The organism is Variovorax sp. RCC_210 (genome assembly GCF_041355175.1).
Lineage (GTDB): Bacteria > Pseudomonadota > Gammaproteobacteria > Burkholderiales > Burkholderiaceae_C > Variovorax.
In genome coordinates, this window is sequence record NZ_JBFUPJ010000005.1 from 1 (window position 1) to 112,384 (window position 112,384).

Consider the following 112,384-nt stretch of genomic DNA (forward strand, 5'->3'; position numbering starts at 1 on the left):
GCAAGTCCTCTTCGAAGACTGTTTCAACCAGAATGTCGATATCCAACCCATCGTTGCACTTGGGATTTGAGGCCGCCGCTACTTTCTTTTGGCGAAGCAAAAGAAAGTAGATCGCCCGCCGGGGCGAGACCCGGCCCCGGAAGTAAAAACGGCCAACAAACCCAAAAAGCCAAAGTCATAAGCTAGCAACTAAGAGTTCGTTGGGGAACCGCAGTCCCGCCCCTACATTCCCGGCATGACAGCCGTTCTTCCCCACGAGCCAGAGGCCAAAGCCGCATCCCAGCACTTCGAAGTGCGCCCCTTCGACGCTCCCGTAGGCGCCGAAATCGTCGGCCTCGACATTTCGAAACCCATCAACGCCGAAGACTTCCAGCGCATCCACAAGGCGCACCTCGACCACCACGTCGTCGTCTTCCGCAACCAGCAGGTCAGCCCCCAGGCCCACATCGATTTCAGCCGCCGCTTCGGCCCGCTCGAGATCCACGTGCTGCACCAGTTCCAGCTGAAGAACCACCCCGAGATCCTGATCGTCTCCAACATCAAGGAGAACGGCGAACCCATCGGCCTGGGCGACGCCGGCGTCTACTGGCACTCCGACATCTCGTACAAGCCCAAGCCCAGCCTCGGCTCGCTGCTGCATGCGCAAGAGCTGCCCAGCGAAGGCGGCGACACGCTGTTCGCCGACCAGCACCTGGCCTGGGACGCGCTGAGCCCCGAGTTGCAGCAGCGCGTGCTGCCGCTGAAGGCCGAGCACAGCTACCTGGCCAAGTACGAGGAGCTGCGCGCGAAGAACCCGTGGCGGCCCAAGCTCTCGCAGGCGCAGATCGACCAGGTCGCGCCCGCGGTGCAGCCCGTGGTGCGCACGCACCCCGAAACGGGCCGCGAGGCGCTGTTTGTCAGCGAGCACTTCACCACCCGCATCGTCGGCCTGCCTCAGGACGAAAGCGACGCGCTGCTGGCCGAGCTGTTCGCGCACAGCGTGAAGCCCGAGTTCGTGTACCGCCACACGTGGGCACCGCACGACCTGGTGTTCTGGGACAACCGCTCGCTCATGCACCTGGCGGCCGGCACGCCCGACCACCTGCGCCGCCGGCTCAACCGCACCACCATCGTCGGCGACACGCCTTTCTGATCTTTCTTCCGGACCCCTCATGAACCGTTTCACCCGCAAAGCCGCCGCCCTCGTCACCGGCCTCGGCCTTCTCGCCGGCAGCCTTTCCTTTTCGGCTTCCGCGCATGCCGAAGGCCAGATCCGCATCGCCGAACAGTTCGGCATCGTCTACCTGCTGCTCAACGTGGCGCAGGAGCAGAAGCTCATCGAAAAGCACGCGAAGGCCGCGGGCGTGGACGCCAAGGTCGAGTGGGTCAAGCTCTCGGGCGGCTCGGCGGTGAACGACGCGCTGCTGTCCGGCAACATCGAGATCGCGGGCGCCGGCGTGGGCCCGCTGCTCACGCTGTGGGACCGCACCAAGGGCAAGCAGAACGTGAAGGGCGTGGCCTCGCTGGGCAACTTTCCTTACTACCTGGTGAGCAACAACCCGAACGTGAAGACCATCGCCGACTTCACCGACAAGGACCGCATCGCGCTGCCCGCGGTGGGCGTGTCGGTGCAGTCGCGCGTGCTGCAGTTCGCCTCGGCCAAGCTGTGGGGCGACAAGGAGTTCAACCGCCTCGACAAGATCAGCGTGGCGGTGCCGCACCCCGACGCGGCGGCCGCCATCATCAAGGGCGGCACCGAGATCACCGGCCACTTCGGCAACCCGCCGTTCCAGGAGCAGGAGCTCGCGGGCAATCCCAACGCGCACATCGTGCTCAATTCGTACCAGGTGCTGGGCGGACCTTCGTCGGCCACGGTGCTCTACGCCACCGAGAAATTCCGCAGCGAGAACCCGAAGACGTACAAGGCCTTCGTCGACGCGCTCGACGAAGCAGCCAAGTTCGTCACGGCCAACCCCGAGAAGGCCGCGGACATCTACCTGAAGGTGAGCAACGCCAAGCTCGACCGCGAGCTGCTGCTGAAGATCATCAAGAACCCCGAGGTGCAGTTCAAGACCACGCCGCAGAACACCTATCCGCTGGCCGAGTTCATGCACCGGGTGGGCGCGATCAAGAACAAGCCGGCTTCGGTGAAGGACTACTTCTTCGACGACGCGCAGAACGTTTCGGGGAACTGATGGGCACCGCAGCGGCCTTGCCATCCCGGGGTGACTCCCTCTCCCATCGGGAGAGGGCGGGGGTGAGGGGGGAGCCTTCGGCATCGTCACCGGCCCTCACCCCAACCCCAACCCTCTCCCGCGAGCGGGAGAGGGGGCAAGCACAGGGGCAACACACCGCGCCGCTGCTGCAAGTGGATGGCGTCAGCCTCGAATACCGCACCCCCGAGCGCGTCGTGCGCGCCACGCACCGCGTGAGCTTCGACGTGCACGCCGCCGACCGCTTCGTGCTGCTCGGCCCCTCGGGCTGCGGCAAGTCGACGTTGCTGAAGGCGGTGGCCGGCTTCATTCCGCCGGTGGAAGGCGAGATCCGCCTCGACGGCCGGCGCGTGACGCAGCCCGGCCCCGACCGCATCGTCGTGTTCCAGGAGTTCGACCAGCTGCCGCCGTGGAAGACGGTCAAGCAGAACGTCATGTTCCCGCTGCTCGCCTCGCGCACGCTGGGAAGGAAAGAGGCCGACGAACGCGCGCTGCACTACCTCGACAAGGTCGGCCTGGCCAAGTTCGCCGACGTGCATCCGCACCAGCTCTCGGGCGGCATGAAGCAGCGCGTGGCCATCGCGCGTGCCCTCGCCATGCAGCCGCGCGTGCTGCTGATGGACGAGCCCTTCGCCGCGCTCGACGCGCTCACGCGCCGCAAGATGCAGCAGGAGCTGCTCGAGCTGTGGGACGAGGTGCGCTTCACGCTGCTGTTCGTCACGCACTCCATCGAAGAGGCGCTGGTGGTGGGCAACCGCATCGCGCTGCTGTCGCCGCACCCGGGGCGCATGCGCGCGGAAATCAACAGCCACGGCTTCTCGATGGCGAGCATCGGCGGCGTCGAGTTCCAGGGCACGGCGCAGCGCATCCACGACATGCTGTTCGAGGAAGAGCACGAGCCGGCCGCCCCGTGACCCCGGTCTTTCTCCCTCCCCCGCCGGGGGAGGGCAGGGGTGGGGGCACGCGGCCTTCAGTCCAACGTCACGCCTGATCGAAGCGCCGCCCCATCCCAACCTTCCCCCAAAGGGGGAAGGAGCAACACACGATGAGCACTCTCACCCCACCCATCCGCCCCGAATACGAACGCACGCTCCAGCCCTTCACCGAGCTGCCCGTCGAACGCACCCTGCCGCTGGGCACGCGCATCTGGTCGCAGGCCTGGCTGCGCAAGGGCCTGATCCTGGTCGTCATCGCCGTGCTGTGGGAGCTGGCCGCGCGCTGGCAGGACAACGATCTGCTGTTGCCCACCTTCACCGCCACCGCCCGCGCGCTGGTCGAGGGGCTGGCCAGCGGCGAGCTGATCGAGAAGGTGCGCATCTCGCTGGCCGTGCTGCTGCAGGGCTACCTGGCGGGCGTGCTGCTGGCCTTTGCGCTCACCACGCTCGCGGTGTCCACGCAGATCGGGCGCGACCTGCTGGACACGCTTACTTCCATGTTCAACCCGCTGCCCGCCATTGCGCTGCTGCCGCTGGCGCTGCTGTGGTTCGGCCTGGGCCGCGGCAGCCTGGTGTTCGTGCTGATCCACTCGGTGCTGTGGCCGCTGGCGCTCAACACCTACGCGGGCTTCCAGGGCGTGCCCGAAACGCTGCGCATGGCGGGACGCAACTACGGGCTCAAGGGCCTGCGCTACGTGTTGCAGATATTGGTGCCGGCCGCGCTGCCGTCGATCCTGTCGGGGCTGAAGATCGGCTGGGCCTTCGCGTGGCGCACGCTGATCGCGGCCGAGCTGGTGTTCGGTGCCTCGTCGGGCAAGGGCGGGCTGGGCTGGTACATCTTCCAGAACCGCAACGAGCTCTACACCGACCGCGTGTTCGCGGGGCTGGCCATGGTGGTGCTCATCGGCCTGCTGGTCGAGAGCCTGGGCTTCAAGACGCTGGAGCGGCTCACGGTGCGCCGCTGGGGCCAGCAGCGCTGAAGCGAACGCCGGTGCTACAGCGTGTTCGTATTCACCCGCTGGATTTCTTCGCGCCCTGGCGCAGCGCGCGCAGCTCGCCGTTGAGGAACTCGCCGGCGTCGTGCACCGCGCCGTCCTGCAGCTTCACCTTGTAGGCCTGCCCCGTCATTTCCGAGCGCGACGCGCAGCGCTGGATGAAGTCTTCGGCCGTGACCAGCTCCTTTTTGAAGTAGTCGTACTTTGCCTGCATGTGCTTGGCGGCGTCGGCGGCCCGGTACTCGCTGCCGTTGCGCAGGAAGATCATCGAAGACATCTTTCCCACGCGCTGGATCAGCGAGTCGATCAGCTGCTCCTCTGTGGCGGAAGGCGTGGCGTGCGCCAGCAGGGCCGACGCACCGAGCAGCAGCGTGAGCAGCACGGCGCGCAGGCGTTTGAAGTGCGCGAAAGGTTCGGAATGGGCCATGGGTCGTGTTCGCTGGCAATTTCCGGGCCATGCTAGGCCCGGGGCGGCCCCCGTGTCAAACGCGCGCCGGCTCGGGTCTAATCGCAGGTTTTGGCACGCGTTCTCCCCCGTCTCATGAGCTCTTCCACTTCCGCGAACCCAGTGAATCCAGTGACTCCAGCGACCCCCGACCTCTCCTCGATTGCCCAGGCCCTGGCCGACGCCGCCGCCGCGCAGTCGATGCACTACTTCCGCACGCCGCTGGACATCATCACCAAGGCCGACGAAAGCCCCGTCACGCTGGCCGACCGCGCCGCCGAGACCGCCATGCGCGAGATCCTGGGCGCCCGCGTGCCCACCGACGGCATCTACGGCGAAGAGCACGGCCCCGAGCGGCTGGAAGCCGAGCGCGTGTGGGTGCTCGACCCCATCGACGGCACGCGCAGCTTCATCACCGGCTCGCCGCTGTGGGGCACGCTCATCGGCGTGCTGCAGGGCGGGCGCGTGGTGCTGGGCATGGTCGACATGCCGGTGCTCAAGGAGCGCTGGATCGGCCTGGCCGGCCACGGCGCCACCCGCGACGGCCAGCCCGTGCGCGTGAGCAACTGCACCGAGGTGGCCAAGGCCCGCATCGTCACCACCTCGCCCGACATCTTCTCGCCCGCCGACTGGCAGGCCTTCGACACGCTGAGCCGCCAGTGCGCCATGCGCCGCTTCGGCGGCGACTGCTACGGCTACGCGCAGCTCGCAGGAGGCACCATCGACCTGGTGGTGGAAACCGGCCTGCAGCCCTACGACTACCTCGGCCCGGCCGGGCTGATCGAGGCGGCCGGCGGCGTGGTCACCGACTGGCAGGGCCGGCCGCTGGGCCTGAAGTCCGACGGCAGGGTCATCGCGGCCGCAACGCCCGAACTTCACCGACAAGCGATGGGTATTCTGTCGGCCTAGACTGTCGTTCATGTTCCGCTGGCTGATCGTCGTTGTCCTTGCCCTGGTGCTCATGAGCGGCCTGACCGCCTGGCTGCGCCGCTTCGGCTTCGGACGGCTGCCCGGCGATTTCGAATTCCGCGCCTTCGGCCGCGAGTGGCAACTGCCGATCGCCAGCACCGTGGTGCTGAGCATGATCGCGGCGCTGGTCGCGCGCCTGCTTTGAAGAGAAGAGACAAACCGCAATGAGAGCCTGCGTAGACATCGGTGGCACCAAGGTGGCCGTGAGCCTTTCCGCCTCGAGCGACGCGCCGCTCATCGGCCGCCGCAGCGAGCCGACCGCCAAGACCGGCGACAACGACGCCGTGGCGGTGCAGATCATCCGCATGATCGACGAGGTCTGCGCGGAGCAGGGCGTCGACCCGGCCACCATCGACCGCGTGGGCGTGTCGTCCACCGGCCCGTTCGAGCTGCGCGACGGCAAGGTCGAGCTGGCCACGCCCAACATCTGCGGCGGCATTGCCGGCCCCTCGCGCGGCCTGCCCAACACATGGATGACCGCCATCATCGAAGCCCCGCTGGCCGAGCGCTTCGGCAGCGTGCGCGTCGAGAACGACGCCGTGGCCGCGCTGGAGGCCGAGCGCCACTGGGGCGCGCTCAAGGGCATCGACGATTGCGCCTACGTCACCTGGAGCACCGGCGTGGGCGTGGGCCTGTGCGTGGGAGGCCGGGCGTTGCGCGGCAAGAACGGCAACGCCGGCCATGCGGGCCACAGCTTCGTGGTGGACGACGACAGCCACGCGCTGTGCGGCTGCGGCAACGTGGGCGACGTCGAAGGCCTCATTGCCGGCAACTCCATTGCGCGGCGCTTCGACCAGGACGCGGCCGAACTTTTCACCGCGGCGGCGGCCGGCGAGCCGAAGGCGCTCGAAACCGTCGACGCGCTGTGCCGCGTGATGGGCCGCTTGCTCTACAACCTGGTCATCACGCTCGACCTGCAATGCATCAGCCTGGGCGGCAGCGTGTTCTGGCACCACCGCGACTTCGTGCTGCCGCGCCTGCAGGCGCAGATCGACGGCAAGCTGGTGCCGCTCACGCGCGGCGTGCGGCTGGTGCCCGCCGGCCTTGGCGACAAGGTCGGCGACTACGCGGCGCTTGCGCTGCTCGACTGAGCAACTCACCCGAACCGGCGCACCATGACCGCGTCGCCTCGCCGCCCCGGTCTTGCCTACCTGCTGCTGGCCGTGGGCGGCTTCCTGGGCGCGCACCGCTTCTACCTGCGCAGCTACGTGGGCGGCGCGGCGCAACTGGCGCTGCTGCTGTTCGGCGTGGGCGGCATCGGCAAGGTCGTCGGGGCGGTCGATGTGCGCATTCCCCGGCTCGCCCTGGCCGTGCTGCTGGTGTGGCTGCTGTTCGACATCTACTGGGTGCACCGGCGCGTGCGCCAGGGCGGCGGCCTGCGTGCGAGCGGGTCCGAACCCCGGCGCTACGACCCCGCCGACCTCGCCGATCTTGCCGAGGCCAACCGGCTGCAGGCGCAGTTCGTCGCCGCCGCCGAGGCGCAGGACTGGGCCCGCGCCGTGGCCATCGGCGAGCAGATCGTGGCCACCGCGCGCCGCGTCTTCAAGGGGCCGCACCCCAACCTTTCGATGTCGCTGTGCATGCTCGGGCAGGCCTGCTGCCAGCTCAAGGCCTTCGACAAGGCCAAGGCCGCCATCGAGGAAAGCCTGGCCATCGGCCGCAAGGTCGGCATGTCCGCCGAAGACATGGACATCGCGCGCAAGGCGCTGTCCCTCACGCAGGCCGGCATCGACGAGCGTGAGAGCGCGCGCCTTGCGCGCGGTGCCGCCTCCGACCGGGCCGCCCTGCTGACCAACCTGCTCGAAGACCGCGAAATGCGCTGCCACGAGGCGCTGGCCCAGGGCGACCTGCCGCGCGCCGAGCGCTTCGGCGCCGAGGCCGTCGCCGCCAGCCGCGAACTGTGCGGCGGGCCGGGCAAGGCCGTGGTGCGGCAGCTGGCCGGCTATGCGGAGCTGTGCCGCCGGCTGCAGTGGAACGACAAGGCCGAGGCCTCGGCCCACGAGGCGCTCGCGATGATCGGCCAGCTCGGCCTGGACGACGGCTGGCGCCGCGGGCCGACCAACACGCTGGCCCTGCTGCATGCCGCGGCCGGTCGCGCCGACGAGGCGGAGGCGCTCTACAAGAAGACCATCGCCATGGCCATCGCGGAAGCCAAGGGCGGCTCCAGCGACAGCGTGCTGCGGGCCTTCAACAACCTGGCCTTTCTGTACGCCGAGTCGGGCCAGGAGGACAAGGCCGAGCTTTGCTACGCGCGCGCGCTGGTGCACCTCGACAAGCTGGACAGTGCGGCAAGCACGGCGAATGAAGCTGCCGAGGCCGGCACGGCATCGGGCGACGGCGACGGCGACGCCGAGCTGCACTCGCACATGCTGAACAACTTCGCCAGCCTGCTCATGGGCCGCCGCGACTTCGCGCGCGCCCGGCCGTTGTACGAGCGCTCGCTGGCCATCCAGCAGCGCAGCTGCCGCGGCATTTCCATCGCCGCCGCCAACGCCCACAACGACCTGGGCCTGATCGCGCAGGACGAGGGCGACCTGCGCCAGGCGCTGATGCACTTCAAGCGCACGCTGCTGCTCAACCAGATCTGCACGCCCGACCACTTCAAGAACATCGACAGCGCGCAGCGCAACATCGACAGCGTGAGCATGGTGCTGGCCGCCGTCGCGCATGCCGCGCGCATGGAGCCCAGCACATGAGCATCGGCGCGGGCTTCTACGCGCTCGACCGGTACCGGCTGCGCGCGCTGGTGATCGACCCGTCGACGGTGTCGGGCTTCCTGCACTCGCCCGCCGAATTGGGTGGGCCGCACGACAGCCAGACGGTGGAGCAGGCCTGGGACGTGGTGCGCGCGCTGCTGCCGGAGGCCGTGGACGGCGAGATGCTGGAAGGCACCGACGGGCTGGGCTGCATCTACTTCACGGCCGCGCACGTGGAGCGCGCCGCGGCGCGGCTCGCCGCCTGCGAGGTGCGCGGGCTGGTGGCGAAGTTCACCGGCGAGCCGGCGAAGTTCGCCGAGCTCTACCGGGCGACGTTGTGGCAGGGCGCGACGACAGAGCTCGCGGCGTTCCTGGAAGGCGTGAAGCGCTTCTTCGCCGCGGCGGCGGGGCGGCGCGACGCGGTCGTGTTCTACATCGCTTAACCGGCGAGCACGCAGGCACGCAGGCACGCAGCAAGCCGACAGGCCGACAGCGTCAGCCCGGCGGCCGCACCGCCGCGACGATCTGCCCGAGCCGCTGCAGTCCCGCGTCCACCGCCTTCGAATATGGCCAGCCGCAGTTCAGCCGCAGGTAGTTGTCGAAGCGCCCCGAGTTCGAGAACTGCGCGCCCGGCGCCACCAGCATGTGCTCGCGCAGCGCCGTCTCGAACACGGTCACCGACGAGCGCTGCTCCGGCAGCTCCACCCACAGCTGCAGCCCGCCGCGCGGCAGGTTGAGCCGCGTGCCCGGCGGAAAGTACTTGGCGATGGCGTCCGCCGTCTGGTCGCGCTGCACGTGCAGCCGCTCGCGCAGCCGGCGCAGGTGGCGGTCGTAGGCGCCGCTGGCAATGAACTCGCCGGCGGCGATCTGCGCCAGCGCCTCGTTGTTGCGGGTTTGCGCGTACTTGAGCATTTCCACCTGCGCATGCCAACGCCCGGCCGTGATCCAGCCCAGCCGCAGCCCGGGTGCGAGCACCTTGTGCAGCGACGCACAATAGATCACGTTGCCCGTGCGGTCCCACGATTTCATGGCGCGCAGCGGCGTGTCGCTTTCCACCAGGTCGCTGTAGGTGTCGTCCTCGACGAGCGCGATGCCGTGGCTTTCGCACAGGTGCACCAGCCGCTGCTTGTGGCTGTCGGGCATCACGCTGCCGATCGGGTTCTGCAGGTGCGGCACCACCACCACGGCCTTGATGTCGTCGTAGGTGTGGATGGCCAGGTCCAGCGCCTCCAGCGAGATGCCGGTCTGCGGGCTGGTGGGAATCTCCAGCGCGCGCAGCCCCAGGCTCTCGAGCACCTGCAGCAGCCCGTAGAACGTGGGCGACTCCACGGCCACGGTGTCGCCGGGCTTGGCGATGGCGCGCAGCGCGAGGTTGAGCGCCTCGATGCAGCCGTTGGTCACCAGCACCTCGTCGGGCGCGACCGTCATGCCGATGCGCAGGTTGCGCTGCGCCAGGGCCTCGCGAAACTGCTCGTGGCCGCGTTGCGACGACGAGGTGGTCAGCAGCTCGGGCCGCTGGCGCAGCGCGCGGGTCATCGAATTGCGCAGCGCCTCGGCGGGGTACAGCTCGGGCGCGGCGCGGGCAATCGCAAAGTTGAGCTTCACGCCCGTGTGCCGGCCGCGCGCCATGAAGTTGGCCATGCGCGCGCGCATGCTGACGAACTGCGCCGGGTCGGGCGGCACGTCGGCCACGGGTTCTTCCATGGGCGCGATGGCCATGCGCTGGGGGCGGCGCACGAAGTAGCCCGAGCGGTCGCGCGCCTCGACCCAGCCGTCGCTTTCCATCGCGCGGCAGACCTGCAGCGCGGTCGACAGGCTGATGTCGTGCAGCCGCATGAGGCTGCGCAGCGAGGGCATCTTGTCGCCCTGCTTGAGCGAGCCGGTGTGGATCGCATCCACGTAGTGCGCGGAGAGCTGGCGGTAGAGCGGTAGCGAGTCCATGGGTTCGATGTTCCCCGCATCGGGCGTCGGAAAACAGATGCAGTTGCCCGGGAAAAAGACCATAACAGATGGCTTTTGACAGCGGCTGTTCCGGTCGCAATAGCCATGGCGTGTGCCTGTTTTTACAGCGGTGCAATTCCTACGATGGAGCCTCGATTCACCCGAGGTCCGTCATGATCACCACCCTTTCCCAAGCGCCAGATTCCATCGTTCTCGCACCCGGCCAGTCCCTGCGCACGTCGGTCGACGCGGGCGCCTGGCTTCAGCTGGCCGAAGGCCGCGCCCGCGTGGTGTCGCCGCCGGGCTGGTTCGGCGAAACGGTGTTCATGACCGAGACGCTGCTCGCCGAGGGCGACGTGCACCGGATGCCGCAGGGGGGCTGGATCGAGGTGACCGCGCTCACTGCCGTGCACTTGCGGGTGCATGCGCCGGTGGCTTTGCCTTCCCGGGCCGTGGTTGCCGAAGAGGCGCGGCCTGTGATGCGGTTCGTGCGGTTGCTCACTGGATGGTGAGCTTGTGTGGTCAGGGGGACATCCGAGAAAACGGATGCCCCGCCGGCGTGATCGCGCCCTGAACAACAGCCCCCACCCGACAACAGCTCAGCGCTCGCTCGCAGCCTCGCGCAACGCATCCAGGAAGCTGGTCCGCCACCAATGAATGTCCTGCTCGCGAATGCGTGACAGCAGCTTCTGGTGACGTTCGCGCCGCTCTTCCAGTGGCATGTGCAGCGCTTGCTGAACGGTTTCCGCGGTGCCGTGGGTGTCGTACGGGTTCACCAGCAGCGCTTCCTTCAACTGCTCGGCCGCACCCGCGAAGCGCGACAGCACCAGCACGCCCGGGTCGGCCGGGTCCTGGGCCGCGATGTATTCCTTGGCCACCAGGTTCATGCCGTCGCGCAGTGGCGTCACCAACCCCACGGCCGCCGCGCGGCATAGCCCCGGCACGCGCTTGCGGGCGACCATGCGGTGGATGTAGCGCACCGGCATCCAGTCGAGCTCGCCGTAGTCGCCGTTGATGGCGCCGCACAGCGACTCGAGCTCGCGCCGGATGTCGCCGTAGGCGTCCACCGTCTCGCGCGTGGGCGAGGCGATCTGTATCAGCGTGGCGCTGCGCCGGTTCTCCGGGTAGTTGGCCAGCAGCTCGCGAAAGGCGCGCACCCGCTGCGGAATGCCCTTGGAATAGTCGAGCCGGTCGATGCCCAGCAGCAGCCTGCGGCTGGAGTACTCGCGCTTCATGGTCTCGTACATGTCGCGCGCTTCCTTCGCGTGCGTGAGCGCCAGGAACTCGTCCACGTCGATGCCGATGGGGAACGCGCTGCAGCGCACCGTCTGCCCGTAGGCGCGGTACATGTCGTTGCCCAGGTATTCGCCGCGCGCCTCGTTGCGCACGTAGTGCTCGAAGTGCTGCACGTCCTGCTGCGCCTGGAAGCCGATCAGGTCGTAGGAGAACAGCGAGCGCATCAGCCACTCGTGCTGCGGAATGGCCGCGGTGATGATCTGCGGCGGCAGCGGAATGTGCAGGAAGAAGCCGATGCGCTGCTTGCAGCCCATCGCGCGAAGCTCGGCCGCCAGCGGAATCAGGTGGTAGTCGTGGATCCAGATGATGTCGTCGTCCTGCAGCATCGGCAGCACCTTGCGCGCGAACAGCTGGTTCACGCGCCGGTAGCCGCCGATGAAGCCGGCGTCGAAATGCGCCAGGTCGAGCCGGTTGTGGAACACCGGCCACAGCACGTCGTTGCTGTAGCCCAGGTAGTAGCTGTCGTGGTCCTCGCGGCTCAGGTCGATGGTGGCCAGCGTCACCTTGCCGGCCTGGTGCTTGTGCAGCTCGCCTTCGCCGGTCGGTCCGCCCTCGACGATCTGGCCGCTCCAGCCGAACCACAGGCCGCCGCTTTGCTGCAGGCTCTCGCCCAGCGCCACGGCCAGGCCGCCGGCCGCGGGCTTGCGTGGATCGGCCACGCGGTTGGAAATGACGACGAGACGGCTCATATGCACGAATCCCAGGGAGCGGACAGGCGCACGGCCGCGTTGATGATGCCGACCATCGAATAGGTCTGCGGAAAGTTGCCCCACATCTCGCCCGTGACCGGGTGGGTGTCTTCGGACAGCAGGCCCAGCGGGTTGCGCGCCGCGAGCATGGTCTCGAAGATCTGGCGCGCCTCGGCCTTGCGGCCGATCTTGGCGAGCGCGTCGATGCGCCAGAAGGTGCAGATGTTGAACGCCGTCTCGGGCTTGCCGAAGTCGTCGGCGGCCTCGTAGCGGCGCATGTACGGTCCGTCGCACAGCGACTTTTCCATGGCGTCGACCGTGGAGATGAAGCGCGGGTCGCGCGCGTCGATCAGGCCCACCTCCACCATCAGCAGGATGCTCGCGTCGAGCTCGTGCCCGCCGAAGCTTTCCGCGAAAGCCTGGCGCTCCTCGCACCACGACTTCTCGAGAATTTCTTCCTTCATGCGCGCGGCATGGTCGCCCCAGTACGCGGCGCGCTCGGGCAGCGCCAGCGCGTGCGCGATCTTGGCGAGCCGGTCGCAGGCGGCCCAGCTCATCAGCGCCGAGCTGGTGTGCACGCGGGCGCGCGTGCGCAGCTCCCACATGCCGGCGTCGGGCGTGCCGTAGACGCGTACCGCCTGCTCCCCCACGGCCTCCAGGTGCGGAAACTCCGCCAGGCCCGCGCGGCTCAGGAGCCGGTGGTCGTGAAAGGCCTGCGCCGCGCCGAGCACGATGTTGCCGTACACGTCGTGCTGAAAGTGCTCCTGCGCCTGGTTGCCCACGCGCACCGGCCCCATGCCGCGGTAGCCGGGCAGCCCGTCGACAAAAGACTCGGGCAGCTCGCGCTCCAGCCCGATGCCGTACAGCGGCTGGATGTGCTCGCCGTGCGAGCCGATCACCACGTTGCCGAGCCAGCGCAGATAGTCTTCCATGGTGCCCACCTCGCTCAGCGAGTTGAGCGCGCGCACCACGAAGAAGGCGTCGCGCAGCCAGCAGTAGCGGTAGTCCCAGTTGCGCTGGCTGCCAGGCGCCTCGGGAATGCTGGTGGTCATGGCCGCGACGATGGCGCCGGTGTCTTCGTACAGCGAGAGCTTCAGCGTGATGGCCGCGCGGATCACCGCCTCCTGGTACTCGAAGGGAATGGCCAGCCGCTTGGTCCAGGTGCGCCAGTAGGCGATGGTTTCCTGCTCGAACTTGCGCGCGGTGTCGGCAATGCCGTCGGTCAGCGTCTCGTCCACGCCGAACATGAAGTTGTACTCGCGCGAGAGCACGAAGGGCTGGCGCGAGAGGATGTGGGAGATCGATGCGTCGGTGTTCAGCCGCAGCGTCACGTCGGGGCCCACGTAGCGAATGTGGTTGCTGCCGCGCGTGACCTCCACCGGCGCCGTGGCGCCCCACTGGAAGCGCGGGTCCAGCGACACGCGGATGCGCGGCGCGCCGGCAATCGGGCGCACGCGGCGCACCATCATCAGCGGGCGAAAGTAGCGCGAGCGGCTGTAGAAGCGCGGCGCGAAGTCGGTGATCTCGATGCCCTGGCCCGCGCTGTCGAACAGCTGCGTGCGCAGCACGGCCGTGTTCGGCTCGTACCACTGCCTGGCCTGCGCGAAGTCTTCGATCTCGATGGCCCAGGCGCCGGCGCCTTCATCGGGCGTGCCGGGGTGCAGCAGCGCGTTGAAGACCGGGTCGCCGTCGAAGCGCGGCAGGCAGCACCACACGGCGCGGCCGCGCGAATCGATGAGCGCGCTGTACGCGCAGTTGCCGATCACGCCGACATTGAGCGAGGGCTCGGCCGGCGGCCCGAAGCCGCGCGGGCCCGGGGTCGCGGCGGCGTGTGCGTCGACGGGGGCGCGATCGTCGGGGCCGGCGGCACCCGCCAGCGCCTGGCCGGCGCGCTCTTCGGGGGCCGTTGCCAGTTGGGGTTCGCTCATTCGGGGCTCCTCGGTGATTCCTGGGTCTCCGGGGTATCCGGGGCCTCCGGGGTCGGTGCCTTCTTCGGCCCCGCGAGCTGGTCGCGCGCCTGCACCAGCCATTCATAGACGGCGCGCGGCGATTCGAGGCGGTGCAGCGCCAAGCTGGGGCCCGAGCCCACCTTCACGGCGATGCCGCCGCGCGGCTGCACCACGGCAAAGCCGCTCTCGTCGGTGGTGTCGTCGCCCAGGAAGACCGGTGTGCGGCCCGCGAACGGAGCCTCGGTCATGAAGGCGTCGATGGCGATGCCCTTGTTGATGCCCGCGGGCTTCACCTCGAACACGAACTTGCCGTGCATCAGCTCGAACTGCGGGTCGTGGGCGATGGCGCGCGACATGGCGTCGCGGCACACGGCTTCCAGCTGCGGCGCGAGCCGGTAGTGCAGGGCGATGGCGGCGTGCTTGCGCTCCACCAGCAGGCCTTCGTGCACGCGCGCGAGTTCGTTGGCCACCTCGAGGATGGGCACGAGGTCGGGCGCGCGCTGCTCCTGCATGTGGCCCTTGGCGTCGCGCCGCTGCACGCCGTGCTCGCCGGCGGCGGGCAGGCGAAGCGGTGCCAGGAAGCGGTCGATGGAGTCGATCTGGCGGCCCGACACGACGGCGAGCGCGCCGCCGAGCTGGTCGCTCAGGTCGCCGAGCAGGGAGACGAGTGCAGGGGGAATCTCGATGGCTTCGGGCGTAGGCGCAAGGCCGACGAGCGTTCCGTCGAAGTCGAGAAAAAGGGCTGCATCACGGCCCAACGGAGGAGGCAACTGTTCGTTGCTGCTGGAGGACTTTGGCATTGGGAAAAACCATAACACGCGAGTTCGGCGGCGCGTGTCGGCCAAAGCCGGAAGGTGAGTGGCGGGCGGTATTGGCTCCCTCCCCCTCTGGGGGAGGGTTGGGGTGGGGGCACGACGGCTTCCGAGCAAGCGCTGCGCCTCATCGAAGGCCTGCCCCCATCCCAGCCTTCCCCCAGAAGGGGAAGGAGCAAGACCCGAAACTCCTGCGGATCAGGCCAGCGACGCGGCCACCGCCTCCACGCGTGCCCGGTGGATCGCCTCGCCGATCTTCGGCCCGGTCGCTCCGGCCTGCTGCGCGGCGCGCGCCACCACGTCGGTGGGCACGGCGGCGGCCGTCGCCAGCACCGCGAGCAGCCGCTGCCCTGGTGCGTACGCGGCGTCTTCCGCCAGCCCGAGCCGGCCGCGCGCGTCGCACTCGCAGGCCAGCAGCGCCTCGGTGAAGCGCGCAGGCTTGCGGAAGGCGTCGCAGCGCTCCAGCAGGCGCACCAGGCCCGTGGCGTCCAGCGCGTCGCTGTCGTGCAGGTGGCCCCGCTCGCGCGCCACCACCTCGGCCAGCTCGCGGATGTCCACGGGCACGCGCCAGCGGTCGCAGAGCGCGTGCAACGGCGCAAGGTCGGGCGTGGCGGGTGTGATGGGTGTGGCCACCTTGCCGAAGTCGTTCACCAGGCACGTGAAGCGCACGGCCAGCGACGCGCGCAGCCGCGCGCTGGTGTCCACGACGTTCATCAACCGGCCCGCCAGATCGACCTCGGGCAGCAGCACGGCCAGCGCGCCGCAGTCGCGCAGCACCTCGAACATGCGCGAGGGGCGCACCTCCATCAGCCCGCGCGACAGCTCCTGCCACACGCGCTCGGCCACGAGCGCGTCGGCCTCGCCGGCGGCGACCATCTCGCGCATCAATGCCATGGTCTCGGGCGCGACGGAAAAGTCGTCGAAGCGCGCCGCGAAACGCGCCACGCGCAGGATGCGCACCGGGTCTTCGCGAAACGCGTCGGTCACGTGGCGCAGCACCTTGTCGCGCAGGTCGCGCTGGCCGTGGAAGGGGTCGGCCAGGTGATCGGGCGTGGGGTCGAAGCGGCCGTCGGCGCTCACGTGTTCGGCCGGCAGCGCAATGGCGTTGACGGTGAGGTCGCGGCGGGCCAGGTCCTGCTCGAGCGTGACGTCGGGCGCGGCGTGCACCGTGAAGCCGCGGTAGCCGGGCGCGCTCTTGCGCTCGGTGCGGGCCAGCGCGTACTCCTCGCGCGTGCGCGGATGCAGGAACACCGGAAAGTCGCGCCCCACCGGCAGGTAGCCGCGGGCCGTCATTTCTTCGGGCGTGGCGCCCACCACCAGCCAGTCGTGGTCGGACACGGGGCGCCCGAGCAGGCGGTCGCGCAGGGCGCCGCCGACGAGAAAAATATGCATCGGCGCAGTGTAGGGATTCTCCTCACTCGTAAAAAAGAACGGTCGTTCGATAATCGCCCCGCGGACCGGGCAATCTTTCGTCGAACGAGCGGTTTCAAGCGGCAATCACAAGCCGTCGCCCGAATCCGCAGAGGGATCTTTCAACCAAAGGAGCAATTCACATCATGAAGAAAACAATGATTGCGCTGGCGGCTCTGGGCGCGCTCGCGTCCGGGAGCGCCATGGCGCAACAGGCCGGCGACTGGGTCGTGGGCGCAGGCTGGTTCCATCTGTCACCGCAGGATTCCAGCAAGCCGCTGACCGTGACCTCGCCGTTCCCGGCGGTGCTGGCCGGTTCCGGCGCGAGCGTGAGCGACTCCGACACCCTGGGCCTGAACGCCACGTACTTCCTGGACAGCCACTGGGCCGTGGAAGGCGTGTTCGGCGTGCCGCCCAAGTTCAAGCTCAACGGCACCGGCACGCTGGGCCGCGTGGGCGAGCTGGGCCAGGCGCGCCAGTGGAGCCCGACCATCCTGGGCAAGTATTTCTTCAACGAAGGCACCGACGCCTTCCGTCCGTTCGTCGGGCTGGGCGCGACCTATGTCTGGTACAGCGACGTCAAGCTGACCTCCAACCTGCAGGGCGCGCTGGCCAGCCAGTTCCGCCAGTCGCCGCTGGCGGTGAACACCACGGCCAAGCTCGACAGCTCGTTCGCACCGGTCATCAACGTGGGCGCGGCCTACCAGTTCGACAAGCACTGGGGCGTGTCGTTCTCGGTGTCCTACATCCCGCTGAAGACGAAGGCCAAGCTGACGACCACCTCGATCTACGGCACGCCCGTGGCCACGAGCGAAGCCAGCCTGAAGTTGAACCCGATCGTCACGTACGTGGCGGCCACCTACCGGTTCTGACCGCCTCGTTCCCTCTCTCTGTTCGACAGCCTTACCGCCCCGTGCGGTAGGGCTCTTCGAACTGCAGGAAATCCTTTTCCGCCAGTGCGTCGTCGATCCAGGCCTTGATGCCCGGCAACGCCTGCACGCGCTCGATGTAGTCAGAGATCTGCGCCGGCACCGGCAGCCCGTAGGTCTTGATGCGCGTGCCGATGGGCGCGAAATAGGCGTCGGCAATGCCGAAGCCGCCGAACAGCATCGGCCCGCCGTGCGCGTCGAGCAGGCCGCTCCACATCTGCACGATGCGCGCAAGGTCGCTGGCGACCTCGGGCTGTTCCTTCAGCAGCCGCGCGCCCACTTCGGGCAGCGAGGCCTCGATGTTCATGCCGCAGTGGCCGCGCAGGCCGCCGAAGCCCGAGTGCATCTCGGCGCACACGCTGCGCGCGCGTGCGCGGTCGGCCGCGGCGGCGGGCCACAGCTGCTTCTCGGGGAAGGTCTCGGCCAGGTACTCGGCGATGGCCAGCGTGTCCCACACCACCAGGTCGCCGTCGACCAGCACCGGCACCTTGGCCACGGGGTTGAGGGCGGCCATGGCGTTCTTGAAGGCCGAGTCGGCGTCGAAGGAGTCGAAGCGCACCATGACCTCGTCGAACGCGATGCCGGCCTGCTTCATCAGCACCCAGGGACGCATGGACCACGACGAGTAGTTCTTGTTGCCGATATAGAGCTTGCGCATGAGGGGCCTCCGGTATGTTGCGATGCGAGAACAAAGCCTTCGATGCTAGCGGCGCGCTGCCGCGGCATTGATGCCGAACGCGGCGCGAATTGATGCCCGGGCCTGGGCTAGGGGCTGGACGTGCGCCGGCGCTCAGCGGCGCGGCGTGTCTTCCGGCGAGGCGATCACCCGCGCCTGCGCGCCGGCTTCGTTCGCGTTGCCGAAGGCGCGCTCCAGCAGGCCCACCAGGCGCGGCACCAGCGACAGCACGGCCAGCGCCAGCAGCGCGCTCAGCACGGCGGTGGCCTCGCGCCCCAGCCCGCAGGCCATGCCGATGGCGGCGGTCATCCACAGGCCGGCGGCGGTGGTCAGGCCCTGCACATGCGATTCGTCCTTGCCCTGCTTCAGGATGGTGCCCGCGCACAGGAAGCCCACGCCCGCCACCAGCCCCTGGATCACGCGGCTCATGTCGGCCGGCACGATGCCGGTCTGCTGCGGAATCAGCACGAACATCGCCGAGCCGATGGCCACCAGCATGTGCGTGCGCACGCCGGCCGCCTTGCCCTGCTGCTCGCGCTCGAAGCCGAGCACGAAGCCCAGCACCGCCGCCAGCGTCAGGCGCAGCACGATGCGCGTGAGCTGCGCCACGTCGGTCACGTCCGAGAATTCGGACGCGATGGTGGCCAGCACTTCGTCGTGCCAGCTCATGGCGCGGACCTCATGTCGCGGAGCTCATGTCGCGACCTCAGGGCAGGTCCTTGTTCGGTTCGGGCTCGGCCGCGTCGCGCGGCCCCACGCGGCCCAGGCGTTCCTTCAGCGACTGCGGGCGGCCGCTGATGATGGCGGCGTAGTTGGTGGTGTTGGCCAGCACCTTCTTCACGTAGTCGCGCGTCTCGTTGAAGGGCACGTTCTCGGCCCAGATGGCGGCCTCGACGACCGGGCCGTTGCGCCAGCTGCGCGGACGCCCCGGGCCGGCGTTGTACGCGGCGGCGGCCAGCGCCATGGAGCCATCGAAGTCGTCCAGCGCCAGTTTCAGGTAGTTGGTGCCGATGGTGATGTTGGTCTCGCGGTCGTTGATCTGGCCGGGCGAGAAATCGGTCAGGCCGATCTTGCGGGCCGTCCAGCGCGCGGTGGCGGGCATGACCTGCATCAGGCCCGAGGCGCCCACGCCGGAGCGCGCGTCCATGATGAAGCGGCTTTCCTGGCGGATCAGGCCGTACACGTAGGCCGGGTCCAGGCCGATGTCCTGCGCCTTGCGCAGCACCGTGTCGTGGAAGGGCATGGGAAAGCGCTGCTCGACGTCGACCACGCCCTTGGTGCGCTCGCTGGTGTTGATGCAGCGGTCCCACACCTCGCGCTGGCAGGCGAAGTCGGCCGCGGCCAGCAGCGCGCGGTCGTCCATGCCGCCCTTGTCGTGCAGGTTGGTGGCGTAGTTCCACTCGCGCGTGCCTTCGGGGCGCAGGCCGATCGCGATGGCGTAGAGGCCGCGGGCCAGCGCCGGGTTGGCGCGTGCGGCGGCTCTTTCTTCGGGCGTGAGCGGGGCGGGGCGGGTGGCGGCCACGGTGCGCTGGCCCAGCTCCTCGAGCGCCAGCATTTCATAGAACCCGCGCGAGCCGGCAATGCTCTGGTAGAGCTCGCGGGCCTGGGCGCGACGCTCTTCGCTGCGCTCGGTGGCCAGTGCGCGGGCCTTCCAGTAGACCCAGGTCGGGTCGAGCTGGGCGGTTTCGCTCATGGCGTTGATGGCGGGCGCCACCTCTTTCCACTGGCCTGCGCGCAGGGCGGCGCGCACGCGCCAGCCCAGCATGTCGTCGGACAGGTCGGCGTTTTTCGTGACGTTGGCGAAGTAGGTGCCGGCCTGCGGCCAGAGCTTCAGCGCCGCGGCGCGGCCGATGGTGCCCCAGAGCCAGTTGCGCTCCTCGGCCGAAAGCATGGGGCCCCACTTGCTGTCGAGCTGCGTGGCGGCCTGCTCGGGGTCGGCGATGGCGACCTTGACGAGCGCCAGCACCACCAGCTCCTTGCGCGACTTGGCGGCCACGAAGGCGCGGCCGGTCAGGAACTTGGCCGCGCTGGCGTTCAGCTCCTCGAACAGCGGCAGCGCATCGGGTGCGGCCATGGTGACGGCGGCGCGCGCGGCCTGGGGCCGGTTGGCTTCCATGGCCAGGCGCGCCTTCTTCCATAAGTCGTTGGGCGCGAGCAGGCGGGCGGCGAACATGCGGTCGGCCGCGGTGAGGCAGCCGTCGTCGGCTTCCTTCTGGCTGAACCAGTTGCGGCGCACCTCGTCGGCCTGGGCCTGCGTGGCGGTGCCGCTGCGCAGAGCGTCGACCAGCACGGCGTAGCAGCGCACCTGCGGGTCGTCGCCCATGCGGAAGCCGGCGACGGCGGCGGAGAAGTTGTCCCAGTCGCGGCGCTGGCCCGTGAGCAGCAGCCAGTCGTTGCGCAGGCGGTCTTCCTGGTAGGTGCCTGGGTAGCGCGCGAAGAAGTCCTGCACCTCGTTGGGGGCGGCTTCCTGCAGCCGCGCCTTGAGTTCCCAGTAGGCGGCCCAAGGTTCCAGGGCATGGCCGCGTGCCTGCGGCAGCAGGCCGGTCAGGCGGGCCTTGTCGCCGCGCTGGAAGGCCTGCTTCATCTGCACCAGCACGTCGTCGTTGGTGTTGGCCTGGGCCGCGGCGGGTCGATGGGAAAGCAACGCCGCGAGGGCCAGGACAGCGGAAAAGACCAGTGCCGGTGCCGTGCTGCGCAATGAGGGGCGCGGGCGGTAGCGCTGGGGTGCCAAAATGCTTGGGAACTGCATCGGGGGATTATGGACAAGTCAAAGGATGCCGACACCTCGGCGACGGCGAGTTTTCTGAAGGATCAACTGCGCAAGGCATTGATCGAACAACGCCTGGCCATGCCGGACCGGCTGACACGCGCGGACCTGCTGCAGCGCGTGATGCGCATCTGGCTGGTCGGGCGGCCCGACACCGTCATCGGCGCCTACTGGCCGATCAAGGGCGAGTTCGATCCGTTGCCTGCGTTGCATCGTTGGAAGGAAGACGGCGAGCTCATGGAAGAGTCCCAGCGCCGCCGCATCGGACTGCCGGTGATCGACAAAGTTCACAAGACGCTGACCTTCCATGCCTGGTACCCGGGCTGCCAGATGGAAGAAGACGCCTACGGCATTCCCAAGCCCAAGGACACCGAGCTCATCGTGCCGACGCTGCTGTTCGTGCCCTGCGTGGGCTACAGCGCGGGCGGCTACCGGCTGGGCTACGGCGGCGGTTTCTACGACCGCACGCTGGCGGCGCTGGAACCCCGGCCGTTCACCGTGGGGCTGGGCTTCACGCACGGCTTTCTCGAAGACTTCGAGCCCGAGGCGCACGACCTGCCGCTGGACGCCATCCTGAACGACAACGGGGTCGTCTGGCCGATGAGCTGAGTTGAGCCGGACCGGGCTGAGCCGAACCGGCTCAGTTCAGTCGATGTCGTCGACGGTGTCCGGGTCCGGCACCTCGCCGATCGTTTCGCGCGTGGTCGCGGCCTGCAGCTGCAGCCAGTCCCAGAAGGCGCGAATTTCGGGCCGCAGCGCGTTGCGCGGCCCGGCAATCAGCCAGTAGGCCATCGGTGAATCCATGCGGTGCTGCGGCAGCACCTCGACCAGGTCGCCGTTGGCCAGGCTCTCGGCAATCAGCGAGCTGCGCGCCAGCGTGATGCCCTGGCCCGTGAGCGCGGCCTGCACCATCTGGTAGGCGTAGTTGAAGTAGAGCCAGCGCTTGGGGCTCGCGCGCTCCAGCCCGTTCACCTCGAACCAGCGCCGCCAGGTCAGCCATTCCAGGTGCGTGCGGTGCGCGTCGCCCGCCTCGATGAGCGTGAAGCGCGTGATGTCGGCCGGCGTCTTGATGGGCGGGTTGCTCTTCAGCAGCCAGGGGCTGGCCACCGGCGTCAGCGTTTCGCCGAACAGGCGCACGGCCGTGGCCGGCATGGTCTCGCGCGGGCCGTAGCGCAGGGCGATGTCCACGTCGGCCACCTCGAGGTCGACCGCCACGTCGCTGGCGTCGATGCGGATGTCGATCTCGGGGTTGTCGCGCTGGAAGGCCTCCAGCCGCGGAATGAGCCACATCGACGCGAACGACGCGAAGGTGGTCAGCGACACGCTCTGGCGCCCCGCGCTCTGGCGAATCTGGCGCACGGCCGTGTCGATGCGCGGCAGCGACTGCTGCACCGCCAGCAACAGCAGCGCCCCGGCGCTGGTGAGCTCCACGGCCCGTGTGTGGCGCAGGAACAGGGCCACGCCCACCTCTTCTTCCAGCGACTGGATCTGTCGGCTCACGGCCGACTGGGTCAGGGCCATTTCCTCGGCGGCGGCGCGAAAATTCAGGTGCCGGGCCACGGCCTCGAAGGCGCGCAGGTGGCCGGCGGAAATCGGGCGGGAACGCAGGTGGGTTTGCGAATGCTGCATGAATGTAAGTTCAGGAGTGCGGGGGATGTCCAAACCGATTGATGCGAAACCCGCATCAGTAGCCTACCTCGTTTTCATTGGACCATTCGCGCGCCGGAAACGATCATTCACTTCCGAACTGCGCCATTGCCCCTCTCTGTCTGACCGGCCGGCGCCTCGGAAGCCCCAAGGAGTTTCAACATGTCCACCGCCGTCTGCACCACCGAATCGCTCTCGCCCCTGTCCGCCACCCGCACCACCGCCGCCGTTCCGCCGGCCGTTCGCCGCGGTGCCTGGCAAATCGCCCCAGGCGAGGCAATGAGCCTGAAGGCGCGCACGGCCAGCGTGTTGCGGGTGAAGCAGGGCCGGGTGTGGATCACGCCCGACGCCACCCTCGCCAGCCCCAGCGAAGACCTGGTGCTCGCCCCGGGCGAATCGCTGACGGTGGCCGCGGGCCAGCGCATCGTGATGGAGGCGTGGGACGGCTACGGCGCGACCTATAGCTGGGACAACGCCTGATTGTTCGGCCTCCAGGAGCTCGAAAGGCGGCCTCGGCCGCCTTTTTCTTTTTGAAGCTTCTTTCGACCCCGGACCTTGGCCGGGCTTCAGCCGTTGATGTCGAAACTCGGCAGCAGCGCCAGAAAGTGCCGCAGCGCCACCTCCCCATTCAGCACATGCACCCCCGCCATCAGGTCGGGCCCCTCGCTTTCGGCCAGGCCCATGCCGAAGCCCGTGTAGCGGCGCACCGCGAGCGGCGCGGCGTGAACCACGCGGATGTCCGTGTGGCGCGGGTCTTTCTCGATCCGCGACATCAGTTCGTCGACCGCGTCGCGCGGACCTTCCAGGTGCTGGCAGAAGCGCTGGCCGTCGAACACCAGCAGGCCGGTGATGCCGCGTTCCAGGTTGCGTGCGCGGGCCCTTGAAGTGATCGAACCCACGGTGGTCGGGGGCAGGTCGGGCGCGAGCGTGCTGCAGTAAAGGACTTCGAAAAGCGGCTGTCTGGCGTCTGGTCTTGCGTCTGTCATGGGGCGTGGAAGCGAAGGGCGAGCGCAGTGTAGGTACCCACCGGACGTCGCGAAATGTCAAAAGACACAGCCCGAGCGCCTATAGTGAAGCGTGAAATTCGAGGACTACCCCGCCGCCGCGCCTCCCCCCCAAGGCGTCAACCCGTGTGACGACTGCGCGCTGCGCAGGCTGGAGGCTTTTCTTCCGGCTTCCGAGGAAGAACTCAAGACCATCCAGTCGTTTCGCGTCGGTGCCCGGCGCATCGCCCCGGGTGGCGCGGTCATCGAGGAGCATCGCCGCAGCCCGCAGCTTTTCACCCTCTACTCGGGCTGGGCTTTTCGCTACAAGACGCTGAGCGACGGCCGCCGGCAAATACTGAGCTTTCTGCTGCCCGGCGACTTCATCGGCCTGCAAGACGAATTCGCGGACGGGCAGAGCCACGGCGTGGAGGCGGTCACCGACGTCACGCTGTGCGCCTTTTCGCGCGACCGGCTCTGGGGCCTGTTCCATGCCCAGCCCAAGCTGGGCTACGACATCACCTGGCTGGCCGCGCGCGAGGAGAAGATGGTCGACGACAACCTCGTCACCGCCGGCCGGCGCAACGCCAGCGAGCGCGTGGCCATGCTGCTGATGCACCTGTACCGCCGCGCCGAGCGCGTGGGCCTGGTGCGTGACGGCTGGGTGGAATTTCCGTTCAACCAGCAGCACATCGCCGACGCGCTGGGGCTGTCGCTGGTGCACACCAACAAGACCTTGCGGCGCCTGCAGCGCCTGGGGCTCTACAAGATCGACGCCGGCTGGCTGCGCATCCTGGAGCCGCATGCGCTGGAAACGCTGGGCGACTACTTCGAGCGCCCGATGCGCCCCACGCCGTTGATCTAGTGCCGTCGGTCTGAGTGCCTTCGGCTCGCTGCCCGGAACAACTCAGCGCGCGGCCACCAGCTGCCGCAGGTCGTCCTGGTAGGCCTGCAACCGGCGCACCGCCTGGGCGCGCTGGCTCGCGGTGGTGTTGTTGTGCAGCGCGGCCGTGTTGCGGCATCCTTCCTGCAAAAGCGCCTGCTGCTGGTCGTGCCAGGGGCCGGGCGGCGGCTCGGCGATGCGCTGGATGTACCCGTGCAGCGCGGCGCGCGCCTCGGCCGGCGAAGGCTTGCCGGCGACGAAGCCGCGCAGCAGCACCAGCGCCTCTTGCTGGCGCTTGCGGCGCTCGGCGTCGGCCAGCCGCGGATCGAACACCGACTGCGCGACCTGCTGCTTCAGCAGATCGCGCTGTTCCGTGCTCAGCCGCCCGTAGAAATCTTCCGCGCGGTCCAGGAACTGGTCGTAGCGCTTTTCCTGCACCTGCGCCGGCGTGCGGTCCAGCCAGTCTTTGCGGTAGGTGGCGTTGTTCTTGGCGTACTTGCGCTCCAGCTGCTGCAGCTGCGCGTCGGTGAGGCTCAGCGCCAGCTCGGTGCCGGCGGGCTCGGCGCGCTCGCTCACTGCCAGCAGGCGCTCGCGGATGCGGTCGGCCATGGCGCAGACCTGCTCGGGCGTCACCTCGGCGGGGGCCAGCGCCTGCGCGTCCTGCAGCATCGCGCTCAGGCGGGGCAGCTCGTTCTGGCGGTGCCAGGCCAGCAGCTGCGCCAGTTCGTCGCGCACCTTGGGGCTTTGCTCGCTGTCGAAGTCGAGGTAGCCGTCCAGCCACCAGTAGCTCACCGTGGGCAGGTTGTTGTAGGCGAGCTTGATCGCGCTGCAAGCCCCCAGGGCGGCCGCGAGGCACAGCACGCCGATAATCCGCGCCACCGCAGCGCAACGAATTCGGGAAGAAAAACGCATGAACCAGACTCCGCAACAACACAACCAGGGGCCGATCGACGTCGTCATCATGGCGGCCGGCAAGGGCACGCGCATGAAGAGCAAGCTGCCCAAAGTGTTGCATCGATTGGGCGGGCGCGCACTGCTGGCCCATGTGGCCGGCACGGCCGCGCGCATCGGCGCGCGCAATGTGGTGTTCGTCACGGGGCACGGCGCGGCGCAGGTCGAGGCTGCGATGACGGCCATGGCCGCGTCGTCGGCCACCACGCCCGGCGCCACGCAGCGCTTTGCGCGCCAGGAGCCGCAGCTGGGCACCGGCCACGCCGTGCAGCAGGCCGCGCCGTTGCTGGCGGACGACGGCACGGTGGTGGTGCTGTCGGGCGACGTGCCGCTGATCGGCGAGGACACGCTGCGCGCGCTCATCGCGGCCAGCGCCGGCGAGCGCCTGGCGCTGCTGACCATCGAATTCGACGACCCAAGCGGCTACGGCCGCGTGATCCGCTCGAGCGCGGGCGGCGAGGTGACCGCCATCGTCGAACACAAGGACGCCAGCGAGGCGCAGCGCGCGGTTCAGGAGATCTACAGCGGCGTGATGGCGGTGCCGGCGCGCCTGCTCAAGGGCTGGCTGGCGCGGCTGGACAACCAGAACGCGCAGGGCGAGTACTACCTCACGGACGTGGTGAAGTTCGCGGCGGCCGACGGCGTGCCGGTGGTGGCGCACATCACCACCGATGCGCTGCAGGTGGCCGGCATCAACAGCCCGGCGCAGCTGGCGGCGCTGGAGCGGGCCTGGCAGCTGCGCCAGGCCGACGCGCTGATGACGCAGGGCGTGCGCCTGGCCGACCCGGCGCGCTTCGACCTGCGGGGCACGCTGGAATGCGAGGCGGACGTGGAAATCGACGTCAACTGCGTGTTCGAAGGCGAGGTATGGCTGGGCGAGGGCGTGCGCATCGGCGCGAACTGCGTGATTGCCAACGCGCGCATCGAGGCGGGCGCGGTGATTCACCCGTTCACGCACATCGACGGCGAGAAGGCCGGGGTGCGCGTGGGCGCGGGGGCGCTGGTGGGCCCATTCGCGCGGCTGCGCCCGGGGGCGCAACTGGGGGCGGAGGTGCACATCGGCAATTTCGTCGAGGTGAAGAACTCGACGCTGGCCGCGGGCGCCAAGGCCAACCACCTGGCCTACCTGGGCGACGCGACGGTCGGCGAGCGGGTGAACTACGGCGCGGGCAGCATCACGGCCAACTACGACGGCGCCAACAAGCACCGCACCGTGATCGGCGACGACGTGCACGTGGGCAGCAATTGCGTGCTGGTGGCGCCGATCACCATCGGGGCGGGTGGCACCATCGGCGGCGGGTCGACGCTCAACAAGTCGACGGAGCCGGGCGCGCTGACGGTGGCGCGGGGCAAGCAGGTGAGCTTCGCCAACTGGAAGCGGCCTCAGAAGGCGCCCAAGGCTTGAATCCCGTTCGGGGCCGTACAGGCTTCAGCCCAACGGAATCCTGGGCTCGAACTTCGCGCGCTTCAGGCTGAAGAAAGCCTTCACGTTGCGCACGTTCGCATCGGCGGTGAACAGCCGCTGCGTGAGGGCGCCGTAGTCCGGCATGTCGCGCGCGGCGACCACCAGCACGAAGTCCGGACCCGGTGAGACGCGCCAGCACTGCTGCACCGCGTCGTCCTCAATCACGCGCGCCTCGAAGGCGTCAAGCGAGCCGGCGTCCTGCCGGTCCAGCGAAACCTCCACCACCGCCTGAAGGCCATGGCCAAGCACTGCTGCGAGCCGGTCGGGGGACAGCAACGCCACCTGCCGCTCGATCAGGCCGACCTCGCGCAGCCGCTGCACACGGCGCAGGCAGGTGGGAGGCGAGATGCCGATGTCGGCGGCCAGGCGCTGGTTGGTGTGCGAGGCGTCGCGCTGCAAGGCGTCTAGCAGGCGAAGATCGGTTGAATCCAGCGATATTGATTCCATATTGGTTGAAATTATGGAATAAAAATCCAAACAGTTGATATGAAGAAATAAAAGTCCGAAATCATAAGAAATTGGAAAACATATTTCTTCCACGTCTCCCTACCATGAGGCCTTCCCTCCATCCTCTTCTTCATCAAAGGCAGCTCACCATGTGCGGCATCGTCGGGGCAGCGTCCCATCGCAACATCGTTCCGGTCCTGGTCCAGGGCCTCCAGCGGCTCGAATACCGCGGCTATGACTCGTGCGGCGTGGCGGTGCACGCGGGCGGGCTGACGCGCGCGCGCACCACCTCGCGCGTGGCGGACCTGATGACGCAGGTGCACGACGACAAGGTCGAAGGCCTCACCGGCATCGCCCACACGCGCTGGGCCACGCACGGCGCGCCGGTGGTGCACAACGCGCACCCGCACTTCAGCCACGGCCCTGGTGCCGGCGCGCAGGGCGCGCGGCCCGGGCGCATCGCGCTCGTGCACAACGGCATCATCGAAAACCACGAACCCCTGCGCGCCGCGCTCGAGGCCAAGGGCTACGTGTTCGAGAGCCAGACCGACACCGAGGTCATCGCCCACCTGGTCGACAGCCTCTACGACGGCGACCTGTTCGAGGCCGTGAAGGCCGCCGTGCTGCAGCTGCACGGCGCCTACGCCATTGCCGTGATCTGCCGCGACGAGCCGCAGCGCGTGGTCGGTGCGCGGGCCGGCTCGCCGCTGATCCTGGGCGCGGGCAAGGACGGCACCGAGAACTTCCTGGCCAGCGACGCCATGGCCCTGGCCGGCGTGACCGACCAGATCGTGTACCTCGAAGAGGGCGACGTGGTCGACCTGCAGCCGGGCAAGTACTGGATCGTCGACAAGAACCACAAGCCCCTGTCCGCCGAGCAGCGCCCGGTGCGCACCGTGCACGCGCACAGCGGCGCGGCCGAGCTGGGCCCGTACCGTCACTACATGCAGAAGGAAATCTTCGAGCAGCCGCGCGCCATCGGCGACACCCTCGAGGGCGTGGAAGGCATCGTGCCCGAGCTGTTCGACGGCATCGGGCAAAACGGCGGCACCGGGGCCAGCGCGCACCGCGTGTTCCAGGAGATCGACAAGGTCCTCATCCTCGCCTGCGGCACCAGCTACTACAGCGGCTGCGCGGCCAAGTACTGGCTCGAGGGCATCGCGAAGATTTCCACGCAGGTCGAGATCGCCAGCGAGTACCGCTACCGCGACTCCGTGCCCGACCCGCGGACGCTGGTCGTCACCATCAGCCAGTCGGGCGAAACGGCCGACACGCTGGCCGCGCTGAAGCACGCGCGCTCGCTCGGCATGGAACAGACGCTGACCATCTGCAACGTGGCCACCAGCGCGATGGTACGCGAGTGCAAGCTGGCGTACATCACGCGCGCGGGCGTGGAGATCGGCGTGGCGTCGACCAAGGCCTTCACCACGCAGCTGGCGGGCCTGTTCCTGCTCACGCTGGCGCTCGCGCAGGCCAAGGGCCGCCTGAGCGACGAGGACGAGGCGCGCTACCTGAAGGAGATGCGCCACCTGCCCGTCGCGCTGCAGTCGGTGCTGGCGCTAGAGCCGCAGATCATCGGCTGGGCCGAAGACTTCGCGCGCAAGGACAACGCCCTGTTCCTGGGCCGCGGGCTGCACTACCCGATCGCGCTGGAAGGCGCGCTCAAGCTCAAGGAAGTGACCTACATCCACGCCGAGGCCTACGCCGCCGGCGAGCTCAAGCACGGCCCGCTCGCGCTGGTGACCAGCGAAATGCCGGTGGTGGCCGTGGCCCCCAACGACACGCTGCTCGAAAAGCTCAAGAGCAACCTGCAGGAAGTGCGCGCGCGCGGCGGCGTGCTCTACGTGCTGGCCGACGGCGACACCCAGATCAAGAGCGGCGAAGGCCTGCACGTGATCCGCATGCCCGAGCACTACGGCGCGCTGTCGCCCATCCTGCACGTGGTGCCGCTGCAGCTGCTGGCGTACCACACGGCGTGCGCGCGCGGAACCGATGTGGACAAGCCGCGCAACCTGGCGAAGAGCGTGACGGTGGAGTGAGGGTGGCGGCTCGCTCAATGCGGGCCGAAACACTCGTCGTTGAGCTGGGTCACCCAGTCGATGAACACACGCACCTGCGGTGACAGGCCGGTGGTGCGGATAGAGCACCGAATACACCATCGGCGGGCAGGGCGTGTGGGCGAGGATCTCCACCAGCGTTCCCGCGCGCAGCTGCCGCTCGACATGGAAGCGCGGCACCTGGATGATTCCGCACCCCTGCTCCGCGCAGGTCTTGTAGCTGTCGGCGCTGTTCACGCTGATCCAGCTGCGCAGCATGTGCGTCTCCGCACGGCTTCGACTTCGAAGTCGAACGGAAAGAAGTCCGTGCGCGATGCCGAGAAGAAATTGACCGCCCAGTGCCGGGCCAGGTCCGCCGGCTGCAACGGGGTGCCGTTCGCGGCGAGGTACGCGGGGCTCGCCACCGTCACCTGGGGAATGAGCGCCAGCCGCCGCGTGACGAGTGAAGAGTCTTTCGGCTTGCCCGCGCGCACCACGCAGTCCACACCCTCGCGCACGAGGTCGACCAGCCGGTCGCCGCTGCCGACGGCCAGCTCGATGTGCGGGTAGCGCGCATGGAACTCGCCGATGCGCGGCAGCCCCAGCTCGTTGCCGGCGCGCCGTGGATGTCGATGCGCAGCCGCCCGCGCGGGTTGACGGACAGCTCGGCCAGCGACGACTCTGCGTCCTCGAGCTCGCGCAGCAGGTGGCGGCAGCGTTCGTAGCAAGCCTTGTCCGTCGACGGTGGTGCGCACCTGGCGCGTGGTGCGGACCAGCAGGCGCACATGCAGCCGCGCCTCGAGCTCCTTTGCAGGTCGGTGGCCGGATCGAACACGAAGCGCCGGACCGTCTCGCGGCGGAACACCGTGTTCACGTCGGCGGTGTACTGCGCCAGGCGCCGGCCGCCCTCGGCGGTGCCCATATCGCCGACCGCCGCCGGGTCGACGAAGAGCTTGATGCGATGGACGCTGGGCGCCGCCTGGTCCACGTCGTTCAATGAGGCGCCCGCGACCGCCGGGGACAAGAGTGCGCAGGAGGTGAGGGCGAGCGTGGCGACGGCACGCTCGCCCGACGTTCGCAAGCTCGTGCACTGCGGGTCTTGCCGCGGCGCGAACCTGCCTGGATGCAGCCGATGGCGCATGGGGGGTCGATCAAACCGCTGGCGCTGCCTGGGAACCGCGTCGCCGATGGTGGCCACCATAGGCCGCGCGAAAGTGCGTTGCAACGATAGAAATGAAGCCGGCGTCGCCGCCAATGGGGAGGGGGTCGCGGGCCTTCGGAATCTATCGGCGATTCAATTTCTATCGTGCCGGAAACAGGGTGTCGACCCCACCCGCGGACAACGGGCGCCCGGGGCCCGTTCAGCCCAAACCTGCGACGATGGCTGCCGCCCGCGCTTCGGCGATGCATCGAACATTCACGGCAACACGCAGCCCCTCAGGAGACCCTCAATGAAACCCCAACCCATCGACTACGCCGACGCTTCCGACGAGGTCAAGGCCGTCTTCGACGACATCAAGACCTCGCGCAACGTGCCCGACGTCAACAACTTCTGGAAGTACCTGGCCAACGACCCGGCCACGCTCAAGCGCACCTGGGCCAGCCTGAAGGAAGTGATGGCGCCCGGCGCGCTCGACCCGGTGGTGAAGGAAATGGTCTACCTCGCGGTGAGCGTCACCAACGGCTGCGGCTACTGCATCGCCAGCCACCACGCGGGCGCCGAGAAGGCCGGCATGACGCCGGCCATGTTCGCCGAGCTGATGGGCGTGGTCGGCATGGCCAACGAAACCAACCGGCTGGTGAACGGCTACCGCGTGCCCATCGACCCGGCGTTCGACAAGTAGCGCGTCACGGCGGCGTTGCCTGGTGGTCGAGCGTGTTCAGCCGATCGTCATCAGGCTCGCGTTGCCGCCCGCGGCCGCCGTGTTGACGCTCAACGCGCGTTCCACCACCAGGCTTTCGAGCGGGATGCCGGTGTCGCCGGGTGCGAAGGCGCGCACCCCGACGATGGGCCCCGGCCGCGCGGCCAGGCGCCGCATCACCTCCGACAGGCCTTGCGCGTCGCCGTGGTGCAGCGCGGCGTCGAACACCACCGTGGCGGCCGTCCAGTCGTTGGCGATGGCCACGTGCTGGCGCACCTCGGCCGGCAGCGCGGCCAAGAGCGCCTGCGTGCGCGCGTCGGCGGGCCAGATGGCGCTGCTGCCCACCGACAGCACGGCCGCCAGCTGCACCAGCCGGTCCGTGGCGTCCACGTTGTCCACGCTGTCCACGTCGTCCGGGGCCAGGCACAGCACGGCCTCGCGCGGCACCAGCGTGTAGACGTTGCGCTCGCCGGTCGGGCCGGCCAGCGTGCGCGAAACGCCCGCGCGCGATTCGCCGGCGAAGCGCGCGCATTGCGTGGCCAGCGCGGTGCGGCCGTTGGCCTGGGCCCAGCGCGACAGCGCCGAGAGGCCGGCTTGCTGTGCAGGCGCTTCGTTCGACACGGCACCTGCCACGGCACCTGCCATGGCACGCGCCATCGCATCGTCCGGCCGCTTCGACAGCATGCGCAGCATGTACAGCGGCCCGCCCGCCTTCGGCCCCGTGCCCGACAGCCCTTCGCCGCCGAAGGGCTGCACGCCCACCACCGCGCCGACGATGTTGCGGTTCACGTAGACGTTGCCCGCCTTCGCCTGCGCCACCACCTGCGCGATGGTCTCGTCGATGCGCGTGTGCACGCCCAGCGTGAGCCCGTAGCCCGTGGCGTTGATCTGCGCCACCAGCGCGCCCAGCTCGCGGCGGCGGTAGCGCACCAGGTGCAGCACCGGGCCGAACACCTCGCGCTGCAGCTCGGCAATGCCGTCGAGTTCGATCAGCGTGGGCATCACGAAGGTGCCGTGGCGCATGTCGCTCGCATGCTCGCGGCCCTGGCGGAAGACCTTGCGGCCCTTGGCGCTCAGCGCGGCGATGTGGCGCTCGATGCCGTCGCGCGCCTGCGCGTCGATGACCGGCCCCACGTCCACCGCCAGCCGCGCGGGGTTGCCGATGCAGGCCTCGGCCATGGCGCCCTGCAGCATCCGGACCAGCCGGTCGGCCGCTTCCTCCTGCACGCACAGCACGCGCAGCGCCGAGCAGCGCTGGCCCGCGCTGTCGAAGGCGGAGGCCATCACGTCGGCCACCACCTGTTCCACCAGCGCGGAAGAGTCCACGATCATCGCGTTCTGCCCGCCGGTTTCCGCGATGAGCGGCACCGGCGCACCGTGCGCGCCCAGGCGCTGCGCGAGCGTGTGCTGCAGCAGCCGCGCCACCTCTGTCGAGCCGGTGAACATCACGCCCTGCACGCGCGCATCGGCCACCAGCGCGGCGCCCACGGTCTCGCCCTGGCCAGGCAGCAGTTGCACGGCGGCACGCGGCACGCCGGCCTGCCAAAGCACGCGCACCGCCTCGGCGGCCACCAGCGGCGTCTGCTCGGCGGGCTTGGCCAGCACCGGGTTGCCGGCGGCCAGCGCGGCGGCCACCTGGCCCATGAAGATCGCGAGCGGAAAGTTCCACGGGCTGATGCACACCATCGGCCCGAGCGCGCGGTGCGTGTCGTTGGAGAAATCGTCGCGCGCCTGCGCCGCGTAGAAGCGCAGGAAGTCCACCGCCTCGCGCACTTCGGCGATGGCGTTGGCGCAGGTTTTTCCGGCTTCGCGCGCCAGCAGGCCGAGCAGGCGCGGCATGCGTTCCTCCAGAAGTTCGGCCGCGCGTTCGAGCAGGGCGGCGCGCTCGGCGGGCGGCGTGGCGGCCCAGGGGGCGGCGATGGCTTGTGCCTGCGCGACGGCCTGTTCGACGTCGGCCAGCGTCGCCTCGCGCACGCGGCCCACCACGTCGCGATGGTCGGCGGGGTTCAGCACGTCAACGCTGTCGAATGCGCTGTGCGAGCTGATGTCTGCCTCGGCGAGCAGGGGCGATGCATGCCACTCGGCATGCGCACTGTCCTGCAACGCGTGGCCCAGCGCACGCAGGCTGTCGTCGTTGGCCAGGTCGAGCCCGCGCGAGTTGGCACGCTGCGCGCCGTACAGCGCCGTGGGCAGCGCGATGGCCGGGTGCGGCAGGCCCACGGTGCCTTCCTGCGCGCCCATGCGCTCCACGGTGGCGACCGGGTCTTCCACCAGCACGTCGAGCGAAATGCCCGGGTCGGCGATGCGGTTCACGAACGAGGTGTTGGCGCCGTTCTCGAGCAACCGGCGCACCAGGTAGGCCAGCAGCGTCTCGTGCGTGCCCACGGGCGCGTAGATGCGGCACGGCCTGCCCAGCGGCCCCACCACCTGCTCGTACAGCGGCTCGCCCATGCCGTGCAGGCACTGGAACTCGTACTGCCCGGGCGTGTAGCGCGAAGGGTCGGCCAGGGTGTGGATGGCGGCCAGCGTGTGCGCGTTGTGCGTGGCGAACTGCGGGTACACCTGCGCGGGCGCGGCGAGCAGCCGGCGCGCGCAGGCCAGGTACGACACGTCGGTGTAGGCCTTGCGCGTGTACACGGGGTAGCCGTCGAGCCCGTCGATTTGCGCGCGCTTGATCTCGCTGTCCCAGTAGGCGCCCTTCACCAGCCGTACCATCAGCCGGTGTTCGCTGCGCCGCGCCAGGTCGACCACGAAGTCGATCACCTGCGCGCAGCGCTTCTGGTACGCCTGAATGACGAAGCCGATGCCGTTCCAGCCCGCCAGCGCGGGCTCGAAGCACAGGCGCTCCAGCAGGTCCAGCGAAAGTTCGAGCCGGTCGGCTTCTTCCGCGTCGATGTTCAGGCCGATGTCGTACTGCCGCGCCAGCAGCGTGAGCCCGCGCAGCACCGGGTACAGCTCGGCCATCACGCGCGCGTGCTGCGCGCGGCTGTAGCGCGGGTGCAGCGCCGAGAGCTTGATGGAAATGCCCGGCCCCTCGTACACGCCGCGCCCGGCCGATGCCTTGCCGATGGCGTGGATGGCGTCTTCGTACGCCGCGCGGTAGCGCTGTGCGTCGTCGGCCGAGAGCGCCGCTTCGCCCAGCATGTCGTACGAATAGCGAAAGCCCTGCGCCTCGAGTTCACGCGCATGCATCAGCGCCTGCGCGATGGTTTCTCCGGTGACGAACTGCTCGCCCATCATGCGCATCGCCATGTCCACGCCCTTGCGGATCAGCGGCTCGCCGCCCTTGCCGATGAGCCGCGTGAGCACGCTCGACAGGCCCGTTTCGCTGTGCGTGGCCACCAGCTTGCCGGTCAGCAGCAGGCCCCAGGTGGCGGCGTTGACGAACACCGAGGGGCTGCGCCCCGCGTGCTGCTGCCACTGGCCGTGCGCGATCTTGTCGCGGATGAGCGCGTTGCGCGTGTCGGCATCGGGTATGCGCAGCAGCGCCTCGGCCAGGCACATGAGCGCCACGCCTTCTTGCGACGACAGCGCGTACTCCTGCAGCAGCCCCTGCACGAGGCCGGCGCGGCCGCTCGCGTTCTTGCGGTGGCGCAGTTGCTGCGCGATGCGGTGGGCGAGGGCGTGCGCCTGGCTGGCCTGGTCGGTGGGCAGGCGGGCCTCTTCGAGCAGCGGAGGCAGCGCCTCGGGCTCGGGGCGCCGGTACGCAGCGGTGACTGCCGCGCGCAATGCCGATGGCTCGGCCAGGCCATCGGCGAAAGCCGTGAACCCGGCGGAAGAAGAGGGCAGGGGGGCGGCGCTGGATGTGTTCATGAACGGGGTCGATGCTGGTGAGATGCTGAATGATCCGGCGCCTGTCGATGAATATGTGTTCGAAGAATCGGCTCATCACAGGATAAAAAACCAGTGCGCAAGGCGCGGGAGAATCCAGCTTCCACCGCGCGAGCGGGACTGCAAGGGAGTCACCCCATGAACAGATGGCAATGCCTGGCGGCCGCGTCCGTGGCGCTGGCGGCGATGACGGTGTTGTGGGCGGCGAATGCCGCCGCCCAGCCTGCCGGTTGCACGACGGCCGCAGGCCCCGGCTGCTACCGCGCCTTCCAGCCGCCCGGCGCCGAGGGCACGCTGAACTACTACGCGTCGCTGGGCCCGGGGGATGCGTCGGCAGGTACACCAGCCGCCGCATCGGCGCCGACGAAAGCGCTCATCGCCATGCACGGCCATCCGCGCGATGCCGACAAGACCTTCAACGCCGCGCTGCTGGCCGTGCGCAATGCCGACGCGCTTGCCGACACGCTGGTCGTCGCGCCCGTGTTCCAGGTCGCCGCGGACAAGGCCGCCAAATGCAGCGCGCCGGGCGTGCCCGCAGCGCAGGCCGGCGACCTGCTGTGGACCTGCGGCTCGTGGCTCGAAGGCGGCCGCGCGGAGAGCGGCGCGCGCATCACCTCGTTCGCGGCCATGGACGCGCTGGTGGCCGAGCTCGCGCGGCGATGGCCCAGCCTGCGCACGGTGACCATCGCGGGCTTCTCCGCGGGGGCGCAGATGGTGCAGCACTACATCGGCTTCGCGGACCAAGAACATGCCGGTGCGGCCTCCGTCGCGGTGCGCTACGTGGTGGCCGACCCCGGCACCTGGCTCTACTTCGACGCCTGGCGCCCGCAGCCCGCGGCCGACGGCGCGTGCCCGGGCGTGAACCGCTGGAAGTACGGCACCGACGGCCTGCCGGCCAGCCTGGGGCGCACCGCCGCGCAGGCGCGCCATCGCTACGCCGCCGCCGACATCAGCTACCTGGAGGGCGCGCTCGACAGCAGCGATGCCAAGGGCACGTACTACGGCATCCTCGACAAGTCGTGCGCGGCCCTGGCGCAGGGCCCGTACCGCATGCAGCGCGGCCTGGCCTACGCGCAGTACGACCGCACGCTGCTCGCGCCCGACAAGCGGCGCGAGGTCGTGGTGGTGCCGGGCTGCGCGCACGACGTGGCGTGCGTGTTTCCGTCGGAGGCGGCGCGCGCGGCACTGCTCGGGCGCTGATCGATGGGTTGGTGGATGAGTTGATCCAAGGTCGAAGGGGTTGACCTTGTTTCTGTTTTATTGGATATTTCATCCAATATGACGGAAACAGAAGCAGCCCCTTCCCTGAACGATCGCATCGCCCAGCGCGTGCGCGAACTGCGCGCCACGCGCGGCCTGTCACTCGACGCGCTGGCCACGCACTGCGGCGTGAGCCGCTCGATGATCTCGCTGATCGAGCGCGGCGAGAGCAGCCCCACCGCCGTGCTGCTCGAAAAGCTCGCCACCGGCCTGGGCGTGTCGCTGGCCTCGCTGTTCGATGCGCCGGCCCCCGTGGCCGAGCCCGAGCCGGTCGCCCGCGCGGCCGACCAGCCGCAGTGGCGCGACCCGCATTCGGGCTACGTGCGGCGCAACGTGTCGCCGGGCGGGTTTCCGTCGCCGATCCAGGTGGTCGAGGTGCTGTTTCCGCCCAAGGCCCGCGTGGCCTACGAAAGCGCCGCGCGCGAGCCCGTGGTGCACCAGCAGGTGTGGGTGCTCGACGGCGTCATCGACATCACCTTGGGCGACGAGCACCACCACCTGGAGACCGGCGACTGCCTGGCGATGGTGCTGGACCGCCCCATGAGCTACCACAACCCCACCCGCAAGACCACGCGCTACGCCGTCGTGATCGCGACCGGGCTTTCTTCTTCAGCGAGATGACCATGACGACAACCGCCCGGACCTCCGCCATTCCTTCCATCCCCTCCATTCGTGTGCTCCACGACATCACCGACGCGCAGCTGCAAGGCCTGGCCGATGTGCTCCAGGACTGCGTCGAAGGCGGCGCCTCGGTGAGCTTCATGCTGCCGCTGGCGCCGGAGCGCGCGCTCGCGTTCTGGCGCCAGGTGGCCGCGGGCGTGGCGCGCGGCGAGCGCGCGCTGCTGGTGGCGGAAGACGACGAAGGCATCGTCGGCACCGTGCAGCTGGTGCTCGCGCAACCCGAGAACCAGCCGCGCCGCGCCGACCTGTCCAAGATGCTGGTGCACCGCCGCGCGCGGCGCCAGGGCATCGGCGCGCTGCTGATGCAGGCGGCCGAGGCGGCCGCGCGCGAGCATGGCAAGACGCTGCTGGTGCTCGACACCTCCAGCGCGGAGGCCGAGCGGCTCTACGAGCGCAGCGGGTGGACGCGCGTGGGCACCGTGCCGGGCTTCGCGCTGCTGCCCGAAGGCGCGCCCTGCGCCACCACCTACTTCTATCGCGAGCTGGCCGTGGCCGGCTGAACTGTCGAGCGGCCGGGCCGTGGGGCCACCGGGCGGCCGAGCCGTGCGTTGCGGGTCAGCGCGCCCCGAAGCTCGCGTGCGTGAACAGGTCCTTGAACTCGCGCGGCTGCGAGCGCCAGTACTGCGGCGGGGCCGTCACGTGCGCGCCCAGTTCGGCCGCGGCGTGCCACGGCCAGCGCGGGTCGTACAGCATCGCGCGGGCCAGCGACACCGCGTCGGCCTGGCCGTCGGCAAGAATGGCTTCGGCATGCGCGGCCTCGGTGATGAGCCCGACTGCGATGGTCGGCAGCCCCACCTCGGCCTTCACGCGTTCGGCGAACGGCACCTGGTAGCCAGCGCCCAGCGGAATGGCCTGCTGCGGCGACACGCCGCCGCTGGACACATGAATGGCCGCGCAGCCGCGCGCCTTGAGCGCCAGCCCGAAAGCCACCGTGCCGTCGAGGTCCCAGCCGCCCGGCACCCAGTCGCTGGCCGACACGCGCACCCACACCGGCTTGTCGGCCGGGAACACCGCGCGCACCGCGTCGAACACCTCCAGCGGAAAGCGCATGCGGTTTTCCAGGCTGCCGCCGTAGTCGTCGGTGCGCTTGTTGGCGATGGGCGAGAGGAACTGGTGCAGCAGGTAGCCGTGCGCCGCATGGATCTCCAGGCCGTCCAGGCCCAGCCGCTGCGCGCGCCTGGCGGCCGCCACGAAGGCGTCGCGCACGCGGGCGAGGCCGGCCGCGTCGAGCGCGGTGGGCGGGTCTTCGCCGGGCGCGTGCGGCACGGCGGAGGGCGCGAACGACTGCCAGCTGCCCGCCTCGGTCAACGGAATCTGCTTGCCGCCGTCCCACGGCGCGCGGCTGGAAGCCTTGCGCCCCGCGTGGCCCAGCTGCATGGCGATCTTGATGGGCGAGTGCGCGCGCATGGCGTGCAGCACGCGCGCCAGGCCCTGCTCGTTCTCGTCGGAATACAGGCCCAGGTCGCCGGGCGAGATGCGCCCTTCGGCCTCCACCGCCGTCGCCTCGATGATCAGCAGCCCCGCGCCCGAGAGCGCCAGCGAACCGAGGTGGATCATGTGCCAGTCGCCCGGCGTGCCGTCGGTGGCGGAGTACTGGCACATCGGCGCGATGACGATGCGGTTGTCGGCCTGCAGGTTGCCGAGCACCAGCGGCTCGAAAAGCAGGGGCCTGGAACCGGGCTGGGGGGTGGTGTCGTTGTTGCTCATGACGATGCGGCTGTGCAGGTGCTGTAGTTGCGCGAATTCTGCGGGTTGGGCGCGATCCGTGCCGGCGCCGGCGCGGAAGCCTTGCGGCTCAGGGCGGTATGAACGAGCAGCGCGCCCACCACCATCGCCATGCCCACCGCCTCGTTCACCGTGGGCAGCCGGCCCATGGCCGCGCTCATCAGCAGCGCCGACACCGGCACGAAGTTGATGAAGGCCGTGCCCGTGACGGCGCCCAGCGTGCGCACCCCGAAGTTGAAAGCCAGCACCGCGATGGCCGAAGACACCAGCCCCACGTACAGCAGCGCCTGCCACGACAGGCGCAGGCCCTCCATGCTGGGCGCGTGCGTCCAGCCCAGCAGCGTGCCGGCCACCGCCACGGCCAGCAGCAGCGGCCACGAGGCCAGCACCGTGAGCGCGGTGTACTCGATCACGTCGAGCTCGGGAAACTTCGTGGTGCCGCGCGTGTACCAGACCCAGCCCAGCGTGCCGACGAAGGCCACCGCATCCCCCACCAGCGTCGACTCGCCGGCCTGCGCCGTGCCGAACAGCAGCCCCGACACGATCGCCACGCCCAGCAGCGACAGGGCCGTGACCAGCAGCGTGGCGCGCGTCGGCCGCACGCCGTCGAGCGCCCAGCGCAGCAGCTGCGTGGTCATGGGCGTGGTGGCCATGATGACCGCGCCGTGCGAGGGCACCGAGTGCGCCAGCCCGGCCAGCAGCATGATGCTGAAGATGCCGAAGCCCGCGAACCCGCGCAGCGCCAGCGGCCCGGCATGCTGGCGCAGCTTGCGCCAGGGCGCGGCGCCGCGCGGAACAATGAGCAGCGCGAACAGCACGGCGGACATGCTGTAGCGAATGAGCGTGAACCACGCCGGCTCGACGTGGTGCAGCACGCCCTTGCTGACCAAAAACATGCCACCCCACCCGGAGGTGGCGAGCAGCAGCGCGGCGATGCCGAGCAGGCGTTGGCGATGGGATACAGCTGAAATGGCTGACATTGGGAAACCTCTTGCGGTGATTCGATGCCCCAAGAATCGGCGCGCAAGCCCCCGAATGCCATTCGCATCTTTGGACGGGGGCCTCCAAAAAAGCGAACAGACCGAACGGGCCAGGGCGCTCACAATCCGCCCCATGGAGCTCTACCAACTCAAGACCTTTGTCGCCATCGCCCGCGAAGGCAGCCTCACGCGCGCGGCGGAGCGCGTGTTCACCAGCGCGCCCGCGGTCAGCGCGCAGCTCAAGGCGCTGGAAGACGAGCTGGGCGTGAAGCTGTTCGAGCGCACCCCGCGCGGCATGTCGCCCACCGAGGCCGGCGTGAGCCTGCTGGAAGAGGCCGAGCGCACCCTGGCCTCGGCGATGCGCATGCGCTCGGCGGCCGAGCAGCTGCGCGGCGCGGCGCAGGGCGTGGTGCGTTTCGGCACGGTGGTCGACCCGGTGGCGCTGCGCCTGGGCGAGGTGCTGGTGAAGCTGGCCGAACGCCATCCGCAGGTGACGCTGCAGCTGAAGCAGGGGCTGTCGTACGAGACGCTCGCGGGCGTGCAGCGCGGCGAGCTCGATTGCGCCTACGTGCTCAGCGACAGCCCGCAGATCGAGGGGCTGGAGGTGGTGCGCCTGGGCGCGGTCGACCTGGTGGTGACCGTGCCGCAGGCGGTGGCCGATGCGCAGCCCGAGCTGTCGCTCGCGCAGATCACCGACATGCCGTGGGTGGGTACGCCGCCTTCGTGCATCCTGCGCGTGCACCTGGAAAAACTGTTCGCCGGCGCGGGCCGCGAGTACCGCCCCGGCCGCACGGCCGACGGCGAGAGCGCCATCCGAAGCATGGTCGCCAGCGGCATGGGCGCGGGCCTGCTGCGCAGCGACTACGCGGAGCAGGGCGAGCGCAATGGGGAGCTGGTCATCTGGAAGGGTTGGCGCTCGCACACGTGGCTGTGCTGGGTCGCGCCTGCTGAAGGCCGGGCCCGGCCTGTGGCGGTGGAGGCTGTGCGCAGTGCCGTGATGGAGGCTTGGGCGTAGGGCGGCCTGTTCACACGCCCCGAACAGCAGCCTCGACAAAGAACCAAAAAACTGACCCGGTCCTGACTCGTCCAGCCACCGCAAGACACCCGTTGCAGATCACGGACATCGAGCCCCGAGCCCCGCGAACCCTGGGTTTCCGGGGTGACAGGGCCCTGTGTGCGCTGTCATCATTCGCGGCTGCATGAACCTCGACCCTCGCCCTTCCTCTCTCGACGACCTGTTGAACCGCGCCAGGCAAGCCCTGGCCGAACCGGGCGGGGCGCTGCCCGCGATGCCGCATGCCACCGAGGCGGCCGGCTGCGTGGTGTTGCTGGCGCTGGGCGAAGACGGCAGCCGCGCGCGCGTGGTGTCGGGGCGCGGGGCCGACGTGAGCATCGCCTGGCGCAACGCCGCCGAGGCCGCCGCGGCGCTGGTCAAGCGCGCGTCGCTGTGGCCGCAGCGGCTGCGCGCGGAGCTGGTCGACCAGGTCGTGCCGCTGACATGGGGCGCGCTGAAGGGGCAGCTGGCCGACTGCCGGCGCAACTACTTCAACCTCGGCATCGCGCTGGACGCGACGTTCGAGGTGGCGCTGCTCGCGCAGGAAATGCATGGCGGCGCGATTCTGTACAACGGCGACATCGACCACGCCGAGCCCAACACCGGCAACCTGCGCCTGCACAGCAAGCGCCGCTTCGGCCGCGAGATCGACTTTCCGAAGGACGACGCGACGCCGGTGTGGACCTTCACCACGCGCGCCGTGTATGTAGAGGGGGTCGACGCCAGGCGCGCCTGGCCGATCACCGCCGAAGGGCAGGCCGCGGGATACCGCGAACTGCACGAGCTGCGCGACTGGCACGCGCCGCAGATCCATGCGCTGGTCGACCACGCCAGCGCCTACCTGGCCGCGCAGGTGCAGGCCAACGGCGAGTTCCACTACGGCTGGTTTCCCTGCTTCGACCGCGCCATTCCGACCTACAACACGCTGCGGCACGCGAGCTCGACCTACGCGATGCTGGAAGCGTGGGAGCTCATGCGGGGCAACGCGGCGCAGGGTGGTGGCGATGGGGCTGGCGACACGCTCAAGGCCGCCATCGACCGCTCGCTGGCGCTGCTCACGCGCAGCCTCATCCGCCCCGCCAACCTGCCCGACGGCACCCGCGCCGCGTACCTGCTGGACGTGGGCAGCGAGATCAAGCTCGGCGGCAACGCCGTGTGCCTGCTGGCGCTGGTGAAGTACACCGAGCTCACCGGCGACCGGCAGCACCTACCGCTCATGGAGCAGCTGGCGCTGGGCATGCGCCACATGCAGGACGCGCAGACCGGCAGCTTCGTGCACGTGCTGAACGCGCCCGCGCTCGACGTGAAGGACACGTTTCGCGTCATCTACTACGACGGCGAGGCGGCGTTCGGGCTGATGCGGCTGTACGGCCTCACGCGCGACCCGCGCTGGCTCGCGATGGTGGAAAAGGCCTTCGAGCACTTCATCGCCGCTGAGCACTGGCGCGCGCACGACCACTGGCTGAGCTACTGCGTGAACGAGCTCACGCGCTACCGGCCCGAAACGCGCTACTACGCGTTCGGCCTGCAGAACGTGGCGGGCTACCTCGACTTCGTGCTCGAGCGCGTCACCACCTTTCCCACGCTGCTGGAGCTGATGATGGCGGCGCGCGAGATGGTGCTGCGCATGGAGGCCGACCCCGCGCTGCTGCCGCTGCTGGCCGGACTCGACCGCGACAAGTTCGACCGCGCGCTGGAGTTCCGTGCGCGCTACCTTGCCAACGGCCACTTCTGGCCCGAGCTGGCGATGTTCTTTCGCAACCCGGCGCGCATCGCGGGCTCGTTCTTCATCAAGCACCACGGGTTTCGCGTGCGCATCGACGACGTGGAGCACTACCTGTCGGGCTACGTGGCGTACCACCGCATGCTGAAGGAGCAAGAGGAAAGCCGGGAAGCCCAGGAAGCCCAGGGAGTCGATAGCGCGCACGCGAGCGACCTCGCCCGCACCACCGGCCTGGTCGCCTGGGGCGGGGACGTCAACCTCTCGCGCCGCCAGCACTACCGGCTGCACGAGCTGGGCGGCGCCGACAGGATGCTCTGCGACATTCCCGCGCTGCGCGAGGCCGACCTGCGCATCGCCAACCTCGAATGCGTGGTCGCCACCACCGGCGAGCAGGGCGTGGACAAGGACGAGACCGCGCCGTACTACTACCGCGCGCGGCCCGAGATGCTGGCCGTGCTCACCGCGGCCGGCATCGGCATGGTGGCCACCGCCAACAACCACAGTGGCGACTACGGCCCCGGCGCGCTCATGGAGCAGCAGGGCCTGCTCGACGCGGCCGGCATCGCGCACGCGGGCAGCGGCGCCACGCGGGAGGCCGCGCTGCGCCCGGCCTTCGCTCGCGCAGGCGGCGTGCGCGTGGCGCTGTTCTCGCTCGACGCCACGCAGCCGCGCTTCGCGGCCAGCGCCGAGCGCCCGGGCACGGCCTGGCTGCCGCTGGACGACCCGGCCGCATGGCGCGCCACGCTGGCGCCGCGCATCGAGGCCGCGCGCCGCGAGGCCGACGTGGTGCTGGTGGCGGTGCACTGGGGCGACAACCTGGAAACGGAACCCTCGCAGGCCGAAATCGCGGTCGGCCACGCCATCGTCGATGCGGGCGCCGATGCCGTGCTCGGCACCTCGGCGCACGTGCTGCAGGGCATCGAGGTCTACCGCGACCGGCCCATCCTGCACGACGCGGGCGACCTGCTGTTCGACGCGGTGCGCGACGACCTCGGCGACTCGGGCGTGTTCACGCTCACGCTGGGTGTGCGCGGCGTGCAAGAGGTGCTGTTCACGCCCATCGGCGTGGGCTTCGGTTTTTCGCGGCAGCGCGAAGGTGACGACGCGGCGGCGCTCAGCGGGCGCTTTGCCGCGCAATGCCGCGCGCTAGGCACCGAGATGACGCCGCTGCCGGACGGGCGCTGCGTGCTGAAGCTCTCACCCCCTGAGCTGCCGACGGGGCCGCTGCCGGGGCGTGTTGCGCCTCGCATGCGCGGTACGCGGGCTGCGCCGACCTCGCGCATTGCTCCCGCTGTCGGCCCGGTGCGCGCGCCGCGTCCCGAGTGGATGGTCGATGCGGTGCCCGAAGACGCGCGCATCGCGCCGCTGCAACTGGGCCCGCTGCGGCTGGTGGGCCTGCGCTGCGCGCCGCAGCAGATCGCCGGGCGCCAGCTGCTGTGGGTCGAGTCGTTCTGGACCGCCGACGAACCCGTCGCGCACGACCTGCGCGTGCAGTTCCGCGCGCTGCCGATGCGCAGCACCCGCATGCCGGCCTGGGGCGCGAGCATGGACCACGACCCCTGCGACTGGATGTGGCCCACCACGCGCTGGGCGCCGGGCCGCATCTACCGCGACCGCTACGGCCTGCGCCCGCCGCGCGCCGGCCTGATGACCAGCGACGTGCTGCAACTCGAAGTGCGCGTGCGCGGCGGTGCGCCGGACACGGCCGAGCCACCCCCGCGCCGCCTCGCGCTGTGGTGCGGCCTGCGCGTGCCGGCGCTGCCTACACCCTTGCCGCAGCGCGGCGCGCCGGTGCTGGCCGTCGACCGGCCCGGTGCGGGCCCGGCGCCCGAACCGGTGTGGACCGCCGCGCAGCTGCAGCAGGTCACCGGTGGCAAGTGGCTGGTGGCACCGCCGCCGGGCTGGTTCGCCAATGCCGTGGTGCGCGGGCCGACGCACATGGGCCTGCTGCCGAAGCCGGCGCTGTTCATCGCCTCGGACTTCCGCACGCTGGCCGCGCACGAGAACTACAGCAAGCCGCGCCCCGACAACTGGGACCGCCACCGGGAGCTGCCCGCGCTGCAGGGCGCGCTGGCCGGCGCGGTGGTCGCGCACCCGGTCGAGGGGCTGGACGCGGGCTTTCCGCTGCTGCAGGTGGCCGACCCCATCGCCGCGATGCTGGCGCTGGGCGCCGCCGCGCGCGAGCGCTACCGGGGCTTCGTGGTGGGCGTGACGGGCACGGTGGGCAAGTCGTCCACCATCGCCATGCTGCGCGACCTGCTGCCCGAGCGCGCGCGCGTGCACACCACCATCGACAACTACAACTCGCGCGTGGGCGTGCCGGCCATGCTGGCCAACCTCGCGCCCGACGCCGACGTGTGCATCCTCGAGATGGCGCAAAGCGGCCTGTGGATGGACCGCGGGCCCATCTCGCTGGTGGCGCGCCCGCACGTGGCGCTCATCACCGAGATCGGGCTGTCGCAGACCCGGCAGGCCTCCACGCTGGAACTCACGGCCAAGTACAAGTCGCGCATCTTCCTGGGGCTGGAGCCCGGCGGCGTGGCCATCGTGCCCGAGCACATCGCCTGCCTGCCGCAGGTGCTGCGCGCCGCCGCCCGCACGGCCGGCGCCATCTGGGTGGTGGGCTCCGGGCCGGGTGCGGACGTGCGCGTGGTCGACACCGCCAGCGAGCCCGGCGGCGGCTGCCGCGTGCGCATCGCGGTGGCGGGGCGCACGCACACGTACCTGTTTCCGGTCGACAGCGCGGGTCTGGTGCGCAACTCGACGCTGGCCTTCGCCGCGCTGGTGGCCATGGGCTTCGACGCCGAGGCCGCCTGCGCGCGCATGCCGCGGGTGCGCCTGCCGGCCTCGGTGATGCAGGTGCACGCGCTGCGCACGCAGGCCGGCGTGGAGGCCACGCTGATCGACGACAGCTGGAACGCCGAGGTCATGTCCATGCGCAACGCCATGGAGTTCGTGCGCACCTGCGAGCGCGCGCAGCACGGGCCGGTGGTGCGCAAGATCGGCGTGCTGGGGCGCATCGTCAACCTCGACGACGACGCCGAGGCCATGCACCGCAGCCTGGCCGCGCCGCTGCTGGCCTCGGGCATCGCGCACCTGGTCACGCACGGCCCCGAGATGCGCTGGCTGCGCGAGGAGGTGCCCAGCGCGCTGCTGGGCCCGCACTTCGACGACGCCGCGCAGCTCGCGCACTACCTCGGCGGCTTCCTGCGCAGCGGCGACCTGGTGCTGGTGAAGGGCGACCGTGACCGCTCCGACTTCGGCCACATTCCCGGCCTGCTGCAGCGGCTATGAGGGCGGGCCTGTGAGCGCGGTGGCATTGGTGCGGCGGCATGCGCGCGGCGCCCTCGTGCTGCTGGCGCTGGTGCAGGCCGCCTGCGCGCAGCGCACCGGCCCCGACGTGCCGCGCGCGCTCGCCGCCGGCAACGAGCAGGTGCTGCACTGGAACCAGCCCGCCGACCGCGCGAGCTGCCCCGATCGTCCCGGCTTCCTGTGGGTGCAGCCGGTGGAAGGGCCGGCCTGCATCCGCTACTTCGCGAGCGCCGACCTCGACGGCGCGCGCCTGGCCATCGTGCAGTTCTCGGGCGACCGTGACGGCGTGATGGACCAGGCGCCCGAGCGCATTCCCGGCAACACCGAGGCGCTGCGCACGCTGGACGCGCAACGCAGCCGCGACCGCGCCGGCGTGCCCTGGGTGTTCGTGGCGCGCCCGGGCACCTACGGCTCGTCGGGCGACCACCGCAAGCGCCGGCAGCTGGTGGAGTTCCATGCGCTGGACGCCGCGCTCGACGCGCTCATGCAGCGCCACCGGCTGCAGCGCCTGATCATCGTCGGCCACAGCGGCGGCGCCACCGCGGGTGCCGCGCTGCTCACGCTGGGGCGCACGCGCGTGGCCTGCGCGGTGCTCACCTCGGGCGCCTACGGGCTGCTGGAGCGCGCGAAGCTGCTGGGCCGCTCGAACGGCGGGCGCACCGACACCACCGGCAGCACCCAGTTCTACGACCCGCTGGACCATGTGGGCGGCGTGGTGCGCGACCCGGCGCGGCGCATCGTGCTGATCGGCAACCGCGAAGACCACAACACGCCTTTCGCGCTGCAACAGCGCTTCGCCGATGCGCTGGCCAAGGCCGGCCACCGCGCCGAGCTGCGCACGCACGCGGCCGAGCCGCCCGAGTACCACGACCTCACGGACCGCGTGGCGCTGCTCACGGCCTCGCAGTGCGCGCGCGAGGCGATGTTGCAGTAGCGCTTTTCACAGTCGCGCTTTTCACAGTCCCTACAGCCCCAGCAGCCGCAGACCTCTTTCACAGGAACCCCATGAGCAGCAGCATCACTTCGCGCAAGCTCGGCCACATGCCCGACGGCCGCCTCGTCACCGAGTACACCCTGGACAACGGCCGCGGCCTGAGCCTAAGCGCCATGAACCTCGGCGGCATCGTCACCGCGCTGCGCGTGCCCGACCGCCACGGGCAGTCCGCGAACGTGGTGCTGGGCCTGCCGACGCTGGCCGAGTACCTCGCACCCCATCCGCACCTGGGCAGCATCGTGGGGCGCCACGCCAACCGCATCGCCGCGGGGCGCTTCACGCTCGACGGCACCACGCACCAGCTGGGGCTGAACAACGGGCCGAACTCGCTGCATGGCGGCGCGACCGGTTTCGGCAAGCGCTACTGGGACATCAGGGAAATCGCCCCGTCGTCAGCGCAGGCGTCGGGCGGCGACGTGGCCATCGAGCTGCGCTACACCAGCGCCGACGGCGAAGAGGGCTACCCCGGCGAGCTGCAGCTCACCGTGCGCTACACGCTGGCTGCGCAGGCCGACACCTGGCGCATCGACTACAGCGCCGTCACCGACAAGCCCACGGTGCTCAACCTCAGCCACCACGACTACTTCAACCTGGCCGGCGGCGGCTCGGTGATGGACCACCGGCTCACGCTGCCGGCCAGCCGCTACTGCCCGGTGGACGACACGCTCATTCCGCTCGGGCTGGCCGACGTGGCGGGCACGCCCTTCGACTTTCGCGAGCCGACGCGCATCGGCGAGCGCGTGCGCCAGGGGCATGCGCAGCTGCTGCGCGCGCACGGCTACGACCACAACTGGGTGCTCGACCGCGCGCAAGAGCGCGACGGCCTCGCGCTGGCGGCACGGCTCGAGCACGAGGCCACCGGCCGCGTGATGGAGGTGCACACCAGCGAGCCCGGCGTGCAGTTCTATTCGGGCAACTTCCTCGACGGCAGCCTGTTCGGCAGCGCGGGCGCCAGCCTGCGGCAGGGCGACGGGCTGTGCCTGGAAACGCAGCACTTCCCCGATTCGCCCAACCAGCCGGCCTTTCCGTCGACGGTGCTGCGCCCGGGGGAGCGCTTTCACAGCGCGACGGAGCACCGCTTCGGCATCCTCGGCTGAGGCTTGAAAACCGCGCGGCTGGCTAGCCCGCGAACAGCGGCGCGGGCACGCCCGGGCTGTCGATGCGCACCTTGAAGAGCCCACCGGCCAGCGGCTCTTCCTGCAGTTGCGCGTCGGTGCGGCCGTTGCGCGCGGTCGTGATGTACAGCGTGCGCAGGTCGGCGTCGCCGAAGGCGCAGTCGGTCACGTTGCTGGCCGGCAGGTCGATGCGGCACAGCTCCTGCGCGCTCACGGGGTCGTGGCAGGTGACGCAGGCGCCGTCCCAGTGCGCGATCCACAGGCGGCCGGCGGCGTCGGTGGTCATGCCGTCGGGCAGGCCGTCGCCCTTGGGAAAGCGGTGCCACGTGCGGCGGTTGGCGACCGTGCCCGCTTCCATGTCGAAGTCGTAGGCGTAGAGCCTGTTGAGCACCGTGTTGTTGAAGTACATGGTGCGGCCGTCGCCCGACCACGTCGGCCCGTTGGTCACCTCGAAGCCGTCGTCGTGCCGCGTGCAGCGGCCGTCGGCGTCGTAGCGGTACAGCGCGCCGGTGGGCGCCTTGCAGTCGAAGTCCATGCTGCCGGCCCAGAAGCGGCCGCGGCTGTCGCACTTGCCGTCGTTGAAGCGGTTGCCGGTGCGCTCGGTCTCGGGCTGGTGCAGGTAGCGCGGCTTCGCTTCGTCGCCCGGCGCGGTGGTGTCGAACAGCGCGAAGCCGCGGCGCAGCGTGATGAACAGGCCCGGTGCCGAGGCGCGCTCGGCGATGGCGGTGATTTCTTCGTCGAAGTGCCAGCTGCGTTGCGCGCCGGTGGCCGGGTCGTGGCGGAACAGGCGCGGCGTGAGGATGTCGATCCAGTACAGCGCCTGCTCGCGCACCGACCACAGCGTGCCCTCGCCGAGGTTGGCGGCCGCGGGCCAGATGCATTCGGGCGCGCCGAGCACGGTGGGGGTGTTTGTCTCTTGCTTGTTCATTTGTTCTTCCTTTGTCTCCTTGACGCGGCGGATCGTATCAAGGCATATTGATAACCGAAATCAAAAATACTGGCATCGATCGATATGCGTTTTGCAATGTCATGACATGCGCACCTGGAGACTTTTTCTTGAACTCCCCCCAGCTTTCCACTCCTCAGCTTTCCACTCCGCAGCTTTCCGTCTACCCCAGCTTGAAGGGCCGCACCGTGTTCGTCACCGGCGGCGGCAGCGGCATCGGCGCGGCCATCGTCGGCGCCTTCGCCGCGCAGGGCGCGCGCGTGGCCTTCGTCGACATTGCCGAAGCGGCCAGCGCGGCACTGTCGACGCAGATCACCGAGGCCGGCCACGCCGCGCCCTGGTGGCGCGCCTGCGACGTGCGCGACATCGCCGCGCTGCAGCAGGCCGTGGCCGACGCGGCGGCCGAACTCGGCGACTTCGCTGTGCTGGTCAACAACGTGGCGAGCGACGACCGCCACACGCTCGAGTCGGTCACGCCCGCGTACTACGACAACCGCATGGCCATCAACGAGCGACCGGCGCTGTTCGCCATCCAGTCGGTGGTGCCGGGCATGAAGCGCCTGGGCTTCGGCTCGGTGGTCAACCTGGGCTCCACGGGCTGGCAGACCAAGGGCTCGGGCTACCCTTGCTATGCGATCGCCAAGTCGTCGGTCAACGGGCTCACGCGCGGGCTGGCGGTAGAGCTGGGCCGCGACCGCATCCGCATCAACACCGTGTCGCCCGGCTGGGTGATGACGGAGCGGCAGGTTGCGCTCTGGCTCGACGAGGAAGGCGAGAAGTCGCTGCAGCGCAACCAGTGCCTGCCCGACAAGCTGATGCCGGAAGACATCGCGCGCATGGTGCTGTTCCTGGCGTCGGACGACGCGAAGATGTGCACGGCGCAGGAGTTCACGGTGGATGCCGGGTGGACCTGACGGCGTTGCCCCCCGCAAGGGGGTGAGCGAAGCGACACAAATTGCGCGAAGTGCGCAAGGTGCGCAAGGTACGCAAAGACAGGGTCAGTCCAGCTCCAGCTTGCGCCCGTACACGCTCACGCTCGCCGTCTTCAACGCCTTCATCATCACCTTCGCCGCCGGCGACAGCAGTCGGTCCGTGCGCGTGATGATGCCGAAGGCGTCCATGTGGCAGGGCATGTCCAGCGGCAGCAGCGACACGATGCCGTGCGATGCGTAGTAGCGCGCCACGTCGGTCGCCAGCACGGCCACCATGTCGCTCTGCTGCAGCATGCGCGTGATGAAGAGCAGGGCCGAGCTCTCGATGGTGTTGGTCGGCGGCGCCAGCCCTTCTTCCTGGAACATCAGCTCGAAGCGGTGGCGCAGCACGCTGCCCGCGGGCGGCACGATCCAGCCGGCGCTCACCACGTCGCGCAGGGTGAGGCCGCTCACGCCCAGCAGCGGATGGCCGGGGCGCACCAGCGCGCACACGGGCTCCTCGGTGAGCGCCTCGTAGCGCAGCTGCGACTTGTCGTGCTCGGCGAACAGCCGCGCCACCAGGATGTCGAGCTTGCCCTGCTCGAGCCGCTCGATGAGCACGGGGCTGGTCTCTATCTCCAGCGACACGCGCAGGTCGGGCTGCTCGCGCTTGACCATGGCCACGGCCGGCGGCATCAGCGTGAGGCCGGGCGCGGTGATGGCGCCCACGCTCACATGGCCGAAGCGCCCGGCCTTCAGCGCGGTGAGCTCGTCGTGCGCCTGGTTGAGGCTGGCGAGCGCCACGCGGGCGTGACGGATCATGGTCTCGCCATACCAGGTGGGGCGCATGCCGCGCGGCAGGCGCTCGAACAGCGGCACCTCCAGCACGTCTTCCAGGTCCTTCAGCAGCTTGGAGGCCGCGGGCTGCGTCATGTTGAGCACCTGCGCGGCGCGGTGGATGTTGCCTTCCTCGGCGAGCGCCACCAGCAGGAGCAGTTGCCGGGTCTTCAGCCGGGCGCGGATGAACCAGTGGTTGTAGTTGGTCATTTCTGTGGAAACGAAGGTCTGACCGGGTTTTCCAGAATCCGGCGATTGATATGCATTTTGCGTAAAAAACGATTGGATCGATATCAATTCTGTTCCTAGACTGGCCGCACATCCAGAACAACAGAGACAAGGTCCACGCCACGGTGATTCACGGCGAGATCCATCAGAACGTGCGGCAGTACATCAACGGCCGCTGGGAAACCAGCGCGACCACGGGGATGAGCGCCAACCCCTCGGACACCACCGAAGTGGTGGCCGAGTACGCACGTGCGGACCGCCGCCAGGCCGAACTCGCCATTCGCGCGGCCACCGAGGCCTTTCCCCATTGGAGCCACAGCACGCCGCAGCGCCGCGCCGACGTGCTCGACCGCATCGGCGCCGAGCTGCTCGCCCGCAAGGACGACCTGGGCCTGCTGCTGGCGCGTGAAGAGGGCAAGACGCTGCCCGAGGCGGTGGCGGAGGTGGCGCGTGCCGGCCAGGTCTTCAAGTTCTTCGCGGGTGAAGCCCTGCGCGGGGGCGGCGGCGAGAACGTGGCCTCGGTGCGCGCGGGCGTGCAGGTCGATGTCACGCGCGAGCCGGTGGGCGTGGTCGGGCTCATCACGCCGTGGAACTCGCCCTTCGTCATTCCCGCGTGGAAGATCGCGCCCGCGCTGGCGCACGGCAACAGCGTGGTGTTCAAGCCCGCGGAGCTGGTGCCGGCCTGCGGCTGGGCGCTGGCCGAGATCATCAGCCGCGCGGCCTTGCCGGCCGGCGCCTTCAACCTCGTGATGGGCAGCGGCCGCGAGGTGGGGCAGGCGCTGGTCGACAGCCCGCTGGTCGATGCGCTGAGCTTCACCGGCTCGGCCGCCAACGGCGAGCGCGTGCTGCAGGCGGCGGCCACGCGGCGCGCCAAGGTGCAGCTGGAAACCGGCGGCAAGAACGCGCTGGTGGTGCTGGCCGATGCCGACCTCGACCGCGCGGTCGACTGCGCGGTGCAGGGCGCCTACTTTTCCGCGGGCCAGCGCTGCACGGCGTCGAGCCGGCTGATCGTGGAGGCGCCGGTGCACGACGCCTTCGTCGCGAAGCTGCGCCAGCGCCTGAAAGACTTGAAGATCGGCCACGCGCTGGAGCGCGGCGTCGACATCGGCCCGGTGGCCGACGAGGAGCGCCTGGCGCAGAACCTGGCCTGGGTGGGCATTGCGCGCGAAGAGGGCGCCGAGCACGTGTGGGGCGGCGAGGCGCTGCAGCGCGCCACCGCCGGCCACTACATGAGCCCCGCGCTGTTCCTGGCCAGGCCCGCGCACCGCATCGCGCGCGAGGAAATCTTCGGGCCGCTGGCCTGCGTGCTGCGCGCCGCCGACTACGACGAGGCGCTGGCCCTGTGCAACGACACGCCCTTCGGCCTGTGCGCGGGCATCTGCACCAACTCGCTGAAGCACGCCATGCATTTCAGGCGCCATGCCGTGGTCGGCATGACGATGGTCAATCTGCCGACCGCGGGGGTGGACTTTCACGTGCCCTTCGGCGGCCGCAAGGGGTCGGGCTACGGGCCGCGCGAACAAGGGCGCCACGCCGCGGAGTTCTACACGACGGTGAAGACCGGCTACATGCTGGCCTGACCGGACGGGGTTTCGTTCACCACACCAACAGCCAACAGCAAAGTCCTCGAGACATCAAGAAGGAGACATCCCATGACCATGAATCGCCGCACCCTGAACACCGCGCTCGCCGCCGCAGCCCTGGGCAGCATGCTGCCCGTGTCCGTCTTCGCGCAGAAGAAGCTCGTGCTGGGCTTCGCGCAGGTGGGCGCCGAGAGCGAATGGCGCACCGCCAACACCGAGTCGATCAAGTCGTCCGCGAAGGACGCCGGCATCGAGCTGAAGTTCTCCGACGCGCAGCAGAAGCAGGAAAACCAGATCAAGGCCATTCGCTCGTACATCGCGCAGAAGGTGGACGTGATCGCGTTCTCGCCGGTGGTCGAGTCGGGCTGGGAAACCGTGCTGCGCGAGGCCAAGGCCGCGAAGATCCCGGTGGTGCTGACCGACCGTTCCGTCAACACCAAGGACGACACGCTCTACGTGACCTTCATGGGCTCCGACTTCATCGAAGAGGGCCGCAAGGCCGGCCGCTGGCTGGTGGAGAAGATGAAGGACCAGAAGGGCGACGTGAACATCGTCGAGCTGCAGGGCACCGTGGGCTCGGCGCCGGCCATCGACCGCAAGAAGGGCTTCGAGGAAATCATCAAGGCCGACCCCAAGTTCAAGATCATCCGCTCGCAGACCGGCGACTTCACGCGCGCCAAGGGCAAGGAGGTGATGGAAGCCTTCCTAAAGGCCGACGGCAAGAAGATCAACGTGCTCTACGCGCACAACGACGACATGGCCATCGGCGCGATCCAGGCCATCGAGGAAGCGGGCCTGAAGCCGGCCAAGGACATCACCATCATCTCCATCGATGGGGTGAAGGGCGCCTTCGAGGCCATGATCGCCGGCAAGCTGAACGTGTCGGTCGAATGCAGCCCGCTGCTCGGGCCGCAGCTGATGCAGGCGGTGAAGGACATCAAGGACGGCAAGACGCTGCCCAAGCGCATCGTGACCGTGGAAAGCATCTTCCCGATGGAAGTCGCGGCCAAAGAGTTTCCGAACCGCAAGTACTGAGGAAGCACGGACATGAAACGCCACTTTCTCAAGGCCACGCTCGCGGGCATGGCGCTGGCCGTCGTCGGCTTCACGCCGATGGCCAACGCCCAGGACAAGGGCCTGATCGCCATCTCGATGCCCACCAAGTCGTCGGCGCGCTGGATCGCCGACGGCGCCAACATGCAGAAGTACTTCAAGGACAAGGGCTACAAGACCGACCTGCAGTACGCGGACGACGACATTCCCAACCAGCTCGCGCAGATCGAGAACATGGTGACCAAGGGCTCGAAGGTGCTGGTCATCGCGGCCATCGACGGCACCACCTTGTCCGACGTGCTGCAGAAGGCCGCCGACAAGGGCGTGAAGGTGATCGCGTACGACCGGCTCATCAAGGGCTCGAAGAACGTCGACTACTACGCCACCTTCGACAACTTCCAGGTGGGCGTGCTGCAGGCGCAGTCGATAGAGAAGGCGCTCGACCTGAAGGGCGGCAAGGGGCCTTTCAACATCGAGCTGTTCGGCGGCTCGCCCGACGACAACAACGCCTTCTTCTTCTACAACGGCGCGCTCTCGGTGCTCAAGCCCTACATCGACAGCGGCAAGCTGGTGGTGCGCAGCAAGCAGATGGGCATGGACAAGGTCGGCACGCTGCGCTGGGACGGCGCGGTGGCGCAGGCGCGCATGGACAACCTGCTGTCGGCCTACTACACCAAGGACCGCGTGGACGCGGTGCTGTCGCCGTACGACGGGCTTTCCATCGGCATTCTCTCGTCGCTGAAGGGCGTGGGCTACGGCTCGGGTTCGCAGCCGATGCCCATCGTGTCGGGGCAGGACGCGGAGGTGCCTTCGGTGAAGTCCATCCTGCGCAAGGAGCAGACCTCGACCGTGTTCAAGGACACGCGCGAGCTCGCCAAGGTGACGGTGGCCATGGTCGACGCGATGCTCTCGGGCAAGACGCCCGAGGTGAACGACACCAAGACCTACAACAACGGCCTCAAGGTGGTGCCCTCGTACCTGCTGAAGCCGGTGAGCGTGGACGCGTCGAACTGGAAGACGGTGCTGGTCGACAGCGGCTACTACAAGGAAAGCCAGATCAAGTGAGCCACGAAGGCGAACGCACCACCCGCGAGATGCGCGGCACCATCCTCGAGATGCGTGGCATCACCAAGACGTTTCCCGGCGTGAAGGCGCTGAGCAACGTCAACCTGGCGGTGCGCGCGGGCGAGATCCACGCGGTGGTGGGCGAGAACGGCGCGGGCAAGTCGACGCTCATGAAGGTGCTGAGCGGCGTGTACCCGTGCGACTCGTACACCGGCGCCGTGCATTTCGAGGGCGAGGAGCGCCGCTTCAAGGGCATTGCCGACAGCGAGAAGCTCGGCATCATCATCATCCACCAGGAGCTGGCGCTGGTGCCGCTGCTGTCGATTGCAGAGAACATCTTCCTGGGCAACGAGATGGCCCGCGGCGGCGTGATCGACTGGTTCGCCGCGTACGCGAAAACGCGCGAGCTGCTGGCCAAGGTGGGCCTGAAGGAGCCGGCCACCACGCTGGTGACCGACCTGGGCGTGGGCAAGCAGCAGCTGGTCGAAATTGCCAAGGCGCTGGCGAAGGAGGTGAAGCTGCTGATCCTCGACGAGCCCACCGCCAGCCTGAACGAAAAGGACAGCGACGCGCTGCTGGAGCTGCTGCTGGCGCTCAAGCGCCAGGGCATCGCGTCGATCCTCATCTCGCACAAGCTCAACGAGATCGCCAAGGTGGCCGACGCGGTGACGGTGCTGCGCGACGGCGCCACCGTGGAAACCATCGACTGCCGCACGCAGCCCATCAGCGAGGACCGCATCATCCGCGGCATGGTGGGCCGCGACATGGAACACCGCTACCCGCAGCGCACGCCGAAGATCGGAGCAACGGTGCTCGAGGTGCGCGACTGGCGCGTGCACCACGCGCTGCACGCCGACCGCGAGCAGATCAAGGGCGTGAGCCTGCACGTGCGCCAGGGCGAGATCGTGGGCATCGCCGGCCTCATGGGCGCGGGCCGCACCGAGCTGGCGATGAGCGTGTTCGGCAGGTCGTACGGCCAGCGCATCAGCGGCCAGGTGCTGATGCACGGCAAGCCGGTGGACGTAGGCACGGTGCGCAAGGCCATCGACCACGGCATCGCCTACGTCACCGAAGACCGCAAGGGCCTGGGGCTGGTGCTGGAGGAAGACATCCGCAAGAACATCAGCCTGGCGAACCTCGACGCGGTTTCGCAGGGCGCGGTGATCGACACCGGGCGCGAATTCAAGGTGGCCAACGACTACCGCAAGGCGCTGAACATCCGCTGCTCGGGCGTCGAGCAGCTGGTGGTGAACCTGTCGGGCGGCAACCAGCAGAAGGTGGTGCTGAGCAAGTGGCTCTTCACGAAGCCCGAGCTGCTGATGCTCGACGAGCCCACGCGCGGCATCGACGTGGGCGCCAAGTACGAGATCTACACCATCATCGACCAGCTCGCGAGCGAGGGCAAAGGCATTCTCATGATCTCTTCGGAACTGCCGGAACTGCTCGGCATGTGCGACCGCATCTACGTGATGAACGAGGGGCGCTTCGTGGCCGAGTTCACGGCGGCCGAGGCCTCGCAGGAACGCATCATGCACGCCATCGTGAGCGCGGGGAGCTCGGTCCATGTCGCAGCCTGAAGCGAATGCGGTGAATGCCGCGAAGCCCGCCATGCCCCTGGCCGACGGGCCGAAGCTGCATGCCGGCTTCCTGAAGAACAACCTGCGCGAGTACGGCATGCTGATCTCGCTGGTCGCGATCATGGTGCTGTTCCAGGTGCTGACCGACGGCACCTTGCTGCGCCCGCTCAACCTCACCAACCTGCTGCTGCAGAACAGCTACGTGGTCATCATGGCGCTGGGCATGCTGCTGGTGATCGTGGCGGGGCACATCGACCTGTCGGTGGGCTCGGTGTGCGGCTTCATCGGCGCGCTGGCGGCGGTGCTGATGGTGGAGTACGAGTGGCACTTCGTGCCCACCGCCCTCGTGAGCATCGCGGCGGGCGCGCTCATCGGCGCGGCGCAGGGCTGGTTCGTGGCGTTTCGCAAGATCCCGTCGTTCATCGTCACGCTGGCGGGCATGCTGGTGTTCAAGGGGCTCACGCTGGCCTTGCTCGCGGGGCAGTCGGTGGGGCCGTTTCCCGAGGCGTTCCAGCGGCTGAGCTCGGGCTTCATTCCCGATCCACTGGGGGGCGGCGCCTTGCGCACCACCTCACTGGTGGTCGGCGCGCTGGCGGCCTTCGCGCTGGTGTTCTTCAAGCTGCGCGGGCGCGCCCGGCTGGCGGCGCACGGCATGGAGCAGGAGCCCTACGCCTTCTTCCTGGTGAAGAACCTGTGCTTCGCGGCCATCATCCTGTTCTTCAGCTACCTGCTGTCGACCTACAAGGGCCTGCCCAACGTGCTCATCGTGATGGCGGTGCTGATCGTGGTGTACGACTTCGTCACCAACCGCACCACGCTGGGCCGGCGCATCTACGCGCTGGGCGGCAACGAGAAGGCGGCCCGGCTGTCGGGCGTGAAGACGCAGCGCCTGGCCTTTCTCACCTTCGTGAACATGGGCGCGCTCGCGGCGCTGGCCGGGCTGGTGTTCGCGGCGCGGCTGAACACGGCCACGCCCAAGGCGGGCCTGGGTTTCGAGCTCGACGTGATCGCGGCCTGCTTCATCGGCGGCGCCTCGGCCTCGGGCGGCGTGGGCCGCGTGATGGGCGCGGTCATCGGTGCCTTCATCATGGGCGTGATGAACAACGGCATGTCGATATTGGGCATCGGCATCGACTACCAGCAGGTCATCAAGGGCCTGGTGCTGCTGGCGGCGGTGTTCATCGACGTCTACAACAAGAACAAGTGAGCGCGCATGGCTGACAGCACTCCATCGCCCGTGCTCGAACTGAAGGGCATCCACAAGCAGTTCGGCGGCATCCACGTGCTGCGCGACGTGCGGCTGAACCTGTACCCCGGCGAAATCCATGCGCTGATGGGGCAGAACGGCGCGGGCAAGTCCACGCTCATCAAGGTGCTGACGGGCGTGTTGCCGTCCAGCGGCGGCGAGATGTTCCTGGACGGCCGGCCGATTCGCCCCGCGTCGCCGCTGGACGCGCAGAAGCTGGGCATCAGCACGGTCTACCAGGAGGTGAACCTGTGCCCCAACCTGTCGGTGGCCGAGAACGTGTTCGCGGGCCGCTATCCGCGCTGCGGCATGGCGCAGGGCTTTCGCATCGACTGGGCATCGGTGAACCGGCGCGCCGAGGAGCTGCTCGCGCGCATCGGGCTGGACATCGACGTGACGCGGCTGCTGTCGAGCTACTCGGTGGCGGTGCAGCAGATGGTGGCCATCGCGCGGGCGCTGGGCGTGTCGTCGAAGGTGCTGATCCTCGACGAGCCGACATCGAGCCTGGACGACGACGAGGTGGAGAAGCTGTTCGAGGTGCTGCGGCGTTTGCGCGGCGAGGGGCTGGCCATCGTGTTCGTCACGCACTTTCTCAACCAGATGTACGCGGTGTCGGACCGCATCACCGTGCTGCGCAACGGGGCGTGGATCGGCGAGTGGCGCGCGGCGGACCTGGGGCCGCAGGCCCTGATCGCCGCGATGCTGGGGCGCGAGCTGGCGGCGCAGTCGGCGCGGCCGGCGGCGTTGCCTGCGTTCGACGAGGCAGCGCCTGCGCTGCTGCAGGCCGAAGGGCTGGGGCAGGCGGGGCAGCTGCAGGCGACGGATCTGCGTGTGCGCGCGGGCGAGGTGGTCGGCATTGCCGGGCTGCTGGGCGCGGGGCGCACGGAGCTGGCGCGGCTGCTGTTCGGGCTGGAAATGCCGGACCGCGGGGTGCTGAAGGTCGATGGGCGCTCCGTCAGCTTCTCGAACCCCGCCGATGCGATTCGCGAAGGGTTGGCGCTGTGCCCTGAAGAACGCAAGACCGACGGCATCGTCGCGGAGCTGTCGGTGCGGGAGAACATCGCGCTGGCCTTGCAGGCGCGTCTGGGCACCCGGCGTTTTCTGTCGCATGCCGAGCAGACGGAGATGGCCGAGCGCTTCGTGAAGTCGCTGGGCATCAAGACCGCGAGCGTGGAGACGCCCATCGGCTTGCTGTCGGGCGGCAACCAGCAGAAGGCCATGATCGCGCGCTGGCTCGCGACCGAGCCGCGCCTGCTGATCCTGGACGAGCCGACGCGCGGCATCGACGTGGCGGCGAAGCAGGAAATCATGGAAGAGATCTTGCGGTTGGCGCGCGCGGGCATGGCCGTGGTGTTCATCTCGTCGGAGATGAGCGAGGTGGTGCGCGTGGCGCATCGCATCGTCGTGCTGCGGGACAGGAAGAAGGTGGGGGAGCTGCCGGGTGGGGCTTCGGAGGATGAGGTTTACGAAATGATTGCCGCCGCATGAACCAACCATTGCATGTCTCCCTCCCCCGCTGGGGGAGGGCAGGGGTGGGGGCAAGCGGCCTTCGATCGGGCGCTGTCGTGCGGCGAACGCCGCGTGCCCCCATCCCGGCCTTCCCCCGAGAGGGGAAGGAGCAAGACAAACCGCGCGCGGCTTGCGCTGGCCCCGGGTATTTCTCCCTCCCCTTCCGGGGGAGGGCAGGGGTGGGGGCGCGCGGCCTTCACCGCCGCGCAATGTTCAAGGCCGCGTGCCCCCATCCCCGCCTTCCCCCGGAAGGGGAAGGAGCAAGGCAGAACACATGAACCGCCTTTCATCCCTTATGAGCCACCGCCTCGCCTGGCCCCTCGTCACGCTCGTGCTCCTGCTCGCGGTGAACACCGCCTTCAACGCCAGCTTCCTCCACCTCGAATGGCGCGACGGCCATCTCTACGGCAGCCTCATCGACATCCTCAACCGCGCCGCCCCCCTGGTGCTGGTGTCCCTCGGCATGACCCTGGTGATCGCCACGCGCGGCATCGACATCTCGGTCGGCGCGGTGGTGGCCATTGCGGCGTCGCTCGCGGCCTGGATGATCGGCGGCTCGGTCGCCAGCGACGTGAGCCGCTTTCCGATGTCGCTCGCCATCCTTGCGGCCATCGGCATCGCCTTGCTGTGCGGCCTGTGGAACGGCCTGCTGGTCGCCAAGGTGGGCATGCAGCCGATCATCGCCACGCTGATCCTCATGGTGGCGGGCCGCGGCATCGCGCAGCTGATTGCCGACGGCCAGATCATCACCATCTACTACAAGCCCTTCTTCTTCCTCGGCAGCGGCTACCTGCTGGGCCTGCCGTTCTCGCTGTTCATCGTGGCGGCGGTGTTCGTGCTGCTGTACCTGGCCATCACGCGCACGGCGCTGGGGCTGTTCATCCAGGCGGTGGGCATCAACCCGACGGCGGCGCGCGTGGCGGGCATCCAGGCGCGGCGGCTCGTCGTGGGGGCCTACGCCTTCTGCGGCGCCTGCGCGGGCGTGGCGGGCCTGCTGATCAGCTCCAACGTGAAGAGCGCGGACGGCAACAACGCGGGCCAGCTCATCGAGCTCGACGCGATCCTGGCGGTGACGCTGGGCGGCACGGCGCTCACCGGCGGGCGCTTCAGCCTGGTGGGCAGCGTGATCGGCGCGCTCATCATCCAGACGCTGACCTATGCGATCTATTCGCTGGGGGTGCCGCCGGAAATCAACCTGGTGGTGAAGGCGGGGGTGGTGTTCGCGGTGATGCTGCTGCAGTCGCCGGAGTTCAGGGCGCAGGTGCGGGTGCTGGTGCAACGGCCCGTGCAACGACCCGTGCAGGAAGGGGACGCGGCATGAGCGCGGTGATCGATACAACAACCTCACCCCAGCCCTCTACGCTCAGCGGGAAAGGGGGCGGGAGAGGGGGCCATGCGGGGAACAAGAAGAAAGGGCTCAACCCGAAGTACCTGCCGCTGACCGCGACCATCTCGCTGTTCCTGCTGGTGGCCACGCTGGGCTCGGTGTTCTACGACGGCTTCTTCTCGGCGCAGGTGTTCCTCAACCTGCTGATCGACAACGCCTTCCTCATCGTCGTCGCCGTGGGCATGACCTTCGTCATTCTTTCGGGCGGCATCGACCTGTCGGTGGGCTCGGTCATCGCGCTGACCACCATGGTGTCGGCCTCGCTGGTGGAAAAGCACGGCTGGAGCCCGGGCATCGTCATTCCGCTGGTGCTCGCGATGGGCACGGCCTTCGGCGCGTTCATGGGGCTGCTCATCGAGCGCTTCAGGCTGCAGCCCTTCATCGTCACGCTGGCGGGCATGTTCCTGGCGCGCGGGCTGTGCTACCTCATCAGCATCGACTCGATCAGCATCACCAACGCGTTCTATTCCGAGGTGTCGCAGGTCCGCATTCCGATCTGGGGCGAGGCCTCGGTGTCGATCAGCGCGGTCATCGCCATCGTGGTGCTGCTGGCGGCGGTGTTCATCGCGCACTGCACGCCTTTCGGCCGCGCGGTGTACGCCATTGGCGGCAGCGAGCATTCGGCCATGCTCATGGGCCTGCCGGTGCGGCGCACGCTCATCGGCGTGTACACGCTGTCGGGCTTCTGCTCGGCGCTGGCGGGCGTGATCTTCACCTTCTACATGCTCTCGGGCTACGGGCTGCACGCGGTGGGGCTGGAGCTGGACGCCATCGCCGCGGTGGTCATCGGCGGCACGCTGCTCACCGGCGGCGTGGGCTATGTGGCGGGCACGCTGTTCGGCGTGCTGATGCTCGGGATCATCCAGACGCTGATCTCCTTCGACGGCACGCTCAGCTCGTGGTGGACGCGCATCGTGGTCGGCGCGCTGCTGTTCGTGTTCTGCCTGCTGCAGCGCTTCTTCACCTCGCGCGCACCCCGGCGCTGACCCTTCACCTCTCTCCCTCAGGACACCTCGCATGCCGGACACCCCTCCGAAGAAACTGCGCTCGACCGAATGGTTCGGCTCGGCCGACAAGAACGGCTTCATGTACCGCAGCTGGATGAAGAACCAGGGCATTCCCGACCACGAGTTCGACGGCCGCCCCATCGTCGGCATCTGCAACACCTGGTCGGAGCTCACGCCGTGCAACGCGCACTTCCGCAAGATCGCCGAGCACGTGAAGCGCGGCATCTCCGAGGCGGGCGGCTTCCCGGTGGAGTTCCCGGTGTTCTCCAACGGCGAATCGAACCTGCGGCCCACGGCCATGCTCACGCGCAACCTCGCGAGCATGGACGTGGAGGAGGCCATTCGCGGCAACCCGGTCGATGCGGTGGTGCTGCTCACGGGCTGCGACAAGACCACGCCCGCGCTGCTGATGGGTGCTGCCAGCTGCGACATTCCGGCCATCGTGGTCACGGGCGGGCCCATGCTCAACGGCAAGCTCGACGGCAAGAACATCGGCTCGGGCACGGCGGTGTGGCAGCTGCACGAATCGCTGAAGGCCGGTGAAATCGACCTGCACCAGTTCCTCTCGGCCGAAGGCGGCATGTCGCGCTCGGCGGGCACCTGCAACACCATGGGCACGGCGTCGACCATGGCCTGCATGGCCGAGGCGCTGGGCACCTCGCTGCCGCACAACGCGGCCATTCCGGCGGTCGACGCGCGGCGCTACGTGCTGGCGCAGATGTCGGGCATGCGCGCGGTACAGATGGCGAGAGAAGGGCTCACGCTGTCGAAGATCCTCACGCGCGAGGCCTTCGAGAACGCCATTCGCGTGAACGCGGCCATCGGCGGCTCGACCAACGCGGTGATCCACCTGAAGGCCATCGCGGGGCGCATCGGCGTCGAGCTGGAGCTGGAAGACTGGACGCGCATCGGCAGCCACACGCCCACCATCGTCGACCTGATGCCCTCGGGCCGCTTCCTGATGGAGGAGTTCTATTACGCCGGCGGCCTGCCCGCCGTGCTGCGGCGCCTCGGCGAGAACGGGCTGCTGCCGCACCCCGGCGCGCTCACCGTGAACGGCCGCTCGCTCTGGGACAACGTGCGCGAGGCGCCCAGCCTGGACGACGAGGTGATCCGCCCGCTGAGCAACCCGCTGATCGCCGACGGCGGCATCCGCATCCTGCGCGGCAACCTGTCGCCGCGCGGCGCGGTGCTGAAGCCCTCGGCCGCCACGCCGGAGCTGCTGAAGCACCGCGGCCGGGCGGTGGTGTTCGAGAACCTGGAGCACTACAAGGAGCGCATCGTCGACGAAGACCTCGACATCGACGCCAGCTCGGTGATGGTGCTGAAGAACTGCGGCCCCAAGGGCTACCCCGGCATGGCCGAGGTCGGCAACATGGGCCTGCCGCCCAAGCTGCTGCGCCAGGGCGTGAAGGACATGGTGCGCATCTCGGACGCGCGCATGAGCGGCACCGCCTACGGCACGGTGGTGCTGCACGTGGCGCCCGAAGCCGCCGACGGCGGGCCGCTGGCGGCGGTGCGCGACGGCGACTGGATCGAGCTCGACTGCGACGCGGGCCGGCTGCACCTGGACATCAGCGACGAAGAACTCGCCACGCGGCTGGCATCGCTGTCGGGCACCGACGCGCAACCGATGAGCACGCGCGGCGGCGGCTACCAGAAGCTCTACGTCAACCACGTGCTGCAGGCCGACGAGGGCTGCGACTTCGACTTTCTCGTCGGCTGCCGCGGCGCGGCCGTTCCCCGCCACTCGCATTGACCACACGAACACCCATGACCCCCAGATACCGCGGCATCTTCCCGGTGGTGCCGACCACCTTCACCGAACAGGGCGCGCTCGACCTCGAGAGCCAGAAGCGCTGCGTCGACTTCATGATCGACGCGGGCTCCGACGGGCTGTGCATCCTGGCGAACTTCTCAGAGCAGTTCGTGCTGTCCGACGACGAACGCGAGGTGCTCACGCGCGCGATCCTCGAGCACGTGAAGGGGCGCGTGCCGGTCATCGTGACCACCACGCACTACAGCACCAAGGTCTGCGCCGAGCGCAGCCGCCGCGCGCAGGACATGGGCGCGGCCATGCTGATGGTGATGCCGCCGTACCACGGCGCCACCTTCCGCGTGCCGGAGCCGCAGATCTTCGAGTTCTATGCGCGGCTGTCGGACGCGGTGGGCATTCCCGTCATGGTGCAGGACGCGCCGGCGAGCGGCACCGTGCTGTCGGCGCCCTTCCTCGCGCGCATGGCGAAGGAGATCGAGCACGTGGCGTACTTCAAGATCGAGACGCCGGGCGCGGCCGCCAAGCTGCGCGAGCTGATCCGCCTGGGCGGCGACGCCATCGAGGGCCCGTGGGACGGCGAGGAAGCCATCACGCTGATGCCCGACCTCGACGCCGGCGCCACCGGCTCGATGACCGGCGGTGGCTACCCCGACGGGATTCGCCCGATCATCGAGGCGCACCGCGCGGGCGACCGCGACACCGCATTCGCGCGGTACCAGCAGTGGCTGCCGCTCATCAACTACGAGAACCGGCAGGCGGGCCTGCTGGCCTGCAAGTCGCTCATGAAGGAGGGCGGCGTGATCGCTTGCGAGGCGCCGCGGCATCCGCTGCCGGCGATGCACCCTGAAACCCGTGCCGGCCTGATCGAGACGGCGAAGCGGCTCGACCCGCTGGTGCTGCGCTGGGGGCGCTAGGGTCGCTGGGGGCGCTAGGGTCACGAGCCGCTGCCGCGGCGGTGAACGCCACGTCGCTCCCCTCGGCGAAGTAGGGCGCGAGCAGCTCGGTCAGCCAGTTCATCACGGCGAGCACGCGCGGCGCGAGCTGGCGGCGGTTGACATACACCAGCGACACCGGCATCGGGCGCGCGGCAAAGCCCGGCATCACCTGCACCAGCGAGCCGGAATCGAAGCAGGGCTGCAGGCCGCCGACCGGCGCCTGGATCAGCCCCAGGCCCGCCACCGCCGCGGCGTTGTACGCGTCGGTGCCGTTCACCGTGACCAGGGAGCGCACCGGCTGCATGCGGTAGCGGCCCTGTACCGCGTCGAAGTACTCCCAGCCCGCGTCGTTCGGCGACAGCGTCTGCGCGAAATGCACGATGCGGTGGTGCGCCAGGTCGGCCAGGGTGCGCGGCGTGCCGTGCGCCTGCAGGTAGGCCGGGCTCGCGGCGTTGGCCATGCGCATGAAACCGAGCGGCCGCGCGACCAGCTCGGAGTCGCCCAGCACGCCCACGCGCAGCACGCAGTCGAAGCCTTCGTTTACCAGGTCGACGCGGCGGTCGGTGGTGCTGATGCCGATTTCCAGCGCGGGATGCAGCGCGAGAAATTCGGGCAGGCGCGGAATGACGAGGTCGCGCGCCACGGTGGCCGGCAGGTCGATGCGCAGGCGACCGGTGAGGCCGCTGGCGTCCGAGCGGAACATGCCGGCCAGCTGCTCGCCTTCGGCCAGGTAGTCCTTGCAACGCTCCAGGAAGCGCTCGCCGTCCTCGGTGAGGCGCACGCTGCGCGTGGTGCGCTGCAACAGCCGCGTGCCCAGCCGCTCTTCGAGCTGCTGCACGGCCACCGAGGTGCGCGCACGGGTCAGCCCGAGCTGGTCGGCGGCGCGGCTGAAGCTGGCGAGCTCGGCAACCCGCGAGAAGATGCGCAATTCGTCGGTGTTCATGGCGTCGGATTGTCCTGTTGGCTGATAACAGTGTGCTCCCATGCACGGGATTTATCTTGTGGGCGGTAATTTTTAAAGTCGGTTCATCAACCACCCCCATCAACCACCAGAGGACTTTGAAATGACCGGTTCCACTCTCTCCCGCATCGCACTCATCACCGGCGGCAGCCGTGGCCTGGGCCGCAGCGCCGCGCTGGCGCTGGCCGCCGACGGCGTCGATGTGATCCTGACCTATGTGTCGAACGAAGCCAGCGCGCGGGCGGTGGTGTCCGAGATCGAGGCGAAGGGCCGCCGCGCCGTGGCGCTGCCGCTCGACGTGGGCGACAGCAAGACCTTCGCGGCCTTCGCCGATGCGGTGAAGGCGGCGCTGGCCGCCACATGGCAGCGCGAGCGCTTCGACTTCCTGGTGAACAACGCCGGCGTCGGCCTGCACGCGAGCTTCGAGGAAACGACCGAAGCGCAGTTCGACATGCTCTTCAACATCCACTTCAAGGGCACGTACTTCCTCACGCAGAAGCTGCTGCCGCTGCTCAACGACGGCGGGCGCATCGTGAACCTGTCGTCGGGGCTCACGCGCTTCTCGATGCCCGGTGCCTCGGCCTACGCGGCGATGAAGGGCGGGGTCGAGACGCTGACGCGCTACCTCGCCAAGGAGCTGGGCGCGCGCGGCATCTCGGTGAACACCATTGCGCCGGGCGCCATCGCCACCGACTTCAGCGGCGGCATGGTGCGCGACAACCCGCAGGTGAACGCAATGGTCGCCGGCTTCACCGCGCTGGGACGCGCGGGCCTGCCCGACGACGTGGGCGGCGCCATCGCGAGCTTGCTGAGGGAGGGGAACGGCTGGGTCAACGCCCAACGCATCGAGGTGTCGGGCGGGATGCTGGTCTGAGCACGCGGCGTGCCCGGACGCTCAGGACAGAACGATCAGCTCTTCTCGAGCTCGGTGAGCTGCAGCGACAGGTCGAACAGCTTCGACTTGCTGGCGTAGTAGCGGTCCAGGCGCCACTCTTTCAGGATGTCCATGGCGAGCTCGAAGCTCTTGTAGTCGAGGTTGTACAGCGTGATCAGCTCGAAGCTGCGTTCGGACTCCAGGGCCAACACGAGCTGGGCCAGGATCTTGGCCGATTCGTTGGCCGGGTCCGTTTCGATGAATCGGCGAGCGACCTTGATGGCATTCATGGGAAGGGATTCCTCGGGTGGCAGGGAGCTAGAACTATAGCTAGCGTGCGCCGGCCCTTTATGACGGTTCTGTGACAACCAAGGACATAGCCCGCGGGCCGGAAACACCGGGCCGCGGGCTATGGCAGGCAGGTCGAAAAAGCGTCGGGAATGCTCAGCGCATCGGCATCGGCGCCGGGCGGGGCGCCATCACGGGCTCGGGCGCGCGGTCCATCGGCATCGGGCGCATGCCCGGCGCGGGCACGGTGCGCACGGTGGTCGTGACCGATTCGCGGATCACGCCGCCCCCCATCACGCTGCCTTCCACGGCGGCGCTGGTGTTGCCGGCACCGCCCAGCACGCGGGCCTCGCAGTCGGCGCGGTCGGCCGGCTGCTGCAGGCCGCAGCGTGCGAGGGCGTTGGCGCGGTAGTCGGGCGCGCTGGTCAGGCCGCCACGGGCCGCGGCCTGGCGTGCGGCGCCGGCTTCGCGGATGCAGGCGGCACGGTCCTGCTGGTTGTGGCCGCACACCGCCAGCTCGCGCTGGTAGGTGCTGTCGGATTCGCCGCGGCGCGGGCCGGCGGCAGAAGCCACGGTGGCGCTGGCCACGCCGCCCAGGGCGAGCAGCGCGAAGATCATCGAACGCGAGGTCTTGCTTTGCATGAGGTGCTCCTTGGTTTTCAGGGAATTGCTGCGGGGACTCAACGCGCGATTCAGCGCGACGGCACGGTCTGCGCCGGCAGGGGGGTAACGGTTTCGCGAATCACGCCGCCGCCCATCACGCTGCCTTCGGTGGTGGTGCGGGCACCGCCCTTGATGCGCGCTTCGCACTCGGGCTGGTCCGGGCCCGGCTGCTCGCTGCAGCGTGCCAGCGAATTCACTTCGCCGCGCGCCGGGCTGGGCGTGGTCAGGCCGGCGCGGCCGGCTTCCTGGCGGGCGGCTCCGGCTTCGCGCAGGCAGGCGGCGCGGTCTTGCTGCACGCCGTCGCAGGTGGCGCGTTCTTTCTGCATGCGGGCTTCGGTGCCGGGCGCCTGTGCGCCGGCGGTCTGCGCGCCGAAGACCATGAAGCCACTGGCGGCGAAGAGTGCCGTGGCGGAAAGGATGGAACGTACTGTTGTTGTCATGCGGGCTCCTTGGTTGGGGCACGCACCTGCTTTCAGTTGCGTGACCGGAGCCACAGTGTGGTGTCGGCGAAGGTGGCGGGTCTGTGGGACAGCCGCACCGTTCGACCGGGCCGGACGCGCCCCTGCATGTGGGACACGTCCGTCAGCGAAGCCTTCAGCCGGCCGCGATGCGGCTCGCGAGGTGAGCCAGCGCTTCTTCCACCTGGTCGACCAGGATCAGCGACAGGTCCCCGGGCTGCAGGCGCGCCAGCGCGGTGTCGATGGCGACGAACTCGCCGCGGATCTCGTCGATGTAGCGCGTGCGCGCCGCGCCCTGCAGGCCCTGGCGCAGCAGCGCCATCACCTCGCCGTCGGCGCGGCCGCGCTGCGCCGCGTCCTGGTACAGGATCACGTCGTCGAAGGCCTGGCCCAGGATGGCGGTCTGGTCGCGAATGTCGGAGTCGCGCCGGTCGCCCGCGCCGCTGATGACCACCGAGCGCTTCTTCGCCGGCATGGTGTCCACCGCCGACACCAGCGCGCGCATGGCGTCGGTGTTGTGGCCGTAGTCGGCGATCACGGTGGCGCCGCGGTAGTCCATGACGTTGAAGCGACCGGGCACGCCGGCCGCGTCGTTCATGAAGCTGGCCAGGCCGCTGCGGATGGTGTCCCAGTCCAGCCCCACGGCCCAGGCCGCGGCCACCGAGGCCATCACGTTGTCGACCTGGAAGCCGATGGTGCCGCCGCGCGTGATGGGCACGTCGCGCAGCGCGATGCGTTCGCGCCACGAGCCTTCGGCGGCCACCAGCGTGTCCTGGTCGACGTACACGGTGCGCTTGCCCTGCGCGCGGTGCGTGGCCATCACCGGGTGCATGCGGTCGGCGGTGAAGAAGATCACGTGGCCGGGGCAGCCCGCGGCCATGGCCGCGACGTTCGGGTCGGCGGCGTTGAGCACCGCGTAGCCGTCGGCGGACACGTTGCGCACGATCACGCGCTTGAGCACCGCCAGGTCTTCCACGGTGGTGATGTAGTTCAGCCCCAGGTGGTCGCCGCTGCCGATGTTGGTGACCACGGCCACCTGGCAGCGGTCGAAGCCCAGGCCCTCGCGCAGCACGCCGCCGCGGGCCACCTCGAACACGGCCGCGTCCACGTCGGGATGCATCAGCACGTTGCGCGCGCTCTTGGGGCCGCTGCAGTCGCCGCTGTCGGTCTGGCGGCCATCGACGTACACGCCGTCGGTGTTGGTCATGCCGGTGCGCAGGCCGCTGGAGGCGAGCAGGTGGTTGATCAGCCGCGCGGTGGTGGTCTTGCCGTTGGTGCCGGTGACGGCCACCACCGGAATGCGGCCGTCGTCGCCGTGCGCGTACAGCGTGTCCATTACCGCCTCGCCGACCGCGCGGCCGCGGCCGAACGAAGGCGAGATGTGCATGCGCAGGCCGGGCGCGGCATTGACCTCGACCACGCCGCCGTGCTGCTCCTCGAGCGGGCGCAGCACGTTCTCGCAGACCATGTCCACGCCGCAGATGTGCAGGCCGACCATTTGCGCGGCGTCCACCGCGCGCGCCGCCACTTCGGGGTGCACGGTGTCGGTCACGTCGGTGGCGGTGCCGCCGGTCGACAGGTTGGCGTTGTTGCGCAGCACCACGCGCTGGCCGCGCGCGGGCACGCTGTCGGGCGTGAGGCCCTGCGATTCGAGCCGGCCGATGGCGATGTCGTCCAGCCGGATCTTGGTGAGCGAGGTGGCGTGGCCCTCGCCGCGGCGCGGGTCGAGGTTCACGGTGTCCACCAGCTGGCGCACGGTGAGGGCGCCGTCGCCGATCACCTGCGGCGGGTCGCGGCGCGCCGCGGCCACGAGCCGGTCGCCCACCACCAGCAGGCGGAAGTCGAAGCCGGGCAGGAACTTCTCGACCATCACCTCGCCGTACACGGCGGCCGAGGCGTAGGCCGAGAACAGTTCCTCGCGCGTGGTGATGTTCACCGTCACGCCCTTGCCCTGGTTGCCGTCCTGCGGTTTCACCACCACCGGCAGGCCGATTTCGTGGGCCGCGGCCCAGCCGTCTTCGGCACTGCTCACGGGGCGGCCCAGCGGCACCGGCACGCCGGCGGCGTTGAGCAGCTGCTTGGTCAGTTCCTTGTCCTGCGCGATCGATTCGGCCACGCCGCTGGTGCTGTCGACCTCGGCGGCCTGGATGCGGCGCTGCTTGGAGCCCCAGCCGAACTGCACCAGGCTGCCGCTGGTGAGGCGGCGATACGGAATGCCGCGTGCCACGGCCGCATCGACGATGGAGCCGGTGCTCGGGCCCAGGCGCTCCGATTCGTCGAGGTCGCGCAGCTCGGTGATGGCGGCGTCGGCGTCGAAGGGGGTGTCGGCCTGCGCGGCCGCGATGAGCTGGTCGGCCAGCTCGATGGCGCGGCGGCCCACGGCCTCTTCGCTGTACTGGAACACGACCTGGTAGACGCCTTCTTCCAGCGTGGGCGAGGTGTGGCCGAAGTTGACGGCGCAGCCGGCCTGCGACTGCAGCGCGACGGCGGCGTTTTCCAGCACGTGGGCCAGGGCCAGCGGCTGGCCCAGCACCATCGGGTGCAGCTCGCCGATGGTCGGGAAGCGCGCGCGCAGGCGGTCTTCGAAACCGGCCAGGCGGGTGATGGCGTTCTCATCGCCTTCGCAGGCCACGACCGCCTCGATGGCGGTGTGGCGGCTCCAGAGATTGGGCCCGCGAAGGGCTCGGATGCGGGTGACTTTCATGGGGCGGCGAGAGCGTAGGAGCTTGCGGGCTTGAGTTGGCGGCGCGCGAACGCGTCAGATGAACTGGGGGTGCAGCGGCTGGGGATGCATCTGCGGTTGCGGTTGCGGCTGTGTTTGCGACAGCTGCAGCGAGGCCAGCGCGGCCTGCAGGTCGGCCTCGAAGGCTTCCACGCCGGCGCCGATCAGGTTCAGCGGAATGCCCAGCGCCCAGGCCGCGGCCACGGCGGCCAGCAGGCTTTCAAGGCTCACGCCGGCATGGGTGGCGCGCCACACGGTGAGGCGGCCCAGGCCGGGCAGGAACGATTCGCTGCTGCCGTTGGCCAGCACCACGCGGTCTTGCCGCACCAGCACGGCCTTGCCGCCGGCGCTCTGGTGCGCGGTGAGGGCGGCGGCCTGCGGGTCGGCCGCATACAGGATGACGGCGCCGTCGCACAGCGGCGCCAGGCCGGCCACGCGCGCGTCGGCAGCGTTCAGGACGGCGGTGCCTTCGGAGAGCACCACGTCGACCTGAGTGCGCAGCACCTTGACCATCTGGTCGCTCTCGGTCACGTCGTAGTCGGCCAGGGCTTCGAAGCCTTCCAGGTCGGTGACGATGCCGACTTCGCAGCGGTCGTAGGAGAGGCCGTCGCGCAGGATGGTCTCGGCGCCGTTCTCGATCACCACGGCCTGCACGGCACGGTTGACCAGCAGGCGGTGGCCGGCGTCCCAGTTGGCACTGTCGCGCGCGTCGACGCGGCGGCGTTCCAGGAACAGCCCGTCGCGGCAGGCCAGGCCGGTATGGCGCCCGCCCAGGTTGATGAGCCAGGCCACCAGCCGCGCCAGCACGGCGGTGTCGCGCGAACCGGCCACGCCGATCACGGGAATGCGGCCGGGCGCGTCGTTGGGGAACAGGTGGTCGCAAATGGCGCGGCCCACCGGGCGCGGCGAACCGACGGCCGGCTTCAGGTGCATCAGCAGGCCGGGGCCGGCGTTGACTTCGACGATGGCGCCACGTTGCGGGCCCAGCGGCTTGGAGATGTCTTGCGCCACCAAGTCGATGCCCGCGATGTCGAGGCCCACCACGCGCGCGGCCAGCACGGCGGCGTGCGCGACTTCGGGGTGGACCTGGTCGGTGCAGTCGTTGGCCATGTTGCCGTTGCGCTGGATGGTCACCACGCGGCCGGCGGCCGGCACGGCGTTGCCGTCCAGCTCCTGGCGCTTGAGCTCCAGCTGCAGCTTGGCGTCGGTGTCCAGCACGATCACGTCGAGCGGAAACTCTTCTTCGGCGCCGCGGCGCGGGTCGCTGTTGAGCTGCTTTTCGATCAGCTCGCGCACCGTGGCCTGGCCGTCGCCGGTCACGGTGATGATCTCGCCGCGCGCGGCCGCCACCACCTCGCCGCCCACCACCAGCAGGCGGTGCTCGTGGCCGCGGATGAAGCGCTCGACCATCACGTCGCTGCCTTCGGGCTCGGCCACGGCATAGGCGGCCATCACTTCTTCGCGCGTGGTGAGCTCGAGCGACACGCCGCGGCCGTGGTTGGCGTCCGAGGGCTTCACCACCACCGGCAGGCCGATGTCCTCGGCGGCTTCCCAGGCTTCTTCGGCGCTGTCGACCACCTGGCCTTCAGGCACGGGCACGCCGCAGCTCGCCAGCAGGGACTTGGTGAGTTCCTTGTCGCTGGCGATCGATTCGCCGATGGCGCTGGTGTAGTCGGTCTCGGCCGTCCAGATGCGTTGCTGGTTGGCGCCGTAGCCCAGCTGCACCAGGTTGCCGCTGTTCAGGCGCATGTGCGGAATGCCGCGGTCGGTGGCGGCGGACACGATGGCCGCGGTGCTCGGGCCGAGGTAGCAGTCTTCCACCTTGGCCTTGACCGCGTCGACCGCCTTTTGCACGTCGGCGGCGCTGAACGGGTCGTTGTTGATGGCCGCCATCAGCAGGCGGTGGCCCTCGGCCAGCGCCACGCGGGCCACCTGCTCGTCGCGCGCGCGGAACACCATGCGGTACACGCCGTGCTCCGAGGTGCTGCGCGTCTGGCCGAAGCCCGTGGGCATGCCGGCCAGGTTCAGCAGCTCGATGACCACGTGCTCGAGCACGTGGCCCGACCAGGTGCCTTCGGTCAGGCGCTGGATGAAGCCGCCGCGCTCGCCCACGCCGCAGTGGTGCTCGATGAGCGCCGGCAGCAGCCCGGTCAGGCGGTCGGTGAAGCCGTCGATCTTGTTGGAGGGAAAGTCCTCCAGCGAGCCCAGGTCGAGCCAGACTTCGAGCACCGGACGGTAGGTCCAGAGGTTGGGACCGCGCAAATAGTTGATGCGCAGCAATTGGATGTCGTCGAAACGGGTCATGCAAACGTTCGATGTGCTTTGGCCGAGCACCGCGGCGCCTTCAAGCGCGCCCATGGTGATCAGTCAGAATCGGCGCCCGACCAAGGGCGCCATGACGCGGTCCATGCGGTCCGCGACGGGCAAGAGTCAAAGAAACACAATGCAACATCACGATCCAGTCGGCACCCGGGAGGGCGAAACAGAGGCGGCTTCAGCGGCGCTGAAAAACCGTCTCGCAGTCGCGGAAAACGTTCTGGTAACACTGACGGTTGACCTCGACGACCAACTTCGCTTCGCCAGCGGCCTAGTCGCGCTGACTGACCGCAGGCTGATTGCGCTCGAACCGGACACCCAGGGCGGCGAAAAGTGGCGTGAGTGGCCACTGACCGACGCGGCGCTGGAGCTGCGTCTTTCCGACCATTCGGGCGTCGGAACCCTTGATTTGACGGGGCCCGCGGGCCGTCTGGGCCGCTGGCGCTACACGCTGGGCCACCAGGTCGCGGCGCTGCGACTGCTCAAGTTGTTCGGACAGCGAACGCAGGGTGTCGCCAAGGAGACGCCGGCAGCCGCTGACGCCATCGACGGCGCCGACGCTGAAGAAGGCGCCATCGACACCGAGATACAAACGCCCCCGTCGACCTGGGTGCTGTTACGTTTGGGCCGTTTTGCCGGGCCGTACCGCAAGCAGTTGATCCTCGGTTTTATCCTGACCCTGATTTCGACCGCCGCCACGCTGGTGCCGCCGTACCTGACCATCCCGCTGATGGACGACATCCTGATCCCGTTCCAGAACGGCCAGAAGATCGACACCCTGCGCGTGGGCCTGTACCTGGGCGGGCTGCTGATCGCGGCGCTGGTCGGCTGGGGCCTGGGCTGGGCGCGCACCTACCTGCTGGCGCTGGTGTCGGAGCGCATCGGCGCCGACCTGCGCACCACCACCTACGAGCACCTGCTGACCCTGCCGCTGGACTATTTCGGCGGCAAGCGCACCGGCGACCTGATGTCGCGCATCGGCTCCGAAACCGACCGCATCAACGTCTTCCTGTCGCTGCACGCGCTCGATTTCGCCAACGACGTGCTGATGATCGTGATGACCGCGGTCATCCTGTTTTCCATCAACCCGCTGCTGGCCGTGGTCACGCTGGTGCCGCTGCCGTTCATCGCCTGGATGATCCACGTGGTGCGCGACCGCCTGCGCACCGGCTTCGAGAAGATCGACCGCGTCTGGTCCGAGGTGACCAACGTGCTGGCCGACACCATTCCCGGCATCCGCGTGGTCAAGGCCTTTGCGCAGGAACGCCGCGAGGCCGAGCGCTTTCGCGTGGCCAACGCCTACAACCTGCAGGTGAACGACAAGCTCAACCGCACCTGGTCGCTGTTCACGCCGACCGTGTCGCTGCTCACCGAAATCGGCCTGCTGGTGGTCTGGGCCTTCGGCATCTGGCAGGTGGCGCGCGGCAGCATCACGGTGGGCGTGCTCACGGCGTTCATCGCGTACATCGGGCGCTTCTACACGCGGCTCGACTCCATGAGCCGCATCGTCTCGGTCACGCAGAAGGCGGCGGCGGGCGCCAAGCGCATCTTCGACATCCTCGACCACGTGAGCAACGTGCCCGAGCCGGCCAACCCGGTGAAGGTGGAGCGCGTGCAGGGCCGCATCGAGATGAGCGGGCTGGGCTTTCGCTACGGCTCGCGCGCGGTCATCCACGACCTGGACCTGGTGATCGAGCCCGGCGAAATGATCGGCCTGGTCGGCCACAGCGGTTCGGGCAAGAGCACGCTGGTCAATTTGATCTGCCGCTTCTACGACGTGACCGACGGCGCCATCAAGGTCGACGGCACCGACATCCGCCGCTTCGCCGTGGCCGACTACCGCCGCCACGTGGGGCTGGTGCTGCAGGAGCCGTTCCTGTTCTTCGGCACCATCGCGCAGAACATCGCCTACGGCAAGCCCGACGCCACGCGCGAAGAGGTGGTGGCCGCCGCCCGCGCGGCGCACGCGCACGACTTCATCCTGCGCCTGCCGCACGGCTACGACTCGCTGGTGGGCGAGCGCGGGCAGGGCCTGTCGGGCGGCGAGCGCCAGCGCATCAGCATCGCGCGGGCGCTGCTGATCGACCCGCGCATCCTGATCCTGGACGAAGCCACCTCGGCGGTGGACACCGAGACCGAGAAAGAAATCCAGAAGGCGCTCGACAACCTCGTGCAGGGCCGCACCACCATCGCCATTGCGCACCGCTTGTCGACGCTGCGCAAGGCCGACCGCCTCGTGGTGATGGACCGCGGCGAGGTGGTGGAGGTCGGGCCGCACGACGAGCTGATGGCCCGGCAGGGCGCCTACTGGCGGCTGTACCAGGCGCAACTGCGCCAGGCCGACGACGACGCCAGCGAAGGCGCGGCCAACGAGCGCGCCGGCGCGCAGGCGCCGCTGCCGGTCACCCACGCAGCCCATCCAGCGGGGGACGCATGAACACCAACGCCATCAACGCCACCAATTCCAACGACACCCGACCCGGCTTCGAACTCGCGCGTGACAGCTTCGGCCGCCTCGTGCTGACCGACGCCCAGGGCGAGCGCCACGTGGGCATCACGCCCGTGCGCGCCTTTCCGCTGAGCGCGCCCGACCACGGCGTGTCGCTGGTCGGCGCGGAAGGCCGCGAGCTGGTGTGGATCGACGAGGTCGCCCTGCTGCCCGCGCCGGCCAGGGCGTTGCTGCAGGAAGAACTCGCGGTGCGCGACTTCGCGCCCACGCTGCGGCAGCTGCACAAGGTGTCCAGCTTCGGCGTGCCCAGCACCTGGACCGTGAGCACCGACCGCGGCGACACCACGTTCGTGCTCAAGGCCGAGGAAGACATTCGCCGGCTCGAAGGCGGCGCGCTGCTCATTGCCAGCGCGCACGGCGTGCAGTTCAGGATTCCCGACGTGAAGGACCTGGACCGCGCGTCGCGCAAGCTGCTCGAACGCTTTCTTTGAGCCGCTGCGGTTTGGGCTGGCGGGGCTGGCCGGGCTGAACCGTCGAGGCCGGCTCAGTCGCTCAGTCGCTCAGTTGCTCAATCGAGCAGGTCGGAATACTCGCCGCGCTCGTACGCGTCGGCCGTCTGCCAGGGCAGTGTCTTCGGCGCCGCGATGGCCGAGGCGGTCATGGTGTTGACCGAGGTGCCGTTGGCGTTGCGCTGCTCGATCTTGCGGGCGTAGCGGCCCGCCACGTCCCAGTCGATGCGCAGCGTGCTGTCGCCCTGCGGGAGCTCGTAGCGCTGCACGCCCTTGGCGCCGGCGCCCAGCGCCTTCATGCGCGGCAGGCTCGCCGGGTCGACCAGCCAGTACGCGTTGGCCCACGAGCCGCCGTAGCCCACGTTGCCGTAGTTGGCCTTGTCGACCTCGATCACCTTGCTCTGCTCGCGCAGCACCATGCCCACCTGCACCACGCCGGCCGCATCGCGGCGCAGCCACAGCGGCGCGGCCGTGTTGTCGGCGTGCGAGTGGCCGATGTGCACCTTGCCTTCGCGCGCCTCGTGGTCGTGGTCGGCGCGCAGCACCGGCGGCAGCTCGCGCTCGATCCACACCGTGCCGGCGCGGCGGAACATCAGGTCGGCGTAGCGGCTCTCGCGCTGCACGCCGTCCTTGCCGAGGGTCAGCACGTGGTGGCTGATGCGCAGGTTCTGGTCGGGAGCGGCAGCATCGCTCGCCACACCCGCCGCGCCGGCCGCGATGGAAAAGGCCGCGAGGCCCGTGGCGGCCAGCAGCGCCTTGAGGGTCGGGGAGGCGGTCACAGGCCAGCCGCTTCCTTGACCTTGTTGAACACCTTGATGTTCTCCATGGTGCCCTTGAAGATCTTCGAGCCCGCGCCGCCCGCGAACAGCATCACGTCGCCGCCGCCGTGCGTTTCCGTGCCGGGGGCGCCCAGGTTGATGCCGACTTCCTGCAGGAAGTTGTCGTCGGTGGTGTCCATCGCGCTCTGGTCGTCGCGGCTTGCGGCGCGGGCCGGGGCGATCCATTTCTTGTTGCCGTCTTCGGCGTTGATGTCGCTGCCGGCGGTCGCGTTGGGCCGGCCGCCGTTGCCGAACACCAGCGTGGTGTACGGCTTGCCGTCGGCCGCCTTCGTGGGCTTGCCGTCGGCATAGCCGTTGACCAGCCCCAGGATCGGGTTGCCGATCTTCGGATAGCCGTTGAACGCCACCGCGTGGTCGTGGTCGGCCGTGACCACCACCAGCGTGTTCTTCAGGCCCGGGTCCTTCTTGTTCATGTAGTCCAGCGCGGTCTGGATGGCCGCGTCGAAGGCCAGCGTGTCTTCCAGCGCGCGCTTGGCGTTGGTGCCGTGCAGCGCGTGGTCGATGCGCCCGCCCTCCACCATCAGGAAGAAGCCCTTGTCGTTCTTGCTGAGCACGCCGAGCGCCTTCTCGGTCATGTCCGACAGGCTGGGCTGGTCGAGGTTCTGCTTCACGCGATCCAGCTCGTAGGCCATCTCGCTCGAAGAGAACAGGCCCAGCAGCTTGCCGGTGGCGGCGGTGTCCACGGCCTTGAGCCTGGTGCCGTTGTCCACGTAGGTGTAGCCCTTGGCCGTCATCGCGGCCACCAGGTCGACGCCGTCGGTGCGCTTGGTGCCGGCGCCGGCCAGGTAGTTGCGCTGGCCGCCGCCCATCAGCACGTCGATGCCGTCGAGCAGCTTCGGGTTGTAGTTGGCATGGCCCGGTACGCTCTGCTCGGCGATGGTGTTGTAGCCGTTGCGGTTGCAGATGTGCGCGTAGGTGGTGGCCGGCGTGGCGTGGCCCACGCGCGTGGTCGACACCGCGCCCACCGCGCGCCCCTTGGCCTTGGCCAGCTCCAGCAGCGTGTCGGCGGCCTTGCCGTTGGTCGGCTGGCAGGTGGTGTTCTCGCCGTTGATGTACTGCTTGCCGGTGCTGTCGACGGCCACGGTGTCGCTGGACATCGAGATCACCTCGTTGCGCATCTTCACGCCGGTCATGTAGGCGGCCATGGAGGGCGCGCTGTCGGTGGTCTGGCCGTCGAGCGAGAAGGTCTTCACGCGCGCCGCGAAGGGCAGCGACTGCATCACGAGGTTGGCGCGCTCCGGGCTCACCAGCGAGCCGGGCTTGGCGGCCAGCTGCTTCTCGCCCTTGTAGATGCGCGCGGCGGTGACGGTGACGGGGCCCATGCCGTCGCCGAGGAAGAAGATGACGTTCTTGGCCTCGCCGGCGGCGTGGGCGCCCGTGGCCAGCGTGCCGGCGGCGGCGCAGACGAGCGCGGCCGCCAGGCGGACCGCACGCGCGTTGCGGGCATTGCGGACGTTTCCGGCATCGAGGTTGCGGATGGTGCGGTTCATGGTCGTGTTCATGGTTGTGTTCGTCCGTGGGTGCTCGCCGCCCCTCACAGGCCGACCGCCTTCCTGATCAGCCCGAACACGTCGGTGTTGGTGATGACGCCCGAGAAGTTCTCCGCGCCCATGCCCTGCGCGCCCAGGAACACGTCGGCGCCGCCGTGGGTCTCGGAGTCGCTCGCGGCGTCCGTCGGCACCACGGCCTCCTGCCGGTAGTCCTTGCTTTCCAGCTCGGTGCTGTCGATGGCGGCGCGCGTGGCCAGGCGCCGCGGGCCGTTGCCGAAGCCGATGATGGTGTACGGGTTGCCGTCGACGTCCTTGCTGGTCTTGCTGGTGTCCACGTAGTCCTTCACCAGGCCCAGCACGCCGGGCTTGCCGACTTCGGTCTTGCCGGTGCGCGCGGCATAGCCGTTGAGCTGCAGCGTGTGGTCGTGGTCGGCCGTGACCACCACCAGCGTGTTCTTCAGGCCGGGGTCGATGGCCTGCATCTTCTCCAGCGCCAGCTTGATGGCGTCGTCGAAGGCGCCGGTGTCCTGCAGCGCGCGGCGTGCGTTGGTGGCGTGCAGCGCGTGGTCGATGCGCCCGCCTTCCACCATCAGGAAGAAGCCCTTCTTGCGCGCGGCCAGCGCGTCGATGGCCTTGCCGGTCATCTCGGCCAGGCTCGGCTCCTTGGCGGCATCGCGGTCCAGGTCGTAGGCCATGTGGCTCTTGGTGAAGAGGCCGGCGATCTTGGTGGTGCCGTCCACCGGCAGCTTGTCGAACTCACCGCGGGTGGCGGCGTAGCTGTACTTGGCCGTCTTCAACTCGGCGACCAGGTTGCGCTTGTCGTTGCGCTTGCCGCCGTCTTCCTTGGTGGTGAAGTAGTCGCTGCCGCCGCCGAAGAACACGTCCACGCCGTCGCCCAGCTTGGCGTTGTAGCCCGCGCCGCCCGGCACCAGCGCCGCGGCGATGGTGTTCTCGGCGTCGCGGTGGCACACGTGCGAGTAGGTGGCCGCGGGCGTGGCGTGCGTGATGCGCGTGGTGGTCACCACGCCGGTGGCGTAGCCCTCGGCCTTGCTCTGCTCCAGCAGCGTTTCCACGGCCTGGCCGTTGCCCGAGGGGCAGGTGCTGTCGAAGGCGACGTGGTAGGCCTTGCCCGACGCATCGGTGGCCTTGGTGTCCGCGCTCATGGAGATGACTTCGTTGTTCATCTTCACGCCGGTCATGTAGGCCGACATCGAGGGGGCGCTGTCGGTCACCTGGGCGTCGTTCGAATAGGTGTGCACGAAGGCGGTCTCGGGCAGCGTGTCCATCGTGAGGTCGCCGTCTTCGCCGACCTTGTAGATGCGCGCCGCGGTCATGGTGGTGATGCCCATGCCGTCGCCCAGGAAGAACAGCACGTTCTTCTGCGCCGGCGGCTGCGTGGCCGGCGGCGTGGTCGTGGGCGGAATGAACGGCAGGCCGGGGGCGGTGTTGTTGCTGCCGCCGCAGGCTGTCAGCACCAATGAAGCGCCCAGCAGCGCGGGGGCGATAAAGCGTCGAGTCATGCAACTCCCTCGGATGGTTGTTCGTGCGGCGCGCCTGGTGCGCGCTGCGTCCGGGTGCAATCTAAAGATTGCAAATGACTCGGCCGTGACGTCGCTCTATATCAGAGAACCATCTTTCATTTCTTAGTAGGGAATGATGAAATGAAGGCGGCGCTCAGCGCCCCTCGAACCACCGCAGCGTGGCCGCGCCGGCCGCCGCCGCCACGCCGCTCACCACCGTGCCCCACGCGATGTCGATGAACGACAGCGCCAGCGGCCAGTTGCGGATCACCGCCAGGTTGGTCAGGTCGTAGGTGGCGTAGCAGAACAGGCCGAAGAGCCCGCCCATCAGCGCGGCGCGCATCACGCCCTGCGCCGCCAGGCCCGGCACGATCGCGAACACCAGCAGCCCGATCGGGTAGGCCAGGTAGAACACCGCGGCGAAGGCCAGGCGCGGGTTCGGCGACATCAGGTCGCCCATGGCCTCCTGGTACATGCCCTTGGCGATCACGCCGAGCCAGATCATGTCGATGACCAGCAGCACCACGAAGGTGACCGCCCATGCAACCAGGTGTTTAGTGCTCATTCGCGGGATCGTATCCGTGGCCCGCACGCAGCCTGCGAAAATTGCGCCTTTGGACTACAGCGGCCCCGCCGCTCGCGGATATGCCCCTGCACACCACCGCCCTCGTTCTGTTCTCCGGCGGCCAGGACTCCACCACCTGCCTGGCCGACGCGCTCTCGAAGTACCAGCGCGTCGAAACCCTGGGCTTCGACTACGGGCAGCGCCACCGGGTGGAGCTCGACGTGCGCGGCACCATCCTCTCGAAGATGCGCGAGCGCTTCCCCGACTGGGCGCCGCGCCTGGGCGAAGACCACGTGCTCACGCTGGCCGCGCTGGCGCAGCTGGGCGGCTCCTCGCTCACTGAAGAAGTGGCCTTCGCCATGCAGGCCGACGGCCTGCCCAACACCTTCGTGCCGGGGCGCAACCTGCTGTTTCTCACGCTGGCCGGCGCGCTGGCGTACCGGCGCGGGCTGCAGGTGATCGTCACCGGCGTGTGCGAGACCGACTTCTCGGGCTACCCCGACTGCCGCGACGACACCATGAAGGCCATGCAGCTGGCGCTGTCGCTCGGGCTGGAGCGCCGCCTGGTCATCGAGACACCGCTGATGTGGATCGACAAGGCCGAAACCTGGCAGATGGCGCATCGCCTGGGCGGCGAGCCGCTGGTCGAGCTGATCGTGGAAGAAACCCACACCTGCTACCTGGGCGACCGCGAGCACCGCCAGGCCTGGGGCTACGGCTGCGGCACCTGCCCCGCCTGCGACCTGCGCAAGCGGGGTTGGGAGCGCTACGTGGGTGACGCCGCGGCAGCCTAGGTTGCCGCGGTGACGGGCAGGGCGACCGCGGCGGTATTGAGCCGGTAGCGCGCGCCGCTGGCTGTGCCCTTGCCCGTGCCTCCCGCGCTTGCCGTGCCTTCTTCCTGCGGCACCAGCGTCCACCGCTGGTTGTGAAAGTCGCCCACCGCCGCGCGGTGCGCAATCGACACCATCGCCCCGCCCGCGGCCTGCACCGTGTCCGCCAGGCGCTTGTAGAGCACGCTCTCGGCCTGCGCGTCGAGCGCGCTGGTGATCTCGTCCGCGAACAGCCATGCCGGCTTCTTCAGCAGCACCCGTGCGATGGCCAGGCGCTGCTGCTCGCCGCCCGAAAGCTTCTGGCTCCAGGCGTCGCTGTCGTCCAGCCGGCCGGCCAGGTCGGGCAGCAGGGCGTCGGCCAGGGCCTGGCGCAGTTGCTCGTCGCTGAAGCTGCTGGCCGGGTTGGGGTAGGTCAGCGCGTCGCGCAGCTTGCCGTCGGGCACGTAGGGGCGTTGCGGCATGAAGGCGACGTTGTCGGGCACGTCCATGCGCCCCTTGGAGAACGGCCAGATGCCCGCGAACGAGCGGAACAGCGTCGACTTGCCGCTGCCCGAAGGGCCTTGCAGCAGCACGCTGTCGCCGGGCTTCACCGCCAGCGCGGCGCCCGCGAGCAACGGCGTGCCGTTGGGCAGCGCCACCGCGAGGTCGTCGGTGCGCAGCACGGACGCCGGGGTGCGCTGCAGGCCGTCTTCGCGCTCGGCATGGGCGCGCATGCCGTCGTCGAAGCTGGTCAGCCGGTCGGTGGTGGCGCGCCACACGGCCACGCTGTCGTAGTTGTCGACGAACCAGCTCAGCGACTCCTGCACCTTGCCGAAGGCCGAGCCGATCTGCATCAGGTGGCCCAGCTGGAAGGCGCCGCCGAAATACTGCTGCCCCGCCACCAGGAACGGAAAGATCACCGCCGCCTGGCCGAAGAACGAGGTGAAGGTGACCAGGTTCTTCTGCTGCTTGATCAGCTGCAGGTAGTTGCGCAGCACGTCGCCGAAGCGCAGGTCGAGCTGCTCGCGCTCCACTTTCTCGCCCTTGTCCAGCGCAATGGCCTCGCTGTATTCGCGCACCCGCACCAGGTGGTGGCGAAAGTCGGCCTCGAAGCGCTGCTGCGTGAAGTTCAGCTTGATCAGCGGGCGGCCGATGAAGTGCGTGATGACCGTGCCGAGAATCGAATAGCCCAGCGCCACCCACACCATCGCGCCCACCACCTGGTACGTGGTGCCGTGGAAGCTGAACGAGAAGTTGCCCGACAGCGCCCACAGCAGCCCGATGAAGCTCATCAGCGTGACCACTGCGTTCAGCAGGCCCATCGACAGCGTCATCGTGGCGCTGGTGAAGATCTGCATGTCTTCCTGCAGGCGCTGGTCGGGGTTGTCGGGCGTGTTGCTCTCCTTGCCGTCCTTGCCCGCCTTGCCTGCATAGCGCGCCAGTTCCAGGTGATAGAAGGTGCGGTCGCTCATCCAGCGCGTGAGGTAGCTGCGCGTCATCCACGAGCGCCAGCGCAGCTGCAGCAGCTGCGTCACGTAGAACTTCAGCACCTGCACCGCGATGTTGGCGAAGGCGATCCAGCCGAACACGCCCACCTCGTGCCAGAACACCACCGCGTTCTTGTTCTGCAACGCGTCGTAGAAGCGCCCGTACCACTCGTTGCCCAGCACCGCCACGTACACGTAGAACAGGTTCAGCGCGACGATGGTCAGCAGCATGGCGCGGGCGCGCCATTTTTCCTCGGACTGGAAGTAGGGCGCCGCGAGCCTGAAGACGCGGCGCAGCACCTGCATGAGGGAGCCCGCGCGCGCTGTGACGGATGAAGACATTCGGTTTTTCCTCGCAGGCGCTCGCGCGCCGATCATCGTGAGGAAAACATAGTAGACAAATGTTTCTTAAACCGGCCTGAAATCTGAGCATCGATATGCGGCGCCCGCGTTCACATGGGCATTCAAGCGGTCATTCCACAGACCGCGCTCAGCGAAGCATCACCCTCGCCGCCGTCGTGAGGAAGTGCGCCAGCGGCGGCGTCTTCAGCCCCTCGACCTTCGCTTCCTCGTCCCACAGCCGCAGGCGCACCGCGTCCGCGGCCCATTCGAGCGCGGCGAAGCGCCGGGCCGCCTCGTCGTCCATCGGGCCGCCCTGCAGGGCCAGGCTGCGCACCGAGTCGGGCGAAAGCCTGGAGAAGTAGTCGGCCCGCGTGGCGCACAGGTAGCGCTTGGCGTCCACGTGCAGGCGAATCGGCTCGCGCACGTCGGTGTCGAAGGCGCCGCGCAGCAGGGGCAGGGCGATGTACTGGTGGCGGTCGTCGATGCCCAGTTCGGTGGGCGACCGGGTCAGCGTCTGGTGCTCGGCGATCAGCAGGTGGCCCAGGTCGTGCAGCAGCGCGGCCGTGACCAGCGCGTCGGTCGCGCCGGCCTGCTCGGCCAGCCAGGCGCATTGCAGCGCGTGCTCGGTCTGCGACACCGCTTCGCCCGCGTAGGCCACGTCGCCCCGTTCGGCGAACAGGCGGGCAATCTCGGCAAGGTCGAGTTTCATGAAAAGAGGAACAGGCAGGCGAGGCGGGAGCACGTGCGACAGCCTGCGCAGTCTGCGACGAAACGGTGACAGGCGCATGACGAAGCCGGCTGCGGCCTGCCTGCAAATCGCCGACCCACCCCCCGTTTCAAGCGCCGTTTTGGGTATTTGGGGATTTTTGAGGCATCTGACAAATCCCTGTCACATGCCGCTGCCAGCATCGCCCGCATTCGCCGCACCGGACCGCTTGCGTACTTTGGCTTGACTGTTCGTGTGCCTTCGCACCGTGTTCTTTTTTCGCTTTCCCTCGACTCCCCAAGGAACCCTCACCATGCTGCACCGTCAACTCCGCTGGGCCTTCGTGCCGGCCGCCCTGTTCTCGCTGGCTTTCGCCGCATCGGCCCAGGGCCGCACCGAACTGCTGGTGTACACCGCGCTCGAAGCCGACCAGGTGCAGGCCTACAAGGCCGCCTTCGAAAAGGAAAACCCGAGCATCGAGCTGAAGTTCGTGCGCGACTCCACCGGCATCGTCACCGCCAAGCTGCTGGCCGAAAAGGCCAACCCGCAGGCCGACGTGGTGTGGGGCCTGGCCGCCACCTCGCTGATGCTGCTGGACAAGGAAGGCATGCTCCAGCCCTACGCGCCCAAGGGCCTGGACGCCATCAAGCCCACCATGCGCGACCCGGCCAGCCCGCCCAAGTGGGTCGGCATGGACGTGTGGTCGTCGGCCATCTGCTTCAACACCGCCGAAGCGACCAAGAAGAACCTGCCCAAGCCCACCAGCTGGGCCGACCTGACCAACCCGGTCTACAAGGGCCAGATCACCATGCCCAACCCCGCTGCCTCTGGCACCGGCTACCTGATGGTGTCGGGCTGGATCCAGATGATGGGCGAGGAGAACGCCTGGAAGTACATGGACGCGCTGCACCAGAACATCGGCATCTACAGCCAGTCGGGCAGCAAGCCCTGCCGCCAGGCCGGCGCCGGCGAGTTCGCGCTGGGCATGTCCTTCGAATACCGTGCCAACAAGACCAAGCGCGACGGCGCGCCCATCGACATCGTGCTGCCCAAGGAAGGCCTGGGCTGGGACATGGAAGCCACCGGCATCATCAAGACCAGCAAGAAGCAGGACGCCGCCAAGGCCCTGGCCGACTGGGCCGTCACCAGGCAGGCCAACGAGCTGTACGCGAAGAACTTCGCCGTGCTCGCGCTGCCGGGCATCCAGGAAAAGCTGGAGTTCGTGCCGGGCGACGTCGAGAAGCTGCTCGCCAAGAACGACTTCACCTGGGCTGCCGCCAACCGCGACCGCATCCTGACGGAGTGGTCCAAGCGCTACGAGTCGAAGTCGGAAAAGAAGCCGCTCTGAGCTCGACGAGAACGACGCGTACGACACTCACACGAAGCGGACCCTGGCCATGACGAGCAGTAGCAGCAGCTTTCTTTCCCTTCGCGGCATCGGCAAGTCCTTTGGCGCCACCCGCGTGCTCGACGGCATCGACCTGGACATCGAGCCCGGCGAGTTCGTGTGCCTGCTCGGCCCTTCGGGCTGCGGCAAGACCACGTTGCTGCGCATCGTGTGCGGCATCGAGCGCGCCGACAGCGGCCAGATCCTGCTGGGCGGCCAGGACATCGCGGGGCTGCCGCCGGCGGCGCGCGGCTTCGGGGTGGTGTTCCAGTCGTACGCGCTGTTTCCCAACCTCACGGCGGCGCAGAACATCGCCTACGGCCTGCACCCCACCGGGGCGCTGGCCCGCGAAATGGCCAAGCGCTCGCGCGAAATGCTCGACCTGGTCGGTCTCACCGCGCATGCCGACAAGTACCCCGTGCAGCTCTCGGGCGGCCAGCAGCAGCGCATCGCACTCGCGCGCGCGTTGGCGCCCAACCCGCGCCTGCTGCTGCTCGACGAGCCGCTCTCCGCGCTCGACGCGCAGGTGCGCGCCAGCCTGCGCAGCGAGATCCGCGCGCTGCAGAAGCGCCTGGGCATCGTCACCATCATGGTCACGCACGACCAGGAAGAAGCCCTGTCGATGGCCGACCGCGTGGTGCTGATGCACAACGGCCGCATCGAGCAGGCCGGCACCCCCGACGAGCTGTACCGCCAGCCGCGCACCCGTTTCGTGGCCGGCTTTGTCGGCCGCATGAACATGCTGCCCGCCACCGTGCTCGCCGACGGCAAGGTGCGCGTGCGCGACAGCGAGCTGTTCTGCGCGCCCGGCAATCTCAGCGTGGGTTCGCAGGCCACCGTGGGCATTCGGCCCGAGCACGTGGTGGTGTCGCGCTTCGGCTCCGAGCTGGGCGCCAACAGCTTCGCGGCGCGCCTGCTCGACACCGAGTTCTTCGGCAACCGCACCTCGGCCCGCCTGGCTTGCGAACCGTTGGGCATCGAGATCGAAGCCGAACTGCCGGCCGATGCGCGTGGCGGTGGCGGGGAGCCTTTGGTGCCCAGCAGCATGGTGCATATCCAGTTGCCCTTGAATGCGCTGTCTGTGTTGGCGCATTGAGATGGGACGCTGCCTCTTGATTTTTTCCGCTGGTCCAGGGCAGTCGTTGGTCGGCCTGTTCGGCCGTCCCGAACAAATGCAGCCGGAATCCAGATGACCAGCTCTCAACAAACAGCCGTCGTGCCGCTGGCGTTCACGCGCACCAGCGCGTTCGACCGTGAACGCTGGCTCACCGGCGCCGCGGTCTTGCTGATGGTGCTGCTGCTGGTCGTGATCGTCGCGCTGCCGGTCGGCGCGCTGGTCGGCCAGAGCTTCTTCGACAAGGCGGGTGCGTTCGTCGGCCTGGCCAACTTCGCGCGCTACCTCGACAACCCCGCGCTCGTGCAGTCGGCCTTCAACAGCCTGGGGCTCGCGGCGCTCAGTGCCGTCATCTGCACCGCCATCGCCTACGTGTACGCCTACGGCCTCACGCTCTCCTGCATGCCCGCCAAGGGCCTGCTGCGCGCCGTGGCGCTGGTGCCGCTGCTCGCGCCTTCGCTGCTGCCGGCCATCAGCCTCGTGTACCTCTTCGGCAACCAGGGCCTGTTCAAGGGCCTGCTGGGCGACGTGTCGATCTACGGGCCGCTGGGCATCGTGCTGGGCTCGGTGTTCTGGACGCTGCCGCATGCGCTGCTCATTCTCACCACCGCCATGGCGACCTCCGACGGCCGGCTGTACGAGGCCGCGCAGACGCTGGGTGCCTCGCGCTGGCGCATCTTTCGCACCGTGACGCTGCCCGCGTCGCGCTACGGTCTCATCGTGGCCGCGATGGTGGTGTTCGTGCTCGTCATCACCGACTTCGGCGTGCCCAAGGTGGTGGGCGGGCAGACCGGCGTGCTCGCCACCGACATCTACAAGCAGGTGGTGGGGCAGCAGAACTTCCAGATGGGCGCCGTGGTCGGGCTGGTGCTGCTCATTCCCGCGGTGCTGTCGTTCCTTGTCGAGCGGCGCGTGCGCAGCAAGCAGGCGGCCGCGCTGTCGGCGCGCGCCACGCCGTACCAGCCCGAGCCGGTGCGCGTGCGCGACCGCGCGCTGCTCGCGTTCTGCGTGCTCACGGCCTGCGCTATCCTCGTGATGATCGGCATGGCCGTGTTCGCATCGCTGGCCACCTACTGGCCCTACAAGCTCACGCCCTCGCTGAAGAACTACGACTTCAGCAACATGGACGGCGGCGGCTGGGGCAGCTACTTCAACTCGCTGCGCCTGGCCGTGTGCGCCGCGGTGGCCGGCGCGTTCGCGACCTTCGTGTCGGCCTACCTGGTGGAAAAGCCGCGCCACTTCGGCCTGCTGCGCGAGCTGCTCAACCTGCTGGCCAACCTGCCGCTGGCGGTGCCGGGGCTGGTGCTGGGCGTGGGCTACATCTTCTTCTTCATCTCGCCGGCGAACCCGCTGCGCGCCATCTACGGCAGCATGACCATCCTGGTGGTGTGCACCGTGGCGCACTTCTTCTCGGTGGCCCACCTCACCTCGCTCACCGCGCTGCGCCAGCTCGACCGCGAGTACGAGCTGGTGTCCGAGTCGATGGGCGTGCCCTTCTGGCGCACGCTGTGGCGCGTGCACCTGCCGGTGGCGCTGCCCACCGTGCTCAACGTGGGCGGCTACTTCTTCGTCAACGCGATGACCACCGTGTCGGCCGTCGTGTTCCTCTATTCGCCGCAGACCTCGCTGGCCGCCGTTGCCGTGCTGAACATGGACGACGCCGGCGACGTCGCGCCCGCCGCGGCCATGGCCTCGCTCATCATGCTCACCGCCGCCGCCGGCCGCGGCGTGTTCGCGCTGGCGGGGCACTGGACGCTGGCGCGCACCCAGGCCTGGAGACACCGGTAATGCCCGCAACCCCCTACAGCAACCACGGCTTCGACCTCATCGTCGTCGGCGCCGGCATCGTCGGCCTCGCCCACGCCTACACCGCCGCGCTGCGCGGCCTGAAGGTGTGCGTGGTCGAGCGCGACGCGGCCGCCATTGGCGCGTCGATCCGAAACTTCGGCTTCATCACCATCACCGGCCAGGCGCCGGGCGACACCTGGCGCCGCGCCATGCATGCGCGCGAGGTGTGGCAGCAGGTTGCGCCGTACGCGGGCATCGACATCGTGCACCGCAACCTCTGGCTCGCGGCCTACCGGCCCGAAGCGCACGACGTGCTCGAGGCCTTCATGCGCACGCCCATGGGCGAGGCCTGCGAGCTGCTCGACGCGGCCGACGCGCAGGCCAAGGCGCCCGCGCTGAGCCTGGCCGATGCGTGCTCGGTGCTGTACAGCCCGCACGAGTTGCGCGTGGAGTCGCGCACCGCCATCGGCCTGCTTTCGAAGTGGCTGGCCGAGGCGCACGGCGTGACCTTCCGCTACGGCGAGGCCGTGCTCGAGGTGCAGGCGCCGCGCGTGCGCACCTCGCGCGGCACCCTGCATGCCGAACGCGTGGTGGTGTGCACCAACACCGACCTGAACGGCCTGTTCGCCGAGCGCATTGCCGCGCACGAACTCACGCTGTGCCGCCTGCAGATGCTGCGCGTGAAGCCCGAGGCCGGCTTTCGCCTGCCGGGCTCGGTGATGATGGACCTGAGCCTGGTGCGCTACGAGGGCTACAGCACCTTGCCCGAGGCCGCCGCCCTGCGCGCGCGGCTGCAGCAGGAAGAGGCCGCCTCGCTGGCGCACGGCATCCACCTCATCGTGGTGCAGAGCGCCGACGGCTCGCTGGTGGTGGGCGATTCGCACCACTACGCCGACGCGCCCGAGCCCTTCGCCATGGAAGAGGTCGACCAGCTCATCCTGCGCCACCTGCGCAGCACGCTCAACCTGGAGACCGCGCAGATCACCGAGCGCTGGACCGGCGTGTACCCCTCGTCGAAGACCACGCCTTGCGTGATCGACGCGCCCGACGACGCCACGCGCGTGGTGCTGGTCACCAGCGGCAGCGGCGCGAGCACCGGCTTCGGCATTGCGCACGACGTGCTCGACGCCTGGTGAATCGAACTTAGGGGCGCGGGTGTTGCACGCCGCGACGGCGCGGCGTCCGACTTGACGCGGGCCTGCGCCGGCATAAATTCGCCTCATGCGAAGCACTGCCTTTGTCCTCCTGTTCTGCCTCGGCCTTGTCACCGCGGGCTGCGACAACAAGCCCAAGCCCGGCGTGCCGGTGCCCAAGGCGCTGGCGGCGGGTGCCGTTGCCGCGTTGCAGCACTGACGTTCGGGCACTGACCCTCGTCGCGAGCGTGATGGCGAGCTTGCTGGCTACTCCAGCGTCATGTGCGACGCGGTGACGATCTGCGCCATGCGCGCGCGTTCTTCCACCAGGAATTTCTCGAACGCCGCGCGCGCCAGCAGCATGGGCTGCGCGCCGCCGCGCTCGGTGGTCGCGATCAGGTCGGCGTCTTCCTTGTAGGCACGCACGGTCACGTCCGCGATGCGGTCGAGCACGGCCGCCGGCGTGCCCTTGGGCGCGAAGATGCCGCCCCAGTGCTGCATGAGGATGGTCGGAAAACCTTGCTCCACCGTGGTCGGCACCTGCTTCATGGGGCCGGTGCGTTCGCGCGCGGTGAGCGCCAGCGCGTGCAACCTGCCCGACTGCACGAACGCGGAGACACCGATGGGCGCTTCGGACGCCAGGTCGACCTCGCCGCCGACGATGGCGTTCACCGTCTGCGAGCCGCTCTTGTAGTGCACCAGCGTCACCGGCACGCCGAGCGCGGCTTCCACCATTTCCGCCACGAAGTGCCCCGTGCTGCCGCTGCCCGCGGTGCCGAAGTTCAGCCGCCCCTTCGTGCGCGCCCAGGCCTGCAGCTCCTTCAGGTTCCTGGCCGGCACGCTCGCGTTGGTGACCAGCACCGAAGGCGCGCTGCTGGTGCCCACCACGGGCACCAGGTCGGTCTCGGCATAGGGCATCTTCGGGCGCAGCAGCGCATTGGCGATGGCGCCGTTGCCGGCCGACAGCCAGGTGTAGCCGTCGGGCGCGGCCTTGGCCACGTACTCGCTGCCGATGATGCCGCCGGCGCCGGGCCGGTTGTCCACGATGAGGCTCTGGTTCAACCGCTTGCCCAGCGCCTGCGCCATCGCACGCACGTTGGTGTCCCCGGGGCCACCGGCGGAAAACGGCAGCACCAGCCGGATGGGCTTGGCCGCGGGCCAGGGGTCTTGCGCGCGGGCGGGCAGGGCGGTGGCGCCGGCGAGCGCGAGCAGGCCCAGCGAGAAGGCGCGGCGGTCGAGCGATGTGAATGCGGGTGCGAACGCGGATGCGCGGGTTGATGGGTGCGCTGATGTGTGCGTCATGGTGTCTTGTCTCCTTCGTTCGTTGCGAGGTCGGCGTCAGTCGAAGGCCGCGGCCACGGGCGGCGCCAGCAGCGCGAGCAGCTCGCGCACGTCGGGCAGGTCCTCGATGCCGCGCACCATGTCCTCGATGGCTTGCTGCCGGCCGCGCTCGATCAATCCGTCGGTCAGCGTGCGGTACTTGGCCGCGACCTCGTCGCTGTCTTGCGGCGACTCGATGGCGCGCGAGGTGTCGCGGTCGACCTGGATGCGCTGCCCGTCGGTGAACGTGACCACCAGCCGCACGCGCCCGCGCTTGAGCGGCCCGCCCGCGTCGAACTCGGGCTGGTGCCGCACCTCGATGCGCGGAATCAGCGCCCACACGTCGTCGGCGTCGATGCGCGCGGGCGCGAACTGCTTCACCATCGCTTCGCCGTCGAGCACCGCCACGGCCAGCGCGTAGCCGATGTTCATCTGCGCGCCGATGGGCGTCAGCGGCCGCTCGGGCACCCACCAGCCGTGGTGGTACACCGCGTGGCTCACCTCGACCTCGATGCGCGCGATTTCGCCGGGCACCAGCTTGCGCTGCGCGCCCGCGTCGAAGAGCGCATCGAGCGGCGAATGGATGCCGCCCATGGCCGCGTAGGGCTTGATGACGATGCGCTCCACCTCCCAGCGCTCGCCCAGCGCCTCGGTGATCTTCGAGGCGTCGGGGTCGTGGCCCTCGCCGAAGGTGGAAAGAAAGCCGCCGTACTCGCGCTCGAACACCCGCTTGATGCCCGTGTAGCCGCCTTCGGCCAGCACCGCCGCGTAGAGCCCGTTGCGCGCCGAGAAGCCGTGGTGCATGCGCTTGCACATGGCCTCGTACTGCGCGGCCATGAGCCCGGCCGACTGCGTGCCCGCGAGGCCCAGCGCGTCTTCGAAGCGCGCCGGGTCCAGCCCCAGCAGCTTGCCGACCGCCGCGGCCGCCGCGTGCGTGCCGAACACCGAGCCCGAGTGCCAGCCGCGCGACAGCATCTGCGCGCCGTGCAACGCCATGCCCACGCGCGGGCCGACTTCGTAGCCCGCGAGCGCGGCCTCCAGAAACTGCCGGCCGCTGACTTTCAGGTCGCCTTCCGAGGCGGCCCACAGCGCGGGCAGCACGATCGACGCGCTGTGCAGCGGGCCCAGCGGGTGGTAGTCGTCCAGCTCGAAGCCCTGGATGAAGGTGCCGTTGAGCAGCGCCGCGCCCGGTGCGCTGGTGCGCGCCCCCCAGCCGACGATGGTGCGGTCGCCGCGGCCTTCGAACTTCTGCACGATCTGCGCCGCCGTGCGCGACCACGGCAGCTGCGCGCCCACGATGGCGCAGGCAATGCCGTCGAGCGTGAGCGCCTTGGCGCGTTCGCGTGCGGAGGCGGGCGCGGTGTCGAGGCGGAAGTCGGCGAGCCAGTGGGCGAGGCGGCCGGTGGGGCCCGTGGGGTCGGTGGCGTCTGTGGCGTCTGTGGCGTTGGGGCCGTCGGCGCCGTCGGACGTGTTCGTGCCGTTCTTGGCCAGGGCCGGGGATTTGCTTTGCATGAAATGGCTCCGTTCAGTCAATCGATCTGGACATGGCCGTCCGTCACGGCCTTGCCCCACTTCGTCACTTCGGTCCGCAGGAAGGCCGCGAAGTGGGCGGACGAGTCCACCGACACCTCGGAGCCGATGGCGCGCGTGGCCTCCTGCAGTTCGGGGCTGGCCGCGGCGCGGTGGATGGCCGCGTTCAGTGCCTCCACCGTGGCCGGCGGCGTGCCGGCCGGCGCCAGAAAGCCGACCCATGAGTTCACATCGAAGCCCTTGAGGCCTTGCTCGTCCAGTGTCGGCAGCGCGGGCAACTGCGGGTTGCGCTTCAGCCCCGAGATGGCCAGCGCCTTCAGCTTGCCCGACTTGACGTGCGGCAGCACCGAGGGCACGGCGTCGAACATGAGCGACACCTGGCCGCCCATCAGGTCGTTCAGCGCCGCGGGCGAACCCTTGTAGGGAATGTGGTTGAGCCGGATGCCGGCCTGCGCCTGGAACATTTCCATCGACAGGTGCGCGGTGATGCCGTTGCCGCCCGAGCCGAAGTCGACCTTGCCGGGCCGCGCCTTGGCGTAGGCGACCAGTTCCTTCACGTCGTTCGCGGGGAATGAGGGGTTGGCCACCAGCAGCAGCGGGCCCATGCTGACCATCGACACCGGCGCGAAGTCCTTCAGCGTGTCGTAGGGCAGCTTCTTGTACAGCGTGGGGTTGATGGCCATCTGCCCCAGCGTGCCGAGCAGCAGGGTGCTGCCGTCGGGCGCGCTGCGCTTCACCTCCTGCGCGCCGAGGCTGCCGTTGGCGCCCGCGCGGTTGTCGACGTACACCGGCCGGCCCAGCTCCCTGGTGAGCGCGGCGGCGTAGTTGCGCGCGATGATGTCCACCGTCTGGCCGGCGGGGTAGCCGACCACGATGCGGAGCGGCTTGTCGGGCTTGTCAGAAAGGGCGCCCTGCGCAAAGGCCGTGGTGGTGGCAGCCGCCGCGGCCGCCGCGAGGCAGAACGCGGCGAGCGTGCGCCGCGAGAACGTCGTGTTCATGCGTGTTCCTCCACGGGCACGTAGACCTCGCCCGCCATCAGCCGGCGTGCGGTGCGTGTGAGGCCCAGCGCCGAGAAGCGGGTGTGCGCCGGGTCGCCGGATGCTTCGGCCACCACTTTCACTTCCATCACGCCCAGTGGATGGCCGATGCGCAGCGTGTCGGTGGCCGCGCGCGCCGCGCCGACGGCCTGGTGCACGGTGGAGCCCGGCACGCGCGAGGCGGCAGCCGTGCACATCGAGCCGGTGCCGGCCATGCTGTCGTGGCACTTGCCCAGGAACACGAGGCGCGCGCGCAGGTCCATGGCGGCCGCTGCCTGCGTCTGGCCGTTGACGTCCACGTAGTCGGCCGGCGGCGCGACGATCACCGCCAGCGGCAGGCCAGGCAGATGCACCTCGCGCCAGTCGGCGTACAGGCCGATGCGCTCGCCCATCTTCGACTGGATCTCGCCCAGTGTCTCGATGAGCGCGCGGTCGGCGCTGATGGCATCGGGCAGCTCGCTTCCGCTCATGCCCAGCGATGGCGCCGCGATGAACACGCACGGGTTGGCCGTGTCGCACAGCGAGACCTCGATGCGGCGGCCGTCCTCCAGCACCACCGTGTCCAGCGCCTGGCCGGTGGGCAGCAGCCGGCCGGTCTTGGCGCCCACGGTGCCCGCGTAGTCCATGAGGATCTCCGCGCCCGTGCCCGGCACGCCGGGAATGGCGCAGTCGCCGTGCACGCGGGCCTTGCCGTGCTTCACCTGCACCTTCGAGACCAGCAGCTTGCCGGTGTTGGTGTTGAAGATGCGCACGGTGGTCACGGGCTCGACCGCCTCGACCAACCCTTCGTCGATGGCGAAAGGCGCCACGGCCGAGGAGATGTTGCCGCAGTTGGCGTCGTAGCCGACGCCGTCGCGCTCCACGTCGACCTGCGCGAAGGTGTAGTCGATGTCGGCGTCGTCGCGCGCGGAGCGCTGGATGATCGCGACCTTCGAGGTCACGAGCCGCGAGCCGCCCATGCCGTCGATCTGCAGCACGTCGGGCGTGCCCATCGCACGCTTGAGCAGGCGGTCGCGCGCGGGGCCCGCGGGAGGCACGTCGCGCTCGTGGAAGAACAGTGCCTTGCTGGTGCCGCCGCGCATCAGCACGCAGCGAACGCCGACCTGTTCGGTCTCGGAAATGGAAGCCATGGTCTTGCTCCTTGGGCATGAAAGGCCGGCGGGCGCGGCGGGTGCAGCGGGTGTGCGGGTGTTCGGGGCCCGGGCCAGGAAACAGAGAGGGAAAGAGGGGGAAAAGAGAAGCGAGGAAAGCGGGCGGCTTGCCCTATTCGAGCGGATAGAGCTTCACGAGCGCCGCCATGCGCTCGCTTTCTTCGCGCACCTGTGCGGCGAAGGCGGCGGGCGTGTTCACCACCGGTTCGGCGCCGGCAGAGGCGATGGTCTTGCGCACGTCGGCGTCCTTCACCGCCTCGTGCAGCGCCGCGACGATGCCTTGGGTGACGTTGGGCGGCGTGCCCTTTGGCGCGAACAGGCCGAACCACGTCACCGACTGGAACTGCGGGTAGCCGGCCTCGGCGGTGGTCGGCACCTCGGGCAGCGCGGCGGCGCGCCTGGGGCCTTGCGTGGCCAGGATCTTCAGCGTGCCGGCCTTGTAGTGCGGCAGCGCGGCGGTGATGCCGGTGAACGCCATGTTGACGTTGTTGGCGATCATGTCCGTCACGATGGCGCCGGTGCCGCGGTAGTTCACGACGATGAGGTTGGGCAGCCCTGCCTCCGCAGCCAGCTGCTTGGCCGACACGCGCGCCAGCGATTCGCCGGTGGCCAGCGAGCAGGGCTGCGCGGCGGTCTTGCAGTACTGCACGAACTCGCCGAAGGTCTTCACCGGCAGCTTGGCGCTCACCACCACCGCCGCGGGCGACATCGACACGGCCGTCACCGGCTCCAGCCGCGCGAGCGGGTCGATGCCCTTCAGGCCCGGCGTGTACTTGGTGATGACGATGGACGGCACCTGCAGCACGAGCGTGTAGCCGTCGGGCTTGGCCTCCATCACGCGGCGCGTGCCGATGAGGCCGTCGGCGCCGGGCATGTTCTCCACGATCACGGGCTGGCCCCAGATCATTCCGAGCTGCTTGGACACCGCGCGCGCCGTGGCGTCGGTGCCGCCGCCGGCGGCGTAGGGCACGACGAGGGTCACGGGGCGGTCGGGGTGCCAGGCGGCCTGCGCGAACGCGGGCGGCGCGAGTGCGCAGAGCGCGACTGCGGCAAGTGCGCAAAGGACGGGTGGTGGCTTGTGCTTCTTGAAGCGTTCGAGGGGCATGTCGTCTCCGTTTTTTTGAATGAAATGAAAGCGGTGTCGCGCGCGTCAGGGCAGCGGCGCGACCGGGCGGCCTCGCCAGTCGCGGCGATACAGCCCGTCGCAACGCCCGCGCGCCAGCGCATGCGCGCGCAGCCAGGGCAGCAGCGTGGTCTCGCGCAGCAGGCCGCCCGGTGGCGGCGCATCGAGCGCCCAGAGCTGGAACACGTAGCGGTGCGGCCCGTGGCCGGGCAGCGGGCGCGGCCCGTCGTAGCCTTCGCGGCCGAGGCCGTTGGGTGCCAGCGTCACGCCGGCGGGGGCGTGGCCGGCGTTCAGCGCGCCTTCTGGCAGGGCATCGACCGAGCGCGGCCCCGATGCGAGCAGGTGCGTGATGGCGCGTGCCATCGGCACATCGGGGTCCTCGCACAGCAGCAGCCAGTGCGTGGCTTCGGACGGCAGCGCGTTCCATGCGAGCGCGGGCGAGCGGTTGTCGCCGACGCCTTCGCCGGCATGCCGCAGCGCCATCGCGCCGCCGTGCGCGAAGTCCGCGCTGCGCAGCGCGAGTGTGAGCGGCAGGCGCGCGAGCACCTCGTCGCTGCACGCCAGGCTCGCGTCGCCCGCGTGCCGGCCGCGCGTGAGCAGGCCGGCCCACCGAAGCACCCACGGGTGGCGGTGCAGCGAGGTGCTCGCGTTGGCCGCGGTGGCCCCGGTGGTGTTCACGCGAGCGCTCCTTGCGCCGCGGTGGGCCAGGCCCAGGGGCGGCGCACGCGGTCGGCCTGTTGCCATTCGCGAATGAGCGCGTCGTCCTTCAGCGTGAGGCCGATGTCGTCCAGGCCGTGCAGCAGCGCCTCGCGGCGCAGCGGATCGATGTCGAAGGCCGACACGCCGCCGTCGGGCGCGGTGATGGTGCGGGCGTGCAGGTCGACCGTGACCGGCGCGCCCCCCGCGCACTGCGCGGCCAGCGCCTCGACCTGCGCGAGGGGCCAGCGCACCGGCAGCACGCCGTTCTGGAAGCAGTTGTTGAAGAAGATGTCGCCGAAGCTGGGCGCGATCACGCAGCGGATGCCCAGCCCCATCAGCGCCCACACCGCGCCTTCGCGCGACGAGCCGCAGCCGAAGTTCTCCGCCGCCAGCAGCATCGGCGCGCGCTTGAAGGCCGGCTGGTTGAGCACGCACTGCGGGTCTTCGCTGCCGTCCGGCCGCAGGCGCAGGGCCTCGAATGCGTAGGGGCCGAGCTGGTCGCGCTGGAACGCGGTGAGGCGCTCGATGCGCACGATGACGTCGGTGTCGACGTTGGCGCGCATCAGCGGCGCGGCGGCGCCGGTGACGGTGGTGAAGGGGGTCATGGTCATGCCAGGGTCCTCACGTCGGTGATGCGGCCGGTGACCGCGGCGGCGGCGGCCATGGCGGGGCTCGCCAGGTGCGTGCGCGCGCCCGGTCCCTGCCGCCCGACGAAGTTGCGGTTGGAGGTGGACACGCAGCGCGCCTGCGGCGGCACCTGCTCGCCGTTGGCGGCCACGCACATGCTGCAGCCGGGCTCGCGCCACTGGAAGCCCGCGGCCTCGAACACCTCGCGCAGGCCCTCGGCCTCGGCCGCGCGCTTCACGTTCTCCGAGCCGGGCACCACCCACGCGGTCACGCCCTGCGCCACGTGCCGGCCGCGTGCCACGTCGGCGGCCGCGCGCAGGTCGGGCAGGCGCGAGTTGGCGCACGAGCCGATGAAGACCCAGTCGACCGGCGTGCCCGCGATGGCCGCGCGCGGCGCGAGGCCCATGTAGGCCAGCGCGGCCTCGATGGCGCCGCGCGCCGCGTCGTCGGGCGCATCGAGCGGGTCGGCCGGGTCGGGCACGTGGCCGTCGATGGCAATGGCGTCTTCCGGGCTGGTGCCCCAGGTGACGGTGGGCGCCACGGCGGCGGCGTCGATGGCTTCCTCGTGGTCGTACACCGCGCCGTCGTCGGACGCGAGCGACAGCCAGTGCGCGGCGGCCTCGTCGAAGGCCTTGCCGGTCGGCGCGAAGGGGCGCCCGCGCACCCAGTCGACGGTGCGCTGGTCGGGCGCGATCAGCCCGAAGCGCGCGCCGAGCTCGACCGTGAGGTTGCACAGCGTGAGCCGCGCATCGACATCGAGCGCGCGCACCGCCTCGCCCGCGAATTCGATCGCATAGCCCACGCCCGCTGCCGCGCCGAGCCGGCCGATGATGTGCAGCGCCAGGTCCTTCGCTGTAACGCCCGCGCCGAGCACGCCGTCGCAGCGGATGCGCATGCGCCGGGGCTTTTGCTGCCGCAGGGTTTGCGTGGCCAGGGCGTGCGTGCTTTCCGACGAGCCCACGCCGAAGGCCAGCGCGCCGAGGCCGCCGTTGGTGCAGGTGTGGCTGTCGCCGCAGATCACCGTGAGGCCGGGCAGCACGATGCCCAGCTCGGGCCCCATCACGTGCACGATGCCCTGGCCCGGCTGGCCGAGGTCGTAGAAGCGCACGCCCGATTTCGCGCTGAGGTCGCGCAGCGCGCCGTGCAGCCGGCCACCGAGCGGAAAGGTGCCGGGCGTGCGTCCGGGCTGGCTCGACGCGGCGTGGTCGGGCGTGGCGAAGTCCAGCTCGGGGTTGTGCAGCGGCAGGCCGCGCGCGGCCACCTCGGCCATCGCGGGCGGGCCGGAGAGGTCGTGCAGCAGGTGGCGGTCGATGTGCAGCAGCGCCCAGCCGTCGCCCAGCGTGCGCACCACGTGGGCGTCCCAGAGCTTGTCGAACAGGGTGCGGGGCATGTCAGCGGCTTTCCATCGCGGCACCGGCGTTGAAGCGAGTCCCGTCCATGGAGGCGCCCGCGTTGAAACGCGTGCGCAGGGCATCCCACTCGTCGGCACCGAAGCGGCGGAAGGTCTGCGCCACGCTAGCGTTCACGGTGGGGGCCTTGAAGGTCGCCTTGAGTTCGGCCAGCGCGGCGTCGCCCGCTTCGATGGCGGCCTTGAGCATCAGCCCCGGCAGGATCGCGAGCCGGTAGCCCATGGCTTCGGCCTCGCGCAGGTCGAACACCGGCGTGCGCCCGCCGGGCACCACGTTCAGTAGGCAGGGGCCGTGCACGCGCCGGGGCACGGCGGCGGCCTCCTCGGGTGTTTGCGTGGCCTCGACGAAGGCCAGGTCGGCGCCGGCCTGCAGCGCGGCGTTGGCGCGGTCTATGGCCTCGTCCAGGCCCCGCATGGCGCGCGCGTCGGTGCGCGCGATGACCACGAAGTCCTTGGTGCGGCGCGCCTCCACCGCGGCGCGGACCTTGGACACGAACTCCTCGCGCGACACCACCTCCTTGCCGTCGAGGTGGCCGCAGCGCTTGGGCGAGACCTGGTCCTCGATGTGGATGGCGGCCACGCCGCGCGCCTCGTACTCGCGCACGGTGCGCGTCACGTTCAGCTCGTTGCCGTAGCCGGTGTCGGCATCGGCGATGAGCGGAATGGCGACCGAGCGCGCCATGACCGCTGCGTTGTCGACCATCTCGCTCATCGTCAACAGGCCGAAATCAGGGAAGCCGCGCGCGGCCGAGGTGCCGGCGCCGGTCATGTACACGGCGGCGAAGCCCGCCTGCTCGATCAGGCGCGCGCCGATGGCGTCGTAGGCGCCGGGGGCGATGACCATGCCGGGCGCGTCGAGCAGCTGGCGAAGCGTGGGCCGTGGGATGGGCGTGGAGGCGGGCGTGGAGCTGGGCATGGAGGTCGGCGTCGAGGTGGGGTTCATGGCGTGGCCTTGTCCGGTGGCGTTTGAGTTGATGTGTTTATATTCTAAATACAACTGGCGGAAATCCGCAAGCACGCCCGCTCTCGGTGTTCGGTCGGCGTTCGGCCGGCGCCCGGGTGTCTTGCTATGCTCGACCTTCGCTTTTCCTTCTGTCATGGCACGTCCTCCCGCATCTGCTCCCTCGCTCGAACGCGGTCCCGGTACCTCGCTGCACCGGCAGCTCTTCGTCGTGCTGCGCGACGAAATCACGCGCGGCGTGTACGCCTCCGGCGCACTGCCGAAGGAAGAAGCGCTGGGCGAGCGCTTCGGCGTGTCGCGCATCACGGTGCGCCGCGCGCTGGCCGACCTGGCGTCGCTGGGGCTTGTCGAACGGCGCCACGGCCTGGGCACCTTCGTGCGCGCCGACCTGCCGCAGGTGCGCGCGCGGCCCAGCCTCGGCCTGATCGACGGGCTGCGCAAGGCGGCGCTGGAAACCGATGTCGAGGTGCTCGAGGTGGCGCAGTCGGTGCCGCCGCCCGACGTGGCCGCGCTGCTGCAGCTGGCGCCTGAAGAAAAAGCCGTGCATGCGCTGCGCCTGCGCAGCATCGACGGCGTGCCGGTCATGCTGACCGATGCCTGGGTGCCCGCGCAGCTCGGCAAGCGCGTGTCGGCCACTGCGTTGCGCAAGCACGCGCTCTACGAAATATTGCTCGCGCAGGGCGTGAAGTTCGGCCGCGTGGTGCAGGAGATCACGGCCGAGGTGGCCGACCCGGCGCGCGCGCGGCTGCTGCAGGTGGAAACCGGCGCGCCGCTGCTGAAGATGGTGCGCCTGCTGCACGACCTGGACGCCCAGCCGGTGCAGCACCTCACCGTGTCGCTGACGGCGGAACGCAGCCGCATCCTGATGGACATCGCCGGCGCGACCATCAACACGCTCACCGCGGGGCAGGTGGTGCACGACGTGCATCCGCCGCCTTCTTCACCTTCTTCACCTTCTTCATCCCGGCGCCGCACCTGACGCCCTGGTCCGAAAAGAAGAAAAAAGAGAGACAACAACAATGAACCGCGCGGAGACAACGCCTGCACCCTCTCTCCACCAGCCGGACTCGCGCTACGCGATGCTGCGCCTGGCCCTCACGCTGCTGATCATGACGGTCGGCAGCAGCGGCATGTACGTGGTGTCGGTGATGCTGCCTGCGGTGCAGGCCGAGTTCGGCGTGGCGCGCGCCGATGCCTCGCTGCCCTACACGCTGCTGATGCTGGGCTTCGGCTTCGGCGGCGTGCTCATGGGCAAGCTGGCCGACCGCGTCGGCGTGATGTGGCCGCTGCTGATGGGCTCGGTGTTCCTGGGCGTGGGCTATGTCGCCACGGGGCTGTCGGGCGGCATCGTGTCGTTCACCATTGCGCAGGCGCTGCTGGTGGGGCTGCTCGGCAGCTCGGTGGCCTTCGCGCCGCTGGTGGCCGACACCTCGCTGTGGTTCGTCAAGCGGCGCGGCATCGCGGTGGCGGTGTGCGCCAGCGGCAACTACCTGGCCGGCGCGGTGTGGCCGCCCATTGCGCAGCACTTCGTGGAAACGGTGGGCTGGCGCCAGACCTACATCGGCATGGGCATCTTCTGCGGCGTGACGATGGCGCTGCTGGCGCTGTTGTTTCGCGCACGGCCGCCGGCGGTGGCCGAGGCCGTGCCCGCGAACGCAGCCGGCGCTGGCGCGGCACGCGACCTGGCGCGGCCCTTCGGGCTGAACCCGGGCACGGCGCAGGGCCTGCTGTGCGTGGCCGGCGTGGCCTGCTGCGTGGCCATGGCGATGCCGCAGGTGCACATCGTGGCGTACTGCGGCGACCTGGGCTACGGCCCGGCGCAGGGCGCGCTGATGCTGTCGCTGATGCTGGGCTTCGGCATCGTGAGCCGGCTGGTGTCGGGCGCCATCTGCGACCGCATCGGCGGGCTGCGCACGCTGATGCTCGGCGGCATGCTGCAGTGCGTGGCGCTGCTGCTGTTCCTGCCGTTCGACGGGCTGGTGTCGCTCTACGTGATCTCGGCGCTGTTCGGGTTGTTCCAGGGCGGCATCGTGCCCTCTTACGCGATCATCATCCGCGAGCACTTTCCGCCGAAGGAGGCGGGTGCGCGCGTGGGCACGGTGCTGATGTTCACGCTGTTCGGCATGGCGCTGGGCGGGTGGATGTCGGGCAAGGTGTTCGACGTCACGGGCAGCTACCACGCGGCCTTTGTCAACGGCATTGCGTGGAACCTGCTCAACATGAGCATCGTGGCCTTCCTGCTGTTCAGGACGCTTCGGCGACCAGGCGGCCGAGTGTCTGCATCGCCTGTTCGCTGAGCGCGTCCCACGCGTGGCCGTAGTTCAGCCGCAGGCAGTGAGTGAAGGCGCGCGTGGCCGAGAAGATGGGCCCCGGCGCCACGCTGATGCCGAGCTCGAGCGCCTTGCGGTGGATGTCCAGCGCGTTCACGTGTGACGGCAGCTCCACCCACAGGAAATACCCGCCCAGCGGCCGCGTGGCCCGCGTGCCCGCCGGAAAGTAATGGCCCACGGCCTGCGCGAAGGTGGCCTGCTGCAGCGCCAGCGTCTGGCGCAGCTTGCGCAGGTGCTTGTCGAGCCCGCCCTTTTCCAGGTAGCCGGCCAGCGCCAGCTGCGCCGGTGCCGAGGTGCTGAGCGTGGTCGTGAGCTTCTGGCGCGCCACCTGCCGCGCGAAGCGCCCGGCCGAGGCCCAGCCGATGCGGTAGCCCGGCGCCAGGCACTTGGAGAACGACGCGCAGTGCAGCACCAGCCCCTGCGTGTCGAAGGCCTTGGCCGGCGCAGGGCGGCGCTCGCCGAAGTAGAGCTCGGCGTACACGTCGTCTTCGATCAGCGGGAGCCGGTGGCTGGCCAGCAGGGCCACCAGCGCCTTCTTCTTGGCATCGGGCATCAGGCTGCCCAGCGGGTTCTGGAAGGTGGTCATGAGCCAGCAGGCGCTGGGCTTGTGCGCGGCGATGGCCAGCTCCAGCGCGCCCAGGTCGATGCCCTCGCCGGGGTGCGTGGGCACCTCGATGGCGCGCAGCCCCATGCGCTGCAGCGCCTGCAGCGCGGCATAGAAGGTGGGCGACTCGACGATCACCGCGTCCCCCGGCCGCGTCACGGCCGCCAGGCAGAGGTTGAGCGCCTCGAGCGCGCCGTTGGTCACCACGATCTCGTCGGCCGCCACCGGCATGCCGTCGCCCAGGTAGCGCAGCGCGATCTGCCGGCGCAGCGCGGCGCTGCCGGGCGTGAGGTCGTCCACCGTGCTCCACGGGTCCAGCGACTTGGCGCTGGCCGCCATGAACTGCCCCAGCCGCGCCAGCGGAAACAGCAGCGGGCTCGGAAACGCCGAGCCGAAGGGCACCACCTTGCGCGACATGCTGGCCTCGAGGATGTCGAACACCTGGTCGCTCACGTCGAGCGAGAGCGGGCCGTCGGCGGGGCGCGAGGTGTGGGTGGATTCGGGCGGCGCGTCGCGCAGGCCGCCGCCGCTCACGTAGTAGCCCGAGCGGTCGCGCGCGCGCACCAGCCCGCGCGCCTCCAGCAAGTAGTACGCCTGGAACACGGTGGAGGCGCTCACGCCGCGGCTGGCGCCGGTGTGGCGCACCGAGGGCAGGCGGTCGCCGGTCTTCAGCGTGCCGTTGCGGATGGAGGCCTCGATGTCGGCGGCCAGGGCTTCATATCGCTTCATGGTGGGGTGCCCGTCATTCGGCAGCACTTTATCTGCGCCGGTCAATTGAGGGGAATCTGCATCTGTTTTTTTGCCGCCGCCTGGGCCACACTGGGCCCATGTCGAATCTCATGCGCGCGCTGCGTGCCGTTCTCTGGAGTTTCATCGGCCTGGGCGGGCGCCGCGCCGACGCCGACAAGCGCACCGCGCAGGTCGGCATCCTGCCGCTGATCGCCGTGGCGCTGGTGGTGGTGCTGCTGCTGATCGCGGGGCTCATCGCGCTGGCGCGCTTCGCCGCCGGCACATGAAGCGCGGCCTGCGCTTTCTCGGGCGTTTTCTCGGGGGGGTTGTCGCGCGCTTTTTCGGGCTCGGGCTGCTGCTCGCCCTGCAGGGCATGGCGGGCGCCGTCGCGGCCACCACCGTTCCCGACACCATCGAGCAGCGCGTGGCCGCCTGCATCGCCTGCCACGGCCGCGAGGGCGCGACCACCAACGCGGGCTACTTTCCGCGCCTGGCGGGCAAGCCGGCGGGCTACCTGTTCAACCAGCTCGTGAGCTTCAGGGACGGGCGCCGTTTCAACACCGACATGGCGTACATGGTGCAGCACATGTCCGACGACTATCTGCGCGAGATTGCCGACTACTTCGCCGGGCTCGACCTGCCGTACCCGCCCGTCTCGTCCACGAGCGACGCCACGCCCGAGGTGCTCGCGCGCGGCCGCATGCTGGCGCTGCAGGGCGACGCCGAGCGCCGGCTGCCGGCGTGCGTGCAATGCCACGGCGCGGCGCTCACCGGCGTGCAGCCCGCCACGCCGGGGCTGCTGGGCCTGCCGCGGCTGTACCTCGCGTCGCAGCTGGGCGCGTGGCTCACCAACGAGCGGCATGCGCAGGCGCCCGACTGCATGGCCGAGGTCGGCCGGCGCATGTGGACCTCCGACGTGAACGCCGTGGCCAGCTGGCTCGCCACGCAGCCCGTGCCGGCCAACGCCAAGCCGGCGGCCTCGCTGCCCGCGCCGATGCCGATCGCCTGCGGCGGGGTGCCCAAGTGACGGAGCCGCGCGCATGAAGCTGCGACACCTGGGCTGGACGCTGCTCACCCTGTTCGTGCTGCTGGCCGTGGCCACCGGTACCGTCGTGGCGCTGAACCTGCGCGGCGAAGACCCCTTGCCCGACACGGCCGAGGCCTTCCAGTCCACGCCGCAACTGGTCGAGCGCGGCCGCTACCTCGCGCTGGCCGGCAACTGCGCGGGTTGCCACACCACGCGCGGCGGCCGGCCCTATGCCGGCGGCCTGCCCATCGACACGCCCTTCGGCACCATCTATGCGAGCAACCTCACGCCCGACGTCGGCACCGGCATCGGCAGCTGGAGCAGCGCGCACTTCTGGCGCGCCATGCACAACGGGCGAAGCAAGGACGGGCGGCTGCTGTACCCGGCGTTCCCGTACCCCAACTTCACGCAGGTGACGCGCGACGACGCCGATGCCCTCTACGCCTACCTGCGCAGCGTGCCCGCCGCGGTGGAGCCCAACAAGGCGCACCGCCTGCGCTTTCCGTACGACACCCAGCCCGCGCTGGCCGTGTGGCGCGCGCTGTCGTTCAAGCCCGAGCCCTTCGTGGCCAACGCGGGCAAGCCCGCCGAGTGGAACCGCGGGGCCTACCTGGTCAACGGGCTGGGGCATTGCATCGCCTGCCACGGCCCGCGCAACTCGCTGGGCGCGACGGACACCCGGCTCGGCCTCTCGGGCGGGCTCATCGCGGTGGAGAACTGGTATGCGCCTTCGCTCACCGACCCGCACCAGGCCAGCGTGGCCGACTGGCCGCAGGCCGACGTGGTGGCGCTGCTGAAGACTGGCGTGGCGCCGCGCGCCTCCGTGATGGGCCCGATGGCCGATGTGGTGTTCCGCAGCACGCAGTACCTGAGCGAGGCCGACCTGGGCGCCATGGCGAGCTACCTGAAGGACCTGCCCGAAGCCTCCGCGTCCGAAGCCTCCGCGTCGAAAGCCCCGGCGAGCAGCAAGGCCCCCGTGCGCCGCGACGCCGGCACCATGGCGCGCGGCGCGAAGATCTACGACCAGCGCTGCGCCTACTGCCACGGCGACCAGGGGCAGGGCGCGGTGGGCGCGTATCCGCCGCTGGCGGGCAACCGCGCGGTGAACATGACGCCGCCCACCAACCTGGTCCAGGTGATCTCGCACGGCGGCTTCCTGCCCACCACCGCCGGCAACCCGCGCCCCTACGGCATGCCGCCGTTCGGCCAGGTGCTGGACGCCGCCGACGTGGCAGCCGTGCTCACCCACGTGCGCGGTTCGTGGGGCAACGACAGCGCGCCGGTCACGCAGCTGGACACGATGCGGCGCTGAGCGCGGCCGTGGCTGCACCGGTGCGGTCAGGCCGTGTGCGGATGCCGCGCCCCCTCGTACAGCGAGCGCGCCAGCGCCCGGTGCCTTGCCAGCAGCGGCGCCAGCTCCAGCCCCGTGAACTGCCCGTCGCGAATGCGCACTTCGCCATCGATCACGCTCAGCGAGGCCGACGTGGGCGTGCAGAACACCAGCGCCGCCACCGGGTCGTGCCCGGCGCCCGCGTGCGACACGCCGCGCAGGTCGAAGCCCACGAGGTCGGCCGACATGCCGGGCGCGAGCGCGCCGATGTCGTCGCGGCCCAGCACGCGCGCGCCGCCCAGCGTGGCGATCTCCAGCGCCTCGCGCGCGGTCATCGCGGCGGGCCCGTAGCCCACGCGCTGCAGCAGCATCGCCTGGCGCGCCTCGCCCAGCATGTGGGCGCCGTCGTTCGACGCGCTGCCGTCCACGCCCAGCCCCACGGCCACGCCCGCGCGGCGCATGGCGCCGATGGGCGCGATGCCCGAGGCCAGCCGCATGTTGGAGCAGGGGCAGTGCGCCACGCCGGTGCCGGTGCGCCCGAACAGCGCGATGCCGGCCTCGTCGAGTTTCACGCAGTGCGCGTGCCACACGTCGCGCCCGACCCAGCCCAGGTCTTCGGCGTACTCGGCCGGCGTCATGCCGAACTTCTCGCGCGAATAGGCCACGTCGTTGTCGTTCTCCGCCAGGTGCGTGTGCAGCGACACGCCGCGCTCGCGCGCCAGCTCGGCCGACAGCCGCATCAGGTCGCGCGACACCGAGAACGGCGAGCAGGGCGCCAGCACGATGCGGCGCATCGAATGGCGGGACGCGTCGTGCCAGCGGCCGATGAGGCGCTCGCTGTCGCGCAGGATGGCCGCTTCGGTCTCGACCACTTCGTCGGGCGGCAGCCCGCCCGCGCTGCGGCCCACGCTCATGCTGCCGCGCGCCGCATGAAAGCGCATGCCCATGGCGTCGGCCGCCTCGATGGAGTCGTCGAGCTTCGCGCCGTTGGGGAACAGGTAGAGATGGTCGCTGCTGGTGGTGCAGCCCGAAAGCATCAGCTCGGCCATTGCGGTCTGCGTGGACACGCGGATCATCTCGGGCGTGAGCCGCGCCCACAGCAGGTACAGGTTGGTGAGCCAGCTGAACAGCTCCGCGTTCTGCGCCTCGGGCACGGCGCGCGTGAGGCTCTGGTACATGTGGTGGTGCGTGTTCACCAGGCCGGGCATCACCACGTGGCCGTGCATGTCGATGGCCTCGGCCTGGCCGTCGCGCAGGGCGTCGAGGTACGGCGCCGGCAGCTCGGCCGTGGCGCCGACCCAGGCGATGGCCGGCCCCTGCATCACCACCGCGCCGTCGGCGATCTCTCGCCGCGCGGCGTCCATGGTGACCAGCACGTCGGCGTGCCGGACGATGCGCAGCGGCGCGGCGGGGGTGGCGTGGTTTGTGTTCATGGCGTCATTCGGTTCCGTGCGAGGTGCGCGCCGCCAGTGTGAAGGAACGCTCCTTCGACAGCACGCCGTTGTAGAAAAGATTGAGCAGCACCGCCGCGCAGGTGCCCAGCACGATGCCGCTGTGCGTCAGCGGATGGGTCCATGCCGGAAAGTGCTGGAAGAACTGGGGCGACAGCGTGGGAACGAGCCCCAGGCCGATGGAAATCGCGATCACGTACAGCGCGTGGCGGTCGCGCGAATGGTCGACGGTGCCCAGGATGCGCACGCCCGTGGCCGCAACCATGCCGAACATCACGATGCCCGCGCCCCCGAGCACGAACTGCGGCACCGACGCCACGATGTGCGCGACCTTGGGGAACAGCGCCAGCGCGATCAGCAGCAGCCCGCCGCCCGCGGCCACGTAGCGCGAGCGCACGCCCGTCACCGTGACCAGCCCCACGTTCTGCGAGAACGAGGTGTACGGAAAGGTGTTGAACACGCCGCCGATCACCGTGCCCAGCCCGTCGGCGCGCAGGCCGCGCGTGAGCGCCTCGGTGCCGACCTTGCGCCCGGTGATCTCGCCCAGCGCCAGGAACATGCCGGTCGACTCGACCAGCGTGATCAGCATCACGATGCACATCGAGGCGATGGCCGTGAGCTCGAAGCGCGGCATGCCGAAGTGAAAGGGCGTGGTCACTGCCACCCAGCTGGCCTCGGCCAGCCCGTCGAAGTGCATGCGCCCGAGCGCCAGCGACAGGCCCACGCCGAACACGATGCCCAGCAGCACCGCGATGTTGGCGACGAGCCCCTTGCCGAAGCGCGTGATCGCGATGATCACCGCCAGCACCGCCGCCGCGATCGCCAGGTTCACCGGCTCGCCGTAGGCCGGGTTGGCCACCGCGTGCGCCACGCCGTCGACCATGCGGGTGGTGGTCGGTTGCCCGCCCGCGGCCCAGTGGATGGCCACGCCCATGAGCGACACGCCGATCAGCGTGATGACCGTGCCCGTGACCAGCGGCGGGAACACGCCCAGCACGCGGCCCATCAGCGGCGCGACCAGCATGCCGAACACGCCCGCCACGATGGTGGCGCCGTAGATCGCGGGCAGCCCCAGCGCGGGGTCGATGCCGATGGCGATCATCGGGCCCACCGCGGCAAAGGTCACGCCCATCATCACCGGCATGCGGATGCCGAAACGCCAGAAGCCGATGGCCTGCACCAGCGTGGCGATGCCCGCGGCGAACAGGTCGGCGTTGATGAGGAAGGCGATGTCGGCCTTCGACAGGCCCAGCGCGCCGCCCACGATGAGCGGCACCGCCACCGTGCCCGCGTACATCACCAGCACGTGCTGCAGGCTGAGCGCGCCGCAGCGGCCCAGGGGAAGCTTCCGGTCGACCCCTTCGCCGTCTCCTGCGGGGGCCGTCTTGTCGTTCGAAGTCATCGGGACCTTTCCTGCCGGTGAGCCGGCGCGACGGGAGTCTAGGAGCGGGTCCGGTGGCGGCGCAAAGTCAATAAATGGCGCACCGTGTGCACAAAAAGTGGACGGGGTTCTGCAAGGCGCACGGCCTGCTTACGGCGCCAGCAAGTCGTCGAGGCAGGCCACCACGTGGTTCGCGAACAGCTCGGCCGCGGGGCTGGGCGGCTGCGCGGCGCGGGTCTCCAGCGTGAGCGTCTGCGCGCGCAGCGTGGCGTCGCGCAGCGGCACGAAGACCAGCGAGCCGTCTTGCCGCTCCTCGTCCACGTCGAGCCGGTTGAGCAGCGTGATGCCGCCGCCCTCGCGCACCAGCCGGCGCATGAGCGCGGTGGAGGTGGTTTCCACCACCGGCGACACGCTGATGGCCGAGCGCCCGAAGGCCGCGTCGAGGATGGGTCGGATCGACAGCGACGGCGCCGGCAGGATCAGCGGGTAGCCCACGCACTCCGCCAGCACCGCGCTGGCGTGCGCGGTGAGCGGATGGCCCGGCGGCACGACCGCGCCGATCGGCCACTCGCTGGCGAACAGCGTGCGAAAGCCCGCGGTGGCGGGCACGTCGTAGGCCAGCGCCAGGTCGGCGTCGCCCTCGCTCACGCTGCGCAGCACCGCCGCGATGGGCAGGCCCAGCAGCTTGAGCTGGATGCCTGGGTGCGCCGCGCGAAAGCGCTGCACCACGCCGGGCAGGAAGGCATCGGCCAGCCCGGCGGTGGTGGCCAGCGTGACCTCGCCCTGGCGCAGGCCGCGCACGGCCTCGATGCGCTGGCGCACCAGGTCGAACTCGCGCAGCGTGCCACGCGCGTGCGCCAGCACGATTTCGCCCACGGGCGTGAGCTTGAGCGTGTTGTGGATGCGCTCGAACAGCGGCGCGCCCAGTTCTTCCTCGAGCTTGAGGATCTGCCGGTTGACCGCCGTGGGCACCACGTGCAGCTGCTCGGCCGCCTTGCGGATTGAGCCCGCGCGAACCACCTCGACGAAATAGCGAATGACCTTGGCGTGCATGAGTTCCCCCGCGCCGCCGCAGGGTGCGGAGCGCGGGGGGATCATGCATGCGGCCTCAGGGCGCGGGCAAGCCCATGGCCGGGTCGCTGACCGTGTGCCTGCCGGTCTCCACGCGGCCGGCGAAGCGGCGGTAGTAGGCCGGGTCGGCGTCGCAGGTGACGGCAAGGTCGTACCACTGGCCGCTGTCGGCCAGCACCCAGTGCTGGTCGACGCTGGCGCCGCCGCTCACGCTGGCGGTCCACGGGCCGTCGGTGCGGTAGGCCTGGGCCGACATGGTGAACTTGCACGCCGCCTTGCCGTCGTTGCGCATGCTCAGGTACACGTTGCCGTTGGCAATGTCGTAGCACACGCGCACTTCCGGCCTTGCGGCGTCGCCCGCGCGCAGCGTGTCGAGGTTGCCCTTGAAGTGGCGATGAAAGCCGTTGGGCCCGAGCACCCACAGGTCGTGCAGGCCGTTGTCGCCGGCCGCCGGGGTCCACGTGTCGTCCAGCCCCTTGCCTGCTTCCACCATGTAGCGGCGCGGCTTGAGTTCCAGGTGCAGCCGGTCGTACACATGGAACACGGCCGCGGCCTTGCCGGTGTTGGAGAACAGCAGCTGCACCGTGCGGCCGACGGCGTCGGCCCTGGCGCTGGTGTGCAGCTCGTAGGGCAGTGCGCGCGAAGGCCGCGTGCCGGTGCCCTGGCGCGGCAGCTGCGGGTCGAGCGGCAGCGGCACGGCCGTCAAGGCCTCCTGGTCCTTGCGCAGCTGGTCGGCCTGGCCGCGGTTCTGGCGGCCGGCGAGCGAAGGCAGGGCCTCGCCGTTGGGCGTGGCGAAGTTGAAGGCGCTGGTCAGGTCGCCGGCCACCGCGCGGCGGAATGGCGAGATGTTCGTTTCCTTCACCCCGAAGCGCGCCTCGATGAAGCGCAGCACCGAGGTGTGGTCGAACACCTGCGAGTTGACCCAGCCGCCGCGGCTCCACGGCGAGATGACGTACATCGGCACGCGCGGGCCGGGGCCGAACACGCGGCCGTCGGGCTTGGGCTGCTTGCTGCTGCCGGCGGGCGGCGGCTGCGTGAAGTACTCGTGCGCCAGGTCGGCGTCGGCCAGCGTGGTCTTGCCCGCGGGCTTGCCGTCGGCGCCGAGCGAGGGCGCCGAGGGCGAGGGCACGTGGTCGAAGTAGCCGTCGTTCTCGTCGAAGTTGACCAGCAGCACGGTCTTGCTCCACACCTCGGGCACGGCGGTGAGCGCGTCCAGGATTTCCTGCAGGAACCACGCGCCCTGCACGGGGCTGGAGGGGTCCGGGTGCTCGCAGTAGATGGAAGGCGCGTTGATCCAGCTCACCTGCGGCAGGCGGCCCTCGCGAATGTCCTTGCGGAAGGCGTCGAGGTATTCCTCGGGCTTGCTGCCTGGCAGGGTGTTGGCGATGCCCTTGTACAGCGGGTTGCCGGGGTTGTCGCTGGCAGCGTCGTACGCGTGGTAGGGCACCGCTTGGCCGCTGTTGGAGTACGGCTTGTTCATGTTCCCGCTGGACACGGGGAACGGCGACGCGCGGTTGGCGGCCCTGAACTGGCGGAACGCGCCGAGCATGTTGTCGCCCCATTCGTCGGGCATGTTCTGGTAGCAGATCCAGCGCACGCCGGCGTCTTCGAGCCGCTCGGCGTAGGTCTTCCACGTGTAGCCGGTGTTCACCGCGGCGGCGGTGCCGTCGAGCCAGTCCCACTCGTTGTTCACGTAGGCCACGCCCTGGGCGGTGGCGCCGTTGGTGCCGGTGAGGTGGAAGGAGCGGTTGGCGTCGGTGCCCGTGTGCATGGCGCAGTGGTAGCTGTCGCACAGCGTGAAGGCGTTGGCCAGCGAGAACTGGAACGGCAGCTCCGCCTCCATGAAGTAGCCCATGGCCGCGTCGGTCTTGTAGCGCGGCCATTGCGAGATGCGCCCGCCGTCCCATGCGTCCTGGCTGTCGTTCCAGGTGTGCGGCGTGCCGCTCACGCGTTGCGCGTTGCCCTTGGACTGGTCGAGGTGGTAGGGCATGACGAGCCTGCCGGCGTCGTCGGCTTGCTGCCACACGTTGCGCCCGCCCGGCAGCGGAATGGTGAAGCGGTCGCCGAAGCCGCGCACGCCGGGCAACGTGCCGAAGTAGTGGTCGAAGCTGCGGTTCTCCTGCATCAGGATGACGATGTGCTCCACGTCGTTGATGGTGCCGGTCTTGTTGTTGGCCGGAATGGCGAGCGCGCGGCGGATGCTGGGCGGAAACGCGGTCAGCGCGAGCGCGGCGGCGCCCGTGGTGGCGGTGCCAGTGAGGAATTTGCGGCGGGAGTTCATGGCGGGGCCCCTGGTCATGGCGCGCAGCTCTTGACGGGGGCCGCGCCGGTGCCGGGCGGCGTGGCGGGTGCGGCAGGCGCCGCGGGCGCGGTGGGCGTGCCACCGAAGAAGCCGCCGCCCGAGCCGCCGCCGCAGGCGGACAGCGCACAGGCCAGCAGGAGCGTGGGCACGCTGCGCGCGCCCGTGAATGGAATATGCATGGGGTCTGATCCTCTCGAGTCGTTGTTTTCTTCGAAGAGCGCGGGTACCCGCCGCGCCGCGTCGATGCCGCCGGGCGAGTGGTCGCTCCCAGGGCATGCACGGAAATTCGCGCGCGCCGAGGCCGTCCGGCGCGATGTCGTTCAGTGCGGGACCAGGCGATCCGCACCCACGACCCACGGCGCCGCGAAGGGCACCGCGCACCGGACAGAAGGCAAGACTAGGGAGAGCGCGTGACGTTGCGATGAAGCGGCGATGACATGCAAGGGAACTGTCACATGCGCTTGCACATGAACAGGCGCATGAACGGGCGCATGAGCGAGCGCGTGCATAAGCGCCCGGTCAGGTGCGGCGTGGCGCCGCGCCGCGAGTTCAGGGCTCGTTGCTGATGCCGCTGCTGACGTGCCCCGCGGGCACGTGCCGCGAGGCCGCGTCGACGTGGCCGGTCTGGTCGTCGAAGAAGAAGTCGGGCTCGAACTCGCGCAGGAACTCGCCCTTGGGCAGGCCGCCGAGGAACATGGCCTCGTCGACGCGAATGTTCCACTTCATCAGCGTGCGGATGGCGCGCTCGTGCGCCGGCGCGCTGCGCGCGGTGACCAGCGCGGTGCGGATGCGCATCTGCGCGTTGCCGGCCATCTGCAGGCGGTGCAGCGCCATCAGCAACGGCTTGAACGGGCCTTCGGGCAGGGGCAGGTCGGCCTTGCTGAGCTCGTGCGCCTGGAAGGCGTCGAGCCCCTCGGCCTGGAACACGCGCTCGGCCTCGTCGCTGAAGAGCACGGCGTCGCCGTCGAAGGCAATGCGCACTTCGTTGGGCCACGCGTCGCTGGCCTTCACCGACTCGACCAGCACGCGCGCGGCCGGAAAGCCCGCGCCCAGCGCCTCGCGCACGTCCTGCGCGTTGGCCGACAGGAACAGGTGCGCGCGCAGCGGGCGCAGGTAGCCGAAGGGCGGGCGGCCCTGCGTGAACACGCCGCGCTGCAGCTTGATGTCGGCCGCCGTGCTGGAGCGGAAGATGCGCATGCCCGAGACCGGATCGTTGCGCGACAGGATCACCACCTCCACGCGCTGCACGCCGTCGTCGTTGAAGCGCAGCAGCTTTCGGATCAGCGAGTAGGCGATGCCCGGCGCCGCCGGCACGTCGATGCGGTCGAGCTGCAGCTTCATGTAGCCCTCGTTGTCGCCGGCGTCGAAGACCTTGTTTTCTTCTTCGAGGTTGAACAGGGCGCGCGAGGAGATCGCGACCACCAGCTTGTCTTCGAGCGTCACGGGCATGTCGCGTGCTCCAGGGTGCGTGAAGCGAGGCCGTGCCTCACTTGACGAATTGATTCAGTTGAATGATGGGCAGCATCACCGCCAGCACGATGAGCATCACCACGCCGCCCATCGCCACGATCAGCAGCGGCTCGAGGATGGTGGCCAGGTGCATGGCGCGGCGCTGCACTTCGGCGCCCAGCTGATTGGCCGCGCGCTGCAGCATCAGCGGCAGCGTGCCGGTCTGCTCGCCCAGGCGCGCGAACATCGACACCAGCCCCGGAAAGCGCTTTTTCTGCGCCAGCGCCGAGGCCAGCGGCGCGCCTTCGCGCACCAGCACCAGCGCGTCGAGCGCATCGGCGCGCATGGCGCGGTTGCTGAGCGTTTCGGCCGCAGCCTGCAGCGCGCGAAGAATGGGAACGCCGGCCGTGGCCAGCATGGCCAGCGTGCTGGCGAAGCGCGCCGCGTTGTAGCCGCGCGCCAGCTTGCCCACCAGCGGCAGCTTGAGCCAGGCGGCGTCGAACTTCAGGCGGAAGGCCTCCTGCGCCAGCGCGAGCCGCACGCCGGCGGCGGCGAGCACCACCGCGCCCAGCATCCACCAGCCGTAGTTGCGCACGCCCGCGCTCAGCGACAGCATCACCGTGGTGAGGAAGGGCAGCGAGCGCTTGGTGCCCGCGAACACCTGCGCCACCTGCGGCACCACGTAGCTCACGAGAAAGATCACGATCACGATCGCCACCAGCG

The 112,384-nt window shown here is 69.6% G+C and carries 96 protein-coding genes and 2 pseudogenes (1 of these 98 cut by a window edge); 49 read left to right on the forward strand and 49 right to left on the reverse strand.

Annotation, left to right across the window (positions count from 1 at the left end; genetic code table 11):
• Window positions 1–235: 235 nt before the first annotated feature.
• The 4 genes from AB6807_RS16600 to AB6807_RS16615 all read left to right on the forward strand — a co-directional run bounded on the left by AB6807_RS16600 (window position 236) and on the right by AB6807_RS16615 (window position 4,107).
• Window positions 236–1,132 carry a TauD/TfdA dioxygenase family protein gene (locus tag AB6807_RS16600; protein ID WP_371085438.1) on the forward strand — a complete coding sequence of 299 codons (897 nt, stop codon included), beginning with the start codon at window positions 236–238 and terminating at the stop codon, window positions 1,130–1,132.
• Between the two features lie 19 nt (window positions 1,133–1,151).
• Window positions 1,152–2,174, forward strand: a complete 1,023-nt coding sequence (locus tag AB6807_RS16605) for an ABC transporter substrate-binding protein (protein WP_116914171.1) — start codon at window positions 1,152–1,154, stop codon at window positions 2,172–2,174.
• A gap of 164 nt (window positions 2,175–2,338) precedes the next feature.
• Window positions 2,339–3,106 (forward strand): ABC transporter ATP-binding protein, encoded by a 768-nt coding sequence (locus AB6807_RS16610; RefSeq protein ID WP_371085641.1) that lies wholly within the window; start codon window positions 2,339–2,341, stop codon window positions 3,104–3,106.
• A gap of 131 nt (window positions 3,107–3,237) precedes the next feature.
• A complete protein-coding gene (locus tag AB6807_RS16615; protein ID WP_116914172.1) occupies window positions 3,238–4,107 on the forward strand; it encodes an ABC transporter permease in 870 nt (289 codons plus the stop codon).
• Window positions 4,108–4,138: 31 nt separating this feature from the next.
• Here AB6807_RS16615 and AB6807_RS16620 read toward each other — a convergent pair whose 3' ends face one another.
• Complete coding sequence (locus tag AB6807_RS16620; RefSeq protein WP_116914173.1) at window positions 4,139–4,549, reverse strand: DUF5329 family protein; 411 nt, start codon at window positions 4,547–4,549, stop codon at window positions 4,139–4,141.
• A gap of 150 nt (window positions 4,550–4,699) precedes the next feature.
• Here AB6807_RS16620 and hisN point away from each other — a divergent pair, with 150 nt between their 5' ends.
• From hisN to AB6807_RS16645, 5 genes are read left to right on the forward strand one after another with little or no spacing between them, the layout of a single operon-like run.
• Complete coding sequence (gene hisN / locus AB6807_RS16625) at window positions 4,700–5,476, forward strand: histidinol-phosphatase (RefSeq protein WP_286513664.1); 777 nt, start codon at window positions 4,700–4,702, stop codon at window positions 5,474–5,476.
• Window positions 5,477–5,486: 10 nt separating this feature from the next.
• Window positions 5,487–5,681, forward strand: a complete 195-nt coding sequence (locus AB6807_RS16630) for a DUF2905 domain-containing protein (RefSeq protein WP_056509065.1) — start codon at window positions 5,487–5,489, stop codon at window positions 5,679–5,681.
• Window positions 5,682–5,700: 19 nt separating this feature from the next.
• A complete protein-coding gene (locus AB6807_RS16635) occupies window positions 5,701–6,627 on the forward strand; it encodes an ROK family protein (RefSeq protein WP_371085439.1) in 927 nt (308 codons plus the stop codon).
• Window positions 6,628–6,651: 24 nt separating this feature from the next.
• Complete coding sequence (locus AB6807_RS16640) at window positions 6,652–8,232, forward strand: tetratricopeptide repeat protein (protein WP_371085440.1); 1,581 nt, start codon at window positions 6,652–6,654, stop codon at window positions 8,230–8,232.
• Window positions 8,229–8,675 carry a DUF1877 family protein gene (locus AB6807_RS16645; RefSeq protein ID WP_371085441.1) on the forward strand — a complete coding sequence of 149 codons (447 nt, stop codon included), beginning with the start codon at window positions 8,229–8,231 and terminating at the stop codon, window positions 8,673–8,675. Before AB6807_RS16640 ends, AB6807_RS16645 begins: the two co-directional genes overlap by 4 nt.
• A 52-nt stretch (window positions 8,676–8,727) precedes the next feature.
• On the opposite strand, the gene AB6807_RS16650 is transcribed toward AB6807_RS16645, so the two are convergent.
• A complete protein-coding gene (locus tag AB6807_RS16650; RefSeq protein WP_116914215.1) occupies window positions 8,728–10,173 on the reverse strand; it encodes a PLP-dependent aminotransferase family protein in 1,446 nt (481 codons plus the stop codon).
• 173 nt (window positions 10,174–10,346) lie between these two features.
• Here AB6807_RS16650 and AB6807_RS16655 point away from each other — a divergent pair, with 173 nt between their 5' ends.
• Entirely contained in the window at window positions 10,347–10,685 is a 339-nt protein-coding gene (locus AB6807_RS16655) for a hypothetical protein (protein WP_371085442.1), read from the forward strand.
• 87 nt (window positions 10,686–10,772) lie between these two features.
• Here the strand turns inward: AB6807_RS16655 and otsA are convergent, their stop codons facing one another.
• From otsA to AB6807_RS16675, 4 genes are all read right to left on the reverse strand, one after another.
• Window positions 10,773–12,158 carry an alpha,alpha-trehalose-phosphate synthase (UDP-forming) gene (gene otsA / locus AB6807_RS16660; RefSeq protein ID WP_286513643.1) on the reverse strand — a complete coding sequence of 462 codons (1,386 nt, stop codon included), beginning with the start codon at window positions 12,156–12,158 and terminating at the stop codon, window positions 10,773–10,775.
• Window positions 12,155–14,086, reverse strand: coding sequence for a glycoside hydrolase family 15 protein (locus tag AB6807_RS16665; protein ID WP_371085443.1), 1,932 nt, complete (start codon window positions 14,084–14,086; stop codon window positions 12,155–12,157). Before AB6807_RS16665 ends, otsA begins: the two co-directional genes overlap by 4 nt.
• Window positions 14,083–14,907 carry a trehalose-phosphatase gene (otsB, locus tag AB6807_RS16670; protein WP_371085444.1) on the reverse strand — a complete coding sequence of 275 codons (825 nt, stop codon included), beginning with the start codon at window positions 14,905–14,907 and terminating at the stop codon, window positions 14,083–14,085. The genes AB6807_RS16665 and otsB overlap by 4 nt, the downstream gene beginning before the upstream one ends.
• A gap of 210 nt (window positions 14,908–15,117) precedes the next feature.
• The gene (locus tag AB6807_RS16675; protein ID WP_371085445.1) at window positions 15,118–16,311 is read right to left on the reverse strand and encodes a multifunctional CCA addition/repair protein; all 1,194 of its coding nucleotides are present in this window, start codon (window positions 16,309–16,311) and stop codon (window positions 15,118–15,120) included.
• Between the two features lie 164 nt (window positions 16,312–16,475).
• On the opposite strand from AB6807_RS16675, the gene AB6807_RS16680 reads away from it, so the two are divergent.
• Window positions 16,476–17,201, forward strand: coding sequence for an OmpW family protein (locus tag AB6807_RS16680; protein WP_116914182.1), 726 nt, complete (start codon window positions 16,476–16,478; stop codon window positions 17,199–17,201).
• Between the two features lie 31 nt (window positions 17,202–17,232).
• Here AB6807_RS16680 and AB6807_RS16685 read toward each other — a convergent pair whose 3' ends face one another.
• From AB6807_RS16685 to AB6807_RS16695, 3 genes are all read right to left on the reverse strand, one after another.
• On the reverse strand, window positions 17,233–17,916 hold the full coding sequence (locus AB6807_RS16685; protein WP_286513631.1) for a glutathione S-transferase family protein: 684 nt from the start codon (window positions 17,914–17,916) through the stop codon (window positions 17,233–17,235).
• Window positions 17,917–18,048: 132 nt separating this feature from the next.
• Entirely contained in the window at window positions 18,049–18,603 is a 555-nt protein-coding gene (locus AB6807_RS16690) for an MgtC/SapB family protein (RefSeq protein ID WP_286513628.1), read from the reverse strand.
• A gap of 37 nt (window positions 18,604–18,640) precedes the next feature.
• Window positions 18,641–20,683, reverse strand: a complete 2,043-nt coding sequence (locus tag AB6807_RS16695; protein ID WP_371085446.1) for a transglycosylase SLT domain-containing protein — start codon at window positions 20,681–20,683, stop codon at window positions 18,641–18,643.
• Between the two features lie 9 nt (window positions 20,684–20,692).
• Between AB6807_RS16695 and AB6807_RS16700 the strand changes: the two genes are divergently transcribed.
• Window positions 20,693–21,310 (forward strand): 5-formyltetrahydrofolate cyclo-ligase, encoded by a 618-nt coding sequence (locus AB6807_RS16700; RefSeq protein WP_116914186.1) that lies wholly within the window; start codon window positions 20,693–20,695, stop codon window positions 21,308–21,310.
• A gap of 36 nt (window positions 21,311–21,346) precedes the next feature.
• Here AB6807_RS16700 and AB6807_RS16705 read toward each other — a convergent pair whose 3' ends face one another.
• Entirely contained in the window at window positions 21,347–22,330 is a 984-nt protein-coding gene (locus tag AB6807_RS16705; RefSeq protein ID WP_116914187.1) for a LysR substrate-binding domain-containing protein, read from the reverse strand.
• Between the two features lie 180 nt (window positions 22,331–22,510).
• Between AB6807_RS16705 and AB6807_RS16710 the strand changes: the two genes are divergently transcribed.
• Window positions 22,511–22,828: a DUF2917 domain-containing protein gene (locus AB6807_RS16710; RefSeq protein ID WP_116914188.1), complete on the forward strand. Its 318-nt coding sequence runs from the start codon at window positions 22,511–22,513 to the stop codon at window positions 22,826–22,828.
• Between the two features lie 86 nt (window positions 22,829–22,914).
• On the opposite strand, the gene AB6807_RS16715 is transcribed toward AB6807_RS16710, so the two are convergent.
• Complete coding sequence (locus AB6807_RS16715) at window positions 22,915–23,334, reverse strand: BLUF domain-containing protein (protein WP_371085447.1); 420 nt, start codon at window positions 23,332–23,334, stop codon at window positions 22,915–22,917.
• A 91-nt stretch (window positions 23,335–23,425) separates the two neighbouring features.
• On the opposite strand from AB6807_RS16715, the gene AB6807_RS16720 reads away from it, so the two are divergent.
• Window positions 23,426–24,196 carry a Crp/Fnr family transcriptional regulator gene (locus tag AB6807_RS16720; RefSeq protein WP_371085448.1) on the forward strand — a complete coding sequence of 257 codons (771 nt, stop codon included), beginning with the start codon at window positions 23,426–23,428 and terminating at the stop codon, window positions 24,194–24,196.
• 42 nt (window positions 24,197–24,238) lie between these two features.
• Here AB6807_RS16720 and AB6807_RS16725 read toward each other — a convergent pair whose 3' ends face one another.
• Window positions 24,239–25,126, reverse strand: a complete 888-nt coding sequence (locus AB6807_RS16725) for a DUF6279 family lipoprotein (RefSeq protein ID WP_371085449.1) — start codon at window positions 25,124–25,126, stop codon at window positions 24,239–24,241.
• Here AB6807_RS16725 and glmU point away from each other — a divergent pair.
• On the forward strand, window positions 25,125–26,570 hold the full coding sequence (gene glmU / locus AB6807_RS16730) for a bifunctional UDP-N-acetylglucosamine diphosphorylase/glucosamine-1-phosphate N-acetyltransferase GlmU (protein ID WP_371085450.1): 1,446 nt from the start codon (window positions 25,125–25,127) through the stop codon (window positions 26,568–26,570). The genes AB6807_RS16725 and glmU overlap by 2 nt on opposite strands.
• Window positions 26,571–26,594: 24 nt before the next feature.
• On the opposite strand, the gene AB6807_RS16735 is transcribed toward glmU, so the two are convergent.
• A complete protein-coding gene (locus tag AB6807_RS16735) occupies window positions 26,595–27,077 on the reverse strand; it encodes an Lrp/AsnC family transcriptional regulator (RefSeq protein WP_116914191.1) in 483 nt (160 codons plus the stop codon).
• A 149-nt stretch (window positions 27,078–27,226) separates the two neighbouring features.
• On the opposite strand from AB6807_RS16735, the gene glmS reads away from it, so the two are divergent.
• The gene (glmS, locus tag AB6807_RS16740; RefSeq protein ID WP_116914192.1) at window positions 27,227–29,116 is read left to right on the forward strand and encodes a glutamine--fructose-6-phosphate transaminase (isomerizing); all 1,890 of its coding nucleotides are present in this window, start codon (window positions 27,227–27,229) and stop codon (window positions 29,114–29,116) included.
• 135 nt (window positions 29,117–29,251) lie between these two features.
• Here the strand turns inward: glmS and AB6807_RS16745 are convergent.
• Both AB6807_RS16745 and AB6807_RS16750 read right to left on the reverse strand, forming a co-directional pair.
• Window positions 29,252–29,392 (reverse strand): annotated as a pseudogene (locus AB6807_RS16745) (LysR family transcriptional regulator); the annotation flags it as partial.
• On the reverse strand, window positions 29,368–29,898 hold the full coding sequence (locus AB6807_RS16750; protein ID WP_371085451.1) for a LysR substrate-binding domain-containing protein: 531 nt from the start codon (window positions 29,896–29,898) through the stop codon (window positions 29,368–29,370). The pseudogene AB6807_RS16745 and the gene AB6807_RS16750, both read right to left, overlap by 25 nt.
• Window positions 29,899–30,564: 666 nt before the next feature.
• Between AB6807_RS16750 and AB6807_RS16755 the strand changes: the two genes are divergently transcribed.
• The gene (locus tag AB6807_RS16755) at window positions 30,565–30,957 is read left to right on the forward strand and encodes a carboxymuconolactone decarboxylase family protein (protein ID WP_371085452.1); all 393 of its coding nucleotides are present in this window, start codon (window positions 30,565–30,567) and stop codon (window positions 30,955–30,957) included.
• 36 nt (window positions 30,958–30,993) lie between these two features.
• On the opposite strand, the gene putA is transcribed toward AB6807_RS16755, so the two are convergent.
• Window positions 30,994–34,788, reverse strand: a complete 3,795-nt coding sequence (gene putA / locus AB6807_RS16760; RefSeq protein ID WP_371085453.1) for a trifunctional transcriptional regulator/proline dehydrogenase/L-glutamate gamma-semialdehyde dehydrogenase — start codon at window positions 34,786–34,788, stop codon at window positions 30,994–30,996.
• 156 nt (window positions 34,789–34,944) lie between these two features.
• Between putA and AB6807_RS16765 the strand changes: the two genes are divergently transcribed.
• The 3 genes from AB6807_RS16765 (at window position 34,945) to AB6807_RS16775 (ending at window position 37,247) form a co-directional block, all read left to right on the forward strand.
• Window positions 34,945–36,006: a hypothetical protein gene (locus tag AB6807_RS16765; RefSeq protein WP_371085454.1), complete on the forward strand. Its 1,062-nt coding sequence runs from the start codon at window positions 34,945–34,947 to the stop codon at window positions 36,004–36,006.
• Window positions 36,007–36,084: 78 nt separating this feature from the next.
• Window positions 36,085–36,687, forward strand: a complete 603-nt coding sequence (locus AB6807_RS16770) for an XRE family transcriptional regulator (RefSeq protein ID WP_116912339.1) — start codon at window positions 36,085–36,087, stop codon at window positions 36,685–36,687.
• A gap of 2 nt (window positions 36,688–36,689) precedes the next feature.
• On the forward strand, window positions 36,690–37,247 hold the full coding sequence (locus AB6807_RS16775; RefSeq protein ID WP_371085455.1) for an N-acetyltransferase family protein: 558 nt from the start codon (window positions 36,690–36,692) through the stop codon (window positions 37,245–37,247).
• A 55-nt stretch (window positions 37,248–37,302) separates the two neighbouring features.
• Here AB6807_RS16775 and AB6807_RS16780 read toward each other — a convergent pair whose 3' ends face one another.
• Both AB6807_RS16780 and AB6807_RS16785 read right to left on the reverse strand, forming a co-directional pair.
• The gene (locus AB6807_RS16780; protein WP_371085456.1) at window positions 37,303–38,454 is read right to left on the reverse strand and encodes an NADH:flavin oxidoreductase/NADH oxidase; all 1,152 of its coding nucleotides are present in this window, start codon (window positions 38,452–38,454) and stop codon (window positions 37,303–37,305) included.
• Complete coding sequence (locus AB6807_RS16785) at window positions 38,451–39,452, reverse strand: DMT family transporter (RefSeq protein ID WP_371085458.1); 1,002 nt, start codon at window positions 39,450–39,452, stop codon at window positions 38,451–38,453. The genes AB6807_RS16780 and AB6807_RS16785 overlap by 4 nt, the downstream gene beginning before the upstream one ends.
• 133 nt (window positions 39,453–39,585) lie before the next feature.
• On the opposite strand from AB6807_RS16785, the gene AB6807_RS16790 reads away from it, so the two are divergent.
• From AB6807_RS16790 to AB6807_RS16805, 4 genes are all read left to right on the forward strand, one after another.
• Entirely contained in the window at window positions 39,586–40,467 is an 882-nt protein-coding gene (locus AB6807_RS16790) for a LysR family transcriptional regulator (protein WP_371085459.1), read from the forward strand.
• 184 nt (window positions 40,468–40,651) lie between these two features.
• Entirely contained in the window at window positions 40,652–45,523 is a 4,872-nt protein-coding gene (locus tag AB6807_RS16795; RefSeq protein WP_371085460.1) for a CapA family protein, read from the forward strand.
• The gene (locus AB6807_RS16800) at window positions 45,474–46,475 is read left to right on the forward strand and encodes an alpha/beta hydrolase family protein (protein ID WP_371085461.1); all 1,002 of its coding nucleotides are present in this window, start codon (window positions 45,474–45,476) and stop codon (window positions 46,473–46,475) included. The genes AB6807_RS16795 and AB6807_RS16800 overlap by 50 nt, the downstream gene beginning before the upstream one ends.
• Before the next feature lie 71 nt (window positions 46,476–46,546).
• On the forward strand, window positions 46,547–47,632 hold the full coding sequence (locus AB6807_RS16805; RefSeq protein ID WP_371085462.1) for an aldose epimerase family protein: 1,086 nt from the start codon (window positions 46,547–46,549) through the stop codon (window positions 47,630–47,632).
• 22 nt (window positions 47,633–47,654) lie between these two features.
• On the opposite strand, the gene AB6807_RS16810 is transcribed toward AB6807_RS16805, so the two are convergent.
• A complete protein-coding gene (locus AB6807_RS16810) occupies window positions 47,655–48,578 on the reverse strand; it encodes an SMP-30/gluconolactonase/LRE family protein (protein ID WP_116912333.1) in 924 nt (307 codons plus the stop codon).
• Window positions 48,579–48,706: 128 nt separating this feature from the next.
• On the opposite strand from AB6807_RS16810, the gene AB6807_RS16815 reads away from it, so the two are divergent.
• Entirely contained in the window at window positions 48,707–49,510 is an 804-nt protein-coding gene (locus tag AB6807_RS16815) for an SDR family NAD(P)-dependent oxidoreductase (protein WP_371085463.1), read from the forward strand.
• 84 nt (window positions 49,511–49,594) lie between these two features.
• Here AB6807_RS16815 and AB6807_RS16820 read toward each other — a convergent pair whose 3' ends face one another.
• Window positions 49,595–50,554 (reverse strand): LysR family transcriptional regulator, encoded by a 960-nt coding sequence (locus tag AB6807_RS16820; RefSeq protein WP_116912331.1) that lies wholly within the window; start codon window positions 50,552–50,554, stop codon window positions 49,595–49,597.
• A 143-nt stretch (window positions 50,555–50,697) separates the two neighbouring features.
• Here AB6807_RS16820 and AB6807_RS16825 point away from each other — a divergent pair, with 143 nt between their 5' ends.
• The 10 genes from AB6807_RS16825 (at window position 50,698) to AB6807_RS16870 (ending at window position 63,690) form a co-directional block, all read left to right on the forward strand.
• Window positions 50,698–52,152: an aldehyde dehydrogenase family protein gene (locus AB6807_RS16825; protein WP_286513566.1), complete on the forward strand. Its 1,455-nt coding sequence runs from the start codon at window positions 50,698–50,700 to the stop codon at window positions 52,150–52,152.
• A gap of 72 nt (window positions 52,153–52,224) precedes the next feature.
• Entirely contained in the window at window positions 52,225–53,190 is a 966-nt protein-coding gene (locus AB6807_RS16830; protein ID WP_116912329.1) for an ABC transporter substrate-binding protein, read from the forward strand.
• Between the two features lie 12 nt (window positions 53,191–53,202).
• On the forward strand, window positions 53,203–54,273 hold the full coding sequence (chvE, locus tag AB6807_RS16835; protein WP_371085464.1) for a multiple monosaccharide ABC transporter substrate-binding protein: 1,071 nt from the start codon (window positions 53,203–53,205) through the stop codon (window positions 54,271–54,273).
• A 29-nt stretch (window positions 54,274–54,302) separates the two neighbouring features.
• A complete protein-coding gene (gene mmsA, locus AB6807_RS16840) occupies window positions 54,303–55,850 on the forward strand; it encodes a multiple monosaccharide ABC transporter ATP-binding protein (protein WP_371085642.1) in 1,548 nt (515 codons plus the stop codon).
• Entirely contained in the window at window positions 55,837–57,057 is a 1,221-nt protein-coding gene (gene mmsB / locus AB6807_RS16845; protein WP_371085465.1) for a multiple monosaccharide ABC transporter permease, read from the forward strand. The genes mmsA and mmsB overlap by 14 nt, the downstream gene beginning before the upstream one ends.
• A 6-nt stretch (window positions 57,058–57,063) precedes the next feature.
• The gene (locus tag AB6807_RS16850; protein ID WP_116912326.1) at window positions 57,064–58,584 is read left to right on the forward strand and encodes a sugar ABC transporter ATP-binding protein; all 1,521 of its coding nucleotides are present in this window, start codon (window positions 57,064–57,066) and stop codon (window positions 58,582–58,584) included.
• A gap of 295 nt (window positions 58,585–58,879) precedes the next feature.
• Entirely contained in the window at window positions 58,880–59,926 is a 1,047-nt protein-coding gene (locus AB6807_RS16855; RefSeq protein WP_371085466.1) for an ABC transporter permease, read from the forward strand.
• Window positions 59,923–60,978, forward strand: coding sequence for a galactofuranose ABC transporter, permease protein YjfF (gene yjfF, locus AB6807_RS16860; RefSeq protein ID WP_286513553.1), 1,056 nt, complete (start codon window positions 59,923–59,925; stop codon window positions 60,976–60,978). Before AB6807_RS16855 ends, yjfF begins: the two co-directional genes overlap by 4 nt.
• 31 nt (window positions 60,979–61,009) lie before the next feature.
• Window positions 61,010–62,758 carry an IlvD/Edd family dehydratase gene (locus AB6807_RS16865; RefSeq protein ID WP_371085467.1) on the forward strand — a complete coding sequence of 583 codons (1,749 nt, stop codon included), beginning with the start codon at window positions 61,010–61,012 and terminating at the stop codon, window positions 62,756–62,758.
• 14 nt (window positions 62,759–62,772) lie between these two features.
• Window positions 62,773–63,690, forward strand: a complete 918-nt coding sequence (locus AB6807_RS16870; protein WP_371085468.1) for a dihydrodipicolinate synthase family protein — start codon at window positions 62,773–62,775, stop codon at window positions 63,688–63,690.
• Window positions 63,691–63,781: 91 nt separating this feature from the next.
• Here AB6807_RS16870 and AB6807_RS16875 read toward each other — a convergent pair.
• Window positions 63,782–64,696: pseudogene (locus AB6807_RS16875) on the reverse strand (LysR family transcriptional regulator); the annotation flags it as partial.
• A gap of 79 nt (window positions 64,697–64,775) precedes the next feature.
• Between AB6807_RS16875 and AB6807_RS16880 the strand changes: the two are divergent.
• Window positions 64,776–65,546 carry an SDR family NAD(P)-dependent oxidoreductase gene (locus AB6807_RS16880; protein WP_371085469.1) on the forward strand — a complete coding sequence of 257 codons (771 nt, stop codon included), beginning with the start codon at window positions 64,776–64,778 and terminating at the stop codon, window positions 65,544–65,546.
• A 35-nt stretch (window positions 65,547–65,581) separates the two neighbouring features.
• Here AB6807_RS16880 and AB6807_RS16885 read toward each other — a convergent pair whose 3' ends face one another.
• From AB6807_RS16885 to cphA (AB6807_RS16905), 5 genes are all read right to left on the reverse strand, one after another.
• Window positions 65,582–65,836 carry a hypothetical protein gene (locus AB6807_RS16885; protein WP_116912320.1) on the reverse strand — a complete coding sequence of 85 codons (255 nt, stop codon included), beginning with the start codon at window positions 65,834–65,836 and terminating at the stop codon, window positions 65,582–65,584.
• A gap of 154 nt (window positions 65,837–65,990) precedes the next feature.
• Entirely contained in the window at window positions 65,991–66,476 is a 486-nt protein-coding gene (locus tag AB6807_RS16890) for a hypothetical protein (RefSeq protein ID WP_286513544.1), read from the reverse strand.
• 50 nt (window positions 66,477–66,526) lie between these two features.
• Window positions 66,527–66,937 carry a hypothetical protein gene (locus AB6807_RS16895; protein WP_116912318.1) on the reverse strand — a complete coding sequence of 137 codons (411 nt, stop codon included), beginning with the start codon at window positions 66,935–66,937 and terminating at the stop codon, window positions 66,527–66,529.
• A 154-nt stretch (window positions 66,938–67,091) separates the two neighbouring features.
• A complete protein-coding gene (cphA, locus tag AB6807_RS16900; protein ID WP_116912317.1) occupies window positions 67,092–69,659 on the reverse strand; it encodes a cyanophycin synthetase in 2,568 nt (855 codons plus the stop codon).
• Between the two features lie 54 nt (window positions 69,660–69,713).
• On the reverse strand, window positions 69,714–72,035 hold the full coding sequence (gene cphA / locus AB6807_RS16905) for a cyanophycin synthetase (protein WP_116912316.1): 2,322 nt from the start codon (window positions 72,033–72,035) through the stop codon (window positions 69,714–69,716).
• Window positions 72,036–72,120: 85 nt separating this feature from the next.
• On the opposite strand from cphA (AB6807_RS16905), the gene AB6807_RS16910 reads away from it, so the two are divergent.
• Together AB6807_RS16910 and AB6807_RS16915 are read left to right on the forward strand one after the other, a co-directional pair.
• The gene (locus AB6807_RS16910) at window positions 72,121–74,430 is read left to right on the forward strand and encodes an ABC transporter ATP-binding protein (RefSeq protein WP_371085470.1); all 2,310 of its coding nucleotides are present in this window, start codon (window positions 72,121–72,123) and stop codon (window positions 74,428–74,430) included.
• Window positions 74,427–74,933, forward strand: coding sequence for a DUF1854 domain-containing protein (locus AB6807_RS16915; RefSeq protein ID WP_371085471.1), 507 nt, complete (start codon window positions 74,427–74,429; stop codon window positions 74,931–74,933). Before AB6807_RS16910 ends, AB6807_RS16915 begins: the two co-directional genes overlap by 4 nt.
• 77 nt (window positions 74,934–75,010) lie before the next feature.
• Here AB6807_RS16915 and AB6807_RS16920 read toward each other — a convergent pair whose 3' ends face one another.
• The 4 genes from AB6807_RS16920 to AB6807_RS16935 all read right to left on the reverse strand — a co-directional run bounded on the left by AB6807_RS16920 (window position 75,011) and on the right by AB6807_RS16935 (window position 79,365).
• Window positions 75,011–75,730, reverse strand: a complete 720-nt coding sequence (locus AB6807_RS16920; protein ID WP_371085472.1) for a hypothetical protein — start codon at window positions 75,728–75,730, stop codon at window positions 75,011–75,013.
• Window positions 75,727–77,280: an alkaline phosphatase gene (locus AB6807_RS16925; protein WP_371085643.1), complete on the reverse strand. Its 1,554-nt coding sequence runs from the start codon at window positions 77,278–77,280 to the stop codon at window positions 75,727–75,729. Before AB6807_RS16925 ends, AB6807_RS16920 begins: the two co-directional genes overlap by 4 nt.
• A 44-nt stretch (window positions 77,281–77,324) precedes the next feature.
• Window positions 77,325–78,800, reverse strand: a complete 1,476-nt coding sequence (locus tag AB6807_RS16930) for an alkaline phosphatase (protein WP_371085473.1) — start codon at window positions 78,798–78,800, stop codon at window positions 77,325–77,327.
• Between the two features lie 154 nt (window positions 78,801–78,954).
• A complete protein-coding gene (locus tag AB6807_RS16935) occupies window positions 78,955–79,365 on the reverse strand; it encodes a DUF2177 family protein (protein ID WP_116912311.1) in 411 nt (136 codons plus the stop codon).
• A gap of 80 nt (window positions 79,366–79,445) precedes the next feature.
• On the opposite strand from AB6807_RS16935, the gene queC reads away from it, so the two are divergent.
• On the forward strand, window positions 79,446–80,159 hold the full coding sequence (gene queC, locus AB6807_RS16940; RefSeq protein ID WP_371085474.1) for a 7-cyano-7-deazaguanine synthase QueC: 714 nt from the start codon (window positions 79,446–79,448) through the stop codon (window positions 80,157–80,159).
• On the opposite strand, the gene AB6807_RS16945 is transcribed toward queC, so the two are convergent.
• Both AB6807_RS16945 and AB6807_RS16950 read right to left on the reverse strand, forming a co-directional pair.
• Window positions 80,156–82,003, reverse strand: a complete 1,848-nt coding sequence (locus AB6807_RS16945) for an ABC transporter ATP-binding protein/permease (protein ID WP_371085475.1) — start codon at window positions 82,001–82,003, stop codon at window positions 80,156–80,158. The two genes, queC and AB6807_RS16945, sit on opposite strands and share 4 nt — an antisense overlap.
• A 148-nt stretch (window positions 82,004–82,151) precedes the next feature.
• Window positions 82,152–82,712 carry a phosphonate degradation HD-domain oxygenase gene (locus tag AB6807_RS16950; RefSeq protein ID WP_371085476.1) on the reverse strand — a complete coding sequence of 187 codons (561 nt, stop codon included), beginning with the start codon at window positions 82,710–82,712 and terminating at the stop codon, window positions 82,152–82,154.
• A gap of 310 nt (window positions 82,713–83,022) precedes the next feature.
• Here AB6807_RS16950 and AB6807_RS16955 point away from each other — a divergent pair, with 310 nt between their 5' ends.
• The 5 genes from AB6807_RS16955 (at window position 83,023) to AB6807_RS16975 (ending at window position 88,351) form a co-directional block, all read left to right on the forward strand.
• Entirely contained in the window at window positions 83,023–84,057 is a 1,035-nt protein-coding gene (locus AB6807_RS16955; RefSeq protein ID WP_286513524.1) for a putative 2-aminoethylphosphonate ABC transporter substrate-binding protein, read from the forward strand.
• Window positions 84,058–84,106: 49 nt separating this feature from the next.
• Window positions 84,107–85,192, forward strand: a complete 1,086-nt coding sequence (locus tag AB6807_RS16960; RefSeq protein ID WP_207786784.1) for an ABC transporter ATP-binding protein — start codon at window positions 84,107–84,109, stop codon at window positions 85,190–85,192.
• Window positions 85,193–85,285: 93 nt separating this feature from the next.
• Window positions 85,286–86,998 carry a putative 2-aminoethylphosphonate ABC transporter permease subunit gene (locus tag AB6807_RS16965; RefSeq protein ID WP_286513517.1) on the forward strand — a complete coding sequence of 571 codons (1,713 nt, stop codon included), beginning with the start codon at window positions 85,286–85,288 and terminating at the stop codon, window positions 86,996–86,998.
• On the forward strand, window positions 86,998–88,134 hold the full coding sequence (locus tag AB6807_RS16970) for a TIGR03364 family FAD-dependent oxidoreductase (RefSeq protein WP_371085477.1): 1,137 nt from the start codon (window positions 86,998–87,000) through the stop codon (window positions 88,132–88,134). Before AB6807_RS16965 ends, AB6807_RS16970 begins: the two co-directional genes overlap by 1 nt.
• Window positions 88,135–88,219: 85 nt before the next feature.
• Window positions 88,220–88,351 carry a hypothetical protein gene (locus AB6807_RS16975; protein WP_371085478.1) on the forward strand — a complete coding sequence of 44 codons (132 nt, stop codon included), beginning with the start codon at window positions 88,220–88,222 and terminating at the stop codon, window positions 88,349–88,351.
• Between the two features lie 47 nt (window positions 88,352–88,398).
• On the opposite strand, the gene AB6807_RS16980 is transcribed toward AB6807_RS16975, so the two are convergent.
• From AB6807_RS16980 to AB6807_RS17020, 9 genes are all read right to left on the reverse strand, one after another.
• Window positions 88,399–89,433: a tripartite tricarboxylate transporter substrate binding protein gene (locus AB6807_RS16980; protein WP_371085479.1), complete on the reverse strand. Its 1,035-nt coding sequence runs from the start codon at window positions 89,431–89,433 to the stop codon at window positions 88,399–88,401.
• Between the two features lie 36 nt (window positions 89,434–89,469).
• Window positions 89,470–90,963 carry an MmgE/PrpD family protein gene (locus tag AB6807_RS16985; RefSeq protein ID WP_371085480.1) on the reverse strand — a complete coding sequence of 498 codons (1,494 nt, stop codon included), beginning with the start codon at window positions 90,961–90,963 and terminating at the stop codon, window positions 89,470–89,472.
• Window positions 90,964–90,980: 17 nt separating this feature from the next.
• Window positions 90,981–91,979: a tripartite tricarboxylate transporter substrate binding protein gene (locus AB6807_RS16990; protein ID WP_371085481.1), complete on the reverse strand. Its 999-nt coding sequence runs from the start codon at window positions 91,977–91,979 to the stop codon at window positions 90,981–90,983.
• On the reverse strand, window positions 91,976–93,148 hold the full coding sequence (locus AB6807_RS16995; protein ID WP_371085482.1) for a 2-methylaconitate cis-trans isomerase PrpF family protein: 1,173 nt from the start codon (window positions 93,146–93,148) through the stop codon (window positions 91,976–91,978). The genes AB6807_RS16990 and AB6807_RS16995 overlap by 4 nt, the downstream gene beginning before the upstream one ends.
• A 133-nt stretch (window positions 93,149–93,281) precedes the next feature.
• Complete coding sequence (locus AB6807_RS17000; RefSeq protein WP_371085483.1) at window positions 93,282–94,274, reverse strand: Bug family tripartite tricarboxylate transporter substrate binding protein; 993 nt, start codon at window positions 94,272–94,274, stop codon at window positions 93,282–93,284.
• 45 nt (window positions 94,275–94,319) lie between these two features.
• Window positions 94,320–94,970: a YbhB/YbcL family Raf kinase inhibitor-like protein gene (locus AB6807_RS17005; protein WP_371085484.1), complete on the reverse strand. Its 651-nt coding sequence runs from the start codon at window positions 94,968–94,970 to the stop codon at window positions 94,320–94,322.
• The gene (gene leuD, locus AB6807_RS17010) at window positions 94,967–95,596 is read right to left on the reverse strand and encodes a 3-isopropylmalate dehydratase small subunit (protein WP_371085644.1); all 630 of its coding nucleotides are present in this window, start codon (window positions 95,594–95,596) and stop codon (window positions 94,967–94,969) included. The genes AB6807_RS17005 and leuD overlap by 4 nt, the downstream gene beginning before the upstream one ends.
• Window positions 95,597–95,598: 2 nt before the next feature.
• Window positions 95,599–97,008: a 3-isopropylmalate dehydratase large subunit gene (gene leuC / locus AB6807_RS17015; protein ID WP_371085485.1), complete on the reverse strand. Its 1,410-nt coding sequence runs from the start codon at window positions 97,006–97,008 to the stop codon at window positions 95,599–95,601.
• Between the two features lies 1 nt (window position 97,009).
• Window positions 97,010–97,969: an oxaloacetate decarboxylase gene (locus tag AB6807_RS17020; protein ID WP_371085487.1), complete on the reverse strand. Its 960-nt coding sequence runs from the start codon at window positions 97,967–97,969 to the stop codon at window positions 97,010–97,012.
• A gap of 154 nt (window positions 97,970–98,123) precedes the next feature.
• On the opposite strand from AB6807_RS17020, the gene AB6807_RS17025 reads away from it, so the two are divergent.
• Together AB6807_RS17025 and AB6807_RS17030 are read left to right on the forward strand one after the other, a co-directional pair.
• Window positions 98,124–98,966 (forward strand): GntR family transcriptional regulator, encoded by an 843-nt coding sequence (locus tag AB6807_RS17025; RefSeq protein ID WP_371085489.1) that lies wholly within the window; start codon window positions 98,124–98,126, stop codon window positions 98,964–98,966.
• A 40-nt stretch (window positions 98,967–99,006) separates the two neighbouring features.
• Window positions 99,007–100,284 (forward strand): MFS transporter, encoded by a 1,278-nt coding sequence (locus AB6807_RS17030; protein WP_371085490.1) that lies wholly within the window; start codon window positions 99,007–99,009, stop codon window positions 100,282–100,284.
• Here AB6807_RS17030 and AB6807_RS17035 read toward each other — a convergent pair.
• Window positions 100,232–101,650, reverse strand: coding sequence for a PLP-dependent aminotransferase family protein (locus AB6807_RS17035; protein WP_371085491.1), 1,419 nt, complete (start codon window positions 101,648–101,650; stop codon window positions 100,232–100,234). The two genes, AB6807_RS17030 and AB6807_RS17035, sit on opposite strands and share 53 nt — an antisense overlap.
• Before the next feature lie 98 nt (window positions 101,651–101,748).
• Between AB6807_RS17035 and AB6807_RS17040 the strand changes: the two genes are divergently transcribed.
• From AB6807_RS17040 to AB6807_RS17050, 3 genes are read left to right on the forward strand one after another with little or no spacing between them, the layout of a single operon-like run.
• Complete coding sequence (locus AB6807_RS17040; RefSeq protein ID WP_116912293.1) at window positions 101,749–101,937, forward strand: DUF2970 domain-containing protein; 189 nt, start codon at window positions 101,749–101,751, stop codon at window positions 101,935–101,937.
• Window positions 101,934–102,677, forward strand: coding sequence for a cytochrome c (locus AB6807_RS17045; RefSeq protein ID WP_371085492.1), 744 nt, complete (start codon window positions 101,934–101,936; stop codon window positions 102,675–102,677). The genes AB6807_RS17040 and AB6807_RS17045 overlap by 4 nt, the downstream gene beginning before the upstream one ends.
• A gap of 13 nt (window positions 102,678–102,690) precedes the next feature.
• Window positions 102,691–103,989: a cytochrome c gene (locus tag AB6807_RS17050; protein ID WP_371085493.1), complete on the forward strand. Its 1,299-nt coding sequence runs from the start codon at window positions 102,691–102,693 to the stop codon at window positions 103,987–103,989.
• Window positions 103,990–104,015: 26 nt separating this feature from the next.
• Here the strand turns inward: AB6807_RS17050 and AB6807_RS17055 are convergent, their stop codons facing one another.
• From AB6807_RS17055 to gspF, 7 genes are all read right to left on the reverse strand, one after another.
• Complete coding sequence (locus AB6807_RS17055; RefSeq protein WP_371085494.1) at window positions 104,016–105,440, reverse strand: 8-oxoguanine deaminase; 1,425 nt, start codon at window positions 105,438–105,440, stop codon at window positions 104,016–104,018.
• Between the two features lie 4 nt (window positions 105,441–105,444).
• Window positions 105,445–106,860 carry a nucleobase:cation symporter-2 family protein gene (locus tag AB6807_RS17060; protein WP_371085495.1) on the reverse strand — a complete coding sequence of 472 codons (1,416 nt, stop codon included), beginning with the start codon at window positions 106,858–106,860 and terminating at the stop codon, window positions 105,445–105,447.
• 129 nt (window positions 106,861–106,989) lie between these two features.
• Entirely contained in the window at window positions 106,990–107,892 is a 903-nt protein-coding gene (locus AB6807_RS17065; protein WP_116912288.1) for a LysR substrate-binding domain-containing protein, read from the reverse strand.
• A gap of 55 nt (window positions 107,893–107,947) precedes the next feature.
• Entirely contained in the window at window positions 107,948–110,191 is a 2,244-nt protein-coding gene (locus AB6807_RS17070; RefSeq protein WP_371085496.1) for a phosphocholine-specific phospholipase C, read from the reverse strand.
• Between the two features lie 14 nt (window positions 110,192–110,205).
• Window positions 110,206–110,391, reverse strand: coding sequence for a hypothetical protein (locus AB6807_RS17075; RefSeq protein WP_371085497.1), 186 nt, complete (start codon window positions 110,389–110,391; stop codon window positions 110,206–110,208).
• 370 nt (window positions 110,392–110,761) lie between these two features.
• Complete coding sequence (locus AB6807_RS17080) at window positions 110,762–111,661, reverse strand: 5'-nucleotidase (protein WP_371085498.1); 900 nt, start codon at window positions 111,659–111,661, stop codon at window positions 110,762–110,764.
• A 37-nt stretch (window positions 111,662–111,698) separates the two neighbouring features.
• On the reverse strand, window positions 111,699–112,384 hold the 3' portion of the coding sequence (gene gspF / locus AB6807_RS17085) for a type II secretion system inner membrane protein GspF (protein ID WP_116912284.1). The gene runs 553 nt beyond the window's last position; 686 of the gene's 1,239 nt are visible here — the last part of the coding sequence; its start codon lies off the right edge, out of view — the gene reads right to left on this strand; it ends in the stop codon at window positions 111,699–111,701.

Excerpts from the sequence above, each read along its gene's own strand:
- AB6807_RS16955 (WP_286513524.1), top strand. The coding sequence starts at position 83,023 with ATGCTGCACCGTCAACTCCGCTGGGCCTTCGTGCCGGCCGCCCTGTTC.
- AB6807_RS16675 (WP_371085445.1), bottom strand. The coding sequence starts at position 16,311 with ATGCATATTTTTCTCGTCGGCGGCGCCCTGCGCGACCGCCTGCTCGGG.
- AB6807_RS16615 (WP_116914172.1), top strand. The coding sequence starts at position 3,238 with ATGAGCACTCTCACCCCACCCATCCGCCCCGAATACGAACGCACGCTC.
- AB6807_RS16770 (WP_116912339.1), top strand. The coding sequence starts at position 36,085 with ATGACGGAAACAGAAGCAGCCCCTTCCCTGAACGATCGCATCGCCCAG.
- AB6807_RS16880 (WP_371085469.1), top strand. The coding sequence starts at position 64,776 with ATGACCGGTTCCACTCTCTCCCGCATCGCACTCATCACCGGCGGCAGC.
- AB6807_RS16600 (WP_371085438.1), top strand. The coding sequence starts at position 236 with ATGACAGCCGTTCTTCCCCACGAGCCAGAGGCCAAAGCCGCATCCCAG.
- AB6807_RS16635 (WP_371085439.1), top strand. The coding sequence starts at position 5,701 with ATGAGAGCCTGCGTAGACATCGGTGGCACCAAGGTGGCCGTGAGCCTT.
- AB6807_RS17040 (WP_116912293.1), top strand. The coding sequence starts at position 101,749 with ATGTCGAATCTCATGCGCGCGCTGCGTGCCGTTCTCTGGAGTTTCATC.
- AB6807_RS16785 (WP_371085458.1), bottom strand. The coding sequence starts at position 39,452 with ATGTCAGCCATTTCAGCTGTATCCCATCGCCAACGCCTGCTCGGCATC.
- AB6807_RS16805 (WP_371085462.1), top strand. The coding sequence starts at position 46,547 with ATGAGCAGCAGCATCACTTCGCGCAAGCTCGGCCACATGCCCGACGGC.
- AB6807_RS16970 (WP_371085477.1), top strand. The coding sequence starts at position 86,998 with ATGCCCGCAACCCCCTACAGCAACCACGGCTTCGACCTCATCGTCGTC.
- otsB (WP_371085444.1), bottom strand. The coding sequence starts at position 14,907 with ATGCCAAAGTCCTCCAGCAGCAACGAACAGTTGCCTCCTCCGTTGGGC.
- AB6807_RS16850 (WP_116912326.1), top strand. The coding sequence starts at position 57,064 with ATGGCTGACAGCACTCCATCGCCCGTGCTCGAACTGAAGGGCATCCAC.
- AB6807_RS16715 (WP_371085447.1), bottom strand. The coding sequence starts at position 23,334 with ATGACAGACGCAAGACCAGACGCCAGACAGCCGCTTTTCGAAGTCCTT.
- AB6807_RS16930 (WP_371085473.1), bottom strand. The coding sequence starts at position 78,800 with ATGACTCGACGCTTTATCGCCCCCGCGCTGCTGGGCGCTTCATTGGTG.
- AB6807_RS16945 (WP_371085475.1), bottom strand. The coding sequence starts at position 82,003 with ATGTCTTCATCCGTCACAGCGCGCGCGGGCTCCCTCATGCAGGTGCTG.
- AB6807_RS17025 (WP_371085489.1), top strand. The coding sequence starts at position 98,124 with ATGGCACGTCCTCCCGCATCTGCTCCCTCGCTCGAACGCGGTCCCGGT.
- AB6807_RS17060 (WP_371085495.1), bottom strand. The coding sequence starts at position 106,860 with ATGACTTCGAACGACAAGACGGCCCCCGCAGGAGACGGCGAAGGGGTC.
- AB6807_RS16795 (WP_371085460.1), top strand. The coding sequence starts at position 40,652 with ATGAACCTCGACCCTCGCCCTTCCTCTCTCGACGACCTGTTGAACCGC.
- AB6807_RS16985 (WP_371085480.1), bottom strand. The coding sequence starts at position 90,963 with ATGCAAAGCAAATCCCCGGCCCTGGCCAAGAACGGCACGAACACGTCC.
- cphA (WP_116912316.1), bottom strand. The coding sequence starts at position 72,035 with ATGGGCGCGCTTGAAGGCGCCGCGGTGCTCGGCCAAAGCACATCGAAC.
- chvE (WP_371085464.1), top strand. The coding sequence starts at position 53,203 with ATGAAACGCCACTTTCTCAAGGCCACGCTCGCGGGCATGGCGCTGGCC.
- AB6807_RS16775 (WP_371085455.1), top strand. The coding sequence starts at position 36,690 with ATGACGACAACCGCCCGGACCTCCGCCATTCCTTCCATCCCCTCCATT.
- glmU (WP_371085450.1), top strand. The coding sequence starts at position 25,125 with ATGAACCAGACTCCGCAACAACACAACCAGGGGCCGATCGACGTCGTC.
- AB6807_RS16790 (WP_371085459.1), top strand. The coding sequence starts at position 39,586 with ATGGAGCTCTACCAACTCAAGACCTTTGTCGCCATCGCCCGCGAAGGC.
- AB6807_RS16650 (WP_116914215.1), bottom strand. The coding sequence starts at position 10,173 with ATGGACTCGCTACCGCTCTACCGCCAGCTCTCCGCGCACTACGTGGAT.
- AB6807_RS16895 (WP_116912318.1), bottom strand. The coding sequence starts at position 66,937 with ATGACAACAACAGTACGTTCCATCCTTTCCGCCACGGCACTCTTCGCC.
- AB6807_RS16990 (WP_371085481.1), bottom strand. The coding sequence starts at position 91,979 with ATGAACACGACGTTCTCGCGGCGCACGCTCGCCGCGTTCTGCCTCGCG.
- AB6807_RS17075 (WP_371085497.1), bottom strand. The coding sequence starts at position 110,391 with ATGCATATTCCATTCACGGGCGCGCGCAGCGTGCCCACGCTCCTGCTG.
- AB6807_RS16810 (WP_116912333.1), bottom strand. The coding sequence starts at position 48,578 with ATGAACAAGCAAGAGACAAACACCCCCACCGTGCTCGGCGCGCCCGAA.
- cphA (WP_116912317.1), bottom strand. The coding sequence starts at position 69,659 with ATGAAAGTCACCCGCATCCGAGCCCTTCGCGGGCCCAATCTCTGGAGC.
- AB6807_RS17080 (WP_371085498.1), bottom strand. The coding sequence starts at position 111,661 with ATGCCCGTGACGCTCGAAGACAAGCTGGTGGTCGCGATCTCCTCGCGC.
- AB6807_RS16820 (WP_116912331.1), bottom strand. The coding sequence starts at position 50,554 with ATGACCAACTACAACCACTGGTTCATCCGCGCCCGGCTGAAGACCCGG.
- AB6807_RS16710 (WP_116914188.1), top strand. The coding sequence starts at position 22,511 with ATGTCCACCGCCGTCTGCACCACCGAATCGCTCTCGCCCCTGTCCGCC.
- AB6807_RS17055 (WP_371085494.1), bottom strand. The coding sequence starts at position 105,440 with ATGAACACAAACCACGCCACCCCCGCCGCGCCGCTGCGCATCGTCCGG.
- AB6807_RS16975 (WP_371085478.1), top strand. The coding sequence starts at position 88,220 with ATGCGAAGCACTGCCTTTGTCCTCCTGTTCTGCCTCGGCCTTGTCACC.
- leuC (WP_371085485.1), bottom strand. The coding sequence starts at position 97,008 with ATGCCCCGCACCCTGTTCGACAAGCTCTGGGACGCCCACGTGGTGCGC.
- AB6807_RS16655 (WP_371085442.1), top strand. The coding sequence starts at position 10,347 with ATGATCACCACCCTTTCCCAAGCGCCAGATTCCATCGTTCTCGCACCC.
- AB6807_RS16855 (WP_371085466.1), top strand. The coding sequence starts at position 58,880 with ATGAACCGCCTTTCATCCCTTATGAGCCACCGCCTCGCCTGGCCCCTC.
- AB6807_RS16935 (WP_116912311.1), bottom strand. The coding sequence starts at position 79,365 with ATGAGCACTAAACACCTGGTTGCATGGGCGGTCACCTTCGTGGTGCTG.
- AB6807_RS17050 (WP_371085493.1), top strand. The coding sequence starts at position 102,691 with ATGAAGCTGCGACACCTGGGCTGGACGCTGCTCACCCTGTTCGTGCTG.
- otsA (WP_286513643.1), bottom strand. The coding sequence starts at position 12,158 with ATGAGCCGTCTCGTCGTCATTTCCAACCGCGTGGCCGATCCACGCAAG.
- AB6807_RS16960 (WP_207786784.1), top strand. The coding sequence starts at position 84,107 with ATGACGAGCAGTAGCAGCAGCTTTCTTTCCCTTCGCGGCATCGGCAAG.
- AB6807_RS16925 (WP_371085643.1), bottom strand. The coding sequence starts at position 77,280 with ATGAACCGCACCATCCGCAACCTCGATGCCGGAAACGTCCGCAATGCC.
- AB6807_RS16690 (WP_286513628.1), bottom strand. The coding sequence starts at position 18,603 with ATGAGCTGGCACGACGAAGTGCTGGCCACCATCGCGTCCGAATTCTCG.
- AB6807_RS16755 (WP_371085452.1), top strand. The coding sequence starts at position 30,565 with ATGAAACCCCAACCCATCGACTACGCCGACGCTTCCGACGAGGTCAAG.
- queC (WP_371085474.1), top strand. The coding sequence starts at position 79,446 with ATGCCCCTGCACACCACCGCCCTCGTTCTGTTCTCCGGCGGCCAGGAC.
- AB6807_RS17065 (WP_116912288.1), bottom strand. The coding sequence starts at position 107,892 with ATGCACGCCAAGGTCATTCGCTATTTCGTCGAGGTGGTTCGCGCGGGC.
- AB6807_RS16910 (WP_371085470.1), top strand. The coding sequence starts at position 72,121 with ATGCAACATCACGATCCAGTCGGCACCCGGGAGGGCGAAACAGAGGCG.
- AB6807_RS17045 (WP_371085492.1), top strand. The coding sequence starts at position 101,934 with ATGAAGCGCGGCCTGCGCTTTCTCGGGCGTTTTCTCGGGGGGGTTGTC.
- AB6807_RS16885 (WP_116912320.1), bottom strand. The coding sequence starts at position 65,836 with ATGAATGCCATCAAGGTCGCTCGCCGATTCATCGAAACGGACCCGGCC.
- AB6807_RS16950 (WP_371085476.1), bottom strand. The coding sequence starts at position 82,712 with ATGAAACTCGACCTTGCCGAGATTGCCCGCCTGTTCGCCGAACGGGGC.
- AB6807_RS17070 (WP_371085496.1), bottom strand. The coding sequence starts at position 110,191 with ATGAACTCCCGCCGCAAATTCCTCACTGGCACCGCCACCACGGGCGCC.
- AB6807_RS16630 (WP_056509065.1), top strand. The coding sequence starts at position 5,487 with ATGTTCCGCTGGCTGATCGTCGTTGTCCTTGCCCTGGTGCTCATGAGC.
- mmsA (WP_371085642.1), top strand. The coding sequence starts at position 54,303 with ATGCGCGGCACCATCCTCGAGATGCGTGGCATCACCAAGACGTTTCCC.
- AB6807_RS16765 (WP_371085454.1), top strand. The coding sequence starts at position 34,945 with ATGAACAGATGGCAATGCCTGGCGGCCGCGTCCGTGGCGCTGGCGGCG.
- AB6807_RS16870 (WP_371085468.1), top strand. The coding sequence starts at position 62,773 with ATGACCCCCAGATACCGCGGCATCTTCCCGGTGGTGCCGACCACCTTC.
- AB6807_RS16640 (WP_371085440.1), top strand. The coding sequence starts at position 6,652 with ATGACCGCGTCGCCTCGCCGCCCCGGTCTTGCCTACCTGCTGCTGGCC.
- AB6807_RS16620 (WP_116914173.1), bottom strand. The coding sequence starts at position 4,549 with ATGGCCCATTCCGAACCTTTCGCGCACTTCAAACGCCTGCGCGCCGTG.
- AB6807_RS16725 (WP_371085449.1), bottom strand. The coding sequence starts at position 25,126 with ATGCGTTTTTCTTCCCGAATTCGTTGCGCTGCGGTGGCGCGGATTATC.
- mmsB (WP_371085465.1), top strand. The coding sequence starts at position 55,837 with ATGTCGCAGCCTGAAGCGAATGCGGTGAATGCCGCGAAGCCCGCCATG.
- AB6807_RS16830 (WP_116912329.1), top strand. The coding sequence starts at position 52,225 with ATGACCATGAATCGCCGCACCCTGAACACCGCGCTCGCCGCCGCAGCC.
- AB6807_RS16980 (WP_371085479.1), bottom strand. The coding sequence starts at position 89,433 with ATGACGCACACATCAGCGCACCCATCAACCCGCGCATCCGCGTTCGCA.
- AB6807_RS16890 (WP_286513544.1), bottom strand. The coding sequence starts at position 66,476 with ATGCAAAGCAAGACCTCGCGTTCGATGATCTTCGCGCTGCTCGCCCTG.
- AB6807_RS16735 (WP_116914191.1), bottom strand. The coding sequence starts at position 27,077 with ATGGAATCAATATCGCTGGATTCAACCGATCTTCGCCTGCTAGACGCC.
- AB6807_RS16705 (WP_116914187.1), bottom strand. The coding sequence starts at position 22,330 with ATGCAGCATTCGCAAACCCACCTGCGTTCCCGCCCGATTTCCGCCGGC.
- AB6807_RS17020 (WP_371085487.1), bottom strand. The coding sequence starts at position 97,969 with ATGAACCCCACCTCGACGCCGACCTCCATGCCCAGCTCCACGCCCGCC.
- AB6807_RS16605 (WP_116914171.1), top strand. The coding sequence starts at position 1,152 with ATGAACCGTTTCACCCGCAAAGCCGCCGCCCTCGTCACCGGCCTCGGC.
- glmS (WP_116914192.1), top strand. The coding sequence starts at position 27,227 with ATGTGCGGCATCGTCGGGGCAGCGTCCCATCGCAACATCGTTCCGGTC.
- AB6807_RS16695 (WP_371085446.1), bottom strand. The coding sequence starts at position 20,683 with ATGCAGTTCCCAAGCATTTTGGCACCCCAGCGCTACCGCCCGCGCCCC.
- putA (WP_371085453.1), bottom strand. The coding sequence starts at position 34,788 with ATGAACACATCCAGCGCCGCCCCCCTGCCCTCTTCTTCCGCCGGGTTC.
- AB6807_RS16645 (WP_371085441.1), top strand. The coding sequence starts at position 8,229 with ATGAGCATCGGCGCGGGCTTCTACGCGCTCGACCGGTACCGGCTGCGC.
- AB6807_RS17030 (WP_371085490.1), top strand. The coding sequence starts at position 99,007 with ATGAACCGCGCGGAGACAACGCCTGCACCCTCTCTCCACCAGCCGGAC.
- AB6807_RS16780 (WP_371085456.1), bottom strand. The coding sequence starts at position 38,454 with ATGAGCAACAACGACACCACCCCCCAGCCCGGTTCCAGGCCCCTGCTT.
- AB6807_RS17035 (WP_371085491.1), bottom strand. The coding sequence starts at position 101,650 with ATGAAGCGATATGAAGCCCTGGCCGCCGACATCGAGGCCTCCATCCGC.
- AB6807_RS16965 (WP_286513517.1), top strand. The coding sequence starts at position 85,286 with ATGACCAGCTCTCAACAAACAGCCGTCGTGCCGCTGGCGTTCACGCGC.
- AB6807_RS16680 (WP_116914182.1), top strand. The coding sequence starts at position 16,476 with ATGAAGAAAACAATGATTGCGCTGGCGGCTCTGGGCGCGCTCGCGTCC.
- AB6807_RS16700 (WP_116914186.1), top strand. The coding sequence starts at position 20,693 with ATGGACAAGTCAAAGGATGCCGACACCTCGGCGACGGCGAGTTTTCTG.
- AB6807_RS16995 (WP_371085482.1), bottom strand. The coding sequence starts at position 93,148 with ATGGCTTCCATTTCCGAGACCGAACAGGTCGGCGTTCGCTGCGTGCTG.
- leuD (WP_371085644.1), bottom strand. The coding sequence starts at position 95,596 with ATGACCCCCTTCACCACCGTCACCGGCGCCGCCGCGCCGCTGATGCGC.
- AB6807_RS17000 (WP_371085483.1), bottom strand. The coding sequence starts at position 94,274 with ATGCCCCTCGAACGCTTCAAGAAGCACAAGCCACCACCCGTCCTTTGC.
- AB6807_RS16865 (WP_371085467.1), top strand. The coding sequence starts at position 61,010 with ATGCCGGACACCCCTCCGAAGAAACTGCGCTCGACCGAATGGTTCGGC.
- AB6807_RS16685 (WP_286513631.1), bottom strand. The coding sequence starts at position 17,916 with ATGCGCAAGCTCTATATCGGCAACAAGAACTACTCGTCGTGGTCCATG.
- AB6807_RS16665 (WP_371085443.1), bottom strand. The coding sequence starts at position 14,086 with ATGAGCGAACCCCAACTGGCAACGGCCCCCGAAGAGCGCGCCGGCCAG.
- AB6807_RS16915 (WP_371085471.1), top strand. The coding sequence starts at position 74,427 with ATGAACACCAACGCCATCAACGCCACCAATTCCAACGACACCCGACCC.
- yjfF (WP_286513553.1), top strand. The coding sequence starts at position 59,923 with ATGAGCGCGGTGATCGATACAACAACCTCACCCCAGCCCTCTACGCTC.